This is a genomic window from Paraburkholderia sprentiae WSM5005 (genome assembly GCF_001865575.2).
GTDB classification, from domain to species: Bacteria; Pseudomonadota; Gammaproteobacteria; order Burkholderiales; family Burkholderiaceae; genus Paraburkholderia; species Paraburkholderia sprentiae.
The window spans coordinates 57,672-171,957 of sequence record NZ_CP017561.2; the positions used below are offsets into that span (position 1 = coordinate 57,672).

Annotated in this window: 104 protein-coding genes, 1 tRNA gene and 5 pseudogenes (2 of these 110 only partly in view); 42 read left to right on the forward strand and 68 right to left on the reverse strand. The window is 62.5% G+C overall.

What is annotated here, in order from left to right:
* From mrdA to BJG93_RS00305, 4 genes are all read right to left on the reverse strand, one after another.
* Positions 1–1,789, reverse strand: partial view of a penicillin-binding protein 2 gene (gene mrdA, locus BJG93_RS00290; RefSeq protein ID WP_027199385.1) — the 5' portion only. Its footprint begins 563 nt before the window's first position; the window shows 1,789 of its 2,352 coding nt (coding positions 1–1,789); it begins with the start codon at positions 1,787–1,789; the stop codon falls past the left edge of the window.
* Positions 1,790–1,868: 79 nt separating this feature from the next.
* On the reverse strand, positions 1,869–2,381 hold the full coding sequence (gene mreD, locus BJG93_RS00295) for a rod shape-determining protein MreD (RefSeq protein ID WP_027199386.1): 513 nt from the start codon (positions 2,379–2,381) through the stop codon (positions 1,869–1,871).
* Entirely contained in the window at positions 2,378–3,514 is a 1,137-nt protein-coding gene (gene mreC, locus BJG93_RS00300; RefSeq protein WP_027199387.1) for a rod shape-determining protein MreC, read from the reverse strand. Before mreC ends, mreD begins: the two co-directional genes overlap by 4 nt.
* Before the next feature lie 150 nt (positions 3,515–3,664).
* Entirely contained in the window at positions 3,665–4,708 is a 1,044-nt protein-coding gene (locus BJG93_RS00305) for a rod shape-determining protein (protein WP_004189550.1), read from the reverse strand.
* Positions 4,709–5,082: 374 nt separating this feature from the next.
* Between BJG93_RS00305 and gatC the strand changes: the two genes are divergently transcribed.
* The 5 genes from gatC to BJG93_RS00330 all read left to right on the forward strand — a co-directional run bounded on the left by gatC (position 5,083) and on the right by BJG93_RS00330 (position 10,322).
* Positions 5,083–5,382: an Asp-tRNA(Asn)/Glu-tRNA(Gln) amidotransferase subunit GatC gene (gatC, locus tag BJG93_RS00310; protein WP_027199388.1), complete on the forward strand. Its 300-nt coding sequence runs from the start codon at positions 5,083–5,085 to the stop codon at positions 5,380–5,382.
* 159 nt (positions 5,383–5,541) lie between these two features.
* Positions 5,542–7,029, forward strand: coding sequence for an Asp-tRNA(Asn)/Glu-tRNA(Gln) amidotransferase subunit GatA (gene gatA / locus BJG93_RS00315; protein ID WP_027199389.1), 1,488 nt, complete (start codon positions 5,542–5,544; stop codon positions 7,027–7,029).
* Between the two features lie 5 nt (positions 7,030–7,034).
* The gene (gene gatB / locus BJG93_RS00320) at positions 7,035–8,510 is read left to right on the forward strand and encodes an Asp-tRNA(Asn)/Glu-tRNA(Gln) amidotransferase subunit GatB (RefSeq protein ID WP_027199390.1); all 1,476 of its coding nucleotides are present in this window, start codon (positions 7,035–7,037) and stop codon (positions 8,508–8,510) included.
* A 140-nt stretch (positions 8,511–8,650) separates the two neighbouring features.
* A complete protein-coding gene (locus BJG93_RS00325; protein ID WP_027199391.1) occupies positions 8,651–9,490 on the forward strand; it encodes a PPK2 family polyphosphate kinase in 840 nt (279 codons plus the stop codon).
* Between the two features lie 52 nt (positions 9,491–9,542).
* Positions 9,543–10,322, forward strand: coding sequence for an exodeoxyribonuclease III (locus BJG93_RS00330; protein WP_027199392.1), 780 nt, complete (start codon positions 9,543–9,545; stop codon positions 10,320–10,322).
* 71 nt (positions 10,323–10,393) lie between these two features.
* Here BJG93_RS00330 and BJG93_RS00335 read toward each other — a convergent pair whose 3' ends face one another.
* From BJG93_RS00335 to argB, 7 genes are all read right to left on the reverse strand, one after another.
* The gene (locus BJG93_RS00335; protein ID WP_082194703.1) at positions 10,394–11,620 is read right to left on the reverse strand and encodes a M48 family metallopeptidase; all 1,227 of its coding nucleotides are present in this window, start codon (positions 11,618–11,620) and stop codon (positions 10,394–10,396) included.
* A 35-nt stretch (positions 11,621–11,655) separates the two neighbouring features.
* Entirely contained in the window at positions 11,656–13,050 is a 1,395-nt protein-coding gene (locus BJG93_RS00340) for an AmpG family muropeptide MFS transporter (protein WP_027199394.1), read from the reverse strand.
* A gap of 14 nt (positions 13,051–13,064) precedes the next feature.
* Positions 13,065–13,673, reverse strand: coding sequence for a methionine biosynthesis protein MetW (metW, locus tag BJG93_RS00345; RefSeq protein WP_027199395.1), 609 nt, complete (start codon positions 13,671–13,673; stop codon positions 13,065–13,067).
* Positions 13,670–14,815: a homoserine O-succinyltransferase MetX gene (gene metX / locus BJG93_RS00350; protein ID WP_027199396.1), complete on the reverse strand. Its 1,146-nt coding sequence runs from the start codon at positions 14,813–14,815 to the stop codon at positions 13,670–13,672. The genes metW and metX overlap by 4 nt, the downstream gene beginning before the upstream one ends.
* Before the next feature lie 319 nt (positions 14,816–15,134).
* Positions 15,135–15,845 (reverse strand): nucleoid occlusion factor SlmA, encoded by a 711-nt coding sequence (gene slmA / locus BJG93_RS00355; protein ID WP_027199397.1) that lies wholly within the window; start codon positions 15,843–15,845, stop codon positions 15,135–15,137.
* 41 nt (positions 15,846–15,886) lie between these two features.
* A complete protein-coding gene (locus BJG93_RS00360) occupies positions 15,887–16,654 on the reverse strand; it encodes a pyrimidine 5'-nucleotidase (protein ID WP_027199398.1) in 768 nt (255 codons plus the stop codon).
* Positions 16,655–16,812: 158 nt separating this feature from the next.
* Positions 16,813–17,712, reverse strand: a complete 900-nt coding sequence (gene argB, locus BJG93_RS00365; RefSeq protein ID WP_027199399.1) for an acetylglutamate kinase — start codon at positions 17,710–17,712, stop codon at positions 16,813–16,815.
* Positions 17,713–17,975: 263 nt separating this feature from the next.
* Here argB and BJG93_RS00370 point away from each other — a divergent pair, with 263 nt between their 5' ends.
* From BJG93_RS00370 to BJG93_RS00380, 3 genes are all read left to right on the forward strand, one after another.
* Complete coding sequence (locus BJG93_RS00370) at positions 17,976–18,200, forward strand: cysteine-rich CWC family protein (RefSeq protein ID WP_082194676.1); 225 nt, start codon at positions 17,976–17,978, stop codon at positions 18,198–18,200.
* 73 nt (positions 18,201–18,273) lie between these two features.
* Positions 18,274–19,584, forward strand: coding sequence for an ATP-binding protein (locus tag BJG93_RS00375; protein WP_027199400.1), 1,311 nt, complete (start codon positions 18,274–18,276; stop codon positions 19,582–19,584).
* The gene (locus tag BJG93_RS00380; protein WP_027199401.1) at positions 19,581–20,123 is read left to right on the forward strand and encodes a response regulator transcription factor; all 543 of its coding nucleotides are present in this window, start codon (positions 19,581–19,583) and stop codon (positions 20,121–20,123) included. Before BJG93_RS00375 ends, BJG93_RS00380 begins: the two co-directional genes overlap by 4 nt.
* A gap of 137 nt (positions 20,124–20,260) precedes the next feature.
* On the opposite strand, the gene hslU is transcribed toward BJG93_RS00380, so the two are convergent.
* The 9 genes from hslU to BJG93_RS00425 all read right to left on the reverse strand — a co-directional run bounded on the left by hslU (position 20,261) and on the right by BJG93_RS00425 (position 29,951).
* Positions 20,261–21,607: an ATP-dependent protease ATPase subunit HslU gene (gene hslU / locus BJG93_RS00385; RefSeq protein ID WP_027199402.1), complete on the reverse strand. Its 1,347-nt coding sequence runs from the start codon at positions 21,605–21,607 to the stop codon at positions 20,261–20,263.
* A 10-nt stretch (positions 21,608–21,617) separates the two neighbouring features.
* Entirely contained in the window at positions 21,618–22,154 is a 537-nt protein-coding gene (gene hslV / locus BJG93_RS00390; protein WP_027199403.1) for an ATP-dependent protease subunit HslV, read from the reverse strand.
* Between the two features lie 337 nt (positions 22,155–22,491).
* On the reverse strand, positions 22,492–22,911 hold the full coding sequence (gene dksA / locus BJG93_RS00395) for an RNA polymerase-binding protein DksA (protein ID WP_008923580.1): 420 nt from the start codon (positions 22,909–22,911) through the stop codon (positions 22,492–22,494).
* A 678-nt stretch (positions 22,912–23,589) separates the two neighbouring features.
* Complete coding sequence (locus BJG93_RS00400) at positions 23,590–24,690, reverse strand: CobW family GTP-binding protein (RefSeq protein ID WP_027199404.1); 1,101 nt, start codon at positions 24,688–24,690, stop codon at positions 23,590–23,592.
* Positions 24,691–24,928: 238 nt separating this feature from the next.
* The gene (locus BJG93_RS00405; protein ID WP_027199405.1) at positions 24,929–26,131 is read right to left on the reverse strand and encodes a class I SAM-dependent rRNA methyltransferase; all 1,203 of its coding nucleotides are present in this window, start codon (positions 26,129–26,131) and stop codon (positions 24,929–24,931) included.
* Positions 26,132–26,192: 61 nt separating this feature from the next.
* On the reverse strand, positions 26,193–27,116 hold the full coding sequence (xerC, locus tag BJG93_RS00410; RefSeq protein ID WP_027199406.1) for a tyrosine recombinase XerC: 924 nt from the start codon (positions 27,114–27,116) through the stop codon (positions 26,193–26,195).
* Between the two features lie 29 nt (positions 27,117–27,145).
* Complete coding sequence (locus BJG93_RS00415) at positions 27,146–27,904, reverse strand: DUF484 family protein (RefSeq protein WP_027199407.1); 759 nt, start codon at positions 27,902–27,904, stop codon at positions 27,146–27,148.
* A 57-nt stretch (positions 27,905–27,961) separates the two neighbouring features.
* Complete coding sequence (gene dapF, locus BJG93_RS00420) at positions 27,962–28,894, reverse strand: diaminopimelate epimerase (RefSeq protein WP_027199408.1); 933 nt, start codon at positions 28,892–28,894, stop codon at positions 27,962–27,964.
* Positions 28,895–29,066: 172 nt separating this feature from the next.
* On the reverse strand, positions 29,067–29,951 hold the full coding sequence (locus tag BJG93_RS00425; RefSeq protein WP_027199409.1) for a lipid A biosynthesis lauroyl acyltransferase: 885 nt from the start codon (positions 29,949–29,951) through the stop codon (positions 29,067–29,069).
* 284 nt (positions 29,952–30,235) lie between these two features.
* Between BJG93_RS00425 and metK the strand changes: the two genes are divergently transcribed.
* A complete protein-coding gene (gene metK / locus BJG93_RS00430; protein ID WP_027199410.1) occupies positions 30,236–31,426 on the forward strand; it encodes a methionine adenosyltransferase in 1,191 nt (396 codons plus the stop codon).
* Positions 31,427–31,546: 120 nt separating this feature from the next.
* On the opposite strand, the gene BJG93_RS00435 is transcribed toward metK, so the two are convergent.
* Positions 31,547–31,909 (reverse strand): hypothetical protein, encoded by a 363-nt coding sequence (locus BJG93_RS00435; protein WP_027199411.1) that lies wholly within the window; start codon positions 31,907–31,909, stop codon positions 31,547–31,549.
* A gap of 573 nt (positions 31,910–32,482) precedes the next feature.
* Between BJG93_RS00435 and BJG93_RS00440 the strand changes: the two genes are divergently transcribed.
* Positions 32,483–33,244: a phytanoyl-CoA dioxygenase family protein gene (locus BJG93_RS00440; protein WP_027199412.1), complete on the forward strand. Its 762-nt coding sequence runs from the start codon at positions 32,483–32,485 to the stop codon at positions 33,242–33,244.
* A 31-nt stretch (positions 33,245–33,275) separates the two neighbouring features.
* Here the strand turns inward: BJG93_RS00440 and BJG93_RS00445 are convergent, their stop codons facing one another.
* Complete coding sequence (locus tag BJG93_RS00445) at positions 33,276–33,482, reverse strand: DUF3185 family protein (RefSeq protein WP_027199413.1); 207 nt, start codon at positions 33,480–33,482, stop codon at positions 33,276–33,278.
* Between the two features lie 163 nt (positions 33,483–33,645).
* Between BJG93_RS00445 and mgrA the strand changes: the two genes are divergently transcribed.
* Complete coding sequence (mgrA, locus tag BJG93_RS00450; protein ID WP_027199414.1) at positions 33,646–34,689, forward strand: L-glyceraldehyde 3-phosphate reductase; 1,044 nt, start codon at positions 33,646–33,648, stop codon at positions 34,687–34,689.
* Positions 34,690–34,789: 100 nt separating this feature from the next.
* On the opposite strand, the gene BJG93_RS00455 is transcribed toward mgrA, so the two are convergent.
* Together BJG93_RS00455 and BJG93_RS00460 are read right to left on the reverse strand one after the other, a co-directional pair.
* Complete coding sequence (locus BJG93_RS00455; RefSeq protein ID WP_027199415.1) at positions 34,790–34,972, reverse strand: hypothetical protein; 183 nt, start codon at positions 34,970–34,972, stop codon at positions 34,790–34,792.
* 265 nt (positions 34,973–35,237) lie between these two features.
* Positions 35,238–36,515: an MFS transporter gene (locus BJG93_RS00460; protein WP_082194677.1), complete on the reverse strand. Its 1,278-nt coding sequence runs from the start codon at positions 36,513–36,515 to the stop codon at positions 35,238–35,240.
* 427 nt (positions 36,516–36,942) lie between these two features.
* Here BJG93_RS00460 and BJG93_RS00465 point away from each other — a divergent pair, with 427 nt between their 5' ends.
* Together BJG93_RS00465 and BJG93_RS00470 are read left to right on the forward strand one after the other, a co-directional pair.
* Positions 36,943–37,155 carry a hypothetical protein gene (locus BJG93_RS00465; protein ID WP_018419122.1) on the forward strand — a complete coding sequence of 71 codons (213 nt, stop codon included), beginning with the start codon at positions 36,943–36,945 and terminating at the stop codon, positions 37,153–37,155.
* A 99-nt stretch (positions 37,156–37,254) separates the two neighbouring features.
* Positions 37,255–38,292 (forward strand): serine/threonine protein kinase, encoded by a 1,038-nt coding sequence (locus BJG93_RS00470; RefSeq protein WP_027199417.1) that lies wholly within the window; start codon positions 37,255–37,257, stop codon positions 38,290–38,292.
* 21 nt (positions 38,293–38,313) lie between these two features.
* On the opposite strand, the gene BJG93_RS00475 is transcribed toward BJG93_RS00470, so the two are convergent.
* The 16 genes from BJG93_RS00475 to BJG93_RS00550 all read right to left on the reverse strand — a co-directional run bounded on the left by BJG93_RS00475 (position 38,314) and on the right by BJG93_RS00550 (position 57,385).
* Positions 38,314–39,336 carry an XdhC family protein gene (locus tag BJG93_RS00475; protein WP_027199418.1) on the reverse strand — a complete coding sequence of 341 codons (1,023 nt, stop codon included), beginning with the start codon at positions 39,334–39,336 and terminating at the stop codon, positions 38,314–38,316.
* Positions 39,309–39,923 (reverse strand): CoxG family protein, encoded by a 615-nt coding sequence (locus tag BJG93_RS00480; RefSeq protein WP_027199419.1) that lies wholly within the window; start codon positions 39,921–39,923, stop codon positions 39,309–39,311. The genes BJG93_RS00475 and BJG93_RS00480 overlap by 28 nt, the downstream gene beginning before the upstream one ends.
* Positions 39,914–41,179 carry a vWA domain-containing protein gene (locus tag BJG93_RS00485; protein WP_027199420.1) on the reverse strand — a complete coding sequence of 422 codons (1,266 nt, stop codon included), beginning with the start codon at positions 41,177–41,179 and terminating at the stop codon, positions 39,914–39,916. Before BJG93_RS00485 ends, BJG93_RS00480 begins: the two co-directional genes overlap by 10 nt.
* 11 nt (positions 41,180–41,190) lie before the next feature.
* Entirely contained in the window at positions 41,191–42,114 is a 924-nt protein-coding gene (locus BJG93_RS00490; protein ID WP_051374454.1) for an AAA family ATPase, read from the reverse strand.
* Positions 42,107–42,904 carry an FAD binding domain-containing protein gene (locus BJG93_RS00495; protein WP_027199422.1) on the reverse strand — a complete coding sequence of 266 codons (798 nt, stop codon included), beginning with the start codon at positions 42,902–42,904 and terminating at the stop codon, positions 42,107–42,109. Before BJG93_RS00495 ends, BJG93_RS00490 begins: the two co-directional genes overlap by 8 nt.
* Before the next feature lie 28 nt (positions 42,905–42,932).
* Positions 42,933–45,314 carry a xanthine dehydrogenase family protein molybdopterin-binding subunit gene (locus BJG93_RS00500; protein WP_027199423.1) on the reverse strand — a complete coding sequence of 794 codons (2,382 nt, stop codon included), beginning with the start codon at positions 45,312–45,314 and terminating at the stop codon, positions 42,933–42,935.
* A gap of 10 nt (positions 45,315–45,324) precedes the next feature.
* Positions 45,325–45,846 carry a (2Fe-2S)-binding protein gene (locus tag BJG93_RS00505; protein WP_027199424.1) on the reverse strand — a complete coding sequence of 174 codons (522 nt, stop codon included), beginning with the start codon at positions 45,844–45,846 and terminating at the stop codon, positions 45,325–45,327.
* 415 nt (positions 45,847–46,261) lie between these two features.
* Complete coding sequence (locus tag BJG93_RS00510; RefSeq protein ID WP_027199425.1) at positions 46,262–47,653, reverse strand: amino acid permease; 1,392 nt, start codon at positions 47,651–47,653, stop codon at positions 46,262–46,264.
* A 128-nt stretch (positions 47,654–47,781) separates the two neighbouring features.
* A complete protein-coding gene (rqpR, locus tag BJG93_RS00515) occupies positions 47,782–48,438 on the reverse strand; it encodes a response regulator transcription factor RqpR (RefSeq protein ID WP_027199426.1) in 657 nt (218 codons plus the stop codon).
* A 10-nt stretch (positions 48,439–48,448) separates the two neighbouring features.
* The gene (locus BJG93_RS00520) at positions 48,449–49,336 is read right to left on the reverse strand and encodes a sensor histidine kinase (protein WP_027199427.1); all 888 of its coding nucleotides are present in this window, start codon (positions 49,334–49,336) and stop codon (positions 48,449–48,451) included.
* 420 nt (positions 49,337–49,756) lie between these two features.
* A complete protein-coding gene (locus tag BJG93_RS00525; RefSeq protein WP_027199428.1) occupies positions 49,757–50,527 on the reverse strand; it encodes a ferredoxin--NADP reductase in 771 nt (256 codons plus the stop codon).
* A 650-nt stretch (positions 50,528–51,177) separates the two neighbouring features.
* Positions 51,178–52,134 (reverse strand): ABC transporter permease, encoded by a 957-nt coding sequence (locus BJG93_RS00530; RefSeq protein ID WP_027199429.1) that lies wholly within the window; start codon positions 52,132–52,134, stop codon positions 51,178–51,180.
* A 63-nt stretch (positions 52,135–52,197) separates the two neighbouring features.
* Positions 52,198–53,253, reverse strand: coding sequence for an ABC transporter permease (locus tag BJG93_RS00535; protein ID WP_027199430.1), 1,056 nt, complete (start codon positions 53,251–53,253; stop codon positions 52,198–52,200).
* Positions 53,243–54,817, reverse strand: coding sequence for a sugar ABC transporter ATP-binding protein (locus BJG93_RS00540; RefSeq protein WP_167544156.1), 1,575 nt, complete (start codon positions 54,815–54,817; stop codon positions 53,243–53,245). The genes BJG93_RS00535 and BJG93_RS00540 overlap by 11 nt, the downstream gene beginning before the upstream one ends.
* A 320-nt stretch (positions 54,818–55,137) precedes the next feature.
* Entirely contained in the window at positions 55,138–56,157 is a 1,020-nt protein-coding gene (locus tag BJG93_RS00545; RefSeq protein WP_027199432.1) for an ABC transporter substrate-binding protein, read from the reverse strand.
* A 175-nt stretch (positions 56,158–56,332) separates the two neighbouring features.
* Positions 56,333–57,385: a LacI family DNA-binding transcriptional regulator gene (locus BJG93_RS00550; protein ID WP_027199433.1), complete on the reverse strand. Its 1,053-nt coding sequence runs from the start codon at positions 57,383–57,385 to the stop codon at positions 56,333–56,335.
* Positions 57,386–57,719: 334 nt separating this feature from the next.
* On the opposite strand from BJG93_RS00550, the gene BJG93_RS00555 reads away from it, so the two are divergent.
* Positions 57,720–58,724 carry an aldose 1-epimerase gene (locus BJG93_RS00555; protein ID WP_082194678.1) on the forward strand — a complete coding sequence of 335 codons (1,005 nt, stop codon included), beginning with the start codon at positions 57,720–57,722 and terminating at the stop codon, positions 58,722–58,724.
* Positions 58,725–58,788: 64 nt separating this feature from the next.
* On the opposite strand, the gene BJG93_RS00560 is transcribed toward BJG93_RS00555, so the two are convergent.
* The gene (locus BJG93_RS00560; protein ID WP_027199435.1) at positions 58,789–59,586 is read right to left on the reverse strand and encodes an endonuclease/exonuclease/phosphatase family protein; all 798 of its coding nucleotides are present in this window, start codon (positions 59,584–59,586) and stop codon (positions 58,789–58,791) included.
* 54 nt (positions 59,587–59,640) lie between these two features.
* Positions 59,641–60,201, reverse strand: coding sequence for a hypothetical protein (locus BJG93_RS00565; protein ID WP_027199436.1), 561 nt, complete (start codon positions 60,199–60,201; stop codon positions 59,641–59,643).
* A 273-nt stretch (positions 60,202–60,474) separates the two neighbouring features.
* Here BJG93_RS00565 and BJG93_RS00570 point away from each other — a divergent pair, with 273 nt between their 5' ends.
* From BJG93_RS00570 to BJG93_RS00580, 3 genes are all read left to right on the forward strand, one after another.
* Positions 60,475–61,452, forward strand: coding sequence for an AAA family ATPase (locus BJG93_RS00570; protein ID WP_027199437.1), 978 nt, complete (start codon positions 60,475–60,477; stop codon positions 61,450–61,452).
* 355 nt (positions 61,453–61,807) lie between these two features.
* A complete protein-coding gene (locus BJG93_RS00575; RefSeq protein ID WP_027199438.1) occupies positions 61,808–62,914 on the forward strand; it encodes an NAD(P)/FAD-dependent oxidoreductase in 1,107 nt (368 codons plus the stop codon).
* Between the two features lie 131 nt (positions 62,915–63,045).
* Positions 63,046–63,357, forward strand: a complete 312-nt coding sequence (locus BJG93_RS00580; RefSeq protein WP_027199439.1) for a high-potential iron-sulfur protein — start codon at positions 63,046–63,048, stop codon at positions 63,355–63,357.
* Between the two features lie 112 nt (positions 63,358–63,469).
* On the opposite strand, the gene BJG93_RS00585 is transcribed toward BJG93_RS00580, so the two are convergent.
* Both BJG93_RS00585 and BJG93_RS00590 read right to left on the reverse strand, forming a co-directional pair.
* Positions 63,470–65,026, reverse strand: coding sequence for an amidase (locus BJG93_RS00585; RefSeq protein ID WP_034479778.1), 1,557 nt, complete (start codon positions 65,024–65,026; stop codon positions 63,470–63,472).
* Positions 65,027–65,095: 69 nt separating this feature from the next.
* A complete protein-coding gene (locus BJG93_RS00590) occupies positions 65,096–65,794 on the reverse strand; it encodes a dienelactone hydrolase family protein (protein WP_027199441.1) in 699 nt (232 codons plus the stop codon).
* Positions 65,795–66,115: 321 nt separating this feature from the next.
* On the opposite strand from BJG93_RS00590, the gene BJG93_RS00595 reads away from it, so the two are divergent.
* Positions 66,116–67,219, forward strand: coding sequence for an NAD(P)H-dependent flavin oxidoreductase (locus BJG93_RS00595; RefSeq protein ID WP_027199443.1), 1,104 nt, complete (start codon positions 66,116–66,118; stop codon positions 67,217–67,219).
* Between the two features lie 453 nt (positions 67,220–67,672).
* A complete protein-coding gene (locus BJG93_RS00600) occupies positions 67,673–68,818 on the forward strand; it encodes a branched-chain amino acid ABC transporter substrate-binding protein (RefSeq protein WP_027199444.1) in 1,146 nt (381 codons plus the stop codon).
* Between the two features lie 105 nt (positions 68,819–68,923).
* Here the strand turns inward: BJG93_RS00600 and BJG93_RS00605 are convergent, their stop codons facing one another.
* Positions 68,924–70,138 (reverse strand): MFS transporter, encoded by a 1,215-nt coding sequence (locus BJG93_RS00605; protein ID WP_027199445.1) that lies wholly within the window; start codon positions 70,136–70,138, stop codon positions 68,924–68,926.
* Positions 70,139–70,380: 242 nt separating this feature from the next.
* On the opposite strand from BJG93_RS00605, the gene BJG93_RS00610 reads away from it, so the two are divergent.
* The 3 genes from BJG93_RS00610 to BJG93_RS00620 all read left to right on the forward strand — a co-directional run bounded on the left by BJG93_RS00610 (position 70,381) and on the right by BJG93_RS00620 (position 73,262).
* The gene (locus tag BJG93_RS00610; protein WP_027199446.1) at positions 70,381–71,043 is read left to right on the forward strand and encodes a HugZ family pyridoxamine 5'-phosphate oxidase; all 663 of its coding nucleotides are present in this window, start codon (positions 70,381–70,383) and stop codon (positions 71,041–71,043) included.
* A 350-nt stretch (positions 71,044–71,393) separates the two neighbouring features.
* The gene (locus BJG93_RS00615) at positions 71,394–71,696 is read left to right on the forward strand and encodes an H-NS histone family protein (RefSeq protein WP_008921239.1); all 303 of its coding nucleotides are present in this window, start codon (positions 71,394–71,396) and stop codon (positions 71,694–71,696) included.
* A gap of 282 nt (positions 71,697–71,978) precedes the next feature.
* Positions 71,979–73,262: a cation diffusion facilitator family transporter gene (locus BJG93_RS00620; RefSeq protein ID WP_027199447.1), complete on the forward strand. Its 1,284-nt coding sequence runs from the start codon at positions 71,979–71,981 to the stop codon at positions 73,260–73,262.
* A gap of 63 nt (positions 73,263–73,325) precedes the next feature.
* On the opposite strand, the gene BJG93_RS00625 is transcribed toward BJG93_RS00620, so the two are convergent.
* The 3 genes from BJG93_RS00625 to BJG93_RS00635 all read right to left on the reverse strand — a co-directional run bounded on the left by BJG93_RS00625 (position 73,326) and on the right by BJG93_RS00635 (position 75,147).
* Entirely contained in the window at positions 73,326–73,784 is a 459-nt protein-coding gene (locus BJG93_RS00625; RefSeq protein ID WP_012431468.1) for an Lrp/AsnC family transcriptional regulator, read from the reverse strand.
* Positions 73,785–73,873: 89 nt separating this feature from the next.
* A complete protein-coding gene (locus tag BJG93_RS00630) occupies positions 73,874–74,506 on the reverse strand; it encodes a 3'-5' exonuclease family protein (protein WP_027199448.1) in 633 nt (210 codons plus the stop codon).
* Positions 74,503–75,147: an MBL fold metallo-hydrolase gene (locus BJG93_RS00635; protein ID WP_027199449.1), complete on the reverse strand. Its 645-nt coding sequence runs from the start codon at positions 75,145–75,147 to the stop codon at positions 74,503–74,505. Before BJG93_RS00635 ends, BJG93_RS00630 begins: the two co-directional genes overlap by 4 nt.
* 651 nt (positions 75,148–75,798) lie before the next feature.
* Here BJG93_RS00635 and BJG93_RS00640 point away from each other — a divergent pair.
* On the forward strand, positions 75,799–76,404 hold the full coding sequence (locus BJG93_RS00640) for a septal ring lytic transglycosylase RlpA family protein (protein ID WP_027199450.1): 606 nt from the start codon (positions 75,799–75,801) through the stop codon (positions 76,402–76,404).
* A gap of 122 nt (positions 76,405–76,526) precedes the next feature.
* On the opposite strand, the gene rsmI is transcribed toward BJG93_RS00640, so the two are convergent.
* Complete coding sequence (rsmI, locus tag BJG93_RS00645) at positions 76,527–77,411, reverse strand: 16S rRNA (cytidine(1402)-2'-O)-methyltransferase (protein ID WP_027199451.1); 885 nt, start codon at positions 77,409–77,411, stop codon at positions 76,527–76,529.
* Here rsmI and BJG93_RS00650 point away from each other — a divergent pair.
* From BJG93_RS00650 to BJG93_RS00675, 6 genes are all read left to right on the forward strand, one after another.
* Positions 77,410–77,922 carry a YraN family protein gene (locus BJG93_RS00650; protein WP_051374455.1) on the forward strand — a complete coding sequence of 171 codons (513 nt, stop codon included), beginning with the start codon at positions 77,410–77,412 and terminating at the stop codon, positions 77,920–77,922. The genes rsmI and BJG93_RS00650 overlap by 2 nt on opposite strands.
* Before the next feature lie 143 nt (positions 77,923–78,065).
* Positions 78,066–78,653: a phosphoheptose isomerase gene (locus BJG93_RS00655; protein ID WP_027199453.1), complete on the forward strand. Its 588-nt coding sequence runs from the start codon at positions 78,066–78,068 to the stop codon at positions 78,651–78,653.
* Positions 78,654–78,679: 26 nt separating this feature from the next.
* Positions 78,680–79,471: a BON domain-containing protein gene (locus tag BJG93_RS00660; RefSeq protein WP_027199454.1), complete on the forward strand. Its 792-nt coding sequence runs from the start codon at positions 78,680–78,682 to the stop codon at positions 79,469–79,471.
* Positions 79,471–79,824 (forward strand): c-type cytochrome, encoded by a 354-nt coding sequence (locus tag BJG93_RS00665; protein ID WP_027199455.1) that lies wholly within the window; start codon positions 79,471–79,473, stop codon positions 79,822–79,824. The genes BJG93_RS00660 and BJG93_RS00665 overlap by 1 nt, the downstream gene beginning before the upstream one ends.
* Positions 79,825–79,888: 64 nt before the next feature.
* Positions 79,889–79,964, forward strand: a tRNA-Ala gene (locus tag BJG93_RS00670).
* 190 nt (positions 79,965–80,154) lie between these two features.
* On the forward strand, positions 80,155–81,369 hold the full coding sequence (locus tag BJG93_RS00675; RefSeq protein ID WP_027199456.1) for a tyrosine-type recombinase/integrase: 1,215 nt from the start codon (positions 80,155–80,157) through the stop codon (positions 81,367–81,369).
* A 478-nt stretch (positions 81,370–81,847) separates the two neighbouring features.
* Here the strand turns inward: BJG93_RS00675 and BJG93_RS00680 are convergent, their stop codons facing one another.
* The 8 genes and pseudogenes from BJG93_RS00680 to BJG93_RS00715 form a co-directional block, all read right to left on the reverse strand.
* On the reverse strand, positions 81,848–82,660 hold the full coding sequence (locus tag BJG93_RS00680; RefSeq protein ID WP_154671873.1) for a hypothetical protein: 813 nt from the start codon (positions 82,658–82,660) through the stop codon (positions 81,848–81,850).
* A 50-nt stretch (positions 82,661–82,710) separates the two neighbouring features.
* Complete coding sequence (locus tag BJG93_RS00685; protein WP_082194679.1) at positions 82,711–83,736, reverse strand: aminoglycoside phosphotransferase family protein; 1,026 nt, start codon at positions 83,734–83,736, stop codon at positions 82,711–82,713.
* A complete protein-coding gene (locus tag BJG93_RS00690; RefSeq protein ID WP_051374456.1) occupies positions 83,669–84,370 on the reverse strand; it encodes a tRNA nucleotidyltransferase/poly(A) polymerase family protein in 702 nt (233 codons plus the stop codon). The genes BJG93_RS00685 and BJG93_RS00690 overlap by 68 nt, the downstream gene beginning before the upstream one ends.
* Positions 84,371–84,627: 257 nt before the next feature.
* Positions 84,628–85,027 (reverse strand): annotated as a pseudogene (locus BJG93_RS00695) (integrase core domain-containing protein); the annotation flags it as partial.
* A 255-nt stretch (positions 85,028–85,282) separates the two neighbouring features.
* Positions 85,283–86,389, reverse strand: coding sequence for an HNH endonuclease (locus BJG93_RS00700; protein ID WP_051374457.1), 1,107 nt, complete (start codon positions 86,387–86,389; stop codon positions 85,283–85,285).
* Positions 86,344–86,772, reverse strand: coding sequence for an HIT family protein (locus BJG93_RS00705; protein WP_231337414.1), 429 nt, complete (start codon positions 86,770–86,772; stop codon positions 86,344–86,346). The genes BJG93_RS00700 and BJG93_RS00705 overlap by 46 nt, the downstream gene beginning before the upstream one ends.
* 126 nt (positions 86,773–86,898) lie before the next feature.
* Entirely contained in the window at positions 86,899–88,047 is a 1,149-nt protein-coding gene (locus BJG93_RS00710; RefSeq protein ID WP_027199461.1) for an EVE domain-containing protein, read from the reverse strand.
* Positions 88,048–88,382: 335 nt separating this feature from the next.
* Positions 88,383–89,627, reverse strand: a complete 1,245-nt coding sequence (locus tag BJG93_RS00715; protein ID WP_231337415.1) for a restriction endonuclease — start codon at positions 89,625–89,627, stop codon at positions 88,383–88,385.
* 909 nt (positions 89,628–90,536) lie between these two features.
* Between BJG93_RS00715 and BJG93_RS00720 the strand changes: the two are divergent.
* Positions 90,537–91,371, forward strand: a pseudogene (locus BJG93_RS00720) (DUF932 domain-containing protein).
* A 182-nt stretch (positions 91,372–91,553) separates the two neighbouring features.
* Here the strand turns inward: BJG93_RS00720 and BJG93_RS00725 are convergent.
* The 6 genes from BJG93_RS00725 to BJG93_RS00750 form a co-directional block, all read right to left on the reverse strand.
* Positions 91,554–92,351 carry a hypothetical protein gene (locus tag BJG93_RS00725; protein WP_027199463.1) on the reverse strand — a complete coding sequence of 266 codons (798 nt, stop codon included), beginning with the start codon at positions 92,349–92,351 and terminating at the stop codon, positions 91,554–91,556.
* Positions 92,344–93,036, reverse strand: a complete 693-nt coding sequence (locus tag BJG93_RS00730) for a nucleotide-binding protein (protein ID WP_027199464.1) — start codon at positions 93,034–93,036, stop codon at positions 92,344–92,346. The genes BJG93_RS00725 and BJG93_RS00730 overlap by 8 nt, the downstream gene beginning before the upstream one ends.
* A gap of 9 nt (positions 93,037–93,045) precedes the next feature.
* Complete coding sequence (locus BJG93_RS00735) at positions 93,046–93,507, reverse strand: hypothetical protein (RefSeq protein WP_027199465.1); 462 nt, start codon at positions 93,505–93,507, stop codon at positions 93,046–93,048.
* A gap of 1,679 nt (positions 93,508–95,186) precedes the next feature.
* Positions 95,187–96,011: an ImmA/IrrE family metallo-endopeptidase gene (locus BJG93_RS00740; RefSeq protein WP_027199466.1), complete on the reverse strand. Its 825-nt coding sequence runs from the start codon at positions 96,009–96,011 to the stop codon at positions 95,187–95,189.
* Positions 96,008–96,412, reverse strand: coding sequence for a hypothetical protein (locus BJG93_RS00745; RefSeq protein WP_027199467.1), 405 nt, complete (start codon positions 96,410–96,412; stop codon positions 96,008–96,010). Before BJG93_RS00745 ends, BJG93_RS00740 begins: the two co-directional genes overlap by 4 nt.
* A 4-nt stretch (positions 96,413–96,416) precedes the next feature.
* Complete coding sequence (locus tag BJG93_RS00750; RefSeq protein ID WP_027199468.1) at positions 96,417–97,001, reverse strand: hypothetical protein; 585 nt, start codon at positions 96,999–97,001, stop codon at positions 96,417–96,419.
* 21 nt (positions 97,002–97,022) lie between these two features.
* Here BJG93_RS00750 and BJG93_RS00755 point away from each other — a divergent pair, with 21 nt between their 5' ends.
* The 7 genes from BJG93_RS00755 to BJG93_RS00785 all read left to right on the forward strand — a co-directional run bounded on the left by BJG93_RS00755 (position 97,023) and on the right by BJG93_RS00785 (position 104,064).
* Positions 97,023–98,108 (forward strand): hypothetical protein, encoded by a 1,086-nt coding sequence (locus tag BJG93_RS00755; RefSeq protein WP_231337416.1) that lies wholly within the window; start codon positions 97,023–97,025, stop codon positions 98,106–98,108.
* Positions 98,109–98,201: 93 nt separating this feature from the next.
* The gene (locus tag BJG93_RS00760; protein WP_034479790.1) at positions 98,202–98,759 is read left to right on the forward strand and encodes a Pycsar system effector family protein; all 558 of its coding nucleotides are present in this window, start codon (positions 98,202–98,204) and stop codon (positions 98,757–98,759) included.
* 15 nt (positions 98,760–98,774) lie between these two features.
* Complete coding sequence (locus BJG93_RS00765; protein WP_027199470.1) at positions 98,775–99,029, forward strand: hypothetical protein; 255 nt, start codon at positions 98,775–98,777, stop codon at positions 99,027–99,029.
* A gap of 569 nt (positions 99,030–99,598) precedes the next feature.
* Positions 99,599–100,912, forward strand: coding sequence for an ImmA/IrrE family metallo-endopeptidase (locus BJG93_RS00770; protein WP_167544149.1), 1,314 nt, complete (start codon positions 99,599–99,601; stop codon positions 100,910–100,912).
* A 32-nt stretch (positions 100,913–100,944) separates the two neighbouring features.
* Positions 100,945–102,537 (forward strand): adenylosuccinate synthetase, encoded by a 1,593-nt coding sequence (locus tag BJG93_RS00775; RefSeq protein WP_027199473.1) that lies wholly within the window; start codon positions 100,945–100,947, stop codon positions 102,535–102,537.
* Complete coding sequence (locus BJG93_RS00780) at positions 102,534–103,211, forward strand: DUF7002 family protein (RefSeq protein WP_231337417.1); 678 nt, start codon at positions 102,534–102,536, stop codon at positions 103,209–103,211. Before BJG93_RS00775 ends, BJG93_RS00780 begins: the two co-directional genes overlap by 4 nt.
* A 370-nt stretch (positions 103,212–103,581) precedes the next feature.
* Positions 103,582–104,064, forward strand: coding sequence for a hypothetical protein (locus BJG93_RS00785; RefSeq protein WP_051374459.1), 483 nt, complete (start codon positions 103,582–103,584; stop codon positions 104,062–104,064).
* A gap of 7 nt (positions 104,065–104,071) precedes the next feature.
* Here BJG93_RS00785 and BJG93_RS00790 read toward each other — a convergent pair.
* Positions 104,072–104,275, reverse strand: a pseudogene (locus BJG93_RS00790) (IS66 family transposase); the annotation flags it as partial.
* A gap of 21 nt (positions 104,276–104,296) precedes the next feature.
* Here BJG93_RS00790 and BJG93_RS00795 point away from each other — a divergent pair.
* Positions 104,297–104,476, forward strand: a pseudogene (locus tag BJG93_RS00795) (transposase domain-containing protein); the annotation flags it as partial.
* A 239-nt stretch (positions 104,477–104,715) separates the two neighbouring features.
* On the opposite strand, the gene BJG93_RS00800 reads toward BJG93_RS00795, so the two are convergent.
* From BJG93_RS00800 to BJG93_RS00810, 3 genes are read right to left on the reverse strand one after another with little or no spacing between them, the layout of a single operon-like run.
* Positions 104,716–106,197 (reverse strand): class I SAM-dependent DNA methyltransferase, encoded by a 1,482-nt coding sequence (locus tag BJG93_RS00800; RefSeq protein WP_027199476.1) that lies wholly within the window; start codon positions 106,195–106,197, stop codon positions 104,716–104,718.
* Positions 106,194–107,729, reverse strand: coding sequence for a restriction endonuclease subunit S (locus BJG93_RS00805; protein WP_082194682.1), 1,536 nt, complete (start codon positions 107,727–107,729; stop codon positions 106,194–106,196). Before BJG93_RS00805 ends, BJG93_RS00800 begins: the two co-directional genes overlap by 4 nt.
* Positions 107,726–110,509, reverse strand: a complete 2,784-nt coding sequence (locus tag BJG93_RS00810; RefSeq protein WP_027199478.1) for a type I restriction endonuclease subunit R — start codon at positions 110,507–110,509, stop codon at positions 107,726–107,728. The genes BJG93_RS00805 and BJG93_RS00810 overlap by 4 nt, the downstream gene beginning before the upstream one ends.
* 1,208 nt (positions 110,510–111,717) lie before the next feature.
* Here BJG93_RS00810 and BJG93_RS00815 point away from each other — a divergent pair.
* From BJG93_RS00815 to BJG93_RS00825, 3 genes and pseudogenes are all read left to right on the forward strand, one after another.
* A complete protein-coding gene (locus BJG93_RS00815; RefSeq protein ID WP_051374460.1) occupies positions 111,718–112,173 on the forward strand; it encodes an Arm DNA-binding domain-containing protein in 456 nt (151 codons plus the stop codon).
* Positions 112,160–112,330 (forward strand): annotated as a pseudogene (locus tag BJG93_RS00820) (Arm DNA-binding domain-containing protein); the annotation flags it as partial. The gene BJG93_RS00815 and the pseudogene BJG93_RS00820, both read left to right, overlap by 14 nt.
* 178 nt (positions 112,331–112,508) lie before the next feature.
* On the forward strand, positions 112,509–112,694 hold the full coding sequence (locus tag BJG93_RS00825; RefSeq protein WP_407675287.1) for a Dabb family protein: 186 nt from the start codon (positions 112,509–112,511) through the stop codon (positions 112,692–112,694).
* Between the two features lie 133 nt (positions 112,695–112,827).
* Here the strand turns inward: BJG93_RS00825 and BJG93_RS00830 are convergent, their stop codons facing one another.
* Positions 112,828–113,346, reverse strand: coding sequence for a MarR family winged helix-turn-helix transcriptional regulator (locus BJG93_RS00830; protein ID WP_082194683.1), 519 nt, complete (start codon positions 113,344–113,346; stop codon positions 112,828–112,830).
* Positions 113,347–113,553: 207 nt separating this feature from the next.
* On the opposite strand from BJG93_RS00830, the gene BJG93_RS00835 reads away from it, so the two are divergent.
* Positions 113,554–114,286 carry the beginning of an FAD-dependent oxidoreductase gene (locus BJG93_RS00835; protein ID WP_082194684.1) on the forward strand. The gene runs 962 nt beyond the window's last position, so the window shows 733 of its 1,695 coding nt (coding positions 1–733); it begins with the start codon at positions 113,554–113,556; its stop codon lies off the right edge, out of view.

Below are 114,286 nucleotides of genomic sequence, written 5' to 3' on the forward strand. Positions count from 1 at the left end.
TCTTCGGTTGATCGACCGGCGCGAACGCGATGAACAGCGCGTGGTCGCGCAAATTCTCGGCAACCGCGTGACCTTTGTAGTTCGCACCCTGCAGCGAGTAGACCTGCGCGGTACCGGTCTTGCCGGCCGCCTGGTACGGCGCGCCCGCGAACACCTTGGCCGCCGTGCCGTTCGTCACCACGCCTTCCATCGCGCGCTTGATGAAGTCGATGTCCTGCTGCTTGACCGCGATCCTGTCGCTCGGATCGCGCACCACTGGCCGCGTGTCCTTCGTGATCGGATTTTCGATGTCGCGCACGAGGTGCGGTTTCATCACGACGCCGTTGTTCGCGAGCGTTGCGGTGGCATGCGCGAGTTGCAGGATCGTGAACGAGTTATAGCCCTGGCCGATGCCGAGGCTGACCGTCTCACCTTCGTACCACTTCTGCTGCTCGGGTCGGCGGTACGCATGGCGCTTCCAGTCGGTCGACGGCAGGATGCCCTTCGCCTCGCCGCTGATGTCGATGCCGGTGATCTGCCCGAAGCCCCACGGCTTCATGAAGTTCGCAATGTTGTTGACGCCGAGATCGTGCGCGAGCATGTAGAAGTACGTGTCGTTCGACACGACGATCGCGCGGTTCATGTCGACCCAGCCTTGGCCCGAGCGCACGTCGTTGCGAAACGTGTGGCCGCCGAACGTATAGTAACCGGGATCCTGGAAGCCCCAGCCCGGTGTGCGCTTGTGCAGCGTCAGCGCGGCGAGCGCCATGAACGGCTTGTAAGTCGAGCCCGGCGGATAAGTGCCGTGCAGCGGCCGGTTCAAGAGCGGATGATCGGGCGAGTTGTTCAGTTCGTCCCAGGTCTGCTGGTCGATACCGTCGACGAAGGCGTTCGGATCGAAGCTCGGCGCCGACACGAACGCGAGCACGTCGCCGGTGGACGGCTCGATCGCGACGAGCGCGCCGCGGCGTCCGGCGAACGCCTGCTCGGCGACCTGCTGCAAACCGATGTCGAGCGACAGCTCGAGGTTGTTGCCCGGCGTCGCCTGGGTGCGCGACAGCGTGCGCACAGGGCGGCCGCCCGCGGTCACCTCGACTTCCTCGAAGCCGGTCTGGCCGTGCAGCTCGGTTTCGTAGCTCTGCTCGACGCCGATCTTGCCGATGTAGTCGGTGCCCTTGTAGTTGTTCGCGTCCAGACGCGGATCGTAGTGATCCGGGTCGCTGTCGTTCTGATCGCTCGCGTCGTCGATGCGGTCCTGGTCGCGCTGCGAAATCCGTCCAATGTAGCCGATCACGTGCGCGGCGGTCGGCCCGAGCGGATACTGGCGGAACAGCCGCGCGCGCACTTCGACGCCGGGGAAGCGGAAGCGCTGCGCGGTGAAGCGCGCGACTTCGTCGTCGGTCAGGCGCGTGCGGATCGGCAGACTTTCGAAGTTCTTCGAGTCTTCCTGCAGCTTCTTGAAACGGCGGCGGTCGCGCGCGTCGATCGACACGACGGTGGCCAGGTTGTCGATCACGTTGTCGAGCGAGTCGTTCAGCTTCGAAGGGGTGATTTCGAGCGTATAGGCCGAGTAGTTCTTCGCGAGCACGACGCCGTTGCGATCGGTGATGATGCCGCGGTTCGGCACGATCGGCGCGACGGAGATGCGGTTTTCATCGGCCTGCAGCGAGTACTTGCTGTAGTGCCAGACCTGCAGGAACAGGAAGCGAAAGCCGATCAGCCCGAAGCAGACGAACACGAACAGGCCCGCCGCCGCGACGCGCAGGCGGAATTTCGTGAGCTGCTGTTGAGTGTCCTTGAATTCGGTCATGCGATTCTACAAAAGGCCGGCATGCGGCCATCAAGAGTGTGCGCTCAAACCGGCCCTGGCCGGTGGGCCCGCTGCGCGATCAAATGGGGCGCGTATCGTCCGGGTCGGCTGGGCGGCGCTGCGGCATCAGCAGCAGCATGCTCGCAACCGGCCACAACGCGGCTTCGACGAAACCGTCGATCAGATAACTCCAGCCCGGAAACGCCGCGCCGGTCAACAACCGGATCACGAACGGCACCAGTTGCGCGACGACGAGCAGCGGCATCACCGCGAACGTTTGCACGCCGAGCGACATCCACAGCACGCGGCGGTGAATCGTGATCGCGCCGTACGACAGCAGCGTGTAGGCGAGCGCGTGCTCGCCGAGCAGGCTCGCGTTGTGCACGTCCATCAGCAGGCCGAGCAGAAACGCGATGCCCATGCCCACCTTGCGCGGCTGATGCACATTCCAGAACAGCAGCACGAGTGCGACGAAATCGGGCACGCCGGCGAGACGCCCCCACGGCATCAGGTTCAGCAGGAACGCTGCTGCGAGGCTGAACGCGATGAAGTACGGATTGACCGGCTGCAGGATATATTGCGGGCGATTCATGGCTGAGCCCCCGGCTCGGCTTGCGGCTTCGCGCTCTTCGCGGCGGCCGGCTTTTCGGCTTTCCTGTCGGCTGCTGGCTTCTCGGACTTTTTGTCGGCCGCGGCTTTGGCCGGCGCCTTTTCCGTGGCTTTGGCGGCGGGCTTTTCTGCCGTAGCTTTGTCGGCGGCGCTCCTGTCGCCTGGCTTGGTGGCGGATTTTTCCGCCGCCCCCTTGCCGTCCGCAGCTTTGGCGCCCTTCTTCGCTTTTGCCTCCTTCGCGACGGTCGCCGCGTCGGGTGCGTCGGCCGGGCGCGGCGGCGCGTCGTTCTGGACGTGTAGCACGAGCACTTGACGCGCCCCGCGTACCGCCGCGACGGGCAGACTGACCACATGCGCAAACGCGGTGTCGGCCTGCTTATCGACGCGCACGACCTTCGCGACCGGCAGTCCCGGCGGATATACACCGTCGAGGCCGCTGGTGACGAGTTCGTCGCCGCTCTGCACGTCGGCGCTGATCGGGACGAAGCGCAGATCGAGCGTGTCGCCCTTCGGCGTACCGTAGATCACGCTGCGCAAGCCGGTGCGCAGGATTTCGACCGGCACGGCCTGGTCCTTGTCCGTCAGCAGCGTGACCTCGGCCTGCAGCGGGAACACCCGTGTGACCTGGCCGATCACGCCGTCTTCGTCGACGACCGGCGAACCGTTCTGGATGCCTTGCTGCGCGCCGCGTCCGATCACGACCTTCTGCGTGAACGGATCGCGCGTGTCGTACTGGATTTCGGCGGGCAACGATTGGGTGGTGAGGCGCTGCGACAGTTGCAGTAGCGCACGCAGATGGGCGTTTTCGGCGTTGAGCGACGCCGCCGTGTTGGCCTGCTGCGACAACTGCAGATCCTTCGCGCGCAGCTTCGCGTTCTCGTTGCGCAGGGTGGCGCTCGTTACGGCGAGGTCGGCGGCGCCCATGAAGATGTCGCGCGGCACGAGCGCTGCGCGCTGCAACGGATAAAGACCCGCGCCGAGCACGCCGCGGACGATTTCGAGCGTCTTGAAGCGGGCATCGGAGATCAGCAGGACCAGCGCCAGCACGACGAAGAACACCAGCCGGGCGAGAGCGGAGGGGCCTTGCTTGAACAGGGGCGGCGGACTGTATTCCATGGTCGGCGCCGGGGGCGTGAGCGGTTGGGTGAGACGGCGACGCGCAAGGCGCGGTCAGCGCGCGGAGGCTGGTCGGCCCAGCCAACGACAAAGCGGCCCGCAAGGGGCCGTGTGCCAGATCCGCGTTACTGACATGGGAGAAAGGCTCGCTTACTCGTACGAGAAGATGCTGCCGAGCTTGTCCATGCGCTCGAGCGCCATGCCCGAGCCGCGCACGACGCAGGTCAGCGGGTCTTCTGCGACAAGCACCGGCAGGCCGGTTTCTTCGGCGAGCAGACGGTCGAGATCGCGCAGAAGCGCGCCACCGCCTGTGAGCATCATGCCGCGCTCGGCGATGTCCGCGCCGAGTTCCGGCGGCGTCTGTTCCAGTGCGATCTTCACCGACGACACGATCTGGTTCAGCGGGTCGGTCAGCGCTTCGAGGATTTCATTGCTGGAGATCGTGAAGCTGCGCGGAATGCCTTCCGACAGATTGCGGCCCTTCACTTCCATTTCCTTGACTTCGGAACCCGGGAACGCGGAGCCGATTTCTTTCTTGATGGCTTCGGCGGTCTGTTCGCCGATCAGCATGCCGTAGTTGCGGCGAATGTAGTTGACGATCGCTTCGTCGAACTTGTCGCCGCCGACGCGCACCGAGCCCTTGTACACGATGCCGCCGAGCGAGATCACGCCGACTTCGGTCGTACCGCCGCCGATATCGACGACCATCGAACCCGTTGCTTCCGACACCGGCAGGCCCGCGCCGATCGCGGCGGCCATCGGCTCTTCGATCAGATACACCTGCGAGGCGCCCGCGCCGTGTGCCGCTTCCTTGATTGCGCGGCGCTCCACCTGGGTCGAGCCGCACGGCACACAGATGATGATGCGCGGCGACGGCGAGAACATGCGCGATTCGTGAGCAGTCTTGATGAACTGCTTGATCATCTGCTCGGTGACGGTGAAGTCGGCGATCACGCCGTCTTTCATCGGGCGGATCGCCTCGATGTTGCCCGGCACCTTGCCGAGCATTTGCTTGGCTTCCTTGCCGACTGCCTGAATGGTCTTCTTGCCGTTGGGGCCGCCTTCCTGGCGGATCGACACGACCGACGGTTCGTCGAGAACGATACCCTTGCCGCGCATGTAAATAAGGGTGTTGGCGGTGCCGAGGTCAATCGCCAGATCGTTGGAGAAGTAGCTGCGCAAAAAGCCGAACATTCAAAATCCTGTCTCGCTGGGGGCCGGGCCTCGCACCGTATGCGTAGGGCGGCAGCGGAAAAATAACAGCTTCAACCGGGCGGTAGCGTCGCCACATGAACTTGAAGCTGCGGGGGAGTCTACCGGAGGCCGTTGCAAACCGAGGGCTGACAGCGCCGGACGTTGCTGAGCATTGTCCGTAAGGCCTTGGTAAGTCGGTCCGGGTTTGGGTCGAACGCGTAATGATACCTTATAATTTTGGATGTTTTGAAGGAAACCGAGCGCACATTTTGGCGTTGCCGCGCCTTTTTGTGGATTGTCCTATCTTGTCGTAACCCGCTGTTGCAATGCGACTTTTTTGCGTGTTGTGACGTCCCACCCATTCCGGTGAATGCATGGCTCTGACCCTGACCGATGTAAAACGCATCGCGCATCTCGCGCGGCTCGAACTGGCCGATGCCGACGCCGAGCACACGCGTGCCCAGCTGAATGATTTTTTCGGCCTGGTCGAGCAGATGCAGGCGGTCGATACCGCCGGCATCGCGCCGCTTGCCCATCCGATCGAGCAGATCGAAGACGTCGCGCTGCGTCTGCGTGACGACGCCGTCACCGAGACGGTCGAGCGCGAGGCTTTCCAGCGCCCCGCGCCGGCCGTTCAGGACGGCCTGTACCTCGTGCCGAAGGTGATCGAATAAGACCCGCCGGGCCGACCCCGGGGTCTGGCGTCGGCGCGAGCCTTCGTGATCCGGACGCGCGTCCTCGCCGCGAACCTTGCCGGGCCGGCCTGCCGACGGGCAACCGAACGCCTCTACGGCAGCGTGACCTTGCTGCCGCGCTTTCCAGGATAAAACGCAATGCATGAAAAAAGTTTGACCGAACTGCGCGCCGCGCTAGCGGCCAAGGAATGTTCCGCAGTCGAATTGGCGCAGCTGTACCTGAAGCGGATCGACGCGGCCAATAGCCTGAATGCGTTCATCCAGGTCGATCCCGAACTGACGCTCGCGCAGGCGAAAGCCGCCGACGCGCTGTTGCACACCGGCCACGCCGGCCCGCTCGTCGGCCTGCCGATCGCTCACAAGGACGTGTTCGTCACGAAGGGCTGGCGCTCCACGGCCGGCTCGAAGATGCTCGCGAACTACCAAAGTCCGTTCGACGCGACCGTGGTCGCGCGTCTGCAGAACGCAGGCATGGTGTGCGTGGGCAAGACCAACATGGACGAGTTCGCGATGGGCTCGTCCAACGAGAATTCCTACTTCGGCGCCGTGCAGAATCCATGGGACCGCAAGGCTGTGCCGGGCGGTTCGTCGGGCGGCTCGGCTGCGGCCGTGGCCGCGCGTCTCGCGCCCGCCGCGACCGGCACCGACACCGGCGGTTCGATCCGCCAGCCGGCGTCGTTCTCGGGCATCACCGGCATCAAGCCGACGTACGGCCGCGTGTCGCGCTACGGCATGATCGCGTTCGCGTCGTCGCTCGACCAGGGCGGCCCGATGGCGCAAAGCGCGGCGGACTGCGCGACGCTGCTCAACGCGATGGCCGGCTTCGATGAGCGTGACTCGACGAGCCTCTCGCACGAGCATGAGGACTACACGCGCTACCTCGGCAAGTCATGGCGAGACGGCGGCGCGGACCAGCCGCTCGCCGGTCTGCGCATCGGCCTGCCGAAAGAGTATTTCGGCGCCGGTCTCGCCGACGACGTGCGCGCGTCGATCGATGCCGCATTGAAGCAATACGAAGCGCTCGGCGCGACGCTCGTCGACGTGACGCTGCCGAAAACCGAACTGTCGATCCCGGTCTACTACGTGATCGCGCCGGCGGAAGCGTCGTCGAACCTGTCGCGCTTCGACGGCGTGCGCTTTGGCCATCGCGCGGCCGAGTACCGCGATCTGCTCGACATGTACAAAAAGTCGCGCGCCGAAGGCTTCGGTCCGGAAGTGAAGCGCCGCATTCTGGTCGGCACCTACGTGCTGTCGCACGGCTACTACGACGCGTACTACCTGCAGGCGCAGAAGATCCGCCGCATCATCGCGCAGGACTTCCAGGAAGCGTTCAAGCAGTGCGACGTGATCATGGGACCGGTCGCACCGTCGGTGGCGTGGGACATCGGCGCGAAGGGCGACGATCCGGTGCAGATGTACCTGGCCGACATCTACACGCTGTCGGTGAGCCTCGCCGGCCTGCCGGGCATGAGCGTGCCGTGCGGCTTCGGCGCGGGTGCGAATGCGCAGCGTCCGGTCGGTCTGCAGATCATCGGCAACTATTTCAATGAAGCCCGCATGTTGCAGGTGGCCGACGCGTTCCAGCGCGCGACCGACTGGCACCGTCAGGCACCGGCAGGAGCGTGAGCACCATGACCAAAGAATGGGAAGTCGTGATCGGTCTGGAGACCCACACGCAGTTGTCGACGCATTCGAAAATCTTCTCGGGCACCGCGACGCAATTCGGCGCCGCGCCGAACACGCAGGCCAGCCCCGTCGATCTGGCCTTGCCGGGCACGTTGCCGGTGATGAACCGCGGCGCGGTCGAGCGTGCCATTCAGTTCGGCCTCGCGATCGGCGCAACGGTCGCGCCGCGCAGCATCTTCGCGCGCAAGAATTATTTCTACCCCGATCTGCCGAAGGGCTACCAGATCAGCCAGTACGAAATTCCCGTCGTGCAGGGCGGTCAGGTGACGATCCAGGTGCCGGCCAATGAAAAGGCGGGCAAAGAAGCGTACGAGAAAACCATCAACCTGACGCGCGCCCACCTCGAGGAAGACGCGGGCAAGTCGCTGCACGAAGACTTCGCGGGCATGACCGGCATCGACCTGAATCGCGCCGGCACGCCGCTGCTCGAAATCGTCACCGAGCCGGAAATGCGCAGCGCGGCCGAGGCCGTTGCCTACGCGAAGTCGCTGCACACGCTCGTCGTGTGGCTCGGCATCTGCGACGGCAACATGCAGGAAGGCTCGTTTCGCTGCGACGCTAACGTGTCGGTTCGTCCGGTCGGCCAGAAGGAATTCGGCACGCGCACCGAGACCAAGAATCTGAACTCGTTCCGCTTCCTCGAAGAAGCGATCCAGTACGAAGTGCGTCGCCAGATCGAGCTGATCGAAGACGGCGGCACTGTGGTGCAGGAGACGCGTCTGTACGATCCGGACAAGCGCGAAACGCGTTCGATGCGCAGCAAGGAAGACGCGCACGACTACCGCTATTTCCCCGACCCCGACCTGATGCCGCTCGTGATCGACGCCGCGTGGGTCGAGCGCGTGAAGAGCGAGATGCCCGAGCTGCCGGAAGCGATCCAGCAGCGCTTCGTGTCCCAGTACGGCCTCACGCCGTACGACGCGAACGCGCTGACCTCGAGCAAGGCGACGGCCGCTTACTTCGAGGCGGTGGTCGCCAACGTCGGCCCAGCCAACGTGAAGGTCGCGGCGAACTGGGTGATGGGTGAAGTGTCGTCGCAGCTCAATCGCGAAGGCCTCGACATTGCCGCGTGCCCGGTCTCGGCCGCGCAGCTCGCGCTGCTGCTGCAACGCATTGCCGACGGCACGATTTCGAACAAGATCGCGAAGGAAATTTTCCTCGCCATCTGGGAAGAGAAAGCCATCGACGAAGCCGCCGCCGATCGCATCATCGAGGCGAAGGGGTTGAAGCAGATTTCGGACACCGGCGCGCTCGAAGCAATCATCGACGAAGTGCTCGCCGCGAACCAGAAGTCGGTCGACGAATATCGCGCCGGCAAGGAAAAGGCGTTCAACGCGCTGATCGGCCAGGCGATGAAAGCGACCAAGGGCAAGGCCAACCCTGCTCAGGTCAACGAATTGCTCAAGAAGAAGTTGTCCTGAGTTGAAGTGCCGCGGGCGGGCGTGACCACGCCTGCGCCATCACGGGCTGTTGCCGGATCGAAGCAGGGCAACGGCCCGTTTTATTTTGGGAACCGCTTCAACCGGCGGATCGTACGTAAGCGCAGACCACGGAGTGTGGCATGGCAAAGCAACCCGACCTCGACGATTTCCTCGTGCCGTATTTCGAAGACGGCAAGAAAAAAGACCACTTCTCGCTCGACGATTTCGATCCCAAGGCGAAGCCGTTTTCGAGCGGCGCGAAAGATGCGGACCGCGCGCGTCTGTCGGAGATCGGCCTGCTGCTGGACAATTTGCAGGAACGGCTGCACGCGCAGCGCAAGCGCCGCATGCTGCTGGTGCTGCAAGGCATGGACACGAGCGGCAAGGACGGCACGATCCGCGCGGTGTTTCACGAAGTCGATCCGCTTGGCTTGCGCATCGTGCCGTTCAAGGCGCCGACGCCAGTCGAGCTCGCGCACGACTTCCTGTGGCGCGTGCATTCGCAGACACCCGCGGCCGGCGAGCTGACGATCTTCAACCGCAGTCACTACGAAGACCTGCTCGTGCCGACGGTGCAGGGCGAGCTCGACGCCGACGCGTTCCAGCAGCGTTGCCGCCACATCCGCCAGTTCGAGGAGATGCTTGCGTGCAGCGGCACGACGATCCTCAAGTGCATGCTGCACATTTCGAAGGACGAGCAGCGCACGCGTTTGCAGGCGCGCATCGACGATCCGGTGAAGCACTGGAAGTTCGACGTGTCGGATCTCGACGCGCGCAAGCAGTGGAACGTGTATCAGTCCGCCTATCGCGACGCGCTGGCCGCGACGTCGACCGACTACGCGCCGTGGTACGTGATTCCGGCCGACTCGAAGACGCATCGCAACGTGATGGTCGGCGAACTCCTGCTGCGCACGCTCGACGCGTTGAAGCTCGAATATCCGCCGGCCAAGGAATCGCTGAAGGGCGTCAAGGTCGAGTGAACGCGGCCTCGCCCCTTAGCTTCAGAAACGAATCGAACAAAAGAGGAACGACATGTTGCGTGTGATTACCGCCAACCTAAACGGCATCCGCTCGGCGGCGAAGAAAGGCTTTTTCGACTGGTTCGGCGAACAAGGCGCCGACGTGCTGTGCGTGCAGGAAATCAAATGCTCGCAGGACGACATGACACCGGAGTTCATGGCGCCGCACGATTTCACCGGCTATTTCCAGCATGCGGTGAAAAAGGGTTATAGCGGCGCGGGCGTCTATACGCGGCACGAGCCGGACCAGGTAGTGATCGGCTTCGGCAGCGAGGAGTTCGACCCGGAAGGGCGCTATGTCGAGCTGCGTTTCGGCAAGCTGTCGGTGATCTCGGTGTACGTGCCGTCGGGATCGAGCGGCGACGAGCGCCAGCAAGCCAAATTCCGTTTCATGGACGAGTTCATGCCACATCTCGCCGAGCTGGCGAAGGAGCGCGAGGTGATCGTGTGCGGCGACGTGAACATCGTGCACAAGGAAATCGACATCAAGAACTGGAAGAGCAACCAGAAGAATTCGGGTTGCCTGCCCGAAGAGCGCGCGTGGCTCGACAAACTGTTCGACGAAGTCGGTTACGTCGACGTGTTCCGCACGCTCGATCAGCGCCCCGAGCAGTACACGTGGTGGAGCAATCGCGGCCAGGCGTATGCGAAGAACGTCGGGTGGCGGATCGATTACCAGATCGCGACGCCAGGTATTGCGAGCAAAGCGAAGCGCACCGATGTGTTCCGCGACATCAAGTTCAGCGACCATGCGCCGCTGACCGTCGACTACGACCACAAGGTCGAAAAGTGAGCCTACCGACCGCGCCGGGTGGAGCGCCGCGGCCCGTTAGCAGTCGGTCGAAGCGGGTGTAGAAGCGGGTATCAGTCTCGCGTCGGCTTGCGCGTCGGCCGGCCGATGCCCGCGTAATCGGGCAACTCGTCGACGCTTTTGCCGATTGCCTTCGCGTAGAGCAGCAGCATGTCCGGTAGCCGCTTGATGATGTCTGCGCGGCGCTCCGGCGTGTACGGGTGCACGTAGATGAAGCCCTGCTCGCGATTGCCGCGCGTCGCCAGCGCGAGCTTGTCCCACAGCGTGACCGCCGCGCGCGGATCGAAGCCCGCGCGCGACGCGATATCGCTACCGATCACGTCGGCTTCGGTTTCGTCGGTGCTCTCGTACTTCATTTCCAGCAGACGCGAACCGATGCCGAGCGGCGCCATGCCGAGATCGGCGAGGCCGAACAGTTGCGGGATCGTTCCGGACGAATCGAGCTGGCTCGCCTGCAACTGGCCGAGCCGCATGCGCGCGTGCTCGCGCAACGCGTGCGCGATCTCGTGACCGATCAGCATGCCGACCTCGTGGTCGTTCAGGCGCAAGCGATCGAGTAGCCCGCTATAGACGACAATCTTGCCGCCCGGCAGGCAATACATGCGGATGTCGTTCGAGCGCACCACCGCGACTTCCCACTTCCAGCCCTTGGCTCGCTCGTTCCATTTCAGCGAGTACGGAATCATCCGGTCGATGATTGAGCGCACGCGCATCACGCGTGCGTCGGTGTCGCCGTACAGGCGTCTCGCGTGGCTGGCGCCGTAGACGATCTGGTTGAATTCCTCGGCAGCCTGCACCTCCAGCATCGACGACGGGATCAGGTTGCGGAAGACCATGTAGCCGCCGTAGCGCAGTTGCGGGCTTACGTAATACGGCGGCGGTACGGCCGCGGGGGCCGATGCCGCGGCGGGCGGCTTGGCGGTGACGGGCGGTTGCGTGGAAGTGGCGGCGGGCGGGGCGCTACCGCTAGTGCTGGGCGTGCTTGGGGCACCGGCGTTAGCGTTGTTATTCGTGCCAGCATTGGCGCCGCCGGCGCCGCTGTTGCCAGGCGCAGCCGGCGTCGCGTTTTCGGCGCTGGCGCCGCTTGTCGCGGATTTGGCCGCAGGCGTCGGAGCGGGACTGGGGGTCGAACCGTTCGTGGTCGCGGCCGCAGCAGCCGGCGCAGGAGCTTGCGCGCCGCTCACCGGACTGGCGCCAGTCGTCGCCGCGCCGGCCGCATGGGCGCTCGCTGGCATCGCCAGCGCGAGGCTCGCGCAGCCCAGCATGCAGACGGCGCTCATTGCGGCGCGGCGCGGGCCACTCGGAAACGGTACCTTCACGACCGATCCCTCCACGGCGCGATACGCAACAGCAGCAGCATGCCGGGCACCGCGAGCGCGGTACAGAGGACGAAGTAATCGAACCAGCCCATCCGCGCGACCACAAAGCCGCTCGCCGCCGACGCGAGCGTGCGCGGCACCGACGCGAGACTCGTGAACAGCGCAAACTGCGTCGCGGTGTAGCGCGGATCGGTGGTGCTCGCAATGTACGCGGTGAACGCGGCCATCGTCAGCCCGGTGGCGAAGGTCTCGAAGCCGTACACGAGCGCGAGCGCGACCGAGCGCGGATCGAGCTGTACGCTCCAGTCGATGCCGACGAACGACAGCAGCTTCGTCGTCCCCTGGCTGAGTGCGACCGCGATGTTGTAAATCGCGGCAAGTCCGGGCGAATCCGGGCCCAGATGCGCGAGCCACGCGAAGCCGAGCGTTGACACCATCTGCAGCAAACCGAATATCCACAAGCCACGGCCGATGCCGATCTTCATCAGCCAGATGCCGCCGACGATGCCGCCCGCGAGACTCGCACCAAACGCCGTGGTCTTCGCGATCACGCCGATCTGCGTGCGCGAAAAGCCGATGTCGAGGAAGAACGACGTGGACAGCGTGGTCGCCATCGTATCGCCGAGCTTGTACAGGAAGATGAAGCCGAGCACGAAAAGGGCAGCGCGCCAGCCGTCGCGCTGAATGAATTCTCTGAACGGCTCGACGATCGCCTCGCGCAGATTCTTCGGCGGCTCGCCGTGCACCTCGGGCTCGCGCACGACCAGCGTCATCAGAACGCCCGGCAGCATGAACGCGGCCGTCACGATGAACACGGTGCTCCACGGCAGATGGTCGGACAAAATCAGCGCGAGCGAACCGGGCACGAGCGCCGCGATCTTGTACGCGTTCACGTGCACCGCGTTGCCGAGGCCTTGCTGGGTATCGCTGAGCAATTCACGCCGGTAAGCGTCGATCACGATGTCGGAACTCGCGCCGAAAAACGCGACCAGAGCGGTCAGCGCGGCGACGGTCCAGATCGATTCGCGCGGCGACACGACCCCAAGTGTCGCCATCGCGCCGGCCACGAGCAATTGCGTGACGAGCATCCAGCCGCGCCGTCTGCCGGGCCGCCAGCCCGGCAGACGCGGCACGTAGCGGTCCATCAGCGGTGCCCAGACGAATTTCCAGGTGTACGGAAACTGGATCAGCGCGAACAGGCCGATTTCCTTCAGATTGACGCCTTCCGATCGCAGCCACGCCTGCACCAGGTAGACGAGCGTAAACAGCGGCAATCCCGACGTGAAGCCGAGAAAGACGCAAATCAGCATGCGCGTATTCAAAAACGCGCGCCAGCCAGGATGTTCTTCGTGAGCGGTAAGTGCGGGCGCCTCGTGCGGCGGGTTCGACATGTGGATAAGTGAGGTTAGCTTTTCTTGACGCGATAGACCGCAAGACTACCACGCCAGTTCACGCCCCAACGCACCACCTGTCCGTCGTGCAGCACGACGCGATCGACAATCTCGATGCCGACTTCGGGCGCGAGCGCTTCGAAGTCCTTGATCGTCAGCACACGCACGTTCGGCGTGTTGTGCCATTGATAAGGCAGCGACTTCGACACCGGCATGCGCCCCTGCAGCACCGACAGCCGATGCGCCCAGTAGCCGAAATTCGGAAACGACACGATGCATTGCTTGCCGACGCGCACCGTCTCGCGCAGGATCGCCGCGGTCTGATGAATGGTCTGCAGCGTCTGCGACAGCACCGCGAAATCGAAGCTGCCGTCTTCGAACAGGCGCAGCCCATCTTCGAGATTCTGCTGGATCACGTTGACGCCGTTCTGCGTCGCGGCGAGCACGCCCGCGTCGTTGATCTCGATGCCGTAGCCCTGCACGTCCAGTTCCTCGTTCAGCAGCGACAGCAGCGAGCCGTCGCCGCAGCCGAGATCGAGCACGGTCGCGCGCGGTTCCACCCAGCGGGCGATCGCGCGGAAGTCCGGGCGCAATGCGAGGTAATCAAGTGCTCGCTGGTTCATGCGTTGACCTCGTTGGCAATGCGTTCGTAGTAGGCGCGCAGCAGGTTGTGATAGCGCGCGTCGTCGAGCAGGAAGGCGTCGTGGCCGTGCGGCGCGTCGATCTCCGCGTAGGTGACCGTGCGCTTGTGGTCGAGCAGCGCCTTCACCAGTTCGCGTGAGCGTGCCGGCGCGAAGCGCCAGTCGGTCGAGAAGCTCGCGATCAGATACTTCGCGGTGGTGTGCGCGAGCGCGGCGGTCAGATCGCCGTCAAAGGCCTTGGCGGGATCGAAGTAGTCGAGCGCGCGCGTGATCAGCAGGTAAGTGTTCGCGTCGAAGTAGTCGGCGAACTTGTCGCCCTGATAACGCAGATACGATTCCACTTCGAACTCGACGTCGAAGCTGAAGTTGTAGTCATCGAGCGCGCCTTCCGCGCGACGCAGCGAGCGGCCGAATTTCTCGGCCATGTCGTCGTCCGACAGATAGGTGATATGGCCGATCATTCGCGCGACGCGCAGGCCGCGCTTCGGCTTCACGCCGTGCGCATAGTAGTTGCCGCCGTGGAAGTCAGGGTCCGACAGAATCGCCGAGCGTGCGACCTCGTTGAACGCGATGTTTTGAGCGGACAGTTTCGGCGTCGACGCGACGACGATGCAATGCGCGACCCGCTCCGGATACATCATGCTCCACGCAAGCGCCTGCATGCCGCCGAGACTGCCGCCCATCACGGCAGCGAAGCGCGTGATGCCGAACGCGTCGGCGACGCGCGCCTGGGCGTTGACCCAGTCTTCGACGGTGACGACCGGAAAGGTCGCGCCATACGGCTTACCGGTCGCGGGGTCGATGCTCATCGGCCCGGTCGAGCCGAAGCACGAGCCGAGGTTATTCACGCCGATCACGAAAAACTTGTCGGTATCGAGTGGCTTGCCCGGGCCGACCATGTTGTCCCACCAACCGATGTCCTTCGGATCGTCGGCGTACACGCCCGCCACGTGATGCGATGCGTTCAGCGCATGGCAAACGAGCACCGCATTGCTGCGCGCGGCATTGAGCGTGCCGTAGGTCTCGACCATCAGGTCGTAGGCTGCCAGCGAGCTACCGTTGCGCAATGGCAGCGGCTCGGTGAAATGCATTTTCTGGGGAGCGACGATGCCGATGGATTCCATTCATTCCGCCATTGAGTCAACAGGGCGGCTAAACGGCGTCGGCGAAGCACGAAGAGAAGGACTGTGTGCGCAGCTGACGACCTCTTTAGCCGCATTTATAGTGAACCGCGGGCCTGGGGCCAAGGGTTCGCGCGCCCGCAATCGAGTCAGCAAATCGGCGCGTGAAAGGGTGTGAAACCGGGTGCAACGTGTTCGGGATGCCTCGGCGCGGTTCAGTGTGCATCGAAGACCGCGACGGCGTCAGGCGCAAAGTATAGCGGAAAACTCCGCGCGGCAGCGGTGCGGGCGGTGCAGCGCGAGGGGCTCGAGTCCTCGCGGACTACTGAAGAATCAGCAGCAGTTGCTCCTCTGCGTGTTCGGCGGGCGGCCGCGCGAAACCACTGCGCGCATAGCGATGCCAGCGGCCGATCACGTAGCTCACCAGCAGGCTCGCGCGAATCGCGGGATCGTAATCGGCGGGCGGCGCGGTGGCGTGCGGCGGGGTCTGCGGCGCGGCGTTGTCGGTGGTGTCGTTATCCACATGTGTAAGCGCTTCGGTCTGCGCGAGCCGCAAGCACTGCCTGAGCGATGCCTCGACGCGCTCGAGCATCTGGTTCACGCGCTCGGTCAGCCGCTCGTGCTCGCCCACCAGCGCTTCGCAGGTCAGCACGCGGGTCATGCCGGGATTTTTCGCAGCGAAGTTGAGCAGCATCAGCGCGATCGCGCGCGCCTGCAGCACGCCGTTGCCTTGCTGACCGGTGATCTGGTTGATGAGCCCGAACAGCGTCTGCTCGATGAACTCGATCAGCCCTTCGAACATCTGCGCCTTGCTAGCGAAATGGCGATACAGCGCGGCTTCGGACACATCGAGCCGGGCGGCGAGTGCGGCCGTGGTGACCTTTTCGCTCTTCGGCGTCTCGAGCATGCTGGCGAGCGTTTGCAGGATGTGCACGCGACGCTCGCCCGGCTTCGGACGCGGTGGGCGCGTAGCGGCGGGCGCCGCGGGGGAGGCTGCGGCTAAGGCTTCGTCAGGCTTGTCGATCGGCTGCATGGCTGTCGCCCCCCGGCTGATGTCGTTGGCGGTTTTCGTCCCTACTGTCCCGGCTTGCGTCCCTTCCATCGAACCGAGCGCGTGCCCAGTCGTAGCGATTTTAGCGAACGAATGCTCCGGTCGACATAATGCGGCCGGCCGGTGCCCGGCAGGCGTGTCGGTACGCCGTTCACATGGGGCTTGCGCGCGAGGTGCCCGGTAATCCATACGGTGCGGATGCCGAGCCGCCGATAGTTTTTCAGGTGCGAACGCGTGTCCTCGACGAGGATCGCTTCTTTGAGCGACACGTGCGCGTCGCGCATCGCGCGGCGCAGCATCGCGTGATCGGGCTTCGCACGCCATTGCCGGCGATCGCGCATGTGCTCGATCGCGATCACTCGCTCGAACAGCCGCTCGATGCGCAGCTCGGCGAGCACCGCGCGCGCGTAGGTTTCGGGCGCGTTGGTGAGCACGATCTTGCGGCCTGGCAGCGCCGCGATCAGACGCGCGATACCGCGCTCGTGACGGATCATCGAGCCGAGGTCGGGGAACGTGTGCACGACCTTCAGGAAGTCGTGCGGGTCGAGCGGATGGTGGCGCGTGAGGCCGAGCAGTGCTGCGCCGTACCGCAGCGTATAGCCGGTGCGCAGACGGTTGGCCTCGTCGATGTCGACGTGCAGCGCGTCGACGATGTACTGGGTCATCCCGCGATTGATCGCGGGGAAAATGGCATGCGACGCGCGGTGCAGCGTGTTGTCGAGATCGAACAGCCAGACTGGCTTGCCGCCTGCGATGTCAGGACGGCGGCGCCGCGAAGGAGGGGTGCGCATGGTGGAGATCTTCAGCCGCTGACGGTCGCTTCAAGGTGCGGATGCGGAGAGTTTGCCGCATCAACGCTCGGGGCTGTGCACCGCCTGCCAGCCGCGAGGTGCGGCGCAGGCGTCGCGCCGCTGAGACGCGACGCCCGTGCCGGGGGATGCGGCAACGATCAATGCGAGCGGATCATCGTGCCGAACGGCTGCTCGGTCAGGATTTCGAGTAGCACCGAGTGTTCGATGCGGCCGTCGATGATATGCACCGAGCGCACGCCGCTCTTCGCGGCATCGAGCGCGGACGAGATTTTCGGCAGCATGCCGCCGGAGATCGTGCCGTCTTCGAACAGGCCGTCGATTTCGCGCGCGGACAGGTCGGTCAGCAGATTGCCTTCCTTGTCCATCACGCCGGGGATGTTGGTCATCATCACGAGCTTTTCGGCGTTCAGCACGACCGCCAGCTTGCCTGCGACGAGATCCGCGTTGATGTTGTACGACAGGCCGTCTTCGCCAGTGCCGATCGGTGAGATCACCGGAATGAACGCGTCGTCCTGCAGTGCCTTCACGACCGCCGGGTTGATCGACTCGACTTCACCGACCTGGCCGATGTCGACGTACTGGCCCGGGTTGTCGCGATCCGGCATCAGCATCTTGCGCGCGTGGATCAGGCCGCCGTCCTTGCCGGTCAGGCCAACCGCCTGGCCGCCGAAGTGATTGATCAGCATCACGATGTCCTGCTGCACCTCTCCGCCGAGCACCCATTCGACGACTTCCATCGTCTCTTCGTCGGTAACACGCATGCCCTGGATGAAGGTGCCCTGTTTGCCGATTTTCTTAAGTGCCTGATCGATTTGCGGACCGCCGCCGTGCACGATGACCGGATTGATGCCGACCAGTTTCAGCAGAATCACGTCGCGCGCGAAGCCCTGCTTCAGACGCTCTTCGGTCATGGCGTTGCCGCCGTATTTGATGACCACGGTCTTGCCGTGATACTGGCGAATATAAGGCAGCGCCTCGGCCAGAATTTCGGCTTTCAGGGTGGGCGCAATCTGCGAGAGGTCGGGAAGCTCGGACATGGCGGCAGGCTCGGGCACGGAACAGTTTAAAACAGCGCGAATTGTACAGGACTGGCGCGCTGCAACAGGGTTTTCGGCAGCGGCGCGAGCGACGGGCGGTGCCAGCTTGCGCACCACCGCGATGGGCCACGGAGCGGGGCGAACGGCAAGCGTAACGCAGTTGCGTGACGGCTGTGCATCGGCCGAACGGACGACTGCACTAAGCCAATCAGTCATGGCATCATGGCCTGACCGCTATCGCCTGCCCTCTGCCGCCACTTGCGATGAAATCGTCCTCCGTCCGCTCCGAACGCAGCGCGCGCTGTCCGCGTTGCGGCAATGCCTTCGACTGCGGCATGCAGACCGAGCCGTCCAGCTGCTGGTGCCGCGCGCTGCCGCCGCTACCGGCCGAGCGGTTGAAGCCGGCCGGCCGGTGTCTGTGCCCGGAGTGTCTGGCCGCGGAAATCGCACAGGCCACACGCGAGGCGAGTGGGGATGAGCGGGCGTGATTTTCCTCCGCGCGGCGCTGCTGCGCGACCAATGCGGCGATGAGCGACGTGTCCGAACCGGTAGACTAGGGTCATGCACCGTATAACCAACACCGGCCGCGTCAATCTCGGTCATCTGTTCTGGCTGCGCAGCCTCGCGATCATCGGTCAGCTGCTGACGATCGCGTTCGTGCAGATCTTCCTCGGCGCGAATTTGCCGTTGCCCGCGATGCTGCTCGTGATCGGGCTCGAAGTGCTGTTCAACGCGCTCACGTGGTGGCGGGTGTCGCGGCAGCGTCCCGAGTCCAACGTCGAGCTGTTCGGGCAGATCTGGGTCGATCTCGGCGCGTTGTCGGCGCTGCTGTTCCTGTCTGGGGGCACCACCAATCCGTTCGTGTCGCTGTACCTGCCGTCGCTCGCGATCGCGGCGGCCGTGCTGCCGTGGTACCTGATGGCGTGGCTGGCGGCGTTCGCGGTCGCGTGCTATGCGATGCTCAGTTTCGATTCCGTCCCGCTCAATCTCGAGAATCCCGCGAACCTGTTCGACTACTACCGCTCGGGCATGTGGGTCAACTTCATGGTCAGCGTGGGGCTGATCGCGTGGTTCGTCGCGCGCATGTCGCGGGCGCTGCGGCTACGTGACGCAGCGCTCGGAGAAGCGCAGCAGCGCTTGCTTCACGACGAACGGGCTGTCGCGCTCGGCGTGCAGGCGGCTACTGTGGCCCACGAAATCGGCACCCCTCTGTCTACAATCGCAATGTTGTCCGAAGAATTGCGCGACGCGGCGCGCACCGACACGGGACTCGCGCCTTACCGCGCCGATCTCGAGTTGCTCGAGCAGCAGATGACGTTGTGCACGTCGGCGCTCGCGCGGTTGCGCAGCCGCGCAACCACCACGACGAACAGCCAGCCGGTCGACGAATGGCTCGAGTCGTTCGCCGAGCAATGGCGCCTGCGCCATCCGCACGTGACGTTCGAGCGAATCGGCACGCCGCCCGCCGATGTCAGTCTCAACGACACGGTGGCTGTCAGCCAGATACTCACGATTCTGCTCGACAACGCCGCGCGCGCGAGCCGCGATCACGTGACGCTGTCGTGCGCGCTCGCGCCTCGCGGTGGCCAGATCGTGTTCGAAGTGTGTGACCACGGTCCGGGCATACCGGCCGCGCTGCGCGGCTCGCTCGGCGCGATGCCGGTGGACAGCACGCAGGGCGGCCACGGCGTCGGTCTGTATCTGGCGTTTTCGGCGGCGGCGCGTCTGAAGGGATCCATCGAGCTGACCGACGCCAACGGCGGGAAGCCGCGCGGCACGCGTGCGGTGCTCCGACTGCCGCTCGCCGCGCGCAAGGTTTCCGGAGCGAGCCCGCGGGGCGCCGCGCCATCCAACACGGAGAAACAGGCATGAGCGAAAAGAATTTCCTGGTGATCGACGATGACGAAGTGTTTTCCGGCATCCTCGCGCGCGGCTTGACGCGGCGCGGCTACACGGTGAGCGAAGCGCACACTGCAGACGAGGCGATCCGGCTCGCGAATCAGCACAAGTTCAGCGAGATCACGGTGGACCTGCATCTGGGGAATGACTCCGGTCTGACGCTCGTCGCGCCGTTGCGCGATTTGCAGCCCGACGCGCGCATGCTCGTGCTGACCGGCTACGCGAGCATCGCCACCGCGGTGCAGGCGGTGAAGGACGGCGCCGACAACTATCTCGCGAAGCCGGCCAACGTCGAGACGATCCTGTCGGCGCTGCAAAGCGAGGCGAGTGCGTTGCAGGCGGAGGAGGCGATCGAGCATCCGCAGCCGCTGTCGGTGGCGCGGCTCGAGTGGGAGCACATTCAGCGTGTGCTCGCCGAACACGGCGGCAATATCTCGGCGACCGCGCGCGCATTGAACATGCATCGGCGCACGTTGCAGCGTAAGTTGGCGAAGCGGCCGGTGAAGCAGTAGGCGGATCGTCCAGCGCGGCGTGGGCTGTTCGAGGCACCGTCGCCGCGGTCTCAGTGGCACGAAACAAAACGGGCTGCCTATGCATAGGCAGCCCGTTGTTTTTCAGGCATCAGTGCCTGGCGATGTCACCGCCGATATCACAGCACGTAGCGCGACAGGTCTTCGTCTTGCGCGACTTCGTTCAACGCGCGATCGACATACGCCGCGTCGATTTGCACAGCACGGCCCGAATGATTGCCGGCCGAGAACGACACTTCCTCGAGCAGCTTTTCGATGACCGTATAAAGACGCCGCGCGCCGATGTTCTCGGTCTTCTCGTTGACCGAGTAGGCGATCTCGGCGAGACGGCGGATGCCATCGTCGGCGAATTCCAGGTGCACGTCTTCCGTCGCGAGCAGTGCCTGGTATTGCTTGACGAGACTCGCATCCGTCGACACCAGGATCGATTCGAAGTCGTTGACCGACAGCGAATCGAGTTCGACGCGAATCGGGAATCGCCCCTGCAGTTCCGGAATCAGATCGCTCGGCTTCGCGAGATGGAACGCGCCGCTCGCGATGAACAGAATGTGATCGGTCTTCACCATGCCGTACTTGGTGTTGATCGTCGTGCCTTCGACGAGCGGCAGCAGGTCGCGCTGCACGCCCTGACGGGATACTTCGCCGCCGCCCGCTTCGTTGCGCGACGCGATCTTGTCGATCTCGTCGAGGAACACGATGCCGTTCTGCTCGACGTTCTGCACCGCCTTGGCCTTCACCTCCTCGTCGTTCAGCATCTTGCCGGCTTCTTCGTCGGTGAGCACCTTCAGTGCTTCCTTGACCTTCATCTTGCGACGTGTCTTCTTGCCGCCGCCGATGTTGGCGAACATCGAGCGGATCTGCTCGGTCATGTCTTCCATGCCCGGCGGCCCCATGATGTCCATGCCGACCTGCGGCTGCTCGACGTCGAGCTCGATTTCCTTGTCGTCGAGCTGCCCTTCGCGCAGGCGCTTGCGGAACGTCTGACGAGTCGTGCTGCCTTCATCGGCGGTGTCGATCGAGCTCGAGCTCGATCCGAAGCCGACCGGCCGTGCCGTGGGCAGCAGGATGTCCAGAATGCGGTCTTCGGCCAGATCGCCCGCCTTGGTCCGCACTTTGCGCATTTCGGTTTCACGGGTCTGCTTGACCGAAATCTCGATCAGGTCGCGCACGATGCTGTCGACGTCGCGGCCCACGTAGCCGACTTCGGTGAACTTGGTCGCTTCGATCTTGATGAACGGCGCGTCCGCGAGCTTCGCGAGACGCCGCGCGATTTCGGTCTTGCCGACGCCGGTCGGTCCGATCATCAGGATGTTCTTCGGCGTAATTTCCTGGCGCAGCGGGTCCTCGACCTGCTGACGGCGCCAGCGGTTGCGCAGCGCGACGGCCACGGCTTTCTTCGCGCGGCCTTGGCCGATGATGTGTTTGTCGAGTTCGGAGACGATCTCGGCGGGGGTCATGGTGCTCATCGAAGGGTCCTTACTCGATCGTCTCAATGACGCGGTTATGGTTCGTGTAGATGCACATGTCGCCGGCGATTTCCAGCGACTTCTCCACGATGTCGCGCGGGGACAGCTCGGTGTTGTCGGCGAGCGCCTTCGCGGCCGCCTGCGCGTACGCACCGCCCGAGCCGATCGCGCAGATTCCGCCTTCGGGATCGAGCACGTCGCCGTTGCCGGTAATGACGAGCGTGGTGCTCGCGTCCGCGGCGATCAGCATCGCTTCGAGACGGCGCAGCATGCGGTCGGTGCGCCAGTCTTTCGCGAGCTCCACGGCCGCGCGCGTCAGATTGCCTTGATGTTTCTCGAGCTTCGCCTCGAAGCGGTCGAGCAGCGAGAATGCATCGGCCGTGCCGCCTGCGAAGCCGACCAGCACCTTGCCGTTATAGATGCGCCGGACCTTCTTCGCGCCGCCTTTCATGACGATGTTGCCGAGCGTCACCTGGCCGTCGCCCCCGAGCGCCACCTTGTTGCCGCGGCGCACGGAAACGATCGTCGTGCCGTGAAATTGCTCCATATGCGTTCCTTTTTGCAAAACGGGTAGGACGCGGCAGCGCTGGCGCTACCGCATGAATCCAGTCAGCGGACGGCGCGCACGCTGGCGCGCTCGTGAGCGCATGTCCGATCTATTTTAGGGCGTGCGCGGTCATATCAAGATCCGCCGCAAGGCATAGGACGAAAAACTGAAAATCCGCTCAGGGAGCCTGAGACAAGAGGCGAAAGGGAGGGCGGGACGGGAGGGATGGCAGAGCTTGCGCGGAGGTCGCGCAAAAAGAAAAGGCGCACGGTTCACCGTGCGCCTCTCGACGAAGCAGCGTTTTCAGGGCGCCAAGCCGAAGCCGCGCCGCAGCTAATCAGTCGCCGAACAGCTTCTGGCGCAGTTCGCGGCGCTCCTGGGCTTCGAGCGACAGCGTGGCCGTGGGCCGCGCGAGCAGACGCGGAATGCCGATCGGCTCGCCAGTTTCCTCGCACCAGCCGTAGTCGCCCGCCTCGATTCGCGCGATCGATTGCTGAACCTTCTTCAGCAGCTTGCGCTCGCGGTCGCGCGTGCGCAGCTCCAGCGCATGCTCTTCCTCGATCGTGGCGCGATCGGCCGGGTCCGGCACGATGACCGTTTCGCGCAAATTCTCGGTCGTTTGGCCGGCATTGCGGAGAATGTCCGCCTGCAACTGTTCAAGCCTGTTCTTGAAGAAGGCGAGCTGATCCTCATTCATGTAATCCTTGTCGCTCATCTTCAGGATTTCGGCTTCGGTCAAGAGTCGTTTCGTCGTCATCTGGCTTACTTCTTCAATGTAAGGCAAAACTCATAGTGCCCGCACTTTCGTATTGCCCGCAAACGCGTCGCGCGGACGCGCAGCGCAGGGTGGCCACGAACGTTGGGCTGTCGTGACGCCGAAGCGCCTGGCGCCCACACGCCGGGCGTTGCTAGCTACGCCGCTGCGGGGCCGAACTCCTCTGGAAACCGATTCTCAAATGCTCCTGAGGCATGGCTCGCCAACGAGCGCGTGCCCTTTCAGGCCGTGCCCGCCGGCGTTGTCGGCGTGTCTCCGGACAAGATTTTCCGGCGCCGTTTCAGGCCCGTCGCGGGATACGCGCGACCGGGCAATTCGTTGTCATTCTCCAGTGGGCACGTATTGTAACTGAATCACAATCGGGTACCGCAACTGCTGAAAGTCTACGTGCGGCGCTGCGATATCCTGAAAATATAACGCGCACAAAGCCAAAAAGCGATGGTCGTGCACGCTTTAATACAGCAGGGTTTTCACGCGTTTTTCATATCGCCTGCTTTCGAACGGTTTCTGCGCAGCAGCGGCGAGGTTTCAGCAGACGATTCACGTCCGCGCATTTGGCTGGGAGCGTCTCGGCGCAATAACAACGGCACAGCGCACGCCGCGATGCGCGCGGCCCGCGCTGTGCTTTCCGGCAGGCTTGCGTGGCAGCGCTGCACCCGCTCAGGCGAGGCAGGCGTCGAGACCGTCGGTGATTAGGTCGCGCGGCAGTTCGATGCCGATGAACACCATCTTGTTGGTCTTCTTCTCGGCCGGTTGCCACTTCGCGGCGAGGTCGCTGCCCATCATCTGATGCACGCCCTGAAACACGACTTTGCGATCGACGCCCTTCATGTACAGCACGCCCTTGTAGCGCAGCAGGTGTTCGCCGTAGATCTGCAGGATGCCGCCGAGGAAGTCTTCGAGCTTGTTCGGATCGAACGGACGGTCGCTGCGGTAGACGAACGACTTGATCTTGTCGTCGTGATGCGCATGGTGGCGATGCCCATGATCGTGGCCTTCGTGATCGCAATGGCCATGATCGTGATCGCAGTTGGCGTGGTCGTGGTCATGATCGCCGTGCGTGTGGCCGTGCTCGTCGTGCGCGTGCGCGTGGCTGTGCGCCTGTTCGTCTTCGGTGAGGAAGTCTGGATCGATTTCTAGCTTCGAGTTCAGATTGAAGCCGCGCAGATCGAAAATTTCCTTGATGTCCGCTTCGCCGAAATTGACGACCTTGATCGCAGCCTTCGGATTCATGTGCAGCAGACGGTGGCGCAAATCGGCCACGTGCTGTTCGTCGACGAGATCGGCCTTCGTAATGAACATCCGGTCCGCGAAACCAACCTGGCGCTGCACCACTTCGTGCTCGTCCAGTTGATGGTTTGCGTGCTTGGCGTCGACCAGCGTGATGATCGCGTCGAGCAGGAATTCGCTTGCGATCTGGTCGTCCATGAAGAAGGTTTGCGCGACCGGGCCCGGATTCGCGAGGCCGGTGGTTTCGATCACGACGCGGTCGAAGTCCACCTCGCCCGCCTGCTTCTTCGCGGCCAGATCGCCGAGCACCCGCGACAGGTCGCCGCGAATCGTGCAGCAGATGCAGCCGTTGCTCATCTGGATGATCTGCTCGGTCGTGTCCTGCACGAGGATCTCGTTGTCGATGTTCTCTTCGCCGAACTCGTTCTCGATGACGGCGATCTTCATGCCGTGCTTTTCGTTCAGGATGCGCTTGAGCAGGGTGGTTTTGCCGCTGCCGAGAAAGCCGGTCAGGATGGTGACTGGAATCATGTGGGTCGCCTGTAAGTCGTGAAACGGTGCGTGATCGAACGCTAGCGCAGGGCTAGCCAGATGATGCGTTAGGCGGGCCGCCGCAGCCGGATGGGCGCGGCCCTGTCTAGCCGGATATTGAAACATATTTGCCAGCCGGGCGCAGGCGCAGCCGGGTTGCGGCCGGCTTATCGCCGCCGGTGCCGAGGCTGACCGCTGCCGCCGCCAGCATGCGCAATCGCCCAGAAAATAAGGGCGCTCAGGCGATTTGCAACAGCAGCCCCTTCAGATACTCCCCTTCGGGGAACGCAGTGAGCAGCGGATGATCGACACCCGCGCCAAGCCGCTTCAGGATGCGGGCATCGACGCGCGCGTCGGCGGCAGCGCCGGACACGATCTTCTGGAACAGGTCGGGATCGATCGCGCCCGAGCACGAGTAGGTGAATAGCAAACCGCCCGGGCGCAACAGTTTCAGGCCCGTCAGATTGATGTCCTTGTACGCGCGCGAGGCGCGGTCCACGTGCTCGCGCGATGGTGCGAATTTCGGCGGATCGAGCACGATCAGATCGAAGCGCTCGCCTTCGTCGTAAAGGCGCCGCAGTGTCTTGAATGCGTCGGCGTCGAGCCAGCTCGCGCGGTCGGCGTCGAAGCCGTTGGCCGCCACGTTCTGTTGCGCGAGTGCGAGCGCTTCACCCGACGAATCGACCGACACCACGCGCTTCGCACCACCCTTGAGCGCCGCGAGCGAAAAGCCGCCGGTGTAGCAGAAACAGTTCAGCGCATCGCGATCTTTCGCGAACTGCTGCACCAGCAAGCGGCTATCGCGCTGGTCGACATAGAAGCCGGTCTTGTGGCCGTTGCGCACGTCGACGTTATAGCGCACGCCGTTTTCGCTCGCGATCAGCTTCTCCGACGGTGGCTCGCCGGCAAGCACGCCAGTGATCTGTTCGAGCCCTTCCTTCTGGCGGATCGACACGTCCGAGCGCTCGTACACGTTCGGGCAACCGGTCGTGCCGACCAGCGCCGCGACGATCGCATCCTTCCACGCCTCGACACCGGCCGCCATGAACTGACAGACGATCTGGCTGCGCTGACCTGCGTCCTCGGCGACGTAGTGATCGACGATCAGGCCGGGCAGACCGTCCGCCTCGCCGAAGATCAGCCGCACGGCGCCGGTGTTGCGCACCATCGCCTGACGATGCGCGAATGCGCGCTGCACGCGGCGCTTGAAGAACGCGTGATCGATCGGCTCGGCTTCGTCGAAGCTCCATACCCGTGCGCGGATCTGCGAGTGCGGGCTGTAGGCGGCGCGCGCGAGAAAGCGGCCGTCGTGCGCGCGCACGAGCACGGTCGCGCCGGGCGCGGGGCGGCCGTCGACGTGCTCGATCGCATTGGCATAGACCCACGGATGGCGGCGCAGCAGCGATTTTTCCTTCGATGGTTTGAGCGTAACGGTATTCATCAGGTGTCGGTAGGGTGCAAGCGAGCGCGGCGCGTCGTGGCGCGCGGCGCCAGTCGCGTGATCAGTTGCGTTTCTTCGCGCGAGGATGCGCGCTGTCGTAGACGTGGGCGAGGTGCTGGAAATCGAGGCCCGTATAAACCTGCGTCGCGGTAATGCTCGCGTGGCCGAGCAGCTCCTGCACGGCGCGCAGATCGCCGCTCGATTGCAGCACGTGGGTCGCGAACGAATGGCGCAGCACGTGCGGGTGCACGTTGGCCGGAATGCCGGCCGCGAGCGCGGCGCGCTTCACGCGCTCGCGCACGACGTTTGGCGACAACCGGTTGCCGCGCGCCGACAGGAAGAGCGGGTGCGGATCGTGGCGGACCAGCCGTTCGCGCACCGCGAGCCATGCATTCAGCGCCTCGACCGCCTTACTGCCCACCGGCACGACGCGACGCCGTTTGCCTTTGCCGAGCACTTCGACTTCGCCGGAATCGAGCTTCAACCAGCCGGCCGAGCGATAGCCGTCGACGTCGGCGAACCGCACGTCGAGGCCGACCAGTTCGGCGAGGCGCAAGCCCGACGAGTAGAACAGTTCGAGGATCGCGTGATCGCGCAGGCCCTCGGGCGAGTCGGCGGGCGGGCTGTCCATCAGGCGCGCGGTGTCGTCGACAGAAAGCGCCTTCGGCAGCATTTTCGCCTGCTTCGGCGCGCGCACCGCGGCGACCGGATTGGCCGCCAACTCGACGTGGCCCGCGAGCCAACGATAAAACGCGCGCCATGCCGACAGGCGATGGCCGATCGAGCGCGCGGTGAGGCCGCCCGCATGGGCGCGCGCGACGGCGCCGCGAATGTCGACCGCGGTCAGACTTTCGAGCGCTCGGCCCTTGGCGAGCTGCTTCAGTTCCGCGAGCTCATGCGTGTAACCGCGCAGCGTGTGCGCCGACAGCCGCCGCTCATGTTCGAGATGCGACAGGTAGGCGGCGATCGGGTCGGCGGCGGTCACGGTGGGGCGGTGAGATTGCGTGGCGCTGCTTAACGCGGCAGCAGCCGGCTCAGCGCGGCGCTCGCGAGCGCGCCGATTTGCGTGAGGAAATCGGTGGCCATGCCTTCGTGGAAGCGTCGCGGGTCGGCTGAACCCATGACGAGCAGGCCGAACGTCGGCGCGTCTTCGGCACGTTCGGGGTCGCGCAGCGCGAGCAGCGCGATTGATTCGGTGGTGTGCACCGTGTCGCTCGGCGCTGCGCCGTGGTCGTCGGCCGTGCTGGTTGCCACGCTTGTCGCCGGGTTAGCCGCCCCGTTGGACGCGCCCGTCGCGGGCGCGAGCCACTGCGCGGCCTCGAAGCCGGTGTTCGCGCCGCAGTATGGGGTGCTCAGGCTGCCCGCGAAAATGCGCACTTCCTCGCTGACGTGGCGTGCGAAGTCGGCTTGCGCATACGGCTCGGCGACGTCCCACACGCGCAGCGCCGCTTGCGGCACATCGAAGATGTCGCGCAGACCGCCGGCGATCGTGCGTGGCAGCGCGTACGGATCGCGCTCGGCCATCACGCGGATGGTCCAGCGGTGGAATTTCGACGCGATGCTGTCGTTCTCGTGGCCGTAGCGCAGCAGCTCGGCTAGACGTCGTTCGAGATGCTTGTTCTTGTCGCGCAGCATCTCCATCTGCCGCTCCTGCAGCGACACCGCGGCTTTGCCGTGCGGATTCGCGAGCCGGATCGTCGCGAGCGTTTCGGCATGTTCGACGAAGAATTCGGGATTGGCGAGCAGGTATTCGGCGACTTCGCGATCGTTCATGGTTTCGGCTAGAGGACTACGGGACAGCCGCCTCGCGGCGGCGCGTCGGTCGATGAGTTAGACGGAGGGCGCCACGGCGGCCGGGTTGGACGGAGCGTGCCGCGACTGTGGGGCCGCGCTCGACGCCTCTTCGGCCAACTCGATCTCTCCTTCGAAGACGGTGGCCGCAGGGCCGGCCATCAGCAGCGGCGCGCCTGGCTGCGCGCTATCCCACGTGATGGTCAGATCGCCGCCGTGGGTGTGTACGAGCACCGGCGAATCCAGCAGCCCGCGCCGGATACCGGCCGCGACCGCCGCGCATGCGCCGGTGCCGCATGCGAGCGTTTCGCCCGCGCCGCGTTCGTAGACGCGCAGCTTGATCTCGTTGCGGTTGACGATTTGCATGAAGCCCGCGTTGACCCGCTGCGGGAAGCGCGTGTGCCGCTCGATGGCCGGACCTTCGAGCAGCACCGGGAACGCCTCGGCGTCGTCGACGACCTGCACCGCGTGCGGATTGCCCATCGACACGACCGACATCCAGCGCGTCGTGCCGTTCACGTCGAGCGGCCAGAGCGTGTCCGCGCTTTCGCGGCGGCCTTGCAGGCCCTTGGTCGCGAAGGGGACGAGCTCGGGATCGAAAACGGGGGTGCCCATGTCGACGATGACTTCACCGTTGTCCTGCATGGTCAGCGTGATCGTGCCTTTCTGGACTTGCACGCGCACGCTGCGCCGGTCGGTGAGGCCGCGCTCGCGCACGAACTTGACGAAGCAGCGCGCGCCATTGCCGCAGTGCTCGACCTCGCCGCCGTCGCAATTGAAAATGCGATATCTGAAATCGACGCCCTCGACGGTCGGCTTTTCGACCAGCAGCAACTGGTCGGCGCCGACGCCGAAATGGCGGTTCGCGAGCGCGCGAACCTGGGCCGTGGTCAGGCTGACCGGTTCGGTATAGCCGTCGAGCACGACGAAGTCATTACCCGCGCCGTGCATTTTGGTGAATTTGAGCTTCACGTTTTCCGTGTATCCGTTGCTGCGTAGGGCTTCGCGCGTGCGTGCGGAGCCTGAAATTTCGGCCTCGCCGGCTCCCAGATGAGTCACTCGTTCGAGCCGTGCTGGACCAATAGCAGATGATACACGTTGGCACATCGGAAACGGTACGGCGGGCGAGGGCCTAACGCCACCGTCAATACACCCCCGGCACCCCTGGCGGCCGCGTCTTGAAGCGCTTGTGCACCCAGTAATACTGCTCGGGCATCAGCGGAATCTGCTCTTCGAGAAACTCATTCATGCGTCGCGCATCTAGGTCATCGTCGCCGGTCGGATAGTCGTCCCAAGGTCTGAAGACCTTGAGCCGGTAGCCCTTGTAATTCGGCAGCACTTCGCCGATGAACGGCACGACCTGCGCGTGCCCGACCTTGGCGAGACGGCCGACCGCCGTCAGCGTGCAGGTCGGCACGCCGAAGAACGGCACGAACGTCGAATTGCGCGCGCCGTAGTCCATGTCCGCGCCGAGCATCACCGGTTTGCGTTCGCGCAGCCAGCGCAGCACGATGCGCGCACTGTCCGCGCGGCTCGCCATGTCGGCGCCGAAACGCGCGCGCGCCGCTTTCGCGACTTGCTCGAGCTGCTGGTTCGACATCGGCTGATAGAGCGAGCCGCACTGGCGCTTGAGCGAGTAGTTCAGAAAGATCGAACCGGCCTCGATGCCGACAAAGTGAAAGCCGAGAAACAATGTGGGTGGCAGGTTCGGGTCCGTCAGGTCGATCGCGCTGTCGAGCTGGATCAGCTTCTCCAGCTTCTTCGCCGAGCCGAACCACTGCACGCTGCGCTCGACATAACTGCGGATCGCGTGACGGAAGTGCTTCTGCGCGACGTCCTCGCGGCGCTCTTCGCTCCAGTCGGGGAAGCACAGCTTCAGATTCGTGTGAACGATGCGCTTGCGGCGGCTCGGGATCTGGTAGAGCAACCAACCGAAGCCGTCGCCGAGACGGGCGACGAATCCATACGGCAACAGCGCAAAGAGTTTAAGCAGCCCGATCGCGAGCTTCGCGCCGTAGCGGCTCAGCATGCAGCCTCCGCGCGGGCGGCGCTGCAGGGGGCGAAATGGTGGACAACGGACAAGATGACGTGAAGCCGCACGCGTTGGACTCTGTGACATTCAAAGGAAGTCGCTATAATAAAGGCTTCGCCGAGTTAATAGACAACTTGCGGGGCGAAGCCGGCGGGTGCGGTCCATGGTTTCCATGGGTCAAGCGTCCATCGGTAAGGTAATCCGCTAAAGCGTCGCCGCTTCAGACTCCCGAAGTCGGCTACGTGGAACGCAACCGTAACCACTAAACAGGAGTCTGCAACGTGGCAAACGACTATCTCTTTACTTCCGAATCCGTTTCCGAAGGCCATCCCGACAAAGTCGCGGACCAGATCTCGGACGCGATCCTCGACGCCATCCTCGCTCAAGACAAGTACTCGCGTGTCGCGGCGGAAACGCTGTGCAACACGGGTCTGGTCGTGCTGGCCGGTGAAATCACCACCACCGCGAACGTCGACTACATCCAGATCGCGCGCAACACCATCAAGCGCATCGGCTACGACAACACCGACTACGGCATCGACTACCGCGGCTGCGCGGTGCTCGTCGCTTACGACAAGCAGTCGCCGGACATCGCCCAGGGCGTGGACCGCGCGCACGACAACAACCTCGACCAAGGCGCGGGCGACCAGGGCCTCATGTTCGGTTACGCATGCGAGGAAACACCGGAACTGATGCCGCTGCCGATCCACTTGTCGCACCGTCTGGTCGAGCGGCAGGCGAATCTGCGCCGCGACGGCCGTCTGCCCTGGCTGCGTCCGGACGCGAAGTCGCAGGTCACCGTGCGCTATGTCGACGGCAAGCCGCACGCGATCGACACCGTCGTGCTGTCCACCCAGCATTCGCCGGACATCGAGCTCGACACGCTGCGCGAAGCGGTGATCGAGGAAGTGATCAAGCCCACGCTGCCGGCCGAGCTGATCAAGGGTGACATCAAGTTCCTCGTGAACCCGACCGGTCGCTTCGTGATCGGCGGTCCGCAGGGCGATTGCGGTCTGACGGGCCGCAAGATCATCGTCGACACGTATGGCGGCGCGGCGCCGCACGGCGGCGGCGCGTTTTCGGGGAAAGACCCGTCCAAGGTCGACCGCTCGGCAGCCTACGCCGGCCGCTACGTCGCGAAGAACATCGTGGCCGCGGGCCTCGCGTCGCGTTGCCTGATCCAGGTGTCGTATGCGATCGGCGTCGCCCAGCCGACCTCGGTGATGGTCAACACGTTCGGCACCGGCCGCGTGTCGGATGCGACGATCACGGAGCTCGTGCGTCAGCATTTCGACCTGCGTCCGAAGGGCATCATCCAGATGCTCGACCTGTTGCGCCCCGTCTATGAGAAGAGCGCGGCGTATGGTCACTTCGGCCGCGAAGAGCCGGAATTCACCTGGGAAGCCACCGACAAGGCGCTCGCGCTCGCCGAAGCGGCAGGCACCGAGCCGGTCGCGGCGCTCGCCGACTAAGCGCGAGCCGATCGCTGCCTGATCGAAAAAAACCCCGCCGGCGTGAGCCGGGCGGGGTTTTTTCTTTGTCTTCGCGGTGAATCGTCAAGCGGGCAGCAGTTCAGCGCCCGTTCAGCGACTTCACCGGCTCGCGAACGCAAACGCAAACCATCCGCTGCTGCTCGTCGACAGACGGCGCGGCCGACGGCTCGTGGGCGTAGTCACCGCCGGCGCGCGTTTCGCGACCGCGAGGCGCAACGGCGTCGGTTTGCGCAGCAGCGTACGCAGCGACAAACGGCGCGTGCCGCTCTGCTGGCGCAGCGCCGAGAAGAACGTATTGAACCAGGTGCGGAAACCGTCGACGGCCTTCGCGTCGCGCCACTGCTCGCCGAGCGCGCGGGTGCGCGCGGCATGGTGGCGCAGCGCCCGCATCATATGACGGCGCGCGGGACGCGCCGCTTTCAGCGCGGCGCGGGTAAGACGGGTGCTCAAAAGAGTATGCATGGCTTCACAGTTAGGCAAAGTACCGCACGTCGGCGCGTGCACCGGATGTGCACGGACAAACAGCACCATATGTGCCAATGACGGGGTTGCGATGAACGGCCTGAAAGCCGGAAATTCCGGTGCGGATCGCGGCGCGGCAGATCGCAACGCCAAACACGGCGCATGGCGCGACGAAGGTACAACGCGGAGAAAGCGGCGGGACGGGCCCTCGCGGCCCGGGCGACAAAGAGAAGTGCGTCAGCGACGATCAACATGCGAGAAGGCTACAGGGGAATCGTGACGTCAGAAAGTCCGTTTTTACCCTGCGAACCGCGGTTCTCCCTAGATCGCATCGTCGCGGACGTCGCCCCTGAGCTCACCTGGGCGGAGCGATTTCCGTGCGCGTTTGCGCAGTTAATGTGCGGTTGCCGCCTGCCGGTCGCCTTAGGTCGGTGCATCGCCATGCGTCGAACCTCGAGGCAGGCCCACGGAAAAACAGAAGCAGGACGCCGGAGCCGCCCTCGGCGAAACAACGCAGCCCGATCGCGCCCGTTTTACAATCGAACATCAGTTAGTCGACGGTAACGGAATACCATGTCACTCCATTCGAAGAAAGAGCAGATTCACGCGTTGCGCGAGCACGGTTTTGTCGTCGTGCCCGGACTCGTGTCACCCGAGCGTTGCGAGGAACTGAAGCGGATCGCGCAGCGGCAGCTACAGGAAGCCGCGGCGCCGATCGAATTCGAAGCGGATCTGCAGTATCCTGGCGCGCCGTCGTCGAAGGATGCGCCGGGCGGACACACGGTGCGGCGTCTCCTCGACGCGTACGGTCGTCACCCGGCGTTTGCGCAATGGGCGACCGCCCCGGAAATCCGTGGCTGGATGGAGCTGTATTTTGGCGAGGAGCCGCGTCTGTCGCGCGCGCATCACAACTGCATGATGACCAAGCACCCCGCGTACGGCAGCCTCACCGGCTGGCATCGCGACGTGCGCTACTGGTCGTTCGAGCGCGACGATCTTGTCTCGGTGTGGCTCGCGGTCGGCCCCGAAACCGTCGATAACGGCGCGCTGTGGTTCGTGCCGCAATCGCACGGCGCCGCCTTCACGTCCGACCGTTTCGACGAAGCGAAATTCTTCCGCGCGGATCTGGCGGAAAACGAGGCCGCCATCCGCACCGCGGTGTCCCCCGAGCTGAAAACCGGCGACGTGGTGTTCTTCCATTGCAACACGCTGCACTCAGCCGGCAAGAATCTCAGCGATCAGGTGAAGTTCTCGCTGGTGTTCACCTATCACGGGGTGAGCAACGTGCCGCTGCCCGGCACGCGCTCCGCCGCCAGGCCCGACATCGCGTTTTAGGATTTTTCGTCGCGGGCCTCGCGCGAAACGCTCAGCGCTTGCGCCCCGACAATGCGATTCCCGTCAGCCCGGCGAGCGTCGCCACCACACCCGCGACGATCAGCATGATCGCCTTGTTGCTCGGCGAACCGGTGAAGAAGCGCGACACGTCGCTGCTCACCGAATTGAATGCCTGCCCGCCGAAATACAGCAGCACGATACCGCCGACAATCAGCGCGATCGAAATCGCTTTCGTCATCTGCACCTCCCATCAACTTGAACCGGCCAGAGTGTAGGTGAGCCGTGCGCGCTCGTCCATCACGCATGCTGGGCTGCCTGCAAGCGTCGCGTCGATTGGCTAACATAGCGGTCCGGCTGCACCCCGCAATCGTCAGGCGATCTCATCGACAAGGACACTAGCAATGGCTTACGAAGCAGCTTCAGAACGCTATTCGGACATGCAATACCGCGTCTGCGGCAAGTCGGGTCTCAAACTGCCGGCGCTGTCGCTCGGCTTGTGGCACAACTTCGGCGACACCACGCCGATCTCGACGCAGCGCGACATCCTGCGCACGGCCTTCGACCTGGGCATCACGCACTTCGATCTCGCCAACAACTACGGGCCGCCGTACGGCAGCGCGGAAACCAATTTCGGCCGTCTGTTCAAGGACGATTTCAAACCGTATCGCGACGAACTGCTGATTTCGTCGAAGGCGGGCTGGGATATGTGGCCGGGTCCGTATGGGCAAGGCGGCGGCTCGCGCAAGTACGTACTGGCGAGTCTCGATCAGAGCCTGAAGCGCATGGGCCTCGATTACGTCGACATCTTCTATTCGCATCGCTTCGACGCGCATACGCCGCTCGAGGAAACCGCGGGCGCGCTCGCGAGCGCGGTGCAGCAGGGCAAGGCGCTGTATATCGGCATCTCGTCGTACTCGTCGGCGAAGACGCGCGAAATGGCGAAGCTGCTCGCCGAATACAAGGTGCCGCTGCTGATCCATCAGCCGTCGTACAACATGCTCAACCGCTGGATCGAACACGACCTGCTCGATACGCTCGAGGAGCTCGGCGCGGGCACGATCGCGTTCACGCCGCTCGCGCAGGGGCTGCTGACCGGCAAGTACCTGAACGGCGTGCCGGCCGATGCGCGCGTCAACAAGCCGGGCGGCGGCTCGCTGAAAGACGAGCATCTGAGCCCGCAGAACATCGAGCACGTGAGGAAGCTCAACGACATCGCGCAGCGGCGCGGCCAGAGCCTCGCGCAGATGGCGCTCGCGTGGGCGTTGCGCGATGCGCGCGTGAGCTCGGTGTTGATCGGCGCGAGCCGCGCGGAGCAGGTGCGCGAGAACGTCGGCGCGCTGAAGAACCTCGCGTTCTCGGCCGACGAACTGGCCGAGATCGATCGCTTTGCGACCGAAGGCGGGATCAACCTGTGGGAAAAGCCGTCGACGGATCAGGCGATCTGACCGCGTGAGCAGCCGTCCGCGCAACCGGCGGACGGACGCAAGGGCGAAACGAAGCCGCACGCTCGGCGTGCGGCTTTTCTGCAGGTATTTCGCCGCGCCGCTACACCAGCGCCGGCAGACCCTCGACCAGCGCCACCGCGCACATCACACCGATCATCGCGCCTAGCACACGCAGCGCGTTGTGTCGCGACTCGGTCTTGCAGGGCAGGGCGCCGACGAATAGCGCGCCCGCCAACGCCATCGGAATGACCAGGATGAAATCGCCGATCGTAAAGTACGTCATCTTCGTCTCCTCCCATGCGGGATGGTTGCTGTGTCGTTGCAGCGGAGGCCGCGGCTGAAAAACCATGCAGCGTCCATGCACGAGTCGAGTATAGGAGACCGATGAAGCGGCGCGACGGCGCGAGCTTGCGCATCGGCGCTTATTCGCAAGCTGCTGAACCCCGGCGCGGCGGGGCGCGCGGCGATTGGCGCGGCGCAGCAAAATGCAGCGAAAACATCAAACGTTCGCTTACGTGCCCCTTTCGTTTTGGTGCCGATCCTCCGGGCTATTCCCGTCCGCGCAGGCGCGTCGCCGCGAACAGCCCGATCACGAGCAGCGCGGCGACCAGCCCGACCACCCCATTCCAGCCATGCGCGGCCCAGACACCGCCGCCATATGAGCCGACCAGGCTTGAGCCGATGTAGTACGCCAGCAGATACAGCGCCGCGGCCTGGCCTTTCGCGTCTTTCGCCAGACGCCCAACCCAGCCGCTCGCGACCGAGTGCCCGGCAAAGAACCCGAACGTCACGCATGCGATCCCGGTCGCGATCGCCGTGAGCGGATGCAGCATCGTCAACGCAAGGCCGAACACCATCAGCAGCAGGCTCGCGATCAGCACGCGCGCGCGGCCGAAGGTATCGGCCATGCGCCCGGACCACGGCGATGCGACCACGCCGACCAGATAAACGATGAAAATCGCGCCGATCTCAGTCTGATTCAGCCGATATGGCGGCGCGAGCAGCCGGTAGCCGAGGTAGTTGTACAGCGTGACAAAGCTGCCCATCAGCACGAAGCCGAGCAGGAACAGCAGCGGCAGGCCCGGTCGGCTGAACTGCCGCAGCAGCAAGGTGCGGTGATGCGCGAAGCCGAGCCCGCGGCGCGGCACGAAATGGCGCGACGGCGGCAACAGCGCGCGGAACGCGAGCATCGACAGCAGGCCGAGCACGCCGATCGTGCCGATCGCGACGCGCCACGAAAACAGATCGGCGACCACGCCCGTGATCACGCGCCCTGCCATGCCGCCGATCGCCGTTCCGCCGACATACAAGCCCATCGCGAGGCCGAGGCCGTCGGGATGCACTTCTTCGGCGAGGTATGCCATCGCAACGGCCGGCACGCCGCCGAGCGCAAGCCCTTCGAGCGTGCGCAGCACGAGCAGCTGATGCCAATGCGGGGCGACCGATACGCCGATCGTCAGCACCGCCGACACCGTCAGCGACAGCGTCATCAGCTTGTGCCGGCTCCAACCCTCGGAGACGAAACCGGCGACGAAGATCGCAACCGCGAGCGCCGCGGTCGACAGTGACAGCGCCAGACTGCTTTGCGCGGGCGTCACGTTGAACGCATCGGAGAACGACGGCAGCAGCGGCTGCACGCAGTAAAGCAGCGAGAACGTCGCGTAGCCGGCGAACAGCAGCGCGACGCTCGCACGCCAGTACGCGCGCGAGCCGCGTTCGAGATACGGGACGTCCGACACCTTGGTGGTGTGGGCGCAATCAACTGAGGCTGCGGCGGGAGAGGGAACGGCAGATGCAATCGGCTGGGATTGCGGCGGCAGGGTCACAACAGAACTCCTTGGGTCACACGGGAACGCGCAAAATGTTAAGCATACGCTGAGAAGCCGATCTTCGCGGTGCCCAGGAGTTGCGTTTGCGATGGCGCAGTGACGCCCTATCTGCCAGACCGTTCCGGGCAATGCACGTTTTTGATGTCTCTCGCCGCAGGGTTTATGATGGGCTTCATTACGACGTCTGACGCCAGCTCATTGGCGGCGCACGGCGTAATGGGAGTAGCGTGAAGCGACCGGTGAAAGCCTGTCGTTCGCGCTTTCCAAAGGCCCCGCAACGCGGGAACAATGACTTTCACCTCTCACGCGCCACGCGCGCAGCAGATCAGGTGCGCACGCAACGTCCAAATGCGAAGCGGCGTTTTTATCATCACCTCGACCGGCACGAAATCATAAAGCCGGCTAAGGGAAGCGGGGAATTATCATGGAAGTCGGTTCCATTGTCCGATCGGTACATATCGCCGTGCCGCAAGGCGCGCGCGGAATCGTCATGCGCATTCTTGGCGACATGGCAATGGTGGCGTGGTACGCCGGCGAGCCCGGCGCCTCGCAGCAACTCAATACCGAACCCTTTTTCCTGGAAGATCTGATCGATACCGGTGACCTGATACGTCCAGCCGGCGCGCAGACGCATTGAACGTCAGCCCACGTTTCTAGCGATGCGACGCACGCATCGCGAGTCGTCACGCCCGTCGTCGCCCTCGTCTTTATCCGCAGCGCGGCGCACAATGCGGGCATGAACGACACCACTCCCGACAGTTTTCATCCCGAGGCCGGCGCCGACGGCGCCGTGCCGTTCTCGCGGCTTACACCCGAAACCGTGCTCGATGCACTCGACGGCGTACTCGCAACGACCGGCGTGCGTACCGACGGCCGTCTGTTGCCGCTCAACAGCTACGAAAACCGCGTGTATCAGGTCGGCGTCGAAGACGGTCCGCCCGTGGTCGCGAAGTTCTATCGTCCCGAGCGCTGGAGCGACGCGGCGATTCTCGAAGAGCACGCGTTCGTCGCCGAACTCGTCGCGCGCGAGATTCCGGCCGTGCCCGCGCGCGTGCTCGAAGGCAGCACGCTGCATAGCTTCGACGGTTTTCGCTTCTCGGTCTTCGAGCGGCGCGGCGGTCGCGCGCCGGATCTCGACCGGCGCGACACGCTCGAATGGCTGGGGCGTTTCATCGGACGCATTCATGCGATCGGGCAGACCCAGGATTACGCGGAACGTCCGACGCTTGACATCGACACGTTCGGCTACGAGCCGCGCGACTTCCTGCTCGCGCACCGTTTCGTACCCGACGATGTGCGCACCGCGTGGGAAACGGTGATGAATCTCGCGCTCGATGGCGTCGCGCGCGCGTTCGAGCGAGCCGGCGAGATTCGCGCGCTGCGTGTGCACGGCGACTGCCATCCGAGCAACGTGCTGTGGACCGACGCGGGCCCGCATTTCGTCGATTTCGACGACAGCCGCATGGGTCCCGCGATTCAGGATTTATGGCTGCTGCTGCCGGGCGATCGCGCGGAGGCATCGCGCGCGCTGGCCGATCTGCTCGCCGGGTACGAGGACTTCTGCGAATTCGAGCCGCGTGAGCTTTATCTGGTCGAAGCGCTGCGCACATTGCGGCTGATTCACTATCAGGCGTGGCTCGCGCGCCGCTGGAACGATCCGGCGTTTCCAGCCGCGTTTCCGTGGTTCAACACGCAGCGCTACTGGGAGGAGCGCATTCTCGAGATGCGCGAGCAGATCGGCGCGATGCAGGAAGGGCCGCTGTGGCCGGTCTGAATTGAATAACGCCGCGTCACGCTACACGCTGCAAGCGGCGCCACCCGACGCGGCAATTTCCCGCGCGGCCTTCGCGCCTTCGACCTGCAATAGCGTCGGCAGCGATACGCCGTTTTTCGCCGCCGTCACCTCCGCCAGAATCGACACCGCGATCTCAGGCGGCGTCCTGCTGCCGATATAAATGCCCACGGGTCCATGCAAACGGGCCAGTTCCGCTTCGTTCAGATCGAACTCCTTCAAGCGCTCGCGTCGCGCGTGATTGTTCCGGCGCGAACCGAGCGCGCCGACATAAAACGCCGGCGTCTTCAACGCTTCCATCAGCGCAAGATCGTCGAGCTTCGGATCGTGCGTCAGCGCGATCACCGCGCAGCGCTCGTCGAGCTTCATGTCGATCACGGTGTCGTCAGGCATCGTGCGGACGATCTTCGTGCCGGGCACGTCCCATTCCTCGGTGTATTCCTCGCGCGGATCGCAGACCGTCACCTGATAGTCGAGCCCCACCGCGATATGGCACAGGTAGTGCGACAACTGCCCGGCGCCGATCACGAGCATCCGGTAGCGCGGACCGTGGATCGTCAGCAGACGCTCACCGTCGAAATTCACGCCGTCGGTTGCCTGCGCGTTGTCGAGCCGTGCCTCGCCGGTCGTCATGTCGAGTTCGCGCGCGACGAGCCGGCCATTTTCGACCGCGTGGCACAGCTCGGCGATGCCGCTTTGCCGCGTCAACGGTTCGAGCACAAGCTGGATCGTACCGCCGCACGGCAGCCCGAAGCGATGCGCTTCCTCTGCCGTGATGCCGTACTTCACGGCTTCCGGGCGGGTCTGCTCGATGCCCCGTTGCCGGACGCGATCGATCAGATCGTCTTCGATGCAACCGCCCGACACCGAGCCCACCACCAGGCCGTCATCGCGCACCGCGAGCATCGCGCCCTCGGGACGAGGCGACGAGCCCCACGTCTTCACGACCGTCACGAGGAGCGCGCGATGTCCGTCCTCCAGCCAGCGGGCGCTGGTTTTCAAAACTTCGAGATCCACGCTGTCCATGATTTCTTCCCGTTCTTTGCTTCGCCGCCGGACTCTGCGTCCGTGGCCTCGTTAGCTTCCGTTTGCGCGGACGTGGACGCGGCTTCGGCATCAGTTTCAGTGTCCGCCGAGGCGTCGCCGTCCTGCGCTTGAGCGGCGCTCTGGTCGCCCGAGAGCTGGGCGACCAAGCGCTTGAAAAACTCCCCGGCAATCTTGCGCGCCGCACCGTCGACGAGCCGTGAGCCGATCTGCGCGAGCTTGCCGCCGACCTGCGCGTTCGCGGTATAGCAGAGCTTCGTCGCGGCATCGCCGTCGGCTTCGAGCGTGACATGCGTATTGCCCTTGGCAAAACCCGCGGCGCCGCCTTGGCCTTCGAACACGATCGTGTAGGTGTTCGGCGCGTCGATATCGGTCAGTTGCATACGCCCCTTGAAGCGTGCCTTGACCGGTCCGACCGCCGCGCTCAGCGTGACCAGGTACGCGTTTTCGCCCTCCGGATCGATGCTTTCGCAACCGGGGATGCAGGCGCGCAGAACCTCTGTATCGTTCAACGCGTCCCACGCCTGCTGCTGCGCGACCGGCAGCGTATGCGTTTCGCTCAATTCCATGTCGTTGCTCCTGCGAGTGTCGTCGCGGCGACGGTGTGGCGAGGCGCGCGCGTCAGTTGCGCGAGATCGCGGCCGAACGCGGCGAGACTGTCTAGATTATGAACCGGACGGTGCGCATCGACATGCGGCAGGATTGCCTGCACGCCACGCGCTTTCGGCGTGAAGCCGCTGAACCGCAGCAGCGGATTGAGCCACACGACGCGATGCGCGAAGCGTGCGAGCCGCGCCATTTCGGTATCGAGCACGTCGATCGCTTCGTGATCGAGACCGTCGGTGACGAGCAGCACCGTCGCCCGACCGGTGAGCACGCGGCGCGCCCAACGTCGGTTGAACTCGGCGAGCGCCGCGCCGATGCGCGTGCCGCCCGACCAGTCGACCACCTGATCGCTGAGCGTCGCGATCGCGACGTCCGGATCGCGTTCGCGCAATGCGCGCGTCGCGTTCGTGAGCCGCGTGCCGAACAGAAACACCTGCAGACGTTCGCGCGATTGCAGCAGCGCATGGCAGAAGTACAACACCGCGCGCGAGTAGTTGCTCATCGAGCCGGAAATGTCGAGCAGCAGCACGAGCGGCGGCTTGCGCTCGACCATCGCGCGATACTTCCACACGGTCCAGTCACCGCCGGCGCGAACCGCGTGCCGGGCGCTCGCGCGCAGATCCGCATGGGTGCCGTGCGACGCCGCCTTCAGGCGTCGGGTCGGCTCGGTTGCAAGCGGCAGCCGCTGGCCTCGAATCAGATGACGCAGCGTGCGCCATTCGTCGGCGCTCAGTGTGTCGAAATCGCGATGACGTAGCCGCTCTTCCGCGCTGAATGTCAGCTGCGCGTGCAACTCGTGCTGCTCGGTTTCTTGCGGGGTATTCAGATGCGGCGACGCTGGCAAGCGCGCCGCGAGCGCATCGGCCAGACGGTTGTTGCGCTTCGGCGGTGGCAGCCCGTCGCGCACTTTCGGCAGCAGCAGCGCGCGCAGCTTGCCTTCCCAATCGGGGTCGCGCCAGAACAGATCGAATGCGGCATTGAACAGCTCGCGCTCGTCGGGCGCGGTGACGAGCAGCGCGGCAAGCGCGGCGCGCACGTCGTCGCGGCGGCCGAGATCGATCCACTGCAACGCGGCGAGCGCGTCGACTGCCTGCGCGGGCGACATCGGCAGGCCGGCGCCGCGCAGCACGCGCACGAAATGGACGACGTTGCGCGCGAGCATGGGCGCAGGCTGCTGGTCCGGGTGATCGTGCCGGGCTGAGCCTCTTTCGTTCCTCATGCCGACGATCCTCACTCGGACAGACACTGCGCGATCTGCGTGGCATCCACGCGCGCGAGATCGTCCTGATACTTGAGCAGCACGCCGAGCGTGTTCTGCACCGATTGCGGATCGAGTTCCGTGACCGACAGCGCTTCGAGCGCGCGGCACCAGTCGATCGTTTCGGCGATGCCGGGCGCCTTGAACAGATCCATGCCGCGCAGCCGATGCACGAAGTCGACCGCGCGCCGTTGCAATTGCGCGGACGTATGCGGCGAGCGCGCGGCGACGATCTCGAGTTCGCGCTCGCGGTCCGGATAGCCGATCCATTGATACAGACAGCGGCGCTTCAACGCGTCATGTACTTCGCGCGTGCGGTTCGACGTCATGACGACGAGCGGCGGCTGCGTCGCACGTACGGTGCCGTATTCGGGAATCGATACCTGGAAGTCGGACAGGAGTTCGAGCAGGAATGCCTCGAACGGTTCGTCGGCGCGGTCGATTTCGTCGATCAGCAGCACGCGCCGCGCGCCGGGATGGTTTTCGTCCGGCATCAGCGCCTGCAGAAGCGGACGCTTCAGCAGGAATTCGCCACGATACAGCGTGTCGTTGTCGGGGCGCTCGCCGCTCGCTTCGGCAAGCCGAAGCGCCATGATCTGGCGCGGGTAGTCCCATTCGTAGAGCGCGCTCGCGGTATCGAGGCCTTCATAGCATTGCAAGCGCAGCAGCGTGGTGCCGAGCATGCCGGCCGCGGCTTTCGCGAGCTCCGTCTTGCCAACACCCGGCTCGCCTTCGACAAACAGCGGCCGCTCCATGCGCAGCGCGAGATACAGCGCGGTCGCCAGCTCGCGGCTCGCGAAATAGCGCTGAGCGGCGAGCTGGGCGAGGGTGTCGTCAATCGAAGCCGGTGGCGAAGGCGCGGCAAGCGGGGCGACTTGGCCAGGATCGCTAAGCATTTGCCTTCGCGACCGCGCGCGCGGCCAGCACCGGAATCAGATGCGCGCGATATGCGGCGCTCGCGTGCATGTCGTCGTTCAGCTCGTCGGGCGACACGCTGAGCGCGCGTGCCGCGTCGGGAGTGAAGTTCGCCGACAGCGCGCTTTCGAGCTCGGGAACGCGAAACACCGATGACGCCGCCCCCGTCACCGCGACGCGCACGCCGCTCGCGACCTTCGCGACGAACACGCCGACCAGCGCGAAGTGCGAGGCGGGATTGCGGAATTTCTCGTACGCGGCGCGCTCGGGCACCGGAAACTCGACGGCGACGATCAACTCGTCGGGCGCGAGTGCGGTCTCGTACATGCCGACGAAGAAATCGCCCGACGAGATGCGCCGCCGGTCAGTGACGATCGTCGCATCGAGGCCCATCGCCGCGGCCGGGTAGCACGCGGCCGGGTCGTTGTTCGCGAGCGAGCCGCCGATCGTGCCGAGCGCGCGCACCTGGCGATCGCCGATATTCGCGGCCAGCTCCGCGAGCGCGGGCAACACGCGCCGCACGTCCGCGTGCTCAGCGACGTCCGCGTGACAGACGGCCGCGCCGATCGTCACCGTGTTGGCGTCGACGGTGATGGACTTGAGCGCGGGAATGCGCGTCACGTCGATCAGCTGCGACGGCTGCGCAAGACGCAGGCGCATCGTCGGCAGCAGGCTCTGGCCGCCGGCGAGGAACTTGGCGTCGCTGTCGGCGGTGAGGGCTGCGGCGGCCGCTTGCGGATCCGTCGCGCGTTGATACTCGAATGAATACATGTCGAATGCTCCGCTCAGGATCGTTGGGTCAGGCTTGCTGCGCGGCTTGAATCGCGGACCACACGCGATGCGGCGTGGCCGGCATCTGCAGGTTGGTCACGCCAAGCGGCGCGAGCGCATCGATGATCGCGTTGATCACGGCCGGCGGCGAGCCGATCGCGCCCGCTTCGCCGCAGCCTTTGACGCCGAGCGGATTGTGCGTGCACGGCGTGCCCTTCGAGGTCTCGACCGTGAAGTCGGGCAGATCGGACGCATGCGGCATCGCGTAGTCCATGTACGAGCCGGACAGCAGTTGTCCGCTGTCGTTGTCGTACACGCAGCGCTCGAGCATCGCCTGGCCGATGCCTTGCCCGAGCCCGCCATGCACCTGGCCTTCGACGATCATCGGATTGATCACGTTGCCGAAATCGTCGACCGCGGTGAACTGCTGGATGCGGGAGACGCCGGTGTCCGGATCGACTTCGATCTCGCAGATATACGCACCCGACGGATACGTGAAATTGGTCGGATCGTAAAAGGCGCTCTCTTCGAGCCCCGGTTCGAGCACGTCGAGCGGATAGTTGTGCGGCACGTACGCCGCGAGCGAGATTTCCGCGAACGCTTTCGTGCGGTCGGTGCCTGCGACGCGGAACACGCCGTTCTTGAACTCGATGTCTTCAGCCGACGCTTCGAGCAGATGCGCGGCGATCTTCTTCGCCTTTGCTTCGATTTTGTCGAGCGCCTTCGAAATGGCCGAGCCGCCCACCGCGATCGAACGCGAGCCGTACGTGCCCATGCCGAACGCGATGCGGCCGGTGTCGCCATGCACGATCTCGACGCTGTCCAGCGGAATGCCGAGCCGGTCCGCGACCACCTGCGCGAAGGTCGTTTCATGCCCCTGGCCGTGACTGTGCGAGCCCGTGAACACGGTGACCGAACCGGTCGGATGCACGCGAATCTGGCCGACTTCGAACAGGCCCGCGCGCGCGCCGAGCGCGCCCGCGATGTTCGACGGCGCGAGACCGCATGCCTCGATGTAGCACGAGTAGCCGAGGCCGCGCCGCTTGCCGTTCTTTTCGGATTCCTGCCGGCGTGCGGCGAAGCCCTCGACGTCCGCGAGCGTGAGCGCACGCGACAGGATCGCGTTGTAGTCGCCCGTATCGTAGGTGAGGCCGACCGGCGTCGCGTACGGGAACTGCGTGATGAAATTGCGGCGGCGGATTTCCGCGGGATCGAGTTTCATCTCGCGCGCCGCGGCTTCGACCAGACGCTCGACGACGAATGTCGCTTCCGGCCGGCCCGCGCCGCGATAGGCATCGACGGGAACGGTGTTGGTGAAGACCGCCTTCACTTCCGCGTAGATCGCGGGCGTGGCGTATTGCCCGGCGAGCAGCGTCGCGTACAGGATCGTCGGCACGCTCGACGCGAACGTCGACAGATACGCGCCCATGTTCGCGATCGTATGCACGCGCATGGCGAGGAATTTGCCGTCGGCGTCCAGCGCGAGTTCGGCTTGGGTCACGTGATCACGTCCGTGCGCGTCGGAAAGGAAGGCTTCGGAGCGCTCGGCGGTCCATTTGACCGGCCGGCCGATCCTCTTCGATGCCCACGTGAGCGCGACGTCTTCCGCGTATAGAAAGATCTTCGAGCCGAAGCCGCCACCGACGTCCGGCGCGATCACGCGCAGCTTCGATTCCGGCAGCGACAGCACGAACGCGGCCATCAGCAGCCGCTCGACGTGCGGATTCTGATTGGCGACATACAGCGTGTAGCTGTCGTCCTGCGCCGAATAGTTCGCGTTGACCGCGCGCGGTTCGATCGCGTTCGGCACGAGGCGATTGTTGACGATGTCGAGCGTGGTCACGTGCGCGGCTTTCGCGAACGCGGCATCGGTCGCGGCCTTGTCGCCGTGGCCCCAGTTGTAGCAGACGTTGTCGGGCACTTCGTCGTGCACCGCCGCCTGCCCCGGGTCGGCCGCATGCGCGGTATCGACGACGGCCGGCAGCACGTCGTAATCGACATCGATCAATTCGGCCGCATCTTTCGCGGCCTTGATCGAGTCGGCGATTACGAGCGCGACCTGATCGCCCACGTGCCGTGCTTTGGTATGCGCGATCACCGGATGCGGCGGCTCGTTCATCGGCTTGCCATCGGTGCTGTGGATCAGCCAGCCGCACGGCAGTCCGCCGACGTTGTCGGCGGCGAGATCCGCGCCGGTGAAGATCGCGACCACGCCCGGCGACTGTTTGGCCGCGCGCGTGTCGATGCTGCCGATCTTCGCGTGCGCGTGCGGTGAGCGCAGGAACACCGCATAGGTTTGCTGCGGCAGCACGATGTCGTCGGTGTACTGGCCTTTGCCGGTCAGGAAGCGATAGTCTTCCTTGCGTTCGACGGCGGCGCCGATCAGGCTCGGGGTGTCGGGTGCGTTCATCGTCGGCTCCTCAGGCGGCGGCTGCGCCGGCGGCATTCGCGCCGGCAGATGCGCTCGATGCGGCGGACTTCATGCCCGCGGCGCCTTCGAGCACGGCCTTGACGATGTTGTGATAGCCCGTGCAACGGCACAGGTTGCCGTCGAGCTGTTCGCGCACTTCGTCGCCGGTCAGATCGGGTTGACGTTGCACCAGCGACACCGCGCTCATCACCATGCCCGGCGTGCAGAAACCGCATTGCAGACCGTGGCAGTGCTTGAACGCCGCCTGCATCGGATGCAGCGCGCCGTTGTGCGCGAGCCCTTCGATGGTCGTGACGTCGGCGCCATCGGCTTGCGCGGCGAGGATGTTGCAGGACTTGATCGCGCGGCCGTTCAGATGCACGGTGCAGGCGCCGCATTGCGCCGTATCGCAGCCGACGTGGGTGCCGGTCAGACGGAGTTGATCGCGCAGGAACTGGACAAGCAAGGTGCCAGGGTCGACTGAGGCGCTCACGGGCGCGCCATTGACCGTCAGACTGATGCTGATCGCCATGAAGCTGTCTCCTTAATCGATCGGAGCGAGCGCTTCGGCGTATCGATCCCCGCCTCGGCGCAGACCACGATCCCATGCAAGGTAGTTGCTGTGGGTGAGATCGGACCTGTGTTTGTTGTTGCCCCTGCTTTGCTTCGACTGCGTGCTGACTGCGATTCGCGAGGTCCGACGAGAGTGCTGCGGGTTTGATAGGTCTGCCGAAAAGTAAAGCACAAATCGCGCGACCGCGCTATGAGGGGAAGTGTGTTCGGCGGGTGCGAGCGCACGAAGAGAGACATCGCGGCCATGCAATGGCACGCCGCAAAGACATGCGCCCCGTCTGCGGAGCACGAGGGGGCGCATCGAAAGATCGGCGCAAACCCAGGCCGCGCTCGCGAGCCTTCAGCGCATTGGGTCGCCTCGCCGAAACCGCGCGTTACTTCGCCAGTTTCGAGTGACGGCGCGAGTAGCCGAAATAGATGACCATGCCGATCAGCAGCCAGATCACGAACGCGCCCCACGTGATGCCTTGCAGGTTCAGCATCAGGAACAGGCACGATGCGACCGCGAGCACCGGCACGACCGGCACGCCCGGGCAACGGAACGCGCGCGGCAGCTCGGGGTGCGTCTTGCGCAGCACCAGCACCGCGATCGACACCATCGAGAACGCCGCGAGCGTGCCGATGTTGATCAGTTCAGCCAACACATTGAGCGGCACCAGCGCGCCGATCAGGCCGAAGAAGAGACCGACGAGCCACGTCGTGAAGAACGGCGTCGCGAAACGCGGATGGACTTTCGACAGCTTCGCCGGCAGCAGGCCGTCGCGCGACATCGCGAAGATCACCCGAGTCTGACCGTAGGCCATCACGAGAATCACGGTCAGCATGCCGAGCACGGCGCCGAGATCGATGAAGCCCGCGACCCAGTTCTGCCCCGCGAGCTGCAGCGCGTACGACACCGGGTGCGAAACGCCCATGAACTTCTCCGACGGCACGATGCCGGTGACGACGGCGGCCACTGCCACGTACAGCACCGCGCAGACGCCGAGCGACGCGATGATGCCGATCGGCAGGTCGCGCTTCGGGTTTTTCACCTCTTCGGCCGCCGACGACACCGAGTCGAAACCGATGAACGCGAAGAACATCACCGCGGCCGCGCCGAATACGCCGCTCCAGCCGTGAGGCATGAACGGGTGCCAGTTGGCCGGCGTGACGTGAAACACGCCCACACCGATCACGAGCAGCACCACGACCACCTTGATCGCGACCATGATGTTGTTGATCCGCGCGGACTCGCGCACACCGAGCGACAGCAGCGTGGTGATCGCCATCATCACCAGGAAGGCGGGCAGGTTGAACAGCGTTTCGTGCCCGGGGACGGCGCCGGGGGCCGCGCTCAGCGCCATCGGCAGCGACACGCCGAAGCCCGACAGCAGCGACTGCAGATAGCCGGACCAGCCGACCGACACCGCTGAGGTCGCGAGCCCGTACTCGAGCATCAGGTCCCAGCCGATGATCCACGCTGCCAGCTCGCCGAGCGTCGCGTACGAGTACGTGTAGATCGAGCCGGCGACTGGAATCGTCGACGCGAATTCCGCGTAGGCGAGCGCCGCGAAGCCGCAGGCGATCGCCGCGATCACGAACGAGATCATCAGCGCGGGGCCGGCCTGCAAGGCGCCCGTACCGGTCAGCACGAAAATGCCGGTGCCGATGATGGCGCCGACGCCGAGGAAAGTCAGATCGAGCGCGCCGAGCGCCTTTTTCAGGCCGGCGGTCTGAGCGCTCGCCGCGAGCATGTGCTCGACGCTCTTCTTGCGAAACAGGGACATTGGCGGGGGTCTCCAGTGGTGCACGCGCGCTGCGCGCCTAATGCCGGGAAAACCCGCGATTCTAGCGGATGCGCGCTGGCGGCCTGGTTTGCGGCGGCACTTTGGAGGACAAGGCGATCGGCGAAGGTTTAGCCCGCCATCGCGGGATTCAGGTCGACGAGGCGGTTGCTCATCACATAAAAGGTCAGCTCGGCGTTGTTGCGCAGCTTCATCTTGTCGAGCAGCCGCGTGCGGTACACGCTGACCGTCTTCACCGACAGCGACAGCGCGGCGGCGATATCGGTGAGCCGTTTGCCCGACGCGAGCATGCACAGCGTCTGGTATTCGCGATCGGAGAGCTTTTCGTGCGGCAACTGCTCGCCGTCGAACGACACATAGTCGGCGAGCGCCTCGGCCATCTCCGGGCTCACGTACTTGCGCCCGGCGGCGACCTGCTGGATCGCGCCGATCATCTGCGCGGCGTCGACCGTCTTCGACAGATAGCCGGACGCGCCGGCTTTGAGCGCGCGCACCGCGTACTGATCCTCGCGGAACATCGAGAACATCAGCACCGCGACGCGCGGCGCCTTGCGCTTCAGGCGCTTGAGCACCTCCACGCCGTTCATGTCCGGCAGCGAGATGTCGAGCAGCACGACGTCGAAGTTCTGATGGACGACCGAATCGAGCGCTTCCGAGCCGTTTTGCGCCTCGGCGACCTCACGCGCGACGCCGCGATCGAGCAGCAGCTGGCGAACGCCTTGGCGGACCACCGCGTGATCTTCGACGATCAGGATGCGCAGGCTCATGGTCGCGCGCTCACGCTTGCAGCGCGCGTCGGGCGGCGCGCGGCGCGGGGGTGGCCGCGAGCAGCGCGGGCCACGCAAAACGGGCCTCGATCAGCGTGCCGCGCGGGGCGATCGCGCCGTGGCTGCCATTGCCGCTGGCGCCGCCAGGACCGACGCTCGCGCGTCTCGCGCTGACTCGCAGTGTGCCGTCGAATGCGACGCAGCGCGCCTGCATGCCAGCGAGGCCGAAGTGGCCGTCTGATTTTTGCTGGCCACCGCGTTCGCGCGTGCCGCGCGGCGGGCCGATCCCATCGTCGCTGACCAAGAGCGTGAGATGCCGCGCGCCTGTTTCGATGCGCACGTCGGCGCACGTCGCGTGGGCGTGCTTGGCGACGTTGTTCAGCGCCTCCTGCGCGACACGGAACACGGCGAGCGCCGCATCGGCGGGCAGGCGCGCGAGCCGCGTGTCGTCGCTGCAGGCGAAAGCGGTCCGCAAGCCGGTGCGCGTGGCGAAGTCGCGGATCCAGCACTTCAGCGTGCCGGCGATGCCCGACTCGAGCGTCGGCGCGTGGAGTTGCGCGACGGCCTCGCGGCTCGCGGCGCACACGGCGTCGAGCGAACGGTTCGCGACCGCGAGCGCAGCCGCGCATTGCGGCGGCGCGTCGGCGGGCAGCCAGGTTTCAATGCCGGCGAGCGCGAAGCGCGTCGCGGTCAGCTCGGCGCCGACGCCGTCGTGTAGCTCGCGCGCGATGTGACTGCGCACGCTTTCCTGCGCGCCGACCAGCTCGGCCGATAGCTCGCGCACCCGCGCGCGCAGCCGCTCGATCTCGCGTGCGGCGTGCGACGGCATGTCGAAGCCATCACGCTGCGCCGGTGAGGCCAGCGCAGCGTTGAACGGGACGGCAGTCGACGTATCCATGAATTTCCCCCTCAGGAAGCGGAGCGGACAGCGAAGCGGGCGCACACAGGCGGCGCGAAAACTACGAATCACGGGGTTTCGCACTGCACGATCGGCGACCGCAGCAACGCACGAAACGCAACGGCACAACGTAACGAAATTTACATTCAGTAACACGCCGGGTTGATGACAATTGCTGCGCGTATTCGTCTGTTCTCGCGGCGCGATGATATCTCAAAAAGCGTGAAAAAGCGGTCACACCAACGGTTAGCGCAGGGTCTTGAGAGATTACATGAGGTTACCGAGCGCCCGTCGTGTCGGAGGAATTCTGACAGCGAAAGTCATGTAACAGGCTCCGATTTGTAACGGAACAACAAAAAGGAGCCGGAGGCTCCTTTATTTGAAGTTCGCGGCGCGCGGGCCGCGAAGAGGGCATGCGGCTTAGCCGACGAAGGCCTTTTCGACCACGTAATGACCTGGCTCGTTGTTGCTGCCTTCCTTAAAACCCCCGTCTTCGAGCAGCTTGCGCGTGTCGCGCAGCATGTGCGGGCTGCCGCACAGCATGACGCGGTCGTTCTCCAGCGAGAAACCCGGCACGCCGAGATCGGCAAACAGCTTTTCGGTTTCGATCAACTCGGTGATGCGGCCACGGTTCTGGAACGCTTCGCGCGTCACGGTCGGGTAGTACAGCAGCTTTTCCTGCACGAGCTCGCCGAGGTGTTCGTGCGCCGGCAGGTGATCGGTGATGTATTCCTTGTACGCGAGTTCGTCGACGAAACGGCAGGTGTGCGTGAGGACCACGCGCTCGTAGCGGTCGTAAATGTCCGGATCCTTGATGATCGACATGAACGGCGCGAGGCCCGTGCCGGTGGACAACAGCCACAGCGTCTTGCCCGGCAGCAGGTTATCGGCCACCAGCGTGCCCACCGGCTTCTTGCCGATCAGCACTTCGTCGCCGACCTTCAGGTGCTGCAGACGCGAGGTGAGCGGGCCGTCCTGCACCTTGATGCTCAGGAATTCGAGATGTTCTTCGTAGTTCGCACTGGCGAGGCTGTATGCGCGCAGCAGCGGCTTACCCTCGACCTGCAGGCCCACCATCGTGAACTGGCCGTTTTCGAAGCGGAACGACGGATCGCGCGTGCAGGTGAAGCTGAAAAGCGTATCGGTCCAGTGATGGACGCTCAGGACGGTTTGTGAATTCAGGTTGCTCATGGCTTCTTGGATAGTGCGAAAACAAAGGCGGCCAGTCGTCTGAGCCGGCCGGCACGGCAAGGGCGATGCTGCGCTGATCCGGGGTCGGGACTTTCGCGCAACCCGCCATTTTACCGTGCCCGCCGGGGCGGGGCCGCGGCGCGGCGGTCGAGGCTGGTCAAGCGGGTTGCCGGACCGGAAAGCGGCAGCGCCGGCTTGCTGGCGCCGCCAGCAACGTTGGCGTGGGAGCGGCCGTGCTTCAGCGGTGTGCGGCGATTCGGCGAGCGCCGCGCAGGGCGGCTGTCATTGGCTGTCCGGCAGGCGCGCAAGCGGCGCGCCGCGCGGGCAACAATTTCAGGATGATACCCAAAGGCGGCGTGCGCTGCAGCATTGACCCTGCTGATAAAACTGGCAAATGGGGCGCAACCCGGCCGGCGCGATCGGGATCGCATCGCGTCGATATCGTTGGCGCGGCGCGAGTTTTCGGGGAATACGCCAGACGTTGCCTCGACGAAACGCCCACTGCGGCGCGTCACGGTCACAGGTGCCGGCGTAAATGTATTGGTACACAGATACGGGCCTAGGACGGCAATGCTTGAACTAGACCTCGACCAGACAACGAATTTCCATCCGATGCAATCGTTGACGCCCGACTCGCGGGCGCCGCGTGTTCACGCAACGGCCGCACGCTTTTTCCCGCGCTGTTTCAACACCCCTGCCTGCAGCACGATCACGAGTAGCAGGAACACGCCGCGAATCACCGACTGCCAGTACTCCGACAGACTGATGAACCCCAGCCCATTCTCGAAGTTAAGCAGATTGAATACGAGCCCGAGCAGCAGCACACCGGCAATCGTCATCGCAACGGAACCCTCGCCGCCGGTCAGCAGCGTGCCGCCCAGCACGACCGCGGAAATCGCGAACAGCTCCCAGCCGACGCCTTCGTTCGGCTGCCCCGCGCCGAACTGCGCGGCGAGGATCACGCCCGCCATGCCGGCGAGCAGCCCGCTCACCGCATAGGCCATGACCAGCGTGCGGTCGACGTTCAGCCCCATCAGCCGCGCGGCCTCTTCGCTGCCGCCGATCGCGAGCGAGTGCCGCCCGAAGCGCGTGCCGCGCAGCGCGAGCCAGCCGGCCACCGCGGCAACGAGCGCGACGAGTCCCGGAATCGGCAGACCGAACAGGTCGCCCTGACCGAAGTTGCCGAAGTTCGAATCGGCCGCGATCGATACCGCGTCGTTCTTGCCCAGCAACAGCGCGACGCCGTGCGCGCCGAGGCTCGTCGCGAGCGTGACGATGAACGGCAGAATCTTGAGCCGCGTGATGATGATGCCGTTCAGCACGCCCACCGCGAGTCCGGCCGCGCAGCCCGCCAGCACCGCGACCCAGCCGCCGTAGACGCTCGTCAGTGCGGCGACCACGCTCGCGAGCGCCGCGACCGTGCCGACCGACAGGTCGATGCCGCCCGTGATGATCACGAAGGCCATGCCGATCGAGATCAGCGCGAACATCGAGTTGTAGCGCCAGAACGAGGTGATGTTGTACGCCGAGCCGAAGTGGTCATAGCGCACGAGGCCGACGACGACCAGCGCCGCGAGCGCGAGCAGGATCGGAAGATTCTTTTTCATCGCATCGAGTCCGGAAAGGTGGCGCGCGGATCGTGAAAATGAGCGCGAAAAGCAGCGCCAGAATCAGCGCGAGCGCCGCTGCACGTAAACCGCCGCGACGATGATGCCGGCCTTCACGACGAGCGCGGCCGCATCGGGAATGCCGTGCGCGAGCAGCGTATAGCGCAGCAGCTGGATGATCAGCGCGCCGATCAGCGTGCCGCCGATGTACGCCTTGCCGCCCGTCAGCGCGGTGCCGCCGACCGCAACGGCCGCGATCGCGTCGAGCTCGACGCCAAGCCCCACGACGTTGGCATCCGACGACGAATTCACCGAGATCGAGATCAGCCCTGCCAGGCCCGCGAGCGCCGCGCACAACGTGTACGCGATCATCTTCACCGCGGCGGTCGGCACGCCGCACAGATACGCGGCTTTCTCGTTGCCGCCGGTGATCAGCAGATACTGGCCGAACAAAGTCTTGCGAACGACCCACACGAAAACGCCGACGAGCGCGAGCATCAGCAGCACCTGGAACGGCACGCCCGCGACCTTGCCGAGCGCGATCCACTGGAAGGCTGGGGTGTTGAACGCCTGCAGGCTGCCGTCGGTGACGACCTGCGCGATGCCGCGCCCGGCGATGAACAGCACCAGCGTCGCGACGATCGGCTGCACGGAAAGCCGCGTGACGAGCAGGCCGTTGAACACGCCGCATGCGGCCGCCGCGGCGACCGGTAGCACGAACGCTAGCGCGATGCCGAGCGGCCCCGCTATGTTGAGGAACAGCATCGGCGCGAGCGCACCCGAAATCGCCATCGAAGCGCCGACCGACAGATCGATGCCGCCCGTCGCCACGACCAGCGTCATGCCGATGCCGACGATCACGATCGTCACGACCTGAGTCATGTTCACGTTGAAGGTCTGCAACGACCAGAAGTGCGGCGTGAAGATCAGGTTGAACAGCACCATCGCGAGCAGCACGATCACTTCGCGCTGCATCGCGAGATGGCGCCACTTGTGCAGGCTGCTTGCGGAGCGCGCGCGCGGGGCATCGGCCGATTGCATCGCGGTGGCGTCGGCGCCCGGCGCAGCGGCGCCCCGCACATCGGTGTGCAGCGAATTTGAAGGCAGCTTAAGCGCCATGACGGTCGCCCTCCAGCGCGTCTTCGATGTGCGCCGCATTGGCCGATCGCGCGGCTTGCGCCAGCGCCGATTGACCCTCGCTGCCGTACGCGATCGCATCCATGATCGCGGTCTCGCTCATGTCGGCCCCGTTCAGCTCGGCGACCGTGCGGCCGTCGCGGATCACGACCGCGCGATCGGCCACCGCGGTCAGCTCTTCGAGCTCGGACGCGGACAACAGTACCGCGAGCCCCGCATCGCGCAGTTCGCGCACGATCTTTGCCACATCGGCTTTCGCGCCGACGTCGATGCCGCGCGTCGGTTCGTCGAGCAGCAGCAGCGACGGCTCGGCCGCGAGCCAGCGCGCGAGCAGCACCTTCTGCTGGTTGCCGCCCGACAGCTCGCGGATCGGCTGATCGGCGGAACGCAGCTTGATGCCGAGCGACGCGATGAAGCGATCGACGATCGCCTGCTGCTGCTTCGCGTCGACGATGCCGTGCTTCGCAAGCGTGCGCAGACAGACGAGCGTCAGGTTGTCGCGCACCGACAGTTCGGGGACGATCCCTTCGCCCTTGCGGTCTTCGGTCAGGTACGCGAGGCCGCGCGCGATCGCGTCCTGGGGCGACTTCAGTGCGACCGCCTCGCCGCCGATCGACAGCGCGCCCTGCGCGAGCGGATCGGCGCCGAACATCAGCCGCATGGTTTCGGTGCGGCCCGAGCCAAGCAGGCCGGCGAGACCGACCGCCTCGCCCGCATGCACGTCGAGCGACACGCCGTTGACCTTCGGCGGTGCGCCGAGCTGAGTCGCGCCGATCACCTGTTTGCCGCGCCTGGCGAGATTCGCTTCGCGCGCGGCCGTGTCGTCTTGCACGAGCGCGGCGAGCGAGCGGCCGAGCATCGTCGTGACGAGCTGCAGCTTGTCCATCTCGGCCATCGTGCTTTGCGCGACCGTCTGGCCGTCGCGCATCACGGTCACCCGGTCGCATAGCGCGTACAGCTCGTCGAGCCGGTGCGAGACGAAAATCACCGCGCGGCCGTCGTCGCGCAGCTTGCGCACGACGGTGAACAGCAGTTCGACTTCGCGCTCGTCGAGCGACGACGTCGACTCGTCCATGATCACCATCTTCGCGTCTGACGACACCGCGCGCGCAAGCGCCACCATCTGCTGGATCGCGGTCGAGTAACGGCCGACCGGCTTCTTCACGTCGATCTGCAGACCGAACGAATCGAGCAGCGCGGCCGCGCGCTGCTGCACCGTGCGCCAGTCGATCAGACCGAAGCGGCGCGGCTCGCGGCCCAAAAAGATGTTTTCCGCGACCGAGCGGAGCGGCACCAGGTTGATCTCCTGGTAGATCGTGCTGATGCCTGCTTCGCGCGCCTGCTTCGGCGTGCGGAAATCGACTTCGCGGCCTTCGAAGCGCACGCTGCCCGAGCCGCGCCGATACGCGCCGGTCAGGATCTTGATCATCGTCGATTTGCCGGCGCCGTTCTGGCCGATCAGCGCGTGCACTTCGCCCGCGGCGACGCTCAGATTCGCACCGCGCAACGCGGGCACGCCGCCGAAGCTGATGCCGATGTCCTGCATGTCGAGCAGCGGCGAACGGGGAAGGGGGGAGTGCGGCGTCTCTTTGCCGGATTCCGTCACGGAGTTCTCCTGATGCGGATGCTGCCGAGGTTGCCCACCGCGCTGTTGCCGGCGGCGCGGGTGGGCGGCGCCAGCGCGCCCGGACCATGTTACGCCGCATAAAAGCGAAGCGACGGTCCGTCAGTCACGGGCGCGTCGCTTCGAAGCCTTCACCACCCGCCCGACGAGGAGACATTCATGAAAGGCGGGTGACTTCCTGCTACAACGCCGAAGAGAGTCCCGAGCAAATGTTGCCGCGGGGAGCTTGCCGATGCTTGCGGTCAATAGCCGTACTGCATGTTCTGCTGCACGTTTTCCTTGTCGTAGAAACGGTCGGACACCTTGACCCAGGTCGGGATCTTTTCACCCTTCGCATAGCGCTGCGCGACATCGCAGGCGAGCGGGCCGAAGAACGGGCTCGACTGCACGCTCGCGCCGAGCTCACCGGCCGCGATCGCGTCCATGCCGCCCTTGGTGCCGTCGATCGTGACGATCTGGATGTCCTTGCCCGGCTGCTTGCCGGCCGCCTTGATCGCGGCGATCGCGCCGAGCGCCATTTCGTCGTTATGCGCGTACACGGCGGTCACGTCCGGATGCGCCTGCAGCAGCGTTTCCATCACCTTGCGGCCGGTGTCGCGCGCGAAGTCGCCGCTTTGCGACGCGACGATCGTCATGCCGGGGTTCTTGGCGATGACTTCGTCGAAACCCTTCTTGCGATCGTTCGCGGCGGACGCGCCCGTGGTGCCTTCGAGCTCGATGATCCTGGCCTTGCCGCCGGTCGCCTTGACGAGCCAGTCGGCGGCGCGGTGACCCTGATCGATGAAGTCCGAGCCGATGAACGTGATGTAGTCGCGGCCCGCCTTCGCCACCGACTGGTCGACGTTGCGGTCGACGAGGATCACCGGAATGCCGGCCTTCTTCGCCTGCAGCACGACCGGCGCGAGCGGCTTCTCTTCACGCGGCGGGAATACCAGCAGATCGACATGCTGGGCGATCATGCTTTGAATGTCGGAGACCTGCTTGGAGTTGGAGCCGTTGGCGTCGGTCATGACGACCTGCCAGCCGCATTTCGCGGCAATGTCCTTGAAGCTCCTGGTTTCCGCGAGACGCCACGGATTGTTGCTTTCGGTCTGCGCGAAGCCGACCTTCAGCGGGGTCTTGGTCGGCAACTTCGGCAATGCGTCGTCTGCATGCGCGGCCGCCGCGCCGACACCGATTGCCAGAGCCAGCAACGAAGCTGCCAGCGGACGAATCTGCTGCTTGCGCGCGTGCATGCGCGACTGCCTATTGAGCGACGCCATGTCTTCCTCCAGTAACCGGTGACCGGTATATCTACTTTTTGTGTTGCTCGCGATTGCCTCTGTTCAGCCGGGGCGCCGATGCTTTTTCGCCGCCGAGCGTGCGGTTGGCTATCAGCCACCGTGCGCTTGCTTCCCGACCCGACGTGCCGATTATTCCACCAGGAATTATTATCGGTCAATCACTAATAATATTAGTTGCCGCCGGTTTTGCCTCGGTAATTACCCTGACCGACGTGCGTTCGACTAGCGGTCCATCGAGCTTGACCGTGCGATGGCGCACCGGCGCGCCCGCCGCGCGGTTGTGCTCTTCCTGCAGCAGCGTCTCGACGGCCCAGCGGCCGAGTTCGTAGTTCGGCAGTACCACGGTCGACAGCGGCGGATGCGTGTGGCGCGCGATTTCCTGGTCGTCGTAACCCAGCACCGACACGTCCTCGGGCACACGCAGTCCGAGCTGCTTGAGCGCCTCGATCGCGCCGATCGCGGTCAGGTCGTTCGCGCAGAAGATCGCGGTGGGCGGATTGGCCTCTCGCATCAGCGACAGCGTCAGTTCGAAGCCGAGGCCCGAGCTCCAGTCGCCGTCGCGCACGAGCTCGGCCGCGAACGGCAGGTCGGCGGTCGCGAGCGCGGTGCGATAGCCCTTCAGACGGTCTTTCGCCGCGTCCTGCCACGGCTCGCCGTTGATGTAGCCGATGCGCCGGTGGCCCGCCTGCAACAGGTATTCGGTCGCCAGATGGCCGCCCGCGACCTCGGCCGGCACAACCGACGAAAACGAGCTGTCGCCGGTATAGCAGTTCAGCAGCACGGTCGGCACCTGGGTCAGCGCGGCCGGCGGCGCGACCTTGCGCGTATAGACGGTCGCGTAGATCACGCCGAACACGTGCGGATTGGCGAGGACCGTGTCGAGTACCTGTTTTTCGATGTCGGCGTTGCCGTGCGTCGAGTAGACCGCGAGCATCTTGCTGCTCGCGTAGGCTGCGTCGCGCGCGCCGTCGATGTTGACGACCGGGTGCGGGCTCGTCGAGATTTCATCGGCCAGATAGACGATCAGGTTGCGCTCGTCGCTCGATGCCGCGACCGGCTCGCGCAGCGACAGCCGGTAGCCGAGGTCGTGCGCGGCCTTTAGCACCTTGTTGCGGGTGGCCTCGGAGAATTTCGCACCGGCCGCGTTGTTGAGCACGAGCGAGACGGTGGATTGCGACACGCCGGTGAGCTTGGCGATGTCGGTCATGGTCGGACGGCGTTGAGTCGATTTTTTCATTGTGCGGGCCGCGCTGAAGCGGCGCTGAAGCAGGGGATGCCGGCAGCATCATGCTGCTGACGGTACCACTAATAATATCTGCGCGGCAACGCGCGCTAACCCGCCATTTGGGAGCAAGCCTCGCGTGCTGTTACCGGCTTGTAGGGCTGATTATTACTAATAATATTGACCTGCGATGCGGTGTCGTGCGATTCTCGCTCAGGGTGGACTGAGGTAGTCCGCAGGCCGCGTGGTGCGGCACGTTAAAGGAGATCTGAATGCACGTTGATACCGCTTTGCGCTCGCGGTTGCGCCTCGTCTGACCATGCGCGACGTTTCCCGCAGTCCGGCTCGGCCGCCCGCGGCACAACCCGCGACTCGATCCGCGGCGCAACTCGCGTGGCTCGACGATCCCGAGATCGCCGCGCGGCTCGTCACGTTGTCGGCCGGCGCATTGCGCGCGGTGCTCGCGCCCGAGCTTGGCGGCGCGCTCGCGGCGTTCTACGAAGTCACGCCGGAAGGCCCGGTGCACTGGTTGCGGCCCGCGTTCAGGGAAGCATTCGAAGCGCGCGATCCGCTGCGCATGGCGAGCTTCCCGCTGTTGCCGTACTGCAACCGGATTCGCGATGCGCGCTTCGAGTTCGACGGCGCCACGATCGATCTCGCCGGCAACGACCCGCGTTTCGCCCACGCGCTGCACGGCAACGCGTGGCGGCATCCGTGGCGCGTCGGCGCGCGCAGCGGCAACGCGGTGGACTTGCACTTCGAGCACAACCCGGATGCAAGCGTGACCGGCGACTGGCCGTTTCGCTATCGCGCGCGGCAGCGTATCGAATTGCGGGATCGCGCACTGCACATTACGTTGTCCGCGCAGAACCTCGCCGGCCGGCCGATGCCGTTCGGCATGGGCCATCACCCGTACTATCCGCGCACCGCGGCGACGCGCATCCATGCCGATGTGCAGGCGATGTGGCACGCCGACGCCGACGTGCTGCCCACGCATGTCGGCCCGCATCCGGCCGTCGACGCATTGCGCGCGGGCATGTCGCCCGATGCGTTCGATCTCGACAATAACTTCTCGAACTGGTCGCGCGTGGCGACGATCGCGTGGCCCGACGAGCACCGCAGCCTGACGATGCGTGCGCAAGCGCCGTTCGATCACATGGTTGTGTTCGCGCCGGCCAACGATCCGCAGCTATGCGTGGAGCCGGTCACGAATACGACCGATTGCTTCAATACGGTCGGTGTGCGCGATCAGGTCGGCGGCTGCGTGTTGGAGCCGGGCGAACAGATCGAAGCGGCATTGAGCTGGACGCCGCATCGCGAGTGAGGGCCTGCCAAGCGAGGGAGCGCGCACGCGCTTGCCGGTGGCGAAGCGCAACCAGCAGGAGCGCTTATTCCACCCGCAACTTCGCCATGTAGGGCAAATGATCCGACAGCCACGCGGTCTCCTGCGTCGGCTGAATCCATTCGACCGGCTGCATGCCGCGCACGAACATCTTGTCGAGCGACAGCGCCGGCGAGAACGCCGGGAAGGTGCGGGCCGGTTCGCCGAGCAGCGTCGCGACTTCCTGCAAGCCGTGCTCGCGAAAGAGCGGCACCGAGTCGTTGCGCCAATCGTTGAAATCGCCGGCCAGCACGAGCGGGCCGTCGGGGGCTTCCTTCGCGATCCAGTGGGCGATCCAGTTCATCTGCCGCAACCGCGCCGGGCGCGTCAGCGCCAGATGCGCGCAGAGCAGCGTGACGAGCCGTCCGCCGAACGTCGCCCGCGCGACCAGCAGGCCGCGCTTTTCGAAGCGGTGCGCGGAGATGTCCCAACGGCCGCCGAGATCGAGCGGATGCGGCGATAGGATCGCGTTGCCGTGCCGCCACGACGGCTTGAACACGTTCGGGCCGAGCGCGACTTCGAGCTCGAGCGCACGCGCGATTTCGGTCGCCTGACAGTGCCATACGTCGGACAGCGGATCGCCGATTGGCGATCCGAAACTGCTCGCCAATACGGGCGACGGCATGCGCCGCGCCATCGCTTCCTGCAGAAAGTACGCGTCCGCGTGGGTCGACTGAACCCAGCGCTGCATCGCCTGCCAGGCCTGAAAACCGAGCGGCGTGCGGCCCTTGTGCAGGTTCCAGCTCACTGCGACGAAATCGCTCGGCGCGAGGTTCTCGCGGATCAATTCTTCTGGGTTTCGCATGCCGCGGTATCCACATGTTCTGTTCGAGCGCGCCGGTAAGGCGCGCTATTCCGGTTAGTTCGAGTTGCTGCTGCCGGTCGCGGTGTCATTGCCGCTGGTGCCGCCATTCGTGCCGTTGCCGTTCGCACCGTTGCTCACGACGTTCGCATGCACGCGGTACACGAGGCTCGGATCGTGATCGACGAGCGTCCAGCTCGCCCATTGGTCGGGCGGCACCACGAGGCCCGGATGGCTCGCGCTCACCTGGCGAGGCTGCGGCGGCAGCTTGCAGCCGATGTCGGTGCGCCGCGCGTTGTCGTCTTCGAGCGTTTGCTGCGTGTCGATGGAAAACATCACGCCCTCGGGATCGACGCGCAGCGGCGACACCGTGATCGTGCGCGACAGATCGATGCTGCCGGCCGGCTGGTCCTTGCAGCCGACGTCGTGTTGCACGACCTGATGATGGGTATCCGTGCGCGCCTGGCCGACGGTGGTGGTGCCGTCGAACGAATCGATCTGCTGACCATCTTTGACTACCTGCAACTGCCATTGCACGACCTGCTGCGCTGGCCGTTGTTGCGCGTGGGCGAGCAACGAAGCGCCGAGCAGCATGGCCACGATACTGGTTTTCCACATAGAAGGGTCTCCGCTTACGCGTCGGTTGCGTGGTTGCCTCGTCGCCGCAATTAGAGAGCCATCTTACCCCCGATGGCCGCAACGACTTCTGACACGGCCAGCGAGGGCCGGTTCAGCAACAATGCATTCCGGAAAAGGACGGCAATGCCCGCCGTCGTTAGCAGCAGAGCCGCACGACTGCTGGCTTGCATGCGTCGATGTCCTCGCTACACTGGACTCGAAGCGGTGCCCACGAGGTGCCGCCGCTGCAGGATCAGCCAGACGGGGTGAGCAATGACGACAGCAGTGGTCAAACAGGAAATCGCCGTAGCATCGTTCAGCCGGGTGTATGACCTCGACGAAGTCGAAACCGCGCTGAACGGTCTCGGCGAGGGCGCGAACGACGCGCTGCGCGCGACCTACGAAAAGATGCTGAAAACCGGCAATCTGCGATTCTGCGTGAAGCCGAACCGGATGCCGTCGATCGACGATCTGATCGACGCGCTGCCTAATTTTTCAGCGCCGCTCGACGACATTCGCAAGCAGGTCGCACTGTGCCTCGAAACCGAGGACCGGCTCGAGTTGATGCCGATCCTGCTGCTCGGCGAGCCGGGAATCGGCAAGACGCATTTCGCGAAGCAGCTGGCCCGCCTGCTCGGCACTGCGTACCAATACGTCGCAATGAGTTCGCTGACGGCGGGATGGATTCTGTCGGGCGCGTCGTCGCAATGGAAGAACTCGAAGCCGGGCAAGGTGTTCGATGCGCTCGTCAACGGCAGCTATGCGAACCCGGTGATAGCCGTCGACGAAATCGACAAGGCGACCGGCGATTCGCAATACGATCCGCTCGGCGCGCTCTATGCGTTGCTCGAACACGACACCGCGCAGAGCTTCATCGACGAGTTCGCCGAGATTCCGATCAATGCGGGCAACGTGATCTGGATCGCCACCGCCAACGACGAACGCGCGATCCCCGAGCCGATCCTCAACCGCATGAACGTCTATGAGGTCCCGCCGCCCGACCATGCAGGCGCGCGGCGCATCGCGCAGTCGATCTACGACGAGATTCGCGGCGCGCACAATTGGGGTCTGCGCTTTCCCGAGATGCTCGGCGATGCGACGCTCGATGCCCTCAAGCGTGCATCGCCGCGCGAGATGCGCCGCGCGATCCTGAACGGCTTCGGCGCGGCGCGCATCGCGGGACGTGATCGCATGGAACCGGCCGACATCCGCCTCGATTACGGAAACCGCCGGAAACCGATTGGTTTTTAAGGTTTAGGGCCGGTTTTCTGCACAAAAACCCGCTTTCCCGCGATCGAGACGGTTACGATCGGCAATTCGCACCGCGCGTGCGGTGAATGCCGCGGCAATTATTGCTGTTTTTCGAGATGCCGCCCGGAATCGAGCTAGTTTGGGCTGCGGTCGCGCGGCCGGCGCACACGACACGTTGTCACTTCCGTCTGTACCGGGTCGTACGATTTCTCGTGACGGTGATAAAAAGACATAAGCAGACCAGCGGACAGATGCGTTCGACAACAAACAGAACGTGGCGGCGAGGTGCCGTTCCTGTCTTCCTTCCATCGGCTGAACGAGGCAGCGCGCGGCGCAATGGGCCGCGTCAAAGGATATGGATCAGATCGAATGTGTAGTGATCGGCGCCGGCGTGATCGGCCTCGCGACGGCGCGCGCCCTGGCGGCGCGCGGGCGCGAGGTGATCGTGCTGGAGGCCGCCGACGCGATCGGCGTGGGCACGAGTTCACGCAACAGCGAAGTGATCCACGCGGGCATCTATTATCCGCGCGGATCGCTGAAGGCCACGCTGTGCGTGCGCGGTCGCGAAATGCTGTACGACTATTGCGCCGAGCGCAGCGTGCCGCATTCGCGCTGCGGCAAGCTGCTCGTCGCGACGTCGCGCAACCAGATTTCGCAGCTCGAAAGCATCATGGCTAAAGGGCGCGACAACGGCGTGCTCGACCTGATGCGCATCACCGGCGATCAGGCGCAGGCGCTCGAGCCGGCGCTCGACTGCGTGGAGGCGGTGTTTTCGCCGCAGACCGGGATCGTCGATAGTCATCAGTACATGCTCGCGCTTCAAGGCGATGCCGAGCGCGACGGCGCCGTGTGCGCGTTCCATGCGCCGGTCGAAGCGATCGAGGCGCACAACGGCCGCTTCACGATCACGGTCGGCGGCGCGGCACCGACCACGATCAGCGCCGCGTGCGTGATCAACAGCGCGGGTCTGCATGCGAACGCGCTGGCGCGCAAGATTCGCGGACTCGACGCGCGCCACGTGCCGCCGCTTTACTTCGCGCGCGGCAATTACTTCAGCATGTCGGGACGCGCGCCGTTCAGCCGCCTGATCTATCCGATGCCGAACGAGGCGGGCCTCGGCGTGCATCTGACGATCGATCTGGGCGGCCAGGCGCGCTTCGGTCCCGACGTCGAATGGGTCGACGCGATCAATTACGACGTCGATCCGCGTCGCGCGGAGTCGTTTTACGCGGCGATTCGCGCGTACTGGCCGGCTTTGCCCGATGGCGCATTGCAGCCCGCGTATGCGGGCATTCGTCCGAAGCTGTCGGGTCCCGGCGAGCCCGCCGCGGACTTCGTGATCCAGGGGCCCGCCGCGCATGGCGTGCGCGGGCTCGTCAATCTGTTCGGCATCGAGTCGCCGGGATTGACGGCATCGCTTGCGATCGCGCAACGGGTCTGCGAGCTGGCCGGGCGCGCGTGAGTCGCGGTTGCATCGTACCGATGCGCTTATCTCCGCCATTCGGATGCTCACGGACGTCGGCTTCGTTGCTATGCTTGGCGAACGCTGTCGTCAGAACGGCGTTGATTCCAATATAAATGGAGTGAGTCCCCATGAGATCGTCCCGTCGTACGTTTTTGATCACCAGCATCGGTGTGGCATCGACGCTCGCGCTGTCGCGCCAGGCGTTCGCCGACGCACCGAAAGTTTCCGAAACCGATCCGACCGCGCAGGCGCTTGGCTACAAGTCGGACGCGAGCAAGGTCGACAAGGCGAAATTCGCCAAATACACGCCTGGCGAGCAATGCAACAACTGCAGCTTCTTTCAGGGCAAGGCAGGCGACGCCTACGGCCCCTGCCCGATGTTCGCGGGCAAGCAGGTCGCGGCCGCTGGGTGGTGCAGCGCCTATAACAAGAAGGCCTGATCGAGCGCGCGATAGTCGTGCTAGCAGGCTATGCGCGGGATGCGCGGCGCACGCCGCGCATCCCAAGCCGGGCAGGATTTTCAAAGCTTCACTGCAGCGGGCCGGCGTATTTTTAGCGCCGCGCATTGATCAACGGCGGACGCCGGTCGAACCACGGCCGTGCCGCCTCGAGTTGCGCGGCGAGTCTGAACAGCGTCGCCTCGCCGCCGACGCGCGCCGCGAACTGAACCCCGATCGGCAGCCCGCGCGCGTTCCAGTACAAGGGCACCGACATCGCCGGCTGACCGCTCAGATTGAACAGCTCGGTGCAGCCGGCCCACGCGAACGCTTTGTTCGACGCTTCGAACAGCAGTTTCTTCATCAACCGTTCTAGCGGGATCGTGGTGACCGCGCGCATCTGCATGCGCTCGACGGAGCTCGGCCGCATCTCGCCGATCTTGATCGGCGCGGACGCGAGGGTCGCGCACAAGAGCACGTCGTAGCGGTTCAGCAGATCGGTCAGACGTTCGGTGATGCGGCGCTGTTCGTCGAGCGCGGCCGGCAAGCCCTGCTCGCCGATCTTGCGGCCGACATGCGCCATCGCCCAGGTCGAAATCTCAAACTCGCTGCGGTTTGGCTTGTGGCCGGAGATGCGCTCCGCGTTCAGCACGAGGTCTTCGGCGGTGACCGACCACAGCGTCAGAAACGCGTGACGAACCGCCGCGAAGTCGACGCCAAGCGACACCGGTTCCAGACGATGGCCGAGCGAGCTCGCGAGTTGCGCGGCGTCGTCGAGCGCGGCGCGTGCATCGGCCGACAACGACGGCGCGAGCATTGGCTCGGTCACGTACGCAATGTTCAGCGGCTTGCACGGCTCGCGCGTCGCGCCAAGAAAAGTGCCGGGTGCGCCGGCGGGCCGCTCGGCGTTGCCGGCCAGCAAATCGAGCAGCAACGCGCTGTCGCGCACGCTGCGCGATACGGCGTGATCGATGCCGAGCTCGCCGGCGCCGGGGGGCGCCGCGCGCGGCACCCGACCGCGCGAGGGTTTCAGGCCGAACAGTCCGCAGCACGATGCCGGAATGCGGATCGAGCCGCCGCCATCCGATGCATGCGCGAGCGGCACGATGCCCGCGGCGACTGCCGCCGCCGCGCCGCCGCTCGAGCCGCCCGGCGTGTGATCGAGGTTCCACGGATTGCGGCACGCGCCGAATAGTTCGGGCTCCGTATAAGGCATCTGGCCGAGCTCGGACGTGCTGGTTTTCGCGAAGATGTTCAGACCTGCCGCTTTCGCGAGCGCGACGACCGGCGCGTCCTGGGTCGGAATGAAGTGGCGGTAGTGACGGCTGCCCATCGCCATGCGCAGTCCCGCAACAGGAGCGCCGAGATCCTTGATCACGAACGGCACGCCGGCAAGCGCGGCATGGGCGGCGAGGTTGTCCGTTCCGCTCACGCCGTTGACGGTATTCGCGCGACTCGCGTCGTCGCGCGACGCACGCTGGCGTGCCGCATCGTAGTCCTTCAGAACGACCGCGTTGATCGCGGGGTTGACGGCCTCGGTGCGCGAGATCGCGACGTCGATGAGTTCGCGCGCGGTGACCTGGCGCGTGCGCACCAGTTCGGCGAGGCCGATGGCGTCATGAGCGAGATAGTCTGATTGCACGTCGGTTGAGCCCTCGCGGTCGGTTGGCATGCTGCGTCGAACTCGTGGTGCGATCACATGGGCAACGCGGCGGGTCCGGCTCGGTGCCGGACCCGCGAATTACATCCGCTCGCCGAGGAACGTCAGCGTACGGCCATGCGCCAACGCGGACGCGTGCTGGTTGTACGACGCGCGCTCCGAGCAGTTGAAGCCGTGTTCCGCGTTCGGGTAGATGTTGAACTGCACGTCGGCGCGACCCGCGAAGCGCTCCTGAATCTGGCCGATGGCAGAGGGTGGAATATGCGCGTCGAGCTCGCCATAGTGGAACTGCATCGGCACCTTGACGTTCGCGGCCTGGCCGAGATGGTTGTCGATGCCGCCGCCGTAGTAGGCGACAGCGGCGTCCACCGAACCGGCCGCCGCGGCCAGATAGGCGAGACGGCCGCCGAAGCAGTAGCCGATCGCCGCGACCTTGCCGGTCACTTCCGGCAGAGCGCGCAAGGCGGCGGCAGCGGCGCCGATGTCGGCGACCGCATCGTCGACCTTGGTCTTCTGCATCAGCTCGATGCCCTTTTCGCGATCCTTGCCCTCATACGTCAATTCGACGCGCGGCTGCACGCGCCAGAACACGTCCGGGGCGAGCGCGACATAGCCGTCCTGCGCGTACTGGTCCGCGACCGAGCGGATATGGCCGTTCACGCCGAAGATTTCCTGAATGATGATGACGGCCGGTCCCTTGCCGCCCTTCGGCAGCGCAAGGTAGCCGCCGAAACTGTCGTTGCCGGCGGGAATGTCGATCCAACGGGAAGTCGTGCTCATGCTGTTCTCCATTGACTCGCGCGAATCCCGCGCGAGCTCGGTGTGTACGAAACGCTCAGGGCCGCCAGGCCCTGCAACGGGCGGTTAGTTTGCCATCAAAAGAAAGGTCTTGCAGCAAGGCGGGACGGGCCTCGCGGCCGATGCGGCGCGGTTCGATTCTCGTCACGCGATTGAAACGATCTCGATAATTCATTTCTCCATGATCGCGCATATGGGTACGCTCAACGCGTCATGGCTCGCGCGTGTCGGCGCATCTCGCGAACAGCTTGGCGAGCGCATGGATCAGCACATGGACGGCTTTGCGCCGGAAAGGAAACGATCGTGAATCAAGACAGTTTTGTGACCCAGTTTGCGGAGCGTTTTCGGTTGCGGGTGCCCGTCGTGCAGGCGCCGATGGCCGGCGGCGCGACGACGCCCGCGCTCGTCGCGGCGGTATCGAATGCGGGCGGATTGGGTTTTCTCGCGGGAGCGGCGCTTTCACCGGAGAGGATCGCGAGCGAGGTCGCGGCGATTCGCGCGCTGACCGATCGCCCGTTCGGCGTGAATCTGTTCGTGCTCGATCCCGCCTCGCCCGATGAAGCGACCGTGCGCCGCGCGCTCGATGCAATCGATCCGCTGCGAGCCGATCTCGGTTTGCCCCCGGGCCAGCCGCTCGCACGCTATGCGCCGGACTTTCGCGCGCAACTGGAGACGCTGATCGAATTGCGCGTGCCGGTCGCGGGGTTCACGTTCGGATTGCTATCGGCTGCCGACGTCGAGCGTTTGCACGCGAGCGGCAGCTACGTAGTTGGGACTGCGACGCATGTTGCCGAAGGCATCGCGTGGCGCGATGCGGGCGCCGATGCGCTCACCGCGCAGGGCGCGGAGGCGGGCGCGCATCGCGGCACTTTCATCGGCCCATTCGACGATGCGCTGGTCGGCACGATGGCGCTCGTGCCGCAACTGGTCGACGCGACCGGGCTGCCGGTGCTCGCGGCCGGCGGCATCATGGACGGCCGCGGCATCGTCGCGGCACTGGCGCTGGGCGCGCAAGCCGCAGTGATGGGCACCGCATTTCTGACCAGCCGCGAGAGCGCGATCCCCGAGGTATGGAAAATCCGCGTGCGCAATATGTCCGATACGTCCACCACGGTGACGCGCGCGATCACGGGCCGTCACGCGCGCGGCATCCGCAATCCGTTGATGCAGCGTTTGGGCGAAACGGCAGGCAGCGTCGCGCCATATCCGGTGCAAAACGCGTTGACGCAGGAATTAAGGCAACGCGCCGCGCTCGCGCAAAACGGCGATTATCTGTCGCTGTGGGCGGGGCAGGGCGCGCCGCTTGGCCGCGCGCGCGCCGAAGCGCTCGGCGCGGCCGAACTGGTCGCGCAGCTCGAACAGGAATGGCTGGCGGCCACCGTGCGGATCGCCGCGTTCAAGCGTTGATTGAGCGGCCGATTTAAACTTGATTCAGACTTTTTTTGGCGTCTCCACAATCGCGTTCCGCACGCTACCTTTTCGAGTTGAAAAACCCTTCGAATCGCACGCGACAGAAGCGGGCAAAAGGCCAAATCCGTGTCTGCGGAGAAACCGCCTGATTAGCGGAAACCCGCATGGCGCGGGGCTCTCCGGCCCGATTGGCGAAGCCGGCAGTGGCTCGCGCGCAAACTGCGCTATTGGTGTTGTTCCCACTTTCTCAAAAAATTCCCGCAATTTAATTTGATGGCCTACACTTGCGCGCAAGTACGCTTTGCCAACTGTCACAAACAGTCCGGTAAACGTGCTGGCCAAGTGCATGAACGATGCAACCGGCGTGGTCGTCCACGGGACTGAGCGACACGTGTAGGGGAAGCGGGGCACAGGGCGATTACGTTGTTTTGACCGAAACTGGAGACTCACATGAACATCAAAATTCAAAAGCTGTTGCCGATCAGCGCTGCGGCACTGCTGTTCGCGACGTTGGCAACATCGGCCGCAGCCGACACGGTCGTCAAGATCGGTCACGTTGCGCCGTTGACTGGCGGTATCGCTCACCTGGGTAAGGACAACGAAAACGGCGCGCGCCTCGCCGTCGAGGAAATCAACGCGAAGGGTCTCACGATCGGCGGCCAGAAAGTCACGCTGCAACTCGACGCGCAGGACGACGCGGCCGACCCCCGCACGGCGACGCAGGTAGCGCAGAAGCTCGTCGACGACAAGGTCGTCGCCGTGGTCGGCCACCTGAACTCGGGCACCTCGATCCCGGCATCGAAGATCTATAGCGATGCGGGCATCGTGCAGATCTCGCCGTCGGCAACGAACCCGGCCTACACGCAGCAGGGCTTCAAGACGACCTATCGCGTCGTCGCGACCGACGCGCAGCAAGGCCCGGCACTCGCGAACTACGCGGCGAAGGGCATGAAGGTGAAGAGCGTCGCGATCGTCGACGACTCCACCGCTTACGGCCAAGGTCTCGCGAACGAGTTCGAGAAGACCGCGAAGTCGCTCGGTATGAAGGTCGTGTCGCACGACGCGACCAACGACAAGGCCGTCGACTTCCGCGCGATTCTGACGAAGATCAAGGGCGAAAATCCTGACGCGATCATGTACGGCGGCATGGACGCAACCGGCGGCCCGTTCGCGAAGCAGGCGAAACAGCTCGGCCTGCGCGCGAAGGTGCTGGCAGGCGACGGCGTGTGTACCGACAAGCTGTCGGATCTGGCCGGCGACGCAACCGACAACATCGTCTGCTCGGAAGCCGGCATGGCGCTCGAAAAGATGGCGGGCGGCAAGGCGTTCGAAACGAAGTACGAGAAGCGCTTCGGTCAGCCGATCCAGATCTATGCGCCGTTCACGTATGACGCGGTGTACATCATCGTCGACGCGATGAAGCGCGCTAACTCGACCGATCCGGCCAAGATCCTGGCAGCGATGCCGTCGACCGACTACAAGGGCGTGATCGGCGAAACGACGTTCGACTCGAAGGGCGACCTGCAGCACGGCGTGATCTCGCTGTACAACTACAAGCAAGGCAAGAAGACGCTGCTCGACGTAGTGAAGATGTAAATTCGGTGCGGTCGAAGGCGGTGTCGCGCCGCACTTCGATCTACCGCTAAAGAGGCACGTGGGCCGTAAGGCCTGCGTGCCTTTTGTTTGGGCGCTGCGTTTGCATCAGATCTTCAAACGCCGCAGCACCTTCGGTCCGACGAGCGCGATCATCGCGGCGCAGACGGCGACGACCGACAGACCGATCGTCAGATTGGTCACCTGCGCTACCGCGCCGATGATCACCGGACCGAGCAGCAGCCCGAAGTAGGCAAGGCCCGCCACGTGCGCGAGCCCCTCGGCCGCGTGGATGCCTTTCACGCTCGCCGCCGCCGCGAACAGCACCGGCATCATGTTCGCGAGGCCCAGGCCGATCAGCGCGAAGCCCGCGAGTGCGGCCACCGGATTCGGCAGCAGCAGCGCATCGACCATCCCCGCGCAGGCCAGCGCCGCGCTGATCATCACGAGCTGCGGCGCGCCGAAGCGGGCGCGCACCGCGTCGCCAGCGAAACGCGCGGCCGCCATGCCGCCGGAAAACGCCGCGTAGGCGGCGCTTGCTAGCGCGGGCGTCGCGAGCACGACGTCGCGCATATAAACAGTGGCCCAGTCGTACATCGCACCTTCGGCGATCAGCGCAACCAGGGCCATCGCGCCGAGCGCCCACAGCGCCGGTGAGCGCCAGCGGCTCGCGCGCGGCGTCGCGGCATCGGGATGTTCGGCGTGCTGCACGTGCGGCAGCACCGACGGGCACGCGAGCACCAGCACCAGCGCGCTGACAGCCGCGGCGAGCGCGAGATGCAGAGCCGGCGCCATGCCGCGCGACAGCAGCGCCCCGCCGACCGCCGCACCGAACATGCCGCCAAGACTGAACATCCCGTGCAGCGACGACATGATCGGCTTGCCGAGCGCCTTTTCGACGGCGCTCGCTTCGGCGTTGATCGCGACGTCGAGCGTGGCCATGCCCGCGCCGAAGACGGCCAGCACGACCAGCAGGATCCAGTACGCCGGCACGACGAGAATCAGCGCCGCGCAGGCGGCCATTGCGAGTCCGCCGCTCAGGCAGGCGCGGCGCGTGCCGACCCGCGCGATCCACGACGCATTGGTCACCATCGCGCCGATCGATCCGCCCGCCACCGCGAACAATGCCAACGACAGCATCGCCGGATTCAGATGAAAGCGGTCGCGCACCGTCGGCACATGCACGCCCCACGACGCGTACATCATGCCGGCGATGAAGAACAGCGCCATCGTGGCGATGCGTGCACGTTGCCGTGCAGTGACAGACAGTTCGCGATGCGCGGCGGGCAGGACGGCAAATTCGGAGGCGTGTTGATCGGGCACGGAGGTCTCGAGGCGGAGTGCGCGAGAAAGCGCATTGAAAGCGGATCTTCGATTCTATCGAAGCGTGCTGGCTTATGCTTGGCGCGGTGGGATCGGGCGCATACGATCTAACCGATGCGATTGCGACGATGCGGCGTTATCGAACGTGATGCGTTGGGCGGCGCCGTTGGCTTTTGCATGGCCGCGTGCCGCGGCCGTTCCGCCACTCACGGCTCATCTCTAATTCACCGAGGAACGCTCAGTTGAAGATTCCCGCTCACGCTCCGCTTCATCTGCTGCACACCGCCGCGGTCGGCACGCTCGCCACTCACGCGCGCCAGCCCGAGGGCTTTCCGTATCCGTCGGTGCTGCCGTTCGCGCCGGACGCGCGGCATCGTCCGACGATTCTCGTGAGCCGGCTCGCGGAGCACACGCACAACTTGCACGCCGATCCGCGCGCCGGCTTTCTGGCCGTCGACGCACCCGACGGCGACGTGCTGGGCGGCCAGCGCGTCACGCTGCTCGGCCGCTTCGAACCGGTCGACGCGAATCCCGAGCTAGTGCGGCGCTACCTGCGCTATCACCCGGACGCGGAGCGCTACCTGGTGCTGGGCGATTTCACGTTCTGGATCATGAACCTCGAGCGGCTGCGCTACATCGGCGGCTTCGGTGCGATGGGGTGGCTCGACGGCGCGGAACTCGATCGTCTGCCGCCGCTTGCAGCCAGCGAGGAAGAAGCGCTGATCGCGGAATTCGGTCGTCGGCTGGATGGCGCGCATGGCGTCGAATTGCTCGGCATCGACCGTTATGGCGCCGATCTGAAACGCAACGGCGTGCGCCACCGTTTCGCATTCGATGGCGCGCGGTCCGATAGCGCGACGTTGCACGCGGCACTCGAAGTCTGCATCGAGCGGCATGCGGATTAAGCATTTATCGTTTATCGGGAAAACGCGCATGGAGCCAAAGCTTTCATGCCGTGAAATGTTCGGCGCGTAATAGACGTCTCGGGTTTCATTTCCTGATAGTCAAATGGTGTAAATATGCACGTGGGCGGGATTTTTTCAGCGACGTGCGAATCAACTAATCGGAGGGCGTCGCTCCGGCACACACGCAGCAGTGGAAATTTTTTGAAACGAATTTAAACGAATTTTTCAAGGGTGCTTTTGCAGTCTTTCTATTTTGTGTTAATCTCGCCAACAAATTCCGGGGCATGAAACCTTCAAACGGCAAGTCGGCTTAAGATCGGCAGTCATTTATCCATACCACAAGGGAAACTATGTCTTCTTACAAGGAACTGCTCGCGCAGCGCGAGAAGCTCGAAAAGCAGATTGAAGAAGCGAAGTCGCGCGAATACGCGGAAGTCTTGAATGAAATCAAGCAGAAAATGGCGGACTACGGCATCTCGCTGAGCGAACTCGGCGGCGGCCGCGCACCGAAGGGCGCCAAAGCGAGCCGCCCGCGCGCGGGTGTCGCGCCTAAATATCGCGATCCGGAAAGCGGCAGTACGTGGTCCGGCCGCGGCAAGCCGCCGCGCTGGATCGCGGGTCTCGATCGCGAAAAATTTCTGATCCAGAAGTAATGACGATCCGGTAAGCGGCAAGGATTGCCTGCACGTAATACGAATGCTGGCAATCCCAGCGCTGATAGACTGCTGGTCAATGTCAGAAAACCGCGCACCGTTCAGGGCGCGGTTTTTGTCATCGGTGAGACCGGCTTTTGTCGCATGCGCTTCAGGCGACTTGAACGCGAATGCTTTTCGTTTAGATAACCGCCTGATTTAAAACGATTTTTCTGCATTCTTGCCCGCGCGTTCGATTTGGGGCGACTACAATAACAACAATTGACCTTTCCGCCTTTCAGCATGCCGTCCGCCTCGATCGCCCAAACCACCGAGAAACAGCGCGTTGCGCGCAAAAGTACCTTTGCGAGTATTGCGCTGAATACCGTGTTGATGACGCTGCAAATCGTCATCGGCACGATCGCGCACTCGCAGGCGCTGGTTGCCGACGGCGTCCATTCCCTTGCCGATCTCATTTCCGATTTTGTCGTGTTGATTGCCAACCGGCATAGCGGGGCAAAACCCGACGCGGATCACAATTACGGACATAGCCGCTACGAGACGGTGGCGTCGTTATTTCTCGGCGCGCTGCTGATCTCGGTCGGCGTCGGCATGCTGTGGCGCGCCGGTACGCGACTCGCCGATCTGCAAAACATTCCCGCCGTGCACATGAGCGCGCTGGCGGTCGCGGCGCTCGTGCTCGTTTGCAAGGAAGCACTGTTTCGCTACATGCTGCGCGAGGCGAAGCGCGTGCGTTCCGCGATGCTGATCGCAAACGCCTGGCACGCGCGCTCGGACGCGGCGTCGTCGCTGGTGGTCGGGATCGGCGTGATCGGTAGTCTCGCCGGCGTGCGACTGCTCGACCCGATCGCGGCGGCCATCGTCGGCTTCATGGTCGCGCGCATGGGCTGGACCTTCGGCTGGGACGCGCTGCAGGATCTGTCGGACCGCGCGCTCGACGAAACCGCCGCCGCCGACATGCGCGCGCTGCTGATGTCCACCCCAGGCGTGCGTGACGTGCACGAAATGCGTACGCGCAAGACGGGGGATTTCGCGCTCGTCGATGCGCACATCCTGGTCGATCCGATGATTTCTGTGTCGGAAGGGCATTACATCGCGGAGTCGGCGCGTTTTCGCGTGCTCAGCGACAAGCGCGTGCTCGACGCACTGATCCATGTCGATCCGGAAAACGATGCGCTCGCGCATCCACCCGTCGATCTGCCGCCGCGCGAGCGGGTGGCCGCCGAGGTCGACGCGGCGCTGGCGGCAGGCGGCTTGCAGGCTGCGGCGGTGAATCTGCATTACCTGAGCACCGGGCTGGACGTGGAGGTGGTGTTGCCGGCGGCGGCGCCCGCTGAAGGGCGTGCCGCAGCCGGCGTCGAGGCTGCCCGTCTGCTGGAAAGCGAGGCGCAGTCGCTCGGCCGGGTCGATCTGGAGGCGCTCAAGCGCCGTCTCGGCGCGCGCAAGCTCGACGTGCTGCTGCAACGCGATATATCGGCCGCGCAAGGCGGCTCGTCGGCGGAACTCAAGACCGGTGTCGTCCCTGCCAGTCGGTCAACCGCCACGGAGCCTCACGGCGCTGCGTGAGTTCGATGAGTTTCGGCCACCCGACGCCGCCAACCTCTTTGCATGCCGCGGCGGCGGCACCCATCACAACGGCAACTGCGTATCGAACTTGATTTCGCGCAGCACCACACTCGTGCGCACCTGCGCGACGGCCGGAATCTTGAAAATGCGTTCGTGCAGGAAGCTGTCGTACGCCTTGATATCCGGCGCGACGATTTTCAGGATGTAATCCGATTCACCGGTCGTGCTGTAGCACTCGGTCACTTCGGGGCAGGTGGCGATTTCCCGCTCGAACTGCTCGACGCCGCCTTCGGTATGACGCGTCAAGTGAATATGCGCGAGGGCGCACACGTGCAAGCCGAGCTTTTCGCGATCGAGCAGCGCCGTGTAGCGCTGGATCACCCCCGACTGTTCCATGTCCTTGATGCGCCGCCAGCACGGCGTGCTCGACAACCCGACCTGGTCGGAAATTTCCTGCACGGAACGGCGTGCGTCGAGCTGCAGCAGGCGCAGGATCTTCTGTGAGAACGTATCGAGTGTCAACTGCGCCTCCGTTAGCGTCGCCTATCAACGCATGGTAGAGGGCGCGAAAACGAAACGCAATGTAAAACGGCTCCCGCGAGCGAGATTGCCTAATTTACCGGGTCCGGAGCGGCGTTTTGCCCTGAGCCGTCCCCATCATCCTTGCCGTCGGCCGGCAGCTCGGGCTGACGCGCGCGCAAGTCCTTCAGCATGTTGCAAAAGAGGGCGCCCTGCTCGATCGCGTCGTCGAGCGCGACGTGCGTATGCGGATGGTCGTCGAACCAGTGCTTCGGAAAGCGCGGCTTGATGTTCTTGCGGTAGGGCAGGCCGGTCATCGCGAACGCGAGCGTCTTGATGTCGAGCGCCGACCACGAGAACGGGCAGCGTCCGACGAAGCGCATCATGTACCAGAACATATAGGTGAAGTCGAAGCCGGCCGGCATCGCGACGAACACCGGCTTGCCCGGCAGCGCCTCGACCCATTCGACATACGCGGCCAGCGCGGCTTCGGGCTTCTGCAAGTCCTGACGGCAGGCCACCCACGCTTCGGGCTGGGTCTTCCACCAGGCTTCCTGCACCGGGTGCGGCGCCGCGCCTTCGAGCAGTTCGAGATTCGCCGAGAAAGTCGCGATCAACTGCTTGTCTTCGGTGTATGCGGCGGATGCAAAGCTCAGCATCGAATGCGGGCCGGGGATCGGGCCGTCCGCTTCGACGTCGGTACTGACATAGATTTCGCTGCTCATGCGCCCACTCCGTCGGCGACGTAGGGATTTGTGCGGCGCTCGGCGCCGAACGTCGAGGTCGGGCCGTGACCCGGCACGAACGTCACGTCGTCGCCGAGCGGCCAGAGTTTGTCGCGGATCGAGCGGATCAGATCCGCATGGTTGCCGCGCGGGAAATCCGTGCGGCCGATCGAGCCGGCGAACAGCACGTCGCCAACTAGAGCAAGCCGGTGCGCGCGGCTGAAGAAAACCACGTGGCCCGGCGTGTGGCCGGGGCAGTGGTAGACCTCGAAGGTTTCGTCGCCGAATTGCACGGTGTCGCCGTCTTGTAGCCAGCGGTCCGGCTCGAAGGCGTCCGCGGCCGGGAAGCCGAAGCGCGTGCTCTGGTCCGGCAGCTGGTCGAGCCAGAAGCGTTCGTCGGGATGCGGACCTTCGATCGGTACGCCGTAGTGGGTCGCGAGTGTCTTTGCGCCGGCGCAGTGATCGATGTGGCCGTGCGTCAGCAGGACCTTCTCGACGGTCACGTTCCGCCGCGCGATCTCGCGCTGGATCATGTCAAGGTCGCCGCCCGGATCGACGACGGCCGCACGCCCGGTGGCCTCGCAAACGAGCAGCGAGCAGTTCTGCTGGAACGGCGTGACGGGGATCAGGGTCACTTTCATGGCTGGACGACGCGCTGGAAAAACGTTGATTGTACCGGGCCTTGCGCCAGCCTCGCCTGCCCATGCGGCGGTGCCTGCGCGCAGCCGCCCCGGCCTTTTCGTATGCCCATTTTTGCGATAAATGTGAAGATTGGTCAGGTTTTCGGGCAGCTCGCCATCCTGGAAAAAAGTTTTGGGTATAATGCAGTTCATGCACGAGGAATTGTGCTGCCACAAGGCGATGCGTCCCCACAGAAAGGGAACGCCGCTCGCCGTTCAAGTAAGGGCTGTCGGAATGCCGACGGCCATCAAGTATCGATGCGTTCGATGCACACGTCTTGCCCAGCCAGGCGCCGCGCGCCTGTTACGGAATTTAACCTCCGTGACGCTGGGTGGGGCCTACGCCGCCGTTCCTGCGCGCTGAGTTGCGCGCGCAAGAACGTGTCATTGCCACGTTCAATTGGCGGCATGTGGGGTCTGGTCAGGCTGCCGGGGACAGGTTGCGCCAGACGTGAAAATTAACCGTGCGGTAGCGGCTGAGTGAGCCGCATCCGGGCCTTGACGTACTGCGCTTTTTCGCGCGGCGCGTTGTCGTCCCTGCCGCCGGAGCCGCAAGCAACATACCCAGCAGTTTTGCGGGTGACGCGGCTCGACAATGTGATTGCACGTCTTATGAAAACTCGGCTATCCCGTGGTCTGGGGACTCTTTTTGCCTTTTTTGTACTGGCCGGCTGTGCCACGCCTCCGGGCGCGCGCGATACGTCCGCGAACGACACGCCGCAAAGTACGAAGAACACGCACCTGAGCTCTTTCGGACCGCAATCGTTCGGTAGCGCGCCGGCCTCGAGCCCGAGTGCGTCGAACGCGCCCGCGTCGCCGCTGGCTGACGCCAAGCCGCTCACCGACGATGGCGTCGACGTTCCGGACTTCCATCAGATCGGACGCGCGTCGTGGTACGGACGCTTCTTCCACGGCCGCCGCACCGCCAACGGTGAGCGTTACGACATGCACGCCCTGACGGCCGCGCATCGCACGCTGCCACTTGGCTCGTACGTGCGCGTGACCAACCCGGCCAATGCGCGCTCGGTGATCGTACGGATCAACGACCGCGGCCCATATGCGCGCGGCCGCGTGATCGACCTGTCGATGGCGGCCGCCGCCATGCTCGACATGCGCCGCAGCGGCACCGCGCGGGTCAAGATCGAAGGGCTGACGCAGCAGGAAGCGCGCGCCGAGCTGAACGAGACGCTCGCGTCGAACTCGGATTCGAACAAGTGATGTGACGACGGTACGGTGCGGTGATGCCGCATCGGCTGAACCAACCGTCTGCAGAAAATCCAAGGGCCGCGACATGCGGCCCTTGTCTTTTCCTTGAGCCTTTTACCGGCCCCGCTCGACTCTCACGTTTCGGGCTTGTCTTCCTTCAGCGCCAGCGCGCGCGCGTACAACGCGTTGCGCGATGCGCCCGTGAGCGACGCCGCGATCTTCGCCGCGCTGCTTACCGTCAATTCTTCCAGCAGGATGCCGAGCAGCGCGTCGTGATCGTGCTCGCCGGTCACTTCTGGCGACGCGCCTTCGACCACCAGCACGAATTCGCCACGCTGCCGGTTCGTATCGGCCGCGAGCCACGTTGGCGCTTCGGCCAGGGTGCCTCGGTGCAGCGCTTCGTGTAACTTCGTCAGTTCCCGTGCGATCAGCAGACGGCGCGTGCCGCCAAACGCATCGCCGAGCGCCTGCACGGTCTCGACGATCCGGTGCGGCGCTTCGTAGAACACCATCGCGTGAGGATGTTGCGCGAGCGCCTGTAAAGCGGCGGCGCGCGCCTTCGGCTTCGGCGGCAGGAAGCCGAGGAACGAGAACGTCGCGACCCAGTCGCCGGTCACGCTCAGCGCCGTTGCGAGCGCGCTCGCACCGGGCAGCGGGATCACCGCGAAGCCGGCCTCGCGCACGGCATCGACGAGCTTGGCGCCCGGGTCAGAGATGCCCGGCGTACCCGCGTCGGACACGTACGCCACGCGCTCACCGGCCCGCAGGTACTCGATTACGCGCTGTGCCGCGACGCGCTCGTTGTGCTGATGCACGGCGACGAGCGGCTTGGAGATGCCGTAGCGCGCGAGCAGCTGACCGGTGTTGCGGGTGTCCTCCGCGGCGATGCGGTCCGCGAGTCCGAGCACGTGCAGCGCGCGCAGCGTGATGTCGGCGATGTTGCCGATCGGCGTGGCCACCACATACAGCGCGGCGGCGGGGTACTGCTGCCCTTGCGCGAGTTCGGAGAGAGGAGTCATGACACGAAAGACACAAACAGACGGAACGAGGCCGACATTGTGCCATGTGGGGTTGCGCAAGCAGGTCGCGCCGAAGGCTACGCAAGAAACCCCCATCGACGCCAATCCGAAAACCGCCCACAACTTTTCCGCGCCCCATCAGTCCAAATCCGTCGGCGCGGCTTTCGAAGCACGTGCGCGAGAATTTTTGCAGCGTCAGCGTCTGCGCTTCGTTGCGCGCAACGTGTGCTGTCGGGGCGGAGAGATCGATCTCGTGATGAGCGATCGCGACGGCGCGCTGGTATTCGTTGAAGTTCGTGCGCGTGCGCAGCGGCGTTACGGCGGTGCGGCCGCAAGCATCGGTTGGCAGAAAAGACAGCGCATCGTTCGAGCGGCGCGGCACTATCTCGCGACGCGCGCAGCGACGAACCGCCATCCGCGCGACGAGCCCGCGTGCCGTTTCGACGTAGTCGCATTCGACAGCGGCAGGCTCGTGTGGCTGCGCGATGCGTTTCGCGCCGACGAACTCTGATGGACCGCGCGGACAACGCGCGCGAGTGCGATAAACTTGCGCTCGCGTGCCGCGCGGGGGTCATCCGCGGTCACAGCTTGGCTATATGACTTCACAACACGGCCGCGTAGTGCGGTCCATTCGCGGTAGAAGATAGAGACTCGATGTCAGTCGAACGCATCCAACAACACTTCCGCGACAGCGCGGCAGTCAAACTCGAAGCCCTCGAAACCCTGTCGATGCCGATCGCCGCCGCGATCGACACGATGTTCGCCGCGCTCGCCAACGGCAATCGCATCCTCGCCTGCGGCAACGGCGGTTCGGCCGCCGACGCGCAGCATTTCGCGGCCGAGCTGATCGGCCGCTTCGAGCGCGAGCGGCCAGGTCTGCCGGCCATTGCGCTGAGCACCGACACCTCTGTGATCACCGCGATCGCCAACGACTATTCGTTCGAACAGATTTACGCAAAACAGGTCTGGGCGCTCGGCCAGCCCGGCGACGTACTGCTTGCGATCACGACATCCGGCAATTCCGCGAACGTGCTCGCCGCGATCGACGCGGCGCACGAGCGCGAAATGATCGTCGTCGCGCTGACCGGCAAGAGCGGCGGACGCGCGCACGAAGTGCTGAGCGACACCGACATTCATGTGTGCGTGCCATCCGATCGCACCGCGCGCATCCAGGAAGTGCACCTGCTGACTATCCATTGCCTGTGCGACGGCATCGATGCCATGTTGCTCGGCGAAGACTGAGACTGATTCCGAAGGAGAGCTAGTTGATGAGCGTATTCCGCGTCAAGAAGACACTGGTGAGAAGCGTGCTCGTGGTCGGGTTCGCGGCGGGGCTGTCGGCCACGCTGCAAGGCTGCTTTCTCGCCGTCGGGGCCGCTGCGGGCGGCGGCGCGCTGATGGCGACCGACCGCCGCACGCTCGGCGCGCAGACCGAAGACCGCGAAATTCAGGTGAAGGCGCTGTCGCAGATCAGCCAGAATCTGCCGGACTCCGCGCACGTCAACGTCACAGTGTTCAACCGCCGCGTGCTGCTGACCGGCGAGGTCGCGGGCGATGCGTCCAAGCAGCGCGCCGAGAGCATCGTGCGAAACATGAACAACGTGAATACGATCGTCAATGAACTGGCGATCATGCCGGCGAGCTCGTTCTCGTCGCGCACCAACGACACCTACCTCGAAACGCGCGTGAAGGCCGCGCTGATCGCCGAGAAGAACATTTCGGCGAACAACTTCAAGGTCGTTGCCGAGCGCGGCAACGTCTATCTGATGGGCCTCGTCACGATGGACGAAGGCAATCGCGGCGCCGACGTCACGAGCCGCGTGCCGGGCGTCGTGCAGGTCGTCAAGGTATTCCAGTACATTCAGCCGCAGGAAGCGGAGGCTGCTGCTGCCGCTGCCGCGACGGCGCCTGTGGCCGCCTCGCAGCCCGCGGTTAGTGAGCCCACGGTGGGTGCGATCCCCGATTCGTCGGTGAGCGCGCGGCCGCTCGATCAACAGGCGCCCGCGCCGGTGAACTCGTCGACGTCGGTGCGGCCTGGCAATCCCAAGGCGGTGCCTTGATGCGCGGGATGACGCGCTGGGGTGTTGTGTTCGCGTGGGTGGTTGGCACGCTGGCCGGCACGCTGACGTCGGTTGCTCGCGCGGCCGAGCCGCCGCGCGGCCAGCAGGTCGCTACCGCGAACGCGTGTATGGGCTGTCACGCGGTGGATCGCAAACTGGTCGGTCCGTCCTTCCAACAGATCGCCGCGAAGTACAAGGGGGACGCGCAGGCGCCGGCCAGACTCGCGCGCAAGGTGAAAGACGGCGGCTCCGGCGTATGGGGCATGATTCCGATGCCGGCCCATCAATCGATGAGCGATGCGGACATTCGCGCGGTAGTCGACTGGGTGCTTGCGGGCGCGCCGTCCAGATGAGGTTTTCCCGGGGATGGACGCCTGGCAAAACGGAAAATGGCTGTGCTAGAATTATTTTCGTGTTGGGGGGGTAGCTCAGCTGGGAGAGCGTCGCGTTCGCAATGCGAAGGTCGGGAGTTCGATCCTCCTCCTCTCCACCATCACGTGTTCCGTGCAGTTCCGTAGAATTCCGCAAACCCCGCGTCCCGTAAGGCTCGCGGGGTTTTTGTTTCCATTCCGGGATTGTGGTTTCCGTTGACAGCCGGGGGCCTTTCAGAGCAGCTTTAGGGGCATCAGGCTCATTTTTGAGCCCGCCGGAAATTTAGGCCCCCACGCTGTTGGAGGTGTCCCGTGCCTCTTACCGATCTGGAAGTTCGCCGCGCTGCGGCTCGCGAGAAGATCTACCGGGTCTCCGACGGCCGCGGAATGTATCTCGAGATTTCGCCGTCCGGCGGCAAATACTGGCGCCTCAAATACCGATTCAACGACCGGGAGCGGAAGCTGGCGCTCGGCGTGTATCCCGATGTCACGCTTGCCCACGCCCGCAGGAAGCGCGACGAGGCGCGTGCGATGCTCGCCGATGGCATTGATCCCGGTCAGGCGAAGAAGGACAAGAAACGCCTGGCCCGGTTGAACGCGGCCACGACCTTCGAGGCCGTCGCACTCGAGTGGTTCGAGCAGCAGGCGCCCGGGTGGGCGCCGAGCCACTCCGAGAAGATCATGGGCCGGCTGAAGAAGGACCTGTTCCCGTGGCTAGGCTCGCGTCCCATTGCCGACATCACTCCGCCTGAAGTCCTCGAAGTGCTGCGCCGTGCCGAGAAGCGCGGGGCTCACGACACCGCCCATCGGCTCCAGCAGAACTGCGGCCAGATCTTTCGCTACGCCGTGGTGACGGGGCGCGCGATGCGTGACGTGAGCGCCGACCTGCGTGGCGCGCTGCGGCCCAACCGCCATACCCACTTCGCCTCGATTACGGATCCCGAGAAGGTCGGAGAAATGCTGCGCGCCTTTGATGGTTTTTCCGGAACGCTGGTCGTGCACGCTGCGCTCCAACTTGCGCCGTTGCTGTTCGTGCGACCCGGCGAGTTAAGACAGGCTGAGTGGGTGCAGATTGATCTGGAGCGGCGCGAATGGCGCTATACCGTCTCGAAGACAAACACGGAGCATCTGGTACCGCTGGCCACACAGGCGGTGGAGATTCTGAAGGAGTTGCAGGCGCTGACCGGAAAATGGCGTTGCGTCTTTACAGGCCGGGATCGCAGAAAACCCATGAGCGGCGCGGCGATCAATGCCGCCCTGCAGCGGCTGGGCTTCGATACGAAAACTGAGATCACGGGCCACGGGTTCCGGGCGATGGCCCGGACCATCCTTCATGAGCGGCTCCGGTTTCCGGCCGAAGTCATCGAGCACCAGTTGGCACACCGGGTGCCCGACTCGCTCGGTAGTGCATACAATCGTACGCGGTTCATCGATGACCGGATCGCGATGATGCAGGCGTGGGCCGATTATCTGGATCGGCTGAAGGCCGGGGCAGAGGTGGGTCCGATCAGGCCAAGAGGCGTTTGAAATGAGCTTGGTTGTAGCGGGAATGCCGCTTATGTTGTTCGACAATGAGAAATTCCACTACGACATGACTGAAACCAGACACGTGGCGCAGCGGATCGCTCAAAAGTAACCATTCTTGCAGAGCGTCAGCGAGTGGCTGACGAGCGGCCGCCGCGTGGATGCGAGTAGTCTGTTTTGGCTTCGCAGCGGTTGCGTTTGACATAGAATCTTGTCGCTCCCGCATACATTATGGCGAATGTGATGGATCGGATCGGCGATCGTGATCGCCGAGCGGGGCACGAAAGGCTGATAGCGGCCCCATCTCGGTCGCTCGACTGGAACCTACAAGCGACGGCTCTTGAGCTGAGAACGCACTCTAGGCGGTCCCCGTTGCTTACCGACAGCCAGTATTTCTGGAATCGGGTGGCCTTAAGAAGCCGAGCGGATCAGTCGCCCGACGATCCATGTTGGGCCGTCCTCTCAGCTTCATTATCGTGCGTCACGAAGCGTCAGTGCGAGGAAGTGAGGGCGACACCACCGGCGCTTTGTCTCCACTTGGCGGTGCCGCAGCGGGTTTCTCGTTGCTTTCTCCGAACAACGTCTTCACGAGGTGTCTGAGCTTTTCGGTGAATTCGCGGTCTCCGAATCCCGCGAGTGTCGCAAGCGAGATCCATCCAAGTGTGGGATCGTGAATCGTCCCCGAGATCGCAAACAGCCCCGCTTGCACCACCGCAATTACGGAAATACCGAGAAGGAAGCCCGTCATAGGACGCATGACGTAGTAGGGCCACCATGTGGTGAGGTCGAGCGAGCCCTTGGAAACATGATTAACGAAGGCGGTCAGCGATCTGAGTTGGGCACCGAGCGCGCCAAACATGCCGCCAAGCAGCAACAAATTGATGATGTCGCACGCGCGTCGGCTGTTTGAGATCTGCGCTAACCTCTCGATCGCTTCATAGTAGCTCTGCCGTACTTCGGTGGAATTCGCCTTCGCGCCCGCGTCGCTGGAATCGTCGGGCGCGGCTAAAAGTTCGTCGAGGACGCTCTTTGTTTTGTCGTCAACGATGCCTAGATAACTGATTTTTTCGTTTTTTCGATCATAAAGAAACCCGGGTGGACCGGGTTTGAGGTGCGCGTTACCTTGGGACCATTGGACCTCATGAGGTGCCGAGATTCCCGAAACAAATCGACTGACGTAATCTCTCGAGAACGAGAAGATTAAGACAGTGTAAATAAAAAGTATTATCGCCATTCCAACGGTGGAAGCGCTGGATGTGGCTGGCTTGCAGGATTTATTTGTGGGCTTGTTCAATTTGCAGTCACTCAATTCGTCGCTTTTTGCGTAAGAGCACTTTGCCTTTGTTAGAGATCGGTGCACACATAGTCGAGGGCACTTCGCCAACCAGGCAAGACCTCATCAATGGGATCCCGTCGGCGTCCAAGCGGCAGTGGAGCTCGGCCGTTGCGCAGTATTCGGAGCGCACGTACAACCGCGTACAGTGCCGCGCGCATGTTCTCTTCTGGACTGGGTTGCCAGTTCGGAAGGAGGTGTGAACAGAATTTGGTTCCGGCGTAGCGTGCCCACAGGTATCCGATGTTAAGAGCAAACTCGCTTCCCAATGTCCCTTCGAAGTCAACAAGACCTGCAAACGCACCGCGCTCGTCGACGATTATGTTTTCGGGCGACACGTCCCCCCATGCGAGTCCAGACTTGTTGCAAGCTGGGATACTCGACAAGTGCTGCTCGACGAACTCTAACTTCTCGATGTCCGCGATGGGGAGGATCGAGTCTCGCTGAATCGCCTCGAGTCCTTCGCGGAACGTAGACTCGATGAATATCGTCCAGGTTTTGCTGCTTGCCGTGTCCGCAGAGGTAAGCTCACCAAACCCTTTGACGGGGAGCGCCGCCATCGCTGACAGTTGATCAAACACGGACCCGGCGATCGCCGACAGCGGGCGTTTCCTCAACTTGCCGATCTTTTGGGAAAGGGAGGTCCCAGGAATCATCTTGTAGATGATGTACTGGTGCGGTGAATGAACGTCGAGACGAGAATCGGCGATGACCTCGGGAACGCGGAGCCCGTTAGCACGACACCGTTCGATCACGTCTGGTTCGAACTTGACGATATGGGACCGTGAGATTGGATACGACCTCACCATGTAATTGAAGCCGTCGCTCATTTCCGCAATGTATTTTTCCGTCATGACACCAACGCTCAGCTTGCGTATGCGTGTCGGTGCCGTCCCGATTGTTTCCGCAATGAGCGAAGATACCCAACTCTTGATTTCTAGCTCTTCTACCACGCGGCTCCTCGAGGAGTTAATAATTAATAAGGGGTGGGAAAAATAGAGACGAAAAAATTGCTTCGTCACTACGATACGCTTCATTAGCCTTTATCCAGCGCCGCGTAACCGAATCTATCGAGAAGTTCAGCTTGTTCGCGTAGTGGACTAACCTAAACCACAGCACACTGTTTCTCGTTATTTCAGTGAAATTAGATATGGGTTCGTTCGGGAAATCGAATCGTACTGCTCGTATAATTCTCGCTCTGGCATCTCGCACGCCGTTCTGCGGGTCGTGTAACTCGTGCGTTGCGATATCCAACGCAATCGCGTTGGCGGTAAAATCGAATTGATTCAGCGCGTCGATAATATCTTGACAGCGCCAAAGACCATTATTGAACGTCGTCACGGGGATAACGTCCGCATAGACTTGATCATCGCTGTGACGTCGCCACCTCGGTGAGCCAAATGGCCCCGTAGTGAGTGCACCTGCACTGCGCAGAATTTCCAGGAACTCAGAAGTCTGAGGGCCCTGCACCATAAAATCGAAGTCCGTCATCGGGGCGTCAATTTCCGCAATGGCATTGCGTAGTGACCCGCCCACCAAGTAGACATCCACTTCTGTCAGCAGACGCATCGCGTCCGCGATTGTCTCAAAACCCTCCCATGCGCTTAGGGAGGCGCTGATCCGACGCACCAGCAATCGATGCGCGTCGCTGCCAGTATAAAGATCGTGCATTCACGAATGCCAGAATGAAGATAGTTAAAGATTTTTGACTTGTGTTTCGCGTGCCAATGTAGCATAGCGCTCTGGCATGCGAAAGCAGGCCTCCGGCTTTGGCGGCCTTTGTCCGGCTAGGGCAGCCTCATCTGAGCATACAGTTCGACAGCTCGCGTTGAGCCCTTCATGCTGGGCGTCGACTCGCTCGCTCCGCGTCGGACAAGCTTTAATTAATTTGTCGGAGGAGCCGGCCAGCCTGATTTCTTCGAGCTATTTCAATTTTTGAGAACGACCTCGGTTGCTTCAGTAGAACAATACTGCTGCTTGAACTCGTCGGGCGTTAGGTACCCGAGACTTGGATGCGGTCGGATCGCATTGTAGTGGCGCCGCCTCTGTTCGGTCGCGATTTTTGCCTCGGCACGGGTCCGAAACCGCTCAAGACTCAGGCACTCTCGTCCGCGCTGATCTGCCACGGCTTGCCCGGATCCTGAGCGCCATTTCCATGCTGTTTTCGGCGACCCACTTCAGAATGAAATGTGGCGCGAATCCCGGGCCGTTGTCCGAACGCAGGTAACGTGGAGTACCGTGAACGCTGGCAAGTTGTGACAGGACTTCGATGACGCGCTTCGAGCGGATCGATCCTGCAACGTCAATCGCGAAACGCTCTCGCGTGTAAGCGGCAGTACCGCTCGTAGTCGAGCTGACAGCCGTCGCATTTCAGCCGCAAGCTTTCCATAGCGGCAATTTTGGTCGACTCCGAACAGATTTTGATCCGACGATGAACCATTGCGACTCGAATGCGAACAAGTTCGGCCGGTCACGATGTGAGGGTGAGACGCCGATATTGGCCGTTCTCGCCAGCCGTTTCTCTTCCTCACTGTCTAGGGTAAAGGGCGCGCAGCCAATGGTTCCCCACACAATCGCCAATCTCTAGGTGTAAAAAAGGGCAAGATAGCTCTGGGTTACGGGCTCGTAGCTCGTGGCGGATAACCAAGCTCGACCGCCCGCGGTATGTGCGGTCGCATAGCCCCAGATCGCGACCCGGTTTGCGGTGACCCCGTCACTGGCCATACCAGCCAAAGCGCCGATTTCACTAAGCTCATCAGATTTGGTCACCAGTCTTTCCAGCCACTTTTCAAGGTGCGGCTTCGCCCCGAGTGTGTCCGACTTGCTTCGATTGCATGCAGGGTGCGCAAGCACAAAATTGTGTGCCTGGTCCCTCGGATAGAGCGAGAACGGGACAAAATGATCGACGTCGGCGCCGGTAAGGTTGCCCCCACAATAGAAGCACCGGTGACCGTCGAGCTTGCGCAGTTCCGCACCGACAATGGCCAGAGACTGTCGCGAGGCTGAAAACAGAAAGTCTTCCAGATCGCCAGCATCGCCGATAATCGTATGGTTCCGCCGGTTTGTCTTGATGTGGTCTACCCAATGCGTGCGAGAAAGCTGTTGTACCAGCGTATAAAAGCGCCGAAGGCAGTAGGCAACGCCGGGTTTCAGCGCAATCGCACCGCGACCTGACCGTTCGTAGAGGAACGTGTCGGTGACTCCGCCGAAGTTTTGCAGATAGTTCAACGGCTGTGCGGAGACAACCGTCGCCACCTTGCTCAGCAATGCTGCATAGCTTGGCTCGGTACGAGCCTGCTGGACGGTAATTCCAGGCGTCGACGCCCGGTATTCGCAGATAGCAGTTAACACCGCTGCCTGATCCCCAAGATTCTGGACGAGCACACCAGGCTGCGTATCCGCGCGACCAGTTCCATAGGGAGTGGAGTGCCGCCAGTAAAGCTGAACGAAACGATCTGCAATCTCCCGATTGGTCAGGGTCAATTCCGCGCCGTCGTCCGTTCCGACCTCGACAGCAAGGTCAGCGAGCGAGATGAGCAGCGCGAATTTGTATGTAGCCGTGAAGTCGCCTTCGGCAAAGAGCCGCTGAATCTTGGCAAGGAAGGCCAGCTGTGCCTCGGCTGTCGGCGGTGGTACGGTCGAATTCAACCGCGCTTGCTCCAGTAGTCGGCTTTTTCCGGGATGATCCATCGCACGCCGCCTCGCGGATCTGGCTGGTCCCCCCTGAAGCGAGGTATCAGATGGATGTGCAGGTGCGGCACTGTCTGGCCAGCGGCGGCACCGTCATTGATTCCGATGTTGTAGGCGTCAGGCCGATATTGATTGTCCAGAACACCTCTTGCGCGGTCAATTAGAGAGAAAAGCTGTTCGCGTTCTGCCGCCGACAATTCAAATAGGGAACTCACGTGCCGGCTGGAAATTATCAGCGTGTGCCCGGGCGACACAGGGTACGCGTCGCGTACCGCAAACCCTGCATCGTTCTGGTCAACGATCCTTTCGACCGGCAGTTCGCAAAACGGGCACTGAGAGGGCATGTTGGGCTTAGAGGATGGTGCGGACTCGAATTCTCTCACGTCAATAGCATCCAGCAGCTTTTGCGCAGCTACGCGGCGGCCGATAGTCGCCGATCCCAGTCCCTCCTGTCCGGCTATGCGCCTCGGCAGAGGATATCTCAGTCGGTGTCTAGACACCTTGGCGATTCACTCCGCTTCCTCCGCAAATTCCTCGTACTTGTCCAGTACTTCCTGCTTGAGATAGTCCAAAGTGGGGTTAGCGGCCAAGTCCTGCACCTTCTCATACGGCAAATAACTGCAAAGCTCTGACAATGGTCCCTGCGGGAAAATCGAAAACGCGGGCCGCATAAGTTCTTGAAACACCTTTTTGCGCCGTTCTTCCGGCGCGACGATGTGTAGCCTCGTGTGGAAGTTGGGCTGCAGCGCCAGCAGGTCCGCCATGCGCAAAATTCCTGAGTAGACCGAGGTCGTGTGCTCGACTTCAAAGGCACGCGCTATGGTCTTCTTTTGTAGCCAGAGTACATCAATCTGTTCGACCGCCTTGCGGGCCGCTTCGGAAAACTGCGTGTGCGGGAGGGCTGTCAACAGCTCGTCGTTATTCATTTCTGAAAGGACAGCCTCCTTGTCAGCCTTGGGAATCCAGACCTCAAACCCCATCGCGATCCCGATGTCGGCGAGCAACGCCTGCATCTTATGAGAAGTGCGGACCTGCGACGCGGGATTTGCAGACCCTGTTATTTCGCATGGTGTCGAATGAAGCGCATCAGGCTGAGGAGGGCCGGCTTCCTGCTCATCAAGGGGAATCTGCACAGCCACTACCTTTCCCGAGGCATTCGTCATCTTCAGGCTGCGGTGTTTTTCCCAAGTCTCGTCAGCGATATCGTCGGGAGTCAGATGGTGCGCCTGATGACAAAGTAGCTCCTCCACTCTCTGACCGTCGGGTTCCTGCAATCGAACGCCACTGCTACGCAGGATCGCATTCCACCCGCCGGCCCCGGGCGTTACATTCTTGGTGAAGGATAGGGCTGCCCACACGTCGGAACGCTTAATCGGAAGAAGTGCGCCCTTCTCCAGCCAAACGAGTGGCGTCACGGGAAATTGCAGCGAATATTCGCTGATCATTTCGCTACCCGGCGGCGCCTCCGCCATCGGCCCCGTGACCTGCAGTATGCCTACCCAACAGGACAGCCCCTTGAGGTAGCAAAGAATTTTATCGCCGGGCTTGATTTTGGTGACCCAGGCCTTGCGGTTGGGGTGAAAGCCCGCAGTATTTTTTGAGGTATTTGAGAAGCTCTCGAATGTATCTACCGAAAAGATATCGACAAAGTAGGTCATCGGGGTTATCGCTGTGGTTGGGCAGATCAAGTGACGGACGCTGTGACTCTCGGTAAAATATACTAATGGCTATAGGCTAGGCGTCGTCAAGAATCACTGAATCTAGCGGAAACCTCTGAGTGTCAGCAGCCGAAGATCGATCAGTCGATCGTGTTCCGAAGGTGGTCAATGCTTATGCGAGGCTGCGTTGCTTCGTCAGCTTTGCAGACGTACGGCTACTTGACTGCCCTCAGGCAGTTGCATGACGTTATCGAGACACTCGCCTCAGCGGGCATAACATTTCCGCAAGGACAACGTTCATATCTCGGAGGGTTTTCGTAGCCCTCGTAGCGCAGTCACACGCCTGTCATGGCTGGAGATTCAGGGTCCTCGATACCATCACCAGCCAGACGGAACTGCTCGATGATCCTTTGATTATGATCGTCAAGGTACACCTGCAACTCACGACGCCCTATCAGGCGGACTGATGCAGCGTTCGCAAGTTCGGTTGCTGATCGTGTGAAGTATGAGTTTGTAACGACCATGGCGTCATCGCAACCATAGAAGCTCTTCGCAGAGATGGCTTCCTGAACCGCCGAGTTGCCGACGTTTCCCGAATAATTTTTCGCCTGAATCACCATCTTTTTACCAAATTTGCTTACGAACAGGTCTGCGCCCTGATCACCGCTTAGTTTGGTTCCCTCGACATCGTAGCCGGCCGTCTGGAAGATCTGGCCGAGAAATTTCTCGAATTCGTATCCATTCATGGCGTCTACGTGGTACATAGTGACGAACTGATTGGGATCGAAGAACTCGAGCTTCGTTGCCAGCCTCTCGACGAGAATGTCGAAGTTGATCTGTTCGCAGATTTCAAGCCATGTTTCCACGGTTTGCCAAGGTAGAAGCGGCGTGCCGAACGCTGAGGACGCTTGGTCCGTGTACTGTATTTCCGCGTGTCGGATGTTGTTATCCCAGAGGAAATAGAACAACAAGCTGAGGTCATCGCGGTAGCTTACCCCTGCTTCCGCTATCCACGATCGGAGGATCTCGCGCAGTGAGCCTTTTGTATGCCTTGATATCTCAGTGGAGAAACCAAGGTATGCCGAATTGAACCCGGTTGTCAGCAATAGTTTGTCCAACAGATGCGGGAGCTCTTCAAGCTCTGTAAAGCCCTTGCGGATCAAAACTTCGCGAAAAAGCTCACGGTTAGAATACGTCCCATTTTTTCTCGCACCTGGCGTCTCCGCATCGCCGGGCTCGACGTCTATATTTCGAACCGTGTGAAAGAAGTTGGCAAAGTAAGGCTTCTTCAGCTCGGAATATTTTCGGAGCACTGTACGAAGGAGGTCATTGAGCTGCGCCTGCTCTTTCTTTTTGCCGAGCAGATCTTTCAGAAACCCCTTCGTCTGATATTGGAATTCGGGGTAAAAGGAAGGATCAAGCGGAACCTGGAGTGCCGCAGGTGCTGCCTGACCGGATGCCTGGATCGGAGCATTCGTACACCATGGACACTTAGTTTCGAATGATTTGCGTCTGCACGAAGTACATTGGTAGATCACGAAATCCCTCTTGATTGTGAATTTTTGTTTTGCAGTCGTCATCCCGCCAATCTAATCTAGACCGCAACACTGCAGGGTTAAGACGACGTCACGCACCATTAGCGTCGCGAGGAGCAACGCCTGCATTAGCCTCACGCCGAAGCATAACCATGCTGACGCCACGCGGTGACCCTTGCTCTATTCGTCGGCGAAAACAAGGCAATTAAGCCATTTCAGCAGGCGCGCTGCCATCCCTCAAGGGGGCAATAGTCGACCAGCTGATATATGGTATCTCAGGACAAAGCGTGGCAGGCGCGCGAAACCGCCTTCCGGTTGCTCGACACTGCCACCGTCGGCAGTACACCATATTGCCGACATCCAAGCATGCCCCGTGGAATGTCGGGTATGGCCGAACCTGCCCCGCGTCGCGATGTCGGCAAGTTCCCGATCCCTTTGCTATGAGAGGCCGGCGGCCGCGCGGCCGTGGAAGCGGAAGGCTCCATGACTGTCGTCAGTCCGAGGACTACCGGGGGATGTTGGCCCCCATTCGCGCACGATCGTTAATTTCCTGATGGCGCCGATTGTCGGTCAGCGATTCCAGACACAACAGTCAACCGCGTCGCTTTCTATTGAGAGGTGGTCTACACGACCATGCACTTAGGACCGCACCTTCATGCCCGGTCAACCCGAGGCATGGCATGCACCCGGCTCCAAGCTTCCCGCCCTTGACCCGCGACCGTAGCCGATAGCGGGCGCGCATCAAGGGGCGAGGGACCGTGTTGCCCGCACCCCTCCCTCGCCTTTTTCCTTGACGCACGCCCGCTATCGGCTCCTCCAGTCGCACGGGCGGGAACCCGGGAGCCTGGCGGCAGCAACGCCAACCCCGAGTTCCACCGGGAAGTGTCCGGTCGCAACGGCAAGGCACATCCCCTCGCCCGGTTCCGGTCCTCAACCTTGACTGTGGAGATTGCCATGCAACTCGCTTCCTCTTTCCATTACGGCTCCCCGATGCTTCGCGCTGACTCCGCCCCTCTCGGACGACCAGATTCGCCGGGTTGCCCCTTCCATCTTCGCCGATGGCAAGCACGAAAGCCGTTCCGAACGCTACACCTACATTCCCACCATCGACGTCCTGCGGGGCCTGCGCAACGAAGGGTTTCAGCCGTTCATGATTTGCCAGACCCGCGTACGCGATCAAGGGAAGCGCGAATTCACCAAACACATGCTGCGGCTTCGCCATGCCGACCAGATCACCGGCGAGGAAGCCGACGAAATCGTGCTGCTGAACTCACACGACGGCACCAGCAGTTACCAGATGCTGGCGGGCACATTCCGGTTTGTCTGCCAGAACGGCATGGTCGCGGGCGAGAACATCGCCGATATCCGCGTGCCACACAAAGGCAATGTCATCCAGAATGTGATCAATGGCGCATTCGACGCGCTTGAGGGCTTCGACCTAATCCGCGAGCAGAAGGACGGCATGCGCGCCGTCGATCTGAACCGCGACGAACAACAGGCATTCGCCCGAGCCGCACTCGCGTTGCGTTACGACCCGACCGATGCCGAAGCGCCCGCGCCCATTACCGGAGGTCAGTTGCTTTCCCCGCGTCGCTTCGAGGATCGCCGCGATGACCTATGGACCGTGTTTAACCGTGTGCAGGAAAACCTCACGAAGGGAGGACTGCACGGCCTCTCGCGATCGGGCCGCGCGATGTCCACGCGACCCATCACGGGCATTGACCAGAACGTGAAGCTCAACCGCGCCCTTTGGATGCTCGCGGATGCCATGCGCCAACTGAGGGCATAACGATCCGGTGGCGGCGCACCCGCGCCGCCCCGTTCCCAGCCTTTGCGCCACGACGCGCTCCGGGTTACATCCCGGCGCGTCACACAGTGCTGGCCCGGCACCTTGTTTCCCGCTCTGGAGCCAATCACGCAAGCGCAAACTGTCGAAACTGTCAAAGACCTGCAGTAAAACAGAGGCAAGTACTACCACTTGTCACTCGCCCCCGCAGAGGATGATGGTTGCAGGGTACCAATGACCGGGATCGACCAGAACGACACGCCTTCGCGCATGCTTCGCGATGCCGCCGCGTTCCTGGCCGGCGCCACCGACCAACTTTGACTTGCTCGAGTAGACGTCACACCACCTACCCGCATCAGATGACTTCCGGCCCACCAGCCGGCCCCCGCCGATAGCAGCAACACAACCAGCGCGAAGACCATCAGCTCGTAGCACGCCCTGACTACCCGCCGCATCACGCCTCGCTCAAATGACGCCACCGCCGCATCAAGCCGGTGCCGCTGTTCGCGCGCCGCCATCGCCGTCACACCCACGAGCCGGTTTCCCACCATACGTGCAAGCCGGCCGCTCGCCCGTTCAACCAGTACAGTCAATGCCTGCCTGTCGAGTTCCGCGAGTGCGGCCCTGTAACGCGCCTCGTGCTCATCGGTCATCCGCTCGGCCAGTTCAATCGTCGCCTTGCAGCGTGCAAGCGCATCACGATGCTGCGCCATCAGCGCGTCCGTGGCTGCGTGCGCCTCTGTCCGTACGCCATCGAGGCTGCCCGCACCCGCCTGCCGGATGCGTTCCGGCATGACCTCGTAGAGCCGCCCGTAGTATTCGAGCATAACCAGCACAGACCACAGTGCATCGTTGTCGCGCAGGTTCAGCGCACCCGACACCCGCCGCATTCGCAGTACACTGGCATCGTCAGGTAATTCACCCGTGACGTCGAGAAACAGGCGGGCGAGCGTGTCTGGCGGCCCGCCCCGACTCTTACGCATCGACTGTCACCCTGGCAAACACCGTTCCGCACAATGCGCGCCAGCGCAGTAGTTCCGCCCGTTCGCCAATATGCATCGTCTCCGCCGCCCTGCGTATCGACAGGCGCTGGCTACGCAGTTCATCAGCGACACGATCCGCGAGATCCGGAAAATCCAGCGACTGGCCCTGCTCCTCGACGGCCTTCCTCAGTTGCGAGTCACGGTACAGGGTGAATTTCTCCGGCGAGCCGAAATAGCCGTTACGCACGACATGCGTCACAGCATTCGGGAACGTGACGCCGAATCTGAGCAATAGTTCCAGACTGTCACGCTGCCGATTGATCACCCACAGCACAACGAGCCGCCGTGCCAGTTCATCGAGCGCACTGGCGAGCGTCCCACCGTATTGCGCGACGCCAGTCTGGCTCCTCGCTGCCGTGTTCACGACGACGGTCGCATCACGATGCTGGTCGCAGAAATTGATGAAGTCGATCCAGCCACTCACGTCATCGAGATCGCACGACCCACATTCGATCTCGCAGTGAACAGCCTTCATGACATCCGGATTGGACGTGTCGGTCTCTACTAGCACGACGTTGATATCGGTCCGTCGCAGGTGATCAACCAGCGCCAGCGTCACAAAGCTCTTTCCGACCCCGCCCTTGCTGCCGCCGACCATGTAGATGGGGGGATTTTGCGTTGCCATGTCACACCTCTACAGATTTTCGGTATCCGGCCTGATCGGAAATCCGAGGAAGCCCTGTACCGGTTGCCCAGGACTGGCCACACTGCCATCCCCTTTCTGCTGCGTTCTGTCCCGCGAAGGCGTATTGAGTGTCGCATCCGCTTGCGACGGCTTCCTGCCTCGCACAGGTCTTGCCGCATGGTCTCGTACCGTATCCTTTCCGTTCCGTCGAACTCGCCCCTTTCCTTCCGCACGGCGCATCGCATATCTCAAGGAATTCGGCGTCACGTCGATACCTTCCTGTACAGCCTGTTCGATCAATTCACCGAGCGTGTAGCCCTTTTCTCGCGCCGCGCCGATCTGTTTCTGGATGGATTTGACGCCATCGCTTACCTTGAGCGGCTGATCACTCGTCGCCTTTTCCGGCAGCGCATCCAGTCTGCGTCCAAGCGCCTCCCATTGCCCCCGCGCGAAACTCCTGACAACCGGCATGACCTGCTCCGACGCACAACCTTGATCTCATCTTGAACACGCTCAAACTCGCCGTCAACACCCGCTGCTAGCGATTCCCTGCGAAGGCGGAACACATCGGAGTACAGAGGAATTTGACGGAACGAGAAATATTTTTTCTGCCTTGTCCGGTGTCTCGTTGATGCACGTGAAATTACACGCGTGCGTCGCTCATGGACACGAGCATCAACGGTTGCGAATGCCGTGTGCCGATCGATTCACGTCGAAAAAGAAAACTGCAACGCATTTGACGTCACCGAAGGACGAACGCAACGCGCCACCTCCTTTCCCCGCCATCGCCATTCCGTCTACTCGTGCGGTCACCCAGCTTTTACGGATGTTCACTGCTATGCGACGGAAGATCGAAGGTGCATGCCACCTGCTTTGCAACAGGTGGCACTGTCGCACACGTTGGACGTCAACTGTTTGCCGACGAGCTTTCTTCGTGCAACACACCTGGAGCGCACAGTAGTCGCAGGCCGTGCACAAGTCGCCCGCCTCGTTGCACCACGACCTTTGAATGCAAAATCAACGGTAGTTACACGGGAGCGCATTTCTGCTGTACATGGCTGCACAGCGCGCACACCGGAGTCACACTTGGGGCCGAAAACAACATGAAAATCGAGGTATGGCAGGATAGGCTTGCGCCGGTTTCGGGCGCCAGCTCTTCATCGAATTGCTGTGTGCCGGCCGCGTGGATACGGAATCATCGTCCAGTATCACCGCAAAGGTGCCGATTTGATTCCGCCCGAACTCTGGTCGGAGGCAGATTCACGGAAACGACGACAGGTGGCGGACGATCGGGGCGAAGAACTACGCGCGGAAGCTTCATAAGCAATCGTCGCGTTGATCAACAACTTGAAGCGCTTGATGATCGATGTCGCACAGCAGCATGGCAGCGGGACGCATTTAGCGTTGGACGTGATCGTTCCGTTTCGTCGCGCTCCAGTCACAGGTCGCAACGTGGATTTTCCGCGGAATCTGGCGAAGTCGGCGACGGTGGGATAGCAACAGTGCTGGTTACAACAATTGTTGTGAGGCTCACAGATAGAAGGCATTTGCAGGTGGGGGCAGAAAGCGTTCTAAGAAAGAGGGCTCCCACCCCGCAGAGCATTTGCCAGCAAGGCAGAACGGCTTTTAACTGAGTCGACAGGGAATTCGGGTTTTACAATTCGACTTACCCGCCGGCCCTGCCTCCAGTTTTAGTGCCAGACTGCCCCAAAATTGAGCGATTCAGCTACGTCGGGCCTCACCCGCTGCATTTCCCGCGGAGCTGTTTCGGCTCTGCACCACGGGCCACTCGACCGCCTCGTCTCGGTAGTCCCGTGGCCACCCCTCTGCCAGCAATTCCACCACGCGTCGGACACGCTTCATCATTCGCTCCCCGCCGCGTCCGCAATCGGCTAAGCGCGCTATCCAAGCCTAGATATAAAGGAACCTTCCTCGATGCCGCACGCCGGGTGAATTCTTGGACCGAGTGCCCGCAATTCCTCTTCGGCGAGGGGTGCAGCGGCTAGGCGTTTGCAATGATGTTCGGGGGCCGCAGTCTTGCGGAACATGTGAGGACACCGTGTTGACCGCCGCGTCCTATATTTGGAGCGGTTCCGGCACTCGTTTGACCACCGCTGTTTCGCTAACGTCCTCTCGCACACCCCACATTGCTATCGGCGTCTTGAATAGCGCCCATGACTAATTTCATCATCCGCCTCACGACGGCGATTGCTCCGCGGCGTCATCATTTCAACGTCGGTCAGATAGATGAGCACAAGGACTTCGCCGTCACGACCACGAGCGCTGTGCTCCATCACTTCATACTCTTCCGCGACATCATTGTCGTCGAACCATACTTCAGCGGGCTGTTTTCCTTGCATCTCCTTGCCGTGCTGCATAACGTCGTAAGCGAAGCTGTCTTCGTCCAGGCGGCGCTTCACAATCCACTTCTTGGGGACATCCGGCGCTCGAGACAGCCACCGCAGGTCGTTGCCCCGATAACAGGCAGCGATAATTGGTAACGTATCGATTTGTGCAAGTCGAATGCACGTCGCCGTGCGACTTGTTTGAAAAATTTCAGCGAATTCGTTGATGTGCTTGAAACTAGGACGTTCCACGCTCATGACCATTGGCATCAGCAGCGGCCGCGGCATCAAGAGATGGGCCGCATACTCATCCGCGTGCTTCTCCTGTTCGCTGTTAGAAGCCAGGGTTTCACCCGGATCGTCAACGCGACAGCGGAACGACTTGCCCCGATGCATCTCCCAGTGTCCGAGTTCGTGACCAATGGAAAAGCGTTCCCGTCCAACGTTCGATGGGCGAATGGTAGCGATTGCTCGGTTCTCAAATCCCATGAGAGTTGCATCACAACCTTCGAGTTCATCGAACTCAACTTCGAGACCTGCGTCATAGGCAAAGGCAACAACGTCCAGATCTTCAGGGGATGTTATTCCAAAGTCAGCGATGAGATTCTCAGCGCGCTCACCGGGACTCATTGAACGTCATCTCCATTTGAACCTCGAGATGACTCTAACCTCTTGAGCTGTGAGTAGATTCGACGCAAGTCAGACTCGGACATTTCTTCAAGTCCTCGCGCAGCCATAGTATATCGGCCGTCGTTTTTCGCTCGCTGTATATAGGCCTTAATTTCCTCTAGCTTCACTTCCGGCTGAACGGTGGAGACGCCACTCCGGCCAGCCGCTATAGCTTCCTTGGCCGCAGCTAGGCGCTGCTTTCCAGCGGCAGCCTTCGCGGCTTTCAACAGCCTCAAGCCATTTGCCTTGGCCGCATCCCCGTCTCTTTCTTCAAGGATGTCTTCGTCGGACATGTCGAGGAGTTCCCGCTCCAACGCATCAGCAAGATTGTTGAATGGCTCGTCTTTCATCTTTGTAATCATCTATTCACCCCTGCTTATCGTGAGGTGCGAGGCGACGCAGCAAACGCTTCCTTGCCGCGTCAAAGCGCTTCTTGTTCCAACCCAGCACGGCGGCCGCCTCGGCGCCGCGCGTTCTATCAATCCACACCATAAATAACAAACCAGCTTCATCGTCGTCGGCAAGATCCGCTTCAATCTGCCAGACCAGTTGCCGCCCGACCAGCACGTCTTCTGGGGTTTCCTGAGTCGTTGCACTCGCGTACGCCTGCAGTTGCCCCTCTTCGGGAGGAGGCTCGTCGGTAGTCGACACGACCGCGAACGTGTCAATCGGACCTTTCGTCTGCTTTTTCAGCTCATTGGACGAGATGCTCCTCATCGCGCCGAACAAGGCCTTGAGCGGTTCGAGGCCCCTAGGCCACCTACGACGCATATTGAGAAACTTCTCCATCGCCATCTGCAGCAGGTCGTTGCCGTCGCACCCGGCAAGGCTTCTCGAAAGAAACCCGGCGTAAACCTCTGCTCGCGCCCAGTCGGCTTCACTGAGCTTCAGCAACTCTTCCTCGACTTCGCGCTTGCTCAGCCTGCTGTCGTTCTCCACGGTATCGGACATTCCCGTACCCGCTCCTGAAATATGACTCTTCAACTGCTTTCAGTGGACGCGACGAAAAATATTTTTCTGTCGGCGTCCACGGACAGCTTCTCGAGAGTCCTGTCCAGTAAGGGCACAAGCGCATGGTGCGCCGTGTCCACACTGTATGAGGACAATCGAACGATGGTAAATCGCAAAACTCGTAATATCAACAGGGACTTGGCGCATCTCCGCGCAGGCGAGCGGTATCTTCTGGGGCTGCCGCTCAACACGATTCCGGACCAGCGCCTCAAGCGCGTCGGCCTCGGCGCACATCCAGCAAATGGCACCCGCGTGCTGCCGCCGGCAAGCGGCGGTGCTGCCAGCCGCCGCAACGCGAACGGGTTCGACATCATTCATCGCGACCAACCGAAGGAAACGCGGTACCGCCAAATCAGTTGGACCTGGACGGAACACCACGGCCGCGACACCGTCGAGAAGACGGACGTGAAAGACGTACCGTATCTGCGCTACCCCCGCACTTCGGTGTCTCCGTACGCGGTCGAACTTCAGGTTCAGACGCGCTCCGACGGCATGTCGTTCGTGGTGGCCGGGCCGTTCACTGTCGGCAGCGGACTCGACGCGACCGCGACCAATACCGCGAATGTCTTCGTAGAGCAGTTCGGGGGCTTCGAAGTGCTGACGTTGGCTCTGGGCGCTTGGGTGGCGGCGCCTGTTCGCCGCGTGAACTGGGAACTGCTGCCGCCTGGTCGCAATCCCTGGCTCAGCGCAAAACCGGCGCTGGACCGCATCGTGTCGAGCGCACCTGCTGGTAATCGCAACGTCATCGCCGCACGGTTCGCCGCCATCGGCGGCCACGCGCCGGACTTCGTCGCGGTTGGCGCAGCTGGATTCGACGGCTACGCCGTGTTCGGGTTTCCGCGCCAAGGCTTCTGTCTGCTCGAAAGCCGCCAGGTGAACAACGCGACCTACGTGCTTTCGGACACGGACTGGGAGCGCGTGTCGCAGATGTCGAAAGCGGAAATTCTCTCTGCCGGAGCCCACCAACGTCGCCTTATCCACACGCGCAACTGGTTTGACGAACTCGAACTGATGTTTACGACGAGCCCGGGGCGTCGCGCGGCCTAAAAGCGAGCTGCTCCGCACTTTTTGCGGAACCGTGACAGGCGGTGGCGCCGCGCTCCCAACGTGGTGCCTCGCCCGAATTTAAAGGGAATCTACATGGCGAGCCCACGCGAGCGCGACGACCAGCAAAAGTTGCTTTTTGAAATCACCAAGCGGTTTGACTCGTACATCAACTCGAGCAACTCGAAGATTGCAATCATACTGTCCTACTGCATGGCTTACATCGACGGGTTGGGCTTCAGACTCGTCGACGTTTCGGACAAGCGAATCCACGACGTCGCGTGGTGGGTGCTACTTCTCGTCTCTTTGCTCTCTGTCGTCGTCACGCTCTGGTCCGCACGATACGCCTATTTGGTCTTGCATCCACAAATTCCATCCTGTCGCGCTGGGCACGAAGTGCCGTCAGCCATTTTCTTCGGCGACGTCGCCCAGCATTTGGGTGGCCGCGATGGTTACGCGGCGTCGCTGCGTGCCATGGGCGACGAAGATATCGTTCGAGACCTAGCAGGGCAAGCTCATACTCTCGCCGGTATCGCTTCGCGGAAAGTACGCGCTCCTGGCCAAATCCACAACTTGCTTCGTCCGGGCGCAGTACCACTTTTCGGCGTAATTCTCGCCGTTCTGCTCACGGCGCTGCAGAAACTACCAACATAAGCGAGCACATCCACGATGAACCGCGAGATTGAACAGTTCCGGAAAAGTTTCGACGGTATCTTCGAGCATGTTAGTGATAGTCAGCTGCTTGCCAAATCTGCGTGGGCGCTCGACAGCATCAACGAGAAGTATGAGGTACGCGCGGACTCGGCTCTGCCGTCGCTGCAAGAGGAGTACGCCGTTCAGCTTCCTATTCGTCGCTGGTTCGGTAAGCAGCCACAGGTCAACGACGGCAGCATTGGCTGCCGCCGGGACTTCGCCCGTCTCTAAGGCACTGACGAAATCAAGTACCGCCGCGTCACGACGATGTTTATCGACGTGAAAGAATCGACGCGCCTCGGGCTGCGATATCCGCTCGACGTGGTTCAGCACATCAAGCACTCCATTCTGCGAGCCGCATCGGAAACAGTGCGTGCGATGGACGGTCACGTGCACCGGTTTATGGGTGATGCGTTAATGGCCTTCTTCGGCCGTCAATGGCGTCGAAGTATTCGGCCATGCTCGGCCAGAATTTGATGCAGTATCTCGACTTCCCTGAGGCTCTCATCAGCCGCAAGCGGAAAAACGCGGGGACGAGGTGGTCCCCGTGCCGTATTTGCGCCCTAACTACGAGAAGCCCGTCGGAAGCATCCGGCGTGTCGCGTCGGCGCTTGTCAGCCGGTGCCAGACTCGTCCCCGTCGCGAATATCTGCGACCCACGGTCGCGGGCGATGACTTCTGTCGCAGCCGCCATGCCCATCCCGTCTAGCGGAGACATTCTCCCCCTCGATGCTGCCCGCTTGGGTACAATTTGGAGGTTTTTGCAGTCTCGCGCCTACCGACCTTCCGGTACCCACCTCATGACAAATCGATTTCGTTGGACAAACGCTTCGGTTACCACTTTTGCTGCCGGATGCGACCCCGTTGAGATGATGGAGCGGAAGGCTCGGGAACTCGTACTTCAGGCAATGGATGAAGGCTGGGCCGGCCCGCCGTTCGACCCATTGGCGCTCGCCAAATGGCGAAACATGCGCGCGGAGGCTCGCGGCGATATACCTGACGCTCGCACCGTACCTGCGCCCGATGGTGAGTTGGTGCTGCAGTACAACCCGACGCGCCCACGAGGCCGACTTCGGTTCTCGATTGCTCACGAAATTGCTCATTCACTGTTCCCAGATTGCGCCGACGAAATTCGTCATCGCGACGGTGGTCCTTTACCCAACAAGGACAACTGGCAGCTCGAGGTTTTGTGCAATATCGGGGCGGCCGAACTGCTGATGCCTGTCGGCAGCTTCTCGCAGCTGACGGGGCTCGAACTCTCGATGCAATCCGTGAACGAGCTTCGTAAGAAGTTTGATGTGTCCGTCGAAGCCTGTCTGATTCGGCTCACCAAGCTTGCCACCATTCCATGCGCCGCCTTCTGCGCATCGCGTCACGAAGACGGCCAGTACCGGATTGACTACGTAATTCCGGCACCTGGTTGGAAACCGCCTGTGACGGCGGGGCACGCTATTCCGGAAGGTAGCGCAGTGACCGAGGCGAATGCCATCGGCTTCACCGCAATCGGGCATGAGCGATGGGCACCACACGCTCCAGTGATGAGAGTAGAGTGCATGGGGCTCGCGCCCTATCCGGGTGGCCTGGCACCACGCGTGGTTGGGCTCCTCGTCGTTGATGACGAAGCAAAGCTCGAAACGCCCCAAGTTGTAGAGATTACGGGCGACGTGCTGGCTCCTCGCGGCGAAGGCCCTAAAATTATTGCGCATGTGATTCCTGACCTCAACGTGCCTTGGGGCGGGGCCGGTTTCGCATCAAGTCTGCGCCGTAAACACCCGGCCGTATGGGAGCAGTTCCAGGCAGATGCGCTACGCAAGAGTCAGGGGCTGCAGTTGGGCCAGGTTTATACAGGGCAAATTGCGGAGCAGGTTTCGGTTGCCCACATGGTCGCCCAACATGGTATTGGACAGTCAAAGACGCAGCGTCTTCGCTATGCGGCCCTCGCCGATTGTCTGGTGAAGGTTCGCGACCTCGCCAAGGAAAGCGGCGCATCCGTGCATATGCCGCGCGTTGGAACTGGTCACGGTGGAGCAAACTGGGATATCGTTAAGGAACTAATTCAGGAAGTCTTGGTTGACCGAGGGGTTGCAACGACTGTTTATATGCTGCCGCGCTAAAAAGACTTTAAAGAAAAGACTGAGAGGGGCAAATGAAGCCCAGATTCATTGTTTTGTCCGGGCGCCTTAATGCCGGCAAATCGACGCTGGCGAGACTACTGTTTGAAAAAGCCGGTGCTAACGTGATACGGTCGAAAGACCTTCTTCGCGAAGCCTCCGGGGCTGATTCGGACGATGCGCTGGACAGTGCGTCACAGCAACTTGAACGAAGAACAGGTGGTCGGTGGCTCGCCGAAGCTATCAACAAGCAGCTGATGTATCAGCCACCGAAGGAGTCCACCTCCGTCATCGACTGGGTACGTACCGTAGACCAGGTTAAGCTTTTGCGCGCCAGCGGTTGGGCCGTCGTTCATGTCCATCTGAAAGCCAGCGATGCTGCGGTGAGTGAGCGACAAGCGAGTAGCGAGTCGAATAGCGGAAAGTCGCTGCAGCCATTGTCAAAACAAGCGCAAGAGCTTGAGGCCATAGCTGACGTGGTCATGGATACGGACCGCTGCAACGCGAACGATGTCTTTGCGCGTGTCGCCGCGCGATTGGAAGTGCGCCCTGTAACGGCCGAACCCCTGGTAGACGTGCTGATTGGCGGACAGTACGGTAGCGAAGGAAAAGGCAACATTGTTCACTATCTGGCGCCGGAGTATGACGTTCTGGTGCGCGTCGGTGGTCCCAACGCGGGCCACAAGGTGTTCCGGCCTGGCGAGTCTCCTTACACGTTTCATCAGCTACCGTCCGGCGCGCTTGCGAACCGCGATGCCATGCTCGTCATCGGAGCGGGTGCCGTTATCAACCTAGAACACCTACTTCGGGAAATCGGCGAACTCGACATCAACTTCAACAAGCTCATCATCGACCCACAAGCGATGATTATCGACAAGACCGTCGACATCCCGTGGGAAACCGAGTATCTTAAATCGGCAATTGGCTCAACAGCACAGGGTGTCGGCGCCGCGACTGCCCGGAAAATACTCTATCGCCGAACCGACTCGAATGTCCTCCTTGCGAAGGACGTGCCCGAACTCAAACACTACATTAACGACTCTATAGAGTTCTTCGCCTCGTGCTTGTCTAGCCGTCGCAAGATAATGCTGGAAGGTACGCAGGGCACCTCCCTTAGCCTGCACCACGGATTCTATCCGCATGTGACTTCACGAGTCACCTCCGCGACGGGCTGCCTGGCCGAAGCCGGTCTGTCGGCCCGTCATGTGCGACGCGTCGTGATGGTCTGCCGTACATATCCGATTCGTGTCGGCGATACGGATACCGGAAACACGTCGGGCTTCATGAGCCAAGAGATTTCCGTTGAGGAAATCTCCCGACGTTCCCGTATTCCCCTTGAGGAGTTGAAGAAAACGGAGACCACGTCTACTACGCATCGGCCTCGTCGCATTGCAGAGTTCGATTGGGCTCAGCTTCGGCGTTCGCTGCTTCTGAACGGCCCGACCGACATCGCGCTCACGTTTGCCGACTATTTCGGAATCGAGAATCGGAAGGCTTTCCGGTACGAGCAGTTGAACGCAGAGACTCTTCGTTTCATTGAAGAGACGGAAAAGGTCAGTGGTATCCCTGTTTCGATGATTTCAACTGCCTTCAATGAGCGCAACGTCATCGACCGGCGGATGTGGTGAACAACCAGAACGGCAATAAGAAAATGGATTTGAATGCATTTATTGAGCGTTATCCGACGCTGTACCACATGGCCGAGCAGGGAACCTGGCCATCAATCCGGGAACGAGGGCTTCTCAGCACGAGTGCAGCGCTCGACCATTACGAGATGACTGGCGACGAACGTGCGCTGCACGAGGTGCTGCATAGGCCGGAGAAGGTAGCGATTGGTCCCGACGACAACCAAATCATTCTTCGCGACCAGAAACCCATGGAGCCCGCCCGTCTGGAAAGAGCGCTTCAGGGAGTTACGCCGACCCAGTGGTATCAGTTTCTGAACAGCAAGGTTTTCATGTGGGCCCAAGAGCATCGTCTGTTCGGCTTGCTCAATGCGCGCGCCTATAAGGGGCTCGAGCATGATGTCCTGACCATCAACACCGCCGCTCTAATGGAGAGGCACGCGGACCGAGTCTGGCTGTGTCCGATGAACTCCGGCAACACGTTTCCAATGCCGCACATCCGTAGTCTGGACACATTCCAGCGCATCGCCGACTATCCCACGAAGAGCAATGGGTCCCCCCAAAAGGAAGTTGTAGAAGTGGTAGTCGACTACAGCATCCCTGATATCGCCGACTTCGTTACGGAAGTACGACGGATAAAAGGAAGAGAACTGCTTAGGGCGATTCCCATCCGATGACACAATGTCTCTCGACTTGCCCACTGTTGTTCCTGTTGTGTGGAAAGACGTTGGTGGTCCTCCGCTAGTCGCTCGATGCGATTAGCAAAGTGACCGAAGACTGCCCAGCGCAACGGATGAGCGTCCGTTGCGGCTGCTTTCGCAGCCTGAAGCAGTTCGTCGCGCACTTCCGCGATTGAAGCGGTGTTCAATGGACTCATGCGAAGGTGACCTCCGGATGAAAGTGGCATCAGCGCCAAATCTCCGTATAGGCACCCTCAAATTTCGAGACAGGGGTGAACTTTCAATGACTACGGCACCGCGTTTTCTTGTGTTGTTGAGTGGCCCACTGGCCGTTGGAAAAACTACACTCCGCGACTGTCTCGTGACGATGCATGACGTCGATTACGTCCGCTCCTCTGCCTTTCTCATCGAAAAAGCACAGCGCGAAGGTTTGCCGACGGACCGACGAGGTCTTCAGGAACTCGGAGACCGGCTCGACGCCGAAACCGACTATCGCTGGATAGTTGATGACGTAGCGCTTCCAAGCATGGAGGCATCTGCGGACAAGAGCCGCTGGCTCGTCGATGCGGTGCGAAAACCAAAACAGGTCGAGCACTTCAAGAGCCTAGAACGCATTAAGGTGGTACATGTGCACCTCACCGCGCCCGAAGACGCACTTCGATTTCGATACGAGACCCGACGAGCGGCAAGCGCATCGGGACCTCTGGTGCCGTCCTATGAGTCAGCGATATCGCATCCCAACGAGGTCGCGGCCCGTGGCCTTATTAAAATTGCGGATATCGTTGTTGACGCCATTGATGGAAGCACGGCAGAGCTCGCACAGCAGATTATCTCGCTCGAAGGCGAGTAGCATTTCGCTAGGTAGTCCGCGCGGAGCCTGTGCAGTCTCCATCGATAGCACCTCGCATTCCGTCGGCCACGGCTTTCGCACAGCGTGCGAGGACGAAGCGCAGATACGTCTTAGAATCGATCGCATTGAGTTTCGCGGTGCCAACGAGGCTGTAGGTTGCGGCGGCACGTTCGCCGCCGGAGTCTGCTCCAGCGAACAAATAATTATTGCGGTTACGCTTACTCAGCATAATCGACGCAACTGGATGTTCGACGGCTCGTTGCGAGCTGGCCGCCGCGCTGCCGCCGTCATAAGCCTGGTTCAGTCAGCCAAAATGAACGGCCACGATTCCTATGTCTATCTTAAGGACGTCCTCGAGCGGCTGCCGGTACAGCCGGTCGCGCGTCTCGACGAACGCTTGCCTCAGCATTAAAAGCCAGCGGCGGCGTAACCTGGGAACGGGTTCGCCAGCCGCCTACTGACCAGCCGCCTTTGAATGGGAAGCAAACTAACGTCACAACAGCTCATCGTGTCTTCGGGACGGGCATGTGCACCCTACGCGACAAGGGCACAGAAGATGTCTAGGTAGAGTGGTCAGCCGTCGAGTCGCTTCAGCGTCTCCCGAAAACCGCTGTTGCCTGCGACTGTCCGCATGATGACGGGATCTGACGATTAGGCATCAAGTGCTGCAGTAATCGCTCGGAAGCTATCGAGTCCGGCCTCGAGATTGTCGATGATCTCGGTGGCCAGTTCGTCCGGCTCGGGAAGATTGTCAAGGTCGGCAAGGCTTTTGTCCTTGAGCCAGAAAATATCAAGGCTGGTTTTGTCGCGAGCCAAGATTTGCTCATGGGTGAACTTGCGCCAACGGCCCTCGGGGTTGATCTTCTCGCTCCACGTCTCCTTGCGTGCAAAGCGGTTCTCCGCGTTGTAGCAAGTGATGAAATCCTCTAAGTCCTCAAAGCGGAGCGGCTTCTTTTTGAGGGTGTGATGAATGTTGGTGCGGTAGTCGTAGAGCCAGACCTCCCTGGTCCAAGGTTCCTTGCTGGCTGCATGGTTGTCGAAGAACAGCACGTTCGCCTTAACGCCATTTGCGTAGAAGATGCCGGTCGGCAGGCGCAAAATGGTGTGCAGATCGGTGTTCTCCATCAGCTTCTTGCGCACGGTTTCGCCCGCGCCGCCTTCAAACAACACGTTGTCAGGCACGACCACGGCGGCGCGCCCGGTAGTCTTGAGCATGGTGCGGATGTGTTGGACGAAGTTGAGCTGCTTGTTTGACGTGGTGGCCCAGAAATCTTGGCGGTTGTATGTCAGGTCGTCCTTTTCCTGTTCGCCTTCTTCATTCGTGAAGCTCATAGAGCTCTTCTTGCCGAAGGGTGGATTGGCGAGCACGTAGTCGTAAGTCAGCGACGAACTGGCGACCAGCGCATCGTTAGGGGAAATCATGCTGTCGCCGTCGATCTCGCCGATGTTATGCAGGAACATGTTCATCAAGGCGAGTCGGCGAGTACTTGCAACGATCTCGTTGCCGTAGAAGGTCTCGTGCTTGAGGAAGGCCTTCTGCGCCTTATTCATCTGGTGCGTCGCTACCAGAAAGTCATACGCGGCAAGAAAGAAGCCGCCGGTGCCGCAGGCAGGATCAGCAATCGTCTTGTTGGATTCAGGGCGAACACATTCGACCATGGCGCGAATCAGGGCCCGGGGCGTGAAGTATTGACCTGCGCCAGACTTGGTGTCTTCCGCATTGCGTTCGAGCAGGCCTTCGTAGATGTCGCCCTTGACATCCGCGCCCATGGTGACCCATTGCGTTTCATTCACCATGTCGATCAGGCGATACAGCTTGGCCGGGTCCTGAATCTTGTTCTGGGCCTTGATGAAGATCGCGCCGAGCATGCCGGGCTTGCTTCCCAGTTCGCGCAACAGCGTCACATAATGGACTTCCAGCTCGGCGCCGCGCTTCGCCTTAAGGCTCTGCCAATTGTATTCGGCCGGGATGCCAACCTCGCGGTTATGCGGCGGCTGGCTGTACTCGTCCGCCATCTTAAGGAAGATCAGATACGTGAGTTGTTCCAGATAGTCACCGTAGCCTACGCCGTCGTCGCGTAGCGTGGTGCAGAAACTCCAGACCTTGGAAACGATGGATGCGGTTGCGTTCATTTGCGGACTTTCTTGCCTTGAGAGTGGGCGGACTTCCCCGCCTTGATGCGAGCGAGCAGCGCCGAAGCGGGCTCGTCGTTTGGGTCTTGCGGCACCAACCGACCGGAGAAGGCTTCTTTCAAGATGGACTGACGTAAGGTTTCGGCTTGTCGCAGGGAGGTAGTAATGATCTGGTCGAGATGTTTTGCTTCACTGAATATCCGTTCCAATTCATTAGCCAAATACGACAGCTCGCTAAGGCTACATAACGGAATTGCATACTCCATCAATCTTGATTGATTGATGAACGGAATGTTCACGCCTCGCAACTCTGCTTTAAGTGAGCCGATGAAGATTGGTGACTGTAGATACCAATAGATCAGATCTTTAAACTCGGGTTCGTGAGGAGCAAACTTACCAACTCGCTGATAAAGAATCGATGGAGAGTCAGCTATGCGCAATCTACAAATTTTCAGGTCATCGCCTATTAGCGGACGGTTTAAAGCCATGACGATGTCGTCCGGAAATAGCCTCAGATCTTTAAACGATTCCCAATATTCATTAGGCAGAAAAACCTCTTTATCCCAAGAAACTTCCCCGAAAGATACGTTAGCGATTTGAAACAGTCTTACCCCAGAGTCGGCATATTCAGATTTTTCAAAGGCATATCCTGCAATGATTGATGCGACGTCTCCTAGCCTCACCCACGACCACCCGGTCGGTAGATCCGGCAATTTGCCCAGATCTTCAGCCGTCAGAGGCGGTAGAGCCTTCGGGGTTCTTGGTTTGCCGCCTCGTCTGTCACTAGCTTCCCAATCAGTGAGTTGTTGTTGGTAACGTCGTGCGCGCTCTAGCTGAATGCGCTTCAGCAACGCGTCGGCGGTTTCGAGCTCGTCGGGGTTGTCGGCGCGCCATTGAGCGGTGAGCTTGCCATCGAAGGCGTACTTTAGCAGGGCCTGGCGGTAAACCTTGAGTTGGGCCTGCGCGGTCCGCAGGCTTTCGGTGCCCTTGTCAAGCTCGGAGAACAGCTCCTCGATCTTGGCGACGATGCGCCTCTGCTCAAGAGTGGGGGGGAGAGGAAATTCACAGTTAGAAAGGTATGGGGTGGTCACACGCCGCTGGCCGACTGCACCGGACATATTGGCTTCGGCTTCGTGACGGAATGCAGCTGACGATGCGAAATAGTAAACGTACTCAGCAATAACTCCATCGCAGGGTCGTAAGACATGGAACTCTGTTGAGCCAAATCCAAGCCCATTTCTTACTGGGGGGACGACGGCCATCTTCCCGTTCTCCATGCAGGGTGTAATCTTGGCAAAGAGAACATCTCGCGCTTGGAATGGGGTGTATCCCTTCTTAACTGCAGAAAATTTCCGTGTCTCTGATACGTCTATAGACCCGGTCCCCGCTTCGACTGAAGACATGGGTACAAAGGAGACATCTAAGTCGTCATTTAGGACCGCTTTATCTAGCGTCGGATTAACCGCGCAGACTTCCGAGAATGTTGTTTTGCACCAGTTATCTGGCAGAGTTTCGGAGCAAACAGCCATCATGCCGCCAATACTTCATTCAATTCATCCAACAGCGCATCCATTCTCGTCCCAAACAGTTGATACATTTTACCCAACCCGCCTTGCCCATCGAAGGGCGACATTTCCAGATCGTCGCGCTCAATGTGAAATGAGTTGGCAACATGGTCGCGGATCATACGCAGCCAGTTCATTTGTTCCTCGTTAAATTTCTCGCTCCCGCCGGAATGGTGCTTCATCACCCAGTTCTGAAAGTTGCGGCGGACGGTGTTGTCGAAAGTAGATAGTTTTTCATCCATGCCGCAGACGCGGCGGATGAGCGCCACGAGTGCCGTGAGTTCGCTGATCGGCTGCTCGCCCTTGTAGTCGTCCAACTGGCTGTAAGCCTGCCACACCCGCAGTGGCGCGAGCTTGGGTTTGTCGATCTTCAGCTTGTCCAGTACTTGCCGGATAAGGTCGAAGCTGAGTTCGCGCCTTCTGTATGGCTGGCTGAAGAAGATGGTGAGGGCGCTGATGTCGTCCTGATTGGACTTCAGGTATTCGGCGAACTCATCGGTGAGGGCTTGAGCATTGTTCGCGGCTTCCGTGTCCCATTCCGCACGCAGAACAGTGTCGATGTTGTCGTGGTCGATGGTTTGCTCTTTGTCCCGGCGGATGGACTCCAGGAGTTCGATCAGCTCCCCGTTGAGGACACTGGAGGCGGCATTTATCAATTGCTCTTGCGCTTGCGTGCGCTTGGTATCGCCGGGGTCGCAGCCTGTGGGAAGGCCGGCAAGCTCCAACGCTTTGGCTTCGATGTTGTCAGCGTCGATGGCGCCGAACAGCCGGCCGACGATTTGGCTGAGCTCGACGCCGCCGGTGGCATCACGGATTTGTCGTTGCTCGTCGGCATCGAGTTGCTTGTTGAGGCGGGCCAGACGACCAGCTAGGGAAGAAACCGTATCTTCGTCGGTAGTGCCCATCATGACGGCCATGGCCAAATCCTTGAGTGGGACCGAAGGCTTGGTGATGAGGGGCTGGCTGGCAGTCTTAAGCGACTTGGTAACGCCGATGGCGTCGACGACGACATAGTGAGTCTTCGCGCTCCTGGCGGACGGCGTGACCTTCCTCAGATCGTCCATGTCCAGTGTTCGAGTGCCACGCCCCTTCATCTGCTCGAAATAGTTGCGGCTTTTGACATCGCGCATGAAGAGCAGGCATTCAAGTGGTTTGACGTCGGTGCCGGTGGCGATCATGTCCACGGTGACCGCGATGCGCGGATAGTAGTCATTGCGGAACTGGGCTAGGACAGACTTTGGGTCCTCATCGATCTTGTAGGTAAGCTTTTTGCAAAAGGCATTGCCCTCGCCAAATTCTTCACGGACGGTCTGGATGATGTCGTCGGTGTGGCTGTCAGTCTTGGCGAAAATGAGGGTCTTTGGCACTTCTTCGCGGCCGGGGAATATGTCGGGCAACTTGTCGCGGAAAGTACGGATGACGGTGCGAATTTGGTCCGGGTTGACGATATTGCGATCGAGCTGGGTGGCAGAGTAAGCCTCATCTTCATCCTGCTGTTCCCAGCGCTTCTTACGGGTGAGCTTTTCACGCCGCTCGACCTGCTGCTGTGCTTTGATTTCTCCTCCGGCTTTGGTGATCTGCGTTTCGATGACGTAGATTTCATTGCCAACGTTGACGCCATCGGCCACGGCTTTTTCGTGGCTGTAGTCGCTGACGACGTTTTTCTTGAAGAAACCGTAGGTCCGGTTATCAGGCGTGGCAGTGAGGCCGATCAGGCTGGCATCGAAGTAGTCGATGACCTGTTGCCAGAGGTTGTAGATCGAGCGGTGGCATTCGTCAATATAAATGAAGTCGAAGAATTCCGGAGGGATATTGGCGTTATAGACAACGGGCATCGGCGCCTTGGGCTGAACGAGCTCGGCTGGATTGGTTTCTTCGGCTGCTGCGTCGAGCTCAGTTCCCTTGAGGATGGAGTAGAGGCGCTGGATGGTACTGATGCATACCTGGCAATCTTTGGCGATATACGAGGATTTGAGCCGCTGGACGTTGTAAAGCTCAGTGAATTTACGGTTATCGTCAAGCGGAACGTAAGACATCATTTCCTGCTCGGCCTGCTCGCCAAGATTCTTGGTGTCGACGAGAAAGAGGATGCGCTTCCCCTCGGCGTACTTGAGCAGCCGATATATAGAGGTGATTGCGGTGTAAGTTTTGCCGGCACCGGTGGCCATCTGGATCAGGGCGCGAGGTCGGCCTGCCTTGAAAGATTTCTCTAGGTTGGTGATGGCAATTTCCTGGCAGTCGCGCAGGTGCAGTTCCTTGGCGGGCAAATGGCTCGGATTCAGAGCAGGGATGGTCTGCAAGCGCTGGCGCAGGCTCGCGCCTTGGGACAGCCATTCCTTGATGGTTTCCGGGCGATGGAAGTTAAACACCTCGCGGGAGCGGGGTTTGGGGTCACGGCTATCGGTGAAACGGGTGATGATGCCGGTGCTCTCGTAGAGAAAGGGCAAGGGCTTTTTGTTGTTCACCCACTTTAGCTTGGCAGCAGCGTAACCTTCGGTCTGGTCTTCGACTTCGGTGATTTTGTGGCCAAGATCTTCCTTCTTTGCTTCGATAACTCCCACTGCCTTTTTGTCGACCAGTAAGACATAATCCGCCGGACCGACATCGGTTTGGTATTCCCTGACAGCGATGCCGACCCCCGCGCCGAAGTCAATCCTCTTGGCTGACTGAACGACCCAACCGGCCTGCTTGAGCAGCGTGTCGATATTGTCTCGAGCTTTTTGTTCTGGGTTCTGGTTTTCGGTCATACGCGAGGTCGCCCTTGGCCCTAGTTGGCGTCAGGCGAATGATAAAGGAAGTAGCGTGGATAGGCGGAACGCATTGACTACATCTCTTCGTGAGTTGGCGTCGTCCCGTAATGACCGTGACTTTGAGCTGCCCAGACTCGACTTCCGGCATGATCGCACGCACCGATCGGCAAACGAACTTCATTCTCTTCTAAGCCGTTGAATAATTGGCAAAACACGCCTAGGATGGCGGGAGCGCCCTCAGCCGCTAGGTTCCAATCAACGCGCAATTGTGGAACCTCGGCGGCACACGACATCCGTAGGGTTAACCGGGCGCTTTCGCGCCGACCCAGTTGCCAACTTTCAGCAAGTGAGCCGTGTGGCCGGGCCACCTCGTTATCTGGCTTTGGCCTGGTGACGACGAAGACCGGCGGTAGTCGGTCGCTCAGAGTCACTCGCCGATCCCAGCTCCGGCCGCAGGCGACATCAGAGCTGTTCTAAGTCGCCACCTCGGCACAATTACTCTCCGCTCACGTGTCTCCACGTCTCGACACATAACAGTGCTCGGAACGGCTTTGGAATGGGTGGCGACACCGCCAGGTCCGGACCTTTATCCGAGCACACATGAAGCAACGGCGCCCAGGCCTTCGGGCAATGGCGTACCGTATGCGCCGCCTCGCTCGGCGATCAAGCTCGATCGGACGATTGACGGGGCGCGTTACCTGCGGCGCGTCGCCGGGTCGCGCGTGTTGTCTGTATCGGGTTTCGGCGCTCGGTTCTCTTTGTCGCCAGGAGACTCGACTGCACGTCGACCCGCGGGTTATGACCGATCGCTTGTGGAGTCGAAGAACGGTTTGGGATATGCTTTCTCCAGCGGGCTGCGGCGCTATCGCAACAATAGGCGGTGCAAATGTCAATTCAGTCGAAAGGGTCGGGGGTTTGATTGCACGTTTGAGCGAGTTCGCGCCAAGCTCTCCCGTGGGGGCATATTCGAGGTCGTGGCGGGCCTTTGCGTCCCACCTGGCGGCCTTCGGCAAGATTGTTCGATCCTCCTCCTCCCACCAGGAATACGTCTGCAAGAATCCGAGAAAGTCCAGAAAACCCCGTGAGCTCAAGGCTCCCGGGGTTTTTTGTTGCCAATACAGTCCATGTTCATCCGTTGACATCCAGCGCTGGAAAGGGAAAAACTCTTGGGGCTACTCTCCACTCTGCAAAGCAGTATTCCCCAAATGGCCCTAACCGATATTGCGATGAGGCGCGCCAATGGCCCGAAAAGCCGACAGAGCTGTTTAACGGCGGGGGCCCTTTGCCTGCTGGTCACTTCGGACCAAGGGAAGTACTCGAGGCGCAAATACCGGTTAGGCGGCGAGGAGAAAAGCCCGTCTTCCGGCGCTTACCAGCAGGTGACACTGGCGGCCGTGCGGAATGTGAGAATTGAGGCTCGTGCGTCCTTCGCCGCTGGCGTCGCTGGCGAGGTTCGGAAGGAGCAGCGCGCCGCCCGTCAGAACGAAGCCGGCCGGGTGAAGGTCTCGATGCGCGTTTCCGTGGACAGCGAAGGTGAATTGTCCATTCGACCCGGTACGCGCCGGATGAACTTGAATCCGTCGGAGACGGTTCAACCTCGCGCCTTTCTCGATGCAGCGCGCAACGTGTCCCACAGGATTGGTAAGCATGGCACTGACTGACGTCGCCATTCGCGCCCCAAAGCCGACGGGGAAGCTCTATCGTCTATTCGATGAAAGGGGCATGTATCTGGAGGTTTCGGCTACTGGAGGTAAGTGGTGGCGCTTCAAATACCGATTCGCGGGTAAAGAGAAGCGTCTATCACTTCGCGTCTACCCTTAACACTAAATCATTTGACGGAAGCGATTGCGTTATATCGAATGCACCAAGCGATCAATCGTTTAGCAATCTCGGATGTCGATGGGTTGGTGCCCTCTCGACATTGCCGTTGCTGTTGCCGCTTAGCGGTAGATCTGGTCAAGCGCGCATTTGAAGGCTGAACGGCAAAATCCCGGGATTGCTCAAACTCGAAATCGGTACCGATATCAGCCATATTGACTATGCCTGCGACGTCGTACTGTATTCGGACTTCGACAGCGCGGAGTCTGTCGCGGCCTATGCTATGCATCCGAACATTTGCGCGTGCGGGACGAACTTGCTGGTGTCCGCATCAGTCGCCACCAGGTGGACTACATCTGAATGACGAGGGCTCTCCGTGGAAACGGCCGTCGAGGAGCCCTCAAATCCACGACTTGAAACAGCGTCCGTTTGGACGTACAGGCACTGCCGCCGCGACCGTCGCGGGCCGGTCGCGGTCGAACAGCCGGTAGCCGGGTTCAATCTGCGCCGTGCGCATACCTGGCAAGCCCGCGCTTTACGGCCTTGTAAAGCGTAGTGCTCAGCTCACTCTCCAGTTCTTTCTCAGTCTGCTCGAGCGCTGCATGGAAGTTTTCGAGCCAGTCCCGGCCTTTCTCGGTGAACAGGACGACTTTGGCTCGTCCATCAGTCGGGTCCGGCACTCGCGTCACAATGCCAAGCGCTTCGAGTTGCGTTACTAGTTCGCCCAGTGACTGCTTCGTCATCGAAGCGCGGCGAGCAAGCTCGACGGCCCGAGTGCCTTCAACATCCAGGTTGCGAGTCACATTAATGTGGCTGAGCGTGCACTCGCCGTGACCGGCGGCGGCCATCTTCTCCAGCACGCTTTTCTCAAATCTATGCACTGCTTCGTTGAGCAGTCTCCCGATGTTGGATGTGCGCCATGCGTTGCTTTTCCCAGCAATCGCAACTTCATCAAACGCTTCTGTCTGCGGCGTTATCTTCTTCCGGACGCCGGCGGTGTTGCGTGTCGCTGCCATGTTAGTTGCTTTCGAGACTCAGTAGCGGCTGAACGTCATTATCGAGGACGTCGGCCGTAAGGAAGTATATCGCCGCGTCGCGCCTGCCTGAAAACCTTGACTTGCCGATATGGTCAGGTAGTCTTACTATAAATAAAGACAGGCAGACTTACCATAAAGCACATCGTCAGGCTTTGCCGAAAATCAATTTTGACAGCAAACGCGAACATGGAACCGATTGAAGTTGACGTGATGATCTGCGGCGGAGGGCCGTGCGGCCTGATGCTGGCCAACGAGCTGGGCCGCCGTGGAGTTTCGGTGTTTCTGGCAGATGAGAAGGAGGGTACCGCGTTCAGTCCTCAGGCGAATGCGACCCAGGCTCGTACCATGGAGCATTTTCGCCGACTGGGCTTTGTCGATGAGCTTCGCGCCCAGGGGTTGCCAGCCGATTTTCCCACGGACATTGCTTACTTCACCCGCTACGCCGGGCACGAACTTGCGCGTTTCAAGCTGCCTTCCGCGCAGGAGGCTAGGCAAAAGGCCCGGGAACTGAAGGGATCGTGGAGCGCCGCCGAATTACCGCACCGGATTTCGCAAAAGTATGTGGAGGCTGAGCTCCGTCGGCAGGCCGAGAAGCTGCCGGATGTCACGATTCGGTATGGGCACCGGGTTACCGATTTTGAAGAGCGTGCCGATGGCGTGTGGACCACGATCGAGAGTCGCCGCAGTGGGGAATCCTTCGTTGTCCAGAGCCGGTATCTAGTCGGCGCGGATGGACCCAGAAGTTTCGTTCGTGATCGGCTGGGTTACCGGTATACCGGCGAGACCGGCGTTGCCCGCGATTTCATGGGCGGTCGCATGTTCGCAGTCTATCTGCGATGCCCGGACTTCTACAGGCACGTTCCGCATGCTGCCGCCTGGATGAACGTGACTTTCAACCGCGATCGTCGTGCATTTATGG

Coding starts and splice junctions, on each gene's coding strand:
- BJG93_RS00335 (WP_082194703.1), bottom strand. CDS start 11,620: ATGAGCGCCGTCTGCATGCTGGGCTGCGCGAGCCTCGCGCTGGCGATG.
- BJG93_RS00565 (WP_027199436.1), bottom strand. CDS start 60,201: ATGTGGAAAACCAGTATCGTGGCCATGCTGCTCGGCGCTTCGTTGCTC.
- BJG93_RS00750 (WP_027199468.1), bottom strand. CDS start 97,001: ATGTCCGATACCGTGGAGAACGACAGCAGGCTGAGCAAGCGCGAAGTC.
- gatB (WP_027199390.1), top strand. CDS start 7,035: ATGACCAAAGAATGGGAAGTCGTGATCGGTCTGGAGACCCACACGCAG.
- BJG93_RS00575 (WP_027199438.1), top strand. CDS start 61,808: ATGGATCAGATCGAATGTGTAGTGATCGGCGCCGGCGTGATCGGCCTC.
- BJG93_RS00770 (WP_167544149.1), top strand. CDS start 99,599: ATGACAAATCGATTTCGTTGGACAAACGCTTCGGTTACCACTTTTGCT.
- metW (WP_027199395.1), bottom strand. CDS start 13,673: ATGAACCAGCGAGCACTTGATTACCTCGCATTGCGCCCGGACTTCCGC.
- BJG93_RS00415 (WP_027199407.1), bottom strand. CDS start 27,904: ATGAACGATCGCGAAGTCGCCGAATACCTGCTCGCCAATCCCGAATTC.
- BJG93_RS00650 (WP_051374455.1), top strand. CDS start 77,410: ATGACACGAAAGACACAAACAGACGGAACGAGGCCGACATTGTGCCAT.
- BJG93_RS00690 (WP_051374456.1), bottom strand. CDS start 84,370: ATGCACGATCTTTATACTGGCAGCGACGCGCATCGATTGCTGGTGCGT.
- BJG93_RS00830 (WP_082194683.1), bottom strand. CDS start 113,346: ATGGCAGCGACACGCAACACCGCCGGCGTCCGGAAGAAGATAACGCCG.
- BJG93_RS00785 (WP_051374459.1), top strand. CDS start 103,582: ATGCATGACGTCGATTACGTCCGCTCCTCTGCCTTTCTCATCGAAAAA.
- BJG93_RS00560 (WP_027199435.1), bottom strand. CDS start 59,586: ATGCGAAACCCAGAAGAATTGATCCGCGAGAACCTCGCGCCGAGCGAT.
- BJG93_RS00570 (WP_027199437.1), top strand. CDS start 60,475: ATGACGACAGCAGTGGTCAAACAGGAAATCGCCGTAGCATCGTTCAGC.
- BJG93_RS00555 (WP_082194678.1), top strand. CDS start 57,720: ATGCGCGACGTTTCCCGCAGTCCGGCTCGGCCGCCCGCGGCACAACCC.
- BJG93_RS00535 (WP_027199430.1), bottom strand. CDS start 53,253: ATGGCGCTTAAGCTGCCTTCAAATTCGCTGCACACCGATGTGCGGGGC.
- mgrA (WP_027199414.1), top strand. CDS start 33,646: ATGGCTTACGAAGCAGCTTCAGAACGCTATTCGGACATGCAATACCGC.
- BJG93_RS00620 (WP_027199447.1), top strand. CDS start 71,979: ATGCCGTCCGCCTCGATCGCCCAAACCACCGAGAAACAGCGCGTTGCG.
- BJG93_RS00805 (WP_082194682.1), bottom strand. CDS start 107,729: ATGATGGCTGTTTGCTCCGAAACTCTGCCAGATAACTGGTGCAAAACA.
- BJG93_RS00800 (WP_027199476.1), bottom strand. CDS start 106,197: ATGAACGCAACCGCATCCATCGTTTCCAAGGTCTGGAGTTTCTGCACC.
- rqpR (WP_027199426.1), bottom strand. CDS start 48,438: ATGAGCCTGCGCATCCTGATCGTCGAAGATCACGCGGTGGTCCGCCAA.
- BJG93_RS00480 (WP_027199419.1), bottom strand. CDS start 39,923: ATGGAATTGAGCGAAACGCATACGCTGCCGGTCGCGCAGCAGCAGGCG.
- BJG93_RS00735 (WP_027199465.1), bottom strand. CDS start 93,507: ATGCCGGTTGTCAGGAGTTTCGCGCGGGGGCAATGGGAGGCGCTTGGA.
- BJG93_RS00775 (WP_027199473.1), top strand. CDS start 100,945: ATGAAGCCCAGATTCATTGTTTTGTCCGGGCGCCTTAATGCCGGCAAA.
- BJG93_RS00700 (WP_051374457.1), bottom strand. CDS start 86,389: ATGGATCATCCCGGAAAAAGCCGACTACTGGAGCAAGCGCGGTTGAAT.
- BJG93_RS00360 (WP_027199398.1), bottom strand. CDS start 16,654: ATGCGCACCCCTCCTTCGCGGCGCCGCCGTCCTGACATCGCAGGCGGC.
- hslU (WP_027199402.1), bottom strand. CDS start 21,607: ATGAGCACCATGACCCCCGCCGAGATCGTCTCCGAACTCGACAAACAC.
- BJG93_RS00305 (WP_004189550.1), bottom strand. CDS start 4,708: ATGTTCGGCTTTTTGCGCAGCTACTTCTCCAACGATCTGGCGATTGAC.
- BJG93_RS00740 (WP_027199466.1), bottom strand. CDS start 96,011: ATGAGTCCCGGTGAGCGCGCTGAGAATCTCATCGCTGACTTTGGAATA.
- BJG93_RS00665 (WP_027199455.1), top strand. CDS start 79,471: ATGCGCGGGATGACGCGCTGGGGTGTTGTGTTCGCGTGGGTGGTTGGC.
- BJG93_RS00590 (WP_027199441.1), bottom strand. CDS start 65,794: ATGAGCACGACTTCCCGTTGGATCGACATTCCCGCCGGCAACGACAGT.
- gatC (WP_027199388.1), top strand. CDS start 5,083: ATGGCTCTGACCCTGACCGATGTAAAACGCATCGCGCATCTCGCGCGG.
- BJG93_RS00550 (WP_027199433.1), bottom strand. CDS start 57,385: ATGACCGACATCGCCAAGCTCACCGGCGTGTCGCAATCCACCGTCTCG.
- mreD (WP_027199386.1), bottom strand. CDS start 2,381: ATGAATCGCCCGCAATATATCCTGCAGCCGGTCAATCCGTACTTCATC.
- BJG93_RS00765 (WP_027199470.1), top strand. CDS start 98,775: ATGAACCGCGAGATTGAACAGTTCCGGAAAAGTTTCGACGGTATCTTC.
- BJG93_RS00655 (WP_027199453.1), top strand. CDS start 78,066: ATGTCAGTCGAACGCATCCAACAACACTTCCGCGACAGCGCGGCAGTC.
- BJG93_RS00585 (WP_034479778.1), bottom strand. CDS start 65,026: ATGCCAACCGACCGCGAGGGCTCAACCGACGTGCAATCAGACTATCTC.
- rsmI (WP_027199451.1), bottom strand. CDS start 77,411: ATGACTCCTCTCTCCGAACTCGCGCAAGGGCAGCAGTACCCCGCCGCC.
- BJG93_RS00745 (WP_027199467.1), bottom strand. CDS start 96,412: ATGATTACAAAGATGAAAGACGAGCCATTCAACAATCTTGCTGATGCG.
- mreC (WP_027199387.1), bottom strand. CDS start 3,514: ATGGAATACAGTCCGCCGCCCCTGTTCAAGCAAGGCCCCTCCGCTCTC.
- BJG93_RS00630 (WP_027199448.1), bottom strand. CDS start 74,506: ATGAGCAGCGAAATCTATGTCAGTACCGACGTCGAAGCGGACGGCCCG.
- gatA (WP_027199389.1), top strand. CDS start 5,542: ATGCATGAAAAAAGTTTGACCGAACTGCGCGCCGCGCTAGCGGCCAAG.
- metX (WP_027199396.1), bottom strand. CDS start 14,815: ATGGAATCCATCGGCATCGTCGCTCCCCAGAAAATGCATTTCACCGAG.
- BJG93_RS00525 (WP_027199428.1), bottom strand. CDS start 50,527: ATGAGCAACCTGAATTCACAAACCGTCCTGAGCGTCCATCACTGGACC.
- BJG93_RS00325 (WP_027199391.1), top strand. CDS start 8,651: ATGGCAAAGCAACCCGACCTCGACGATTTCCTCGTGCCGTATTTCGAA.
- BJG93_RS00660 (WP_027199454.1), top strand. CDS start 78,680: ATGAGCGTATTCCGCGTCAAGAAGACACTGGTGAGAAGCGTGCTCGTG.
- BJG93_RS00445 (WP_027199413.1), bottom strand. CDS start 33,482: ATGACGAAAGCGATTTCGATCGCGCTGATTGTCGGCGGTATCGTGCTG.
- BJG93_RS00490 (WP_051374454.1), bottom strand. CDS start 42,114: ATGCTTAGCGATCCTGGCCAAGTCGCCCCGCTTGCCGCGCCTTCGCCA.
- BJG93_RS00500 (WP_027199423.1), bottom strand. CDS start 45,314: ATGAACGCACCCGACACCCCGAGCCTGATCGGCGCCGCCGTCGAACGC.
- BJG93_RS00710 (WP_027199461.1), bottom strand. CDS start 88,047: ATGACCTACTTTGTCGATATCTTTTCGGTAGATACATTCGAGAGCTTC.
- BJG93_RS00635 (WP_027199449.1), bottom strand. CDS start 75,147: ATGAAAGTGACCCTGATCCCCGTCACGCCGTTCCAGCAGAACTGCTCG.
- BJG93_RS00475 (WP_027199418.1), bottom strand. CDS start 39,336: ATGGACAGCGTGGATCTCGAAGTTTTGAAAACCAGCGCCCGCTGGCTG.
- BJG93_RS00495 (WP_027199422.1), bottom strand. CDS start 42,904: ATGTATTCATTCGAGTATCAACGCGCGACGGATCCGCAAGCGGCCGCC.
- BJG93_RS00755 (WP_231337416.1), top strand. CDS start 97,023: ATGACTCTTCAACTGCTTTCAGTGGACGCGACGAAAAATATTTTTCTG.
- slmA (WP_027199397.1), bottom strand. CDS start 15,845: ATGCAGCCGATCGACAAGCCTGACGAAGCCTTAGCCGCAGCCTCCCCC.
- BJG93_RS00485 (WP_027199420.1), bottom strand. CDS start 41,179: ATGAGGAACGAAAGAGGCTCAGCCCGGCACGATCACCCGGACCAGCAG.
- BJG93_RS00440 (WP_027199412.1), top strand. CDS start 32,483: ATGTCACTCCATTCGAAGAAAGAGCAGATTCACGCGTTGCGCGAGCAC.
- BJG93_RS00370 (WP_082194676.1), top strand. CDS start 17,976: ATGAAATCGTCCTCCGTCCGCTCCGAACGCAGCGCGCGCTGTCCGCGT.
- hslV (WP_027199403.1), bottom strand. CDS start 22,154: ATGGAGCAATTTCACGGCACGACGATCGTTTCCGTGCGCCGCGGCAAC.
- BJG93_RS00545 (WP_027199432.1), bottom strand. CDS start 56,157: ATGGCGTCGCTCAATAGGCAGTCGCGCATGCACGCGCGCAAGCAGCAG.
- BJG93_RS00465 (WP_018419122.1), top strand. CDS start 36,943: ATGGAAGTCGGTTCCATTGTCCGATCGGTACATATCGCCGTGCCGCAA.
- argB (WP_027199399.1), bottom strand. CDS start 17,712: ATGTCCGAGCTTCCCGACCTCTCGCAGATTGCGCCCACCCTGAAAGCC.
- BJG93_RS00815 (WP_051374460.1), top strand. CDS start 111,718: ATGGCCCTAACCGATATTGCGATGAGGCGCGCCAATGGCCCGAAAAGC.
- BJG93_RS00810 (WP_027199478.1), bottom strand. CDS start 110,509: ATGACCGAAAACCAGAACCCAGAACAAAAAGCTCGAGACAATATCGAC.
- BJG93_RS00715 (WP_231337415.1), bottom strand. CDS start 89,627: ATGACGACTGCAAAACAAAAATTCACAATCAAGAGGGATTTCGTGATC.
- BJG93_RS00425 (WP_027199409.1), bottom strand. CDS start 29,951: ATGCTGAGCCGCTACGGCGCGAAGCTCGCGATCGGGCTGCTTAAACTC.
- BJG93_RS00470 (WP_027199417.1), top strand. CDS start 37,255: ATGAACGACACCACTCCCGACAGTTTTCATCCCGAGGCCGGCGCCGAC.
- BJG93_RS00730 (WP_027199464.1), bottom strand. CDS start 93,036: ATGGCAACGCAAAATCCCCCCATCTACATGGTCGGCGGCAGCAAGGGC.
- BJG93_RS00375 (WP_027199400.1), top strand. CDS start 18,274: ATGCACCGTATAACCAACACCGGCCGCGTCAATCTCGGTCATCTGTTC.
- BJG93_RS00600 (WP_027199444.1), top strand. CDS start 67,673: ATGAACATCAAAATTCAAAAGCTGTTGCCGATCAGCGCTGCGGCACTG.
- BJG93_RS00580 (WP_027199439.1), top strand. CDS start 63,046: ATGAGATCGTCCCGTCGTACGTTTTTGATCACCAGCATCGGTGTGGCA.
- BJG93_RS00615 (WP_008921239.1), top strand. CDS start 71,394: ATGTCTTCTTACAAGGAACTGCTCGCGCAGCGCGAGAAGCTCGAAAAG.
- BJG93_RS00505 (WP_027199424.1), bottom strand. CDS start 45,846: ATGGCGATCAGCATCAGTCTGACGGTCAATGGCGCGCCCGTGAGCGCC.
- BJG93_RS00540 (WP_167544156.1), bottom strand. CDS start 54,817: ATGCAGGACATCGGCATCAGCTTCGGCGGCGTGCCCGCGTTGCGCGGT.
- BJG93_RS00685 (WP_082194679.1), bottom strand. CDS start 83,736: ATGAAGCGTATCGTAGTGACGAAGCAATTTTTTCGTCTCTATTTTTCC.
- BJG93_RS00760 (WP_034479790.1), top strand. CDS start 98,202: ATGGCGAGCCCACGCGAGCGCGACGACCAGCAAAAGTTGCTTTTTGAA.
- BJG93_RS00400 (WP_027199404.1), bottom strand. CDS start 24,690: ATGATTCCAGTCACCATCCTGACCGGCTTTCTCGGCAGCGGCAAAACC.
- BJG93_RS00330 (WP_027199392.1), top strand. CDS start 9,543: ATGTTGCGTGTGATTACCGCCAACCTAAACGGCATCCGCTCGGCGGCG.
- BJG93_RS00510 (WP_027199425.1), bottom strand. CDS start 47,653: ATGTCCCTGTTTCGCAAGAAGAGCGTCGAGCACATGCTCGCGGCGAGC.
- BJG93_RS00520 (WP_027199427.1), bottom strand. CDS start 49,336: ATGGATACGTCGACTGCCGTCCCGTTCAACGCTGCGCTGGCCTCACCG.
- BJG93_RS00725 (WP_027199463.1), bottom strand. CDS start 92,351: ATGCGTAAGAGTCGGGGCGGGCCGCCAGACACGCTCGCCCGCCTGTTT.
- BJG93_RS00340 (WP_027199394.1), bottom strand. CDS start 13,050: ATGTCGAACCCGCCGCACGAGGCGCCCGCACTTACCGCTCACGAAGAA.
- BJG93_RS00380 (WP_027199401.1), top strand. CDS start 19,581: ATGAGCGAAAAGAATTTCCTGGTGATCGACGATGACGAAGTGTTTTCC.
- BJG93_RS00435 (WP_027199411.1), bottom strand. CDS start 31,909: ATGCATACTCTTTTGAGCACCCGTCTTACCCGCGCCGCGCTGAAAGCG.
- BJG93_RS00530 (WP_027199429.1), bottom strand. CDS start 52,134: ATGAAAAAGAATCTTCCGATCCTGCTCGCGCTCGCGGCGCTGGTCGTC.
- BJG93_RS00455 (WP_027199415.1), bottom strand. CDS start 34,972: ATGACGTACTTTACGATCGGCGATTTCATCCTGGTCATTCCGATGGCG.
- BJG93_RS00405 (WP_027199405.1), bottom strand. CDS start 26,131: ATGAATACCGTTACGCTCAAACCATCGAAGGAAAAATCGCTGCTGCGC.
- BJG93_RS00640 (WP_027199450.1), top strand. CDS start 75,799: ATGAAAACTCGGCTATCCCGTGGTCTGGGGACTCTTTTTGCCTTTTTT.
- dksA (WP_008923580.1), bottom strand. CDS start 22,911: ATGACGACGAAACGACTCTTGACCGAAGCCGAAATCCTGAAGATGAGC.